The organism is Micromonospora sp. NPDC005553 (assembly GCF_042871765.1).
Taxonomy (GTDB): Bacteria; Actinomycetota; Actinomycetes; order Mycobacteriales; family Micromonosporaceae; genus Micromonospora.
Map to the genome: position 1 here is coordinate 790,413 of NZ_JBIAJD010000003.1, position 112,593 is coordinate 903,005.

Below are 112,593 nucleotides of genomic sequence, written 5' to 3' on the forward strand. Positions count from 1 at the left end.
TTTTACAGGTTTTCCCCACCCCCCGCCCCCGTGGTGGCCCCCCCCCCCGCCGCCCGCCCCGCGGGGGGGCCCCCCCCCCCCCCGGGCGGGGGGGGGGGGGGGCCCCCGCCCCCCCCCCACCCCCGTCCACCCGTTCGGGTCAGACCTTGGCCTTGCCCAGGATGCGGTTCACTGTTGTACCGCATACCGGACACTTGCCCTTGGCCATGTTCATTCCGGTCTTCGAGACCTCGACGTGCCCCTCGAAGTCCCGCTTCTCCTTGCACTTCACGCAGTAACCGTTGTAGGTCGTCTGGGCCTGGTCGGCCACGGTGCCCTCCTCGTCTCGTCCGCCGGTCATAACCGTCCCGGCGGGGTGCCCGGCGGCGGGCCACACGGGGCGCCGGCGCTGGGTCTCACTCCGCGGCCACCTTCGTGACCGCTGGTCCGCGGACCCTACCCAGGTCTGGGCAGTTCCATGTCAGCTGTGCATCGACACTGTGAGCAAGTCGACGTCGAGAGTGTGCATGGCGAAATAGGTCGGATAAGTCAGTTTGGCGGGGACACGCCGACCAAACCCTGACAGCCACCCGTGCGAGTACCTCCGAAGCGCATCCGGAGCGGTGATCACCTACGGTAGGAGATGTGCTGCGAACCGGCGCCGTCGACGTTCACCAAGGGTGACGAGATGGCGTGCTGGCGCTGCGGTCAAGAAATTTTCGGGACGCCTGGCGACCAATCACCATTTTCTGGGCGCGTGTCGGGTGGTTGACCCTTGCGGTCCCCTGGTCAGTGGGCATTAGCTTTCCTTCGTGACACGTAGTCGAGGCTGCGCGGCCCAGTGATGGCGGGGACGCGCAAGCCGGTCGTCGAGGTGCGACGCAGTCAGCGTCGACGACGCACGGTGTCCGCGTACCGTGACGGTGAGCGAGTGGTCGTCCTCATCCCCGACCAGTTCTCCCGCGCCGAGGAGAGCGAGTGGGTCGACCGGATGCTCGCCCGGCTCGCCGCCCGGGAGGGGCGCCTTGCCCGGTCCGACGACGAGTTGCTGGCCCGCGCCAACCGGCTCATCGATCTCTACCTCACCGGGTACGCCTCGAAGGCGGTGCCGGCCAGCGTCAGATGGGTCACCAACCAGAACGGTCGCTGGGGCTCCTGCACGCCGGCGGACCGCAGCATCCGCATCTCCCACCGCGTCCAGGAGATGCCCGATTGGGTGATCGACTACGTGTTGCTGCACGAGTTGGCGCACCTCATCGTGCCCAGCCACAACGCCCGGTTCTGGGCGCTTGTCGGTCGCTACCCGAAGTCGGAACGCGCCCGCGGCTACCTCGAAGGGGTCGCCGCCGTCTCCTCCTGCGCGCCGCTCCCCACCTGACCGCACACAGCCGCCCCGAAGATCCACTCGCGTTCCTGAATACCGCGCTGTGGGGAGCTCCGGGACACCGCGACTCCAGTGAAACCGAGTCGATCATGCCGTGGGTCCCGCTCAGCTACCTGGGTCGGGCGGGTCGGGTGGCTGTGTCAGGTGGGGCGCTAGGGTCGGGGGATGGCGCGACGGGTGGTGGTGGCGTTGCTCGGGCCGGTGCACTGGTCGCCGCCCGGCGTCGACCTGGCGCAGTGGCGAGCGGCGCTGGCAGAAGACGTCATCGACCTGTTCGCCACGCTCAACGAGGTGGAGGTCGCGGTCGCGGTGACCCCGGCCGACCGGGCCCTGGCCGATGCGCTGGTGTGGCCCGGAACGGCGGTGTACGAGGTGGCCGAGCCGACGCCGAACGCCGTCTTCGCCGCGCTGGAGGGGTACGACCAGGCGGCCGTGCTGGTCAGTGACGTGCCCGACCTGCCCGCCCTGACCGTCGGCAAGCTGCTTCGCCCGCTCACCAGCCGGCCGGTCGCTGTGGCTCCGGTCGAGGGCGGTGGCCCGGGTCTGCTCGGGGTCGCGGTACGACTACCCGCGCCCGACTGGCTGCCGACGCTGGAGTTGGACACGGCGACGCCGGCTGAGGCGCGCGCCAACGCCCCGCGCCCGGGTGACGTGGCGGTCACCACCGGCTGGCGACGACTGCGCGGCCCGGCTGACCTGGCCACGCTCGACCCGGCCTTCGAGGGTTGGGAAGCGACCCGCGCCCTGCTGTCCGGGGCGGGCCGACCCACCTGAACCTCTCCGGGGCAGGCTGACCCACCTGAACCGTCGGCACCGCCGAACATGCTGCGGGTGCCCGCTGTGGATCTGCGGGCACCCGCGGCGCAGGCCGTCGACGGGCGGGGGTCAGGACCTGGCGTCGCCCTCGCCGTCGGTCTCGTCGGACGGACCGGGCCGCCCCGACTGATCCGACTGGCCGGGGGCCTTCTCCTCCACCCCGCCGGGGGCGGTGAAGTCGAAGCTGTCCAGCTCGCTGAGATCCATGTCGTTCATCGCGAAGGCGACCGGATCGGCGAAGTCGTCGTCCGACGGGAGCAGGTCCGGGTGGCCCCAGACGGCATCGCGGCCCTCGATGCCACGGTGCTCGGTGAGCGCGGCCCAGAGCGCCGCGGCCTCCCGCAGTCGGCGGGGCCGCAGTTCCAGACCGACCAGCGCGGCGAAGGTCTGCTCGGCGGGACCGCCGGCGGCCCGGCGACGGCGGAACGCCTCGCCCAGCCGGACGACGTTCGGCAGCCGGTCGCTGGCGGCGCTGTCGACGACGTGGCACACCCAGCCCTCGACCAGGGCGAGTGCGGTCTCCAGGCGGGCCAGTGAGGCCTTCTGCGCCGGGGTGTCCTCCGGGGTGAAGATGCCCTCCAGGGCGATCGCCTGCATCGACTCGGGGTCGGTCGGATCGACCCGACCCATCGCCTCCTCGATCGCCTCCCGGTTGACCCGGATGCCCGAGGCGTACATCTCGACAGCGCTGAGCACATGCCCACGCAGCCACGGGACGTGCTGGAACAGCCGCTGGTGGGCGGCCTCGCGCAGCGCCACGTAGAGGCGGACCTCGTCCTCGGGCAGCTCCAGGCCCTCGCCGTACGCCCGGATGTTGGCCGGAATCAGCGCGGCCGTGCCGGCCGGGCCGAGCGGCAGCCCGATGTCGCCGGCGGAGAGCACCTCCGCGGCGAGCGAGCCGAGGGCCTGGCCCAGCTGACCGCCGAAGAGCGCGCCACCGAGGGAGGCCACCATCGACTGCATCGGGCCGAGCTGGGCGCGCGCCTCCGGTGGCACCAGGTCGCCCATCGCGCCGACCATCCGGCTGGCGACGGGGTCGCACAGCTTGCGCCACACGTCCAGCGTCTTGAAGATCCACTCGTTGCGGTTCCACGCAACGGGGTTCTGGATGCCGCTGGGCCACGCCGAGGCGGGCTCCAACCACAGGTCGGCGAGGCGTAGCGCCTCCTCGACCGCGTTGCGCTCGTACATCGACACCGCCGGGTCACCGGCGGCCGCGAGCTGACTGGCTGCTACCTGCCGGGCCAGGTCCCAGTTGACCGGCCCGCTGCCCGGCGCGGAGAGCAGGTGCTGCAACTGCGACATGAACTGCTGCATCTGCGCGGGATCGTTGGGGTCTGGTGGTTGCCCACCCGGGAGCGCGAAACCGAACGGAATATCAGGCACGACATCTACGGTACGCGGACCGCGCCCCAGGTAGCCGTCGCTGGCGTTGCGCTGAGGGCGAAGTCGCGTGGCGCATCCGGCGGGCGGGCCGCAACCGGTCGGTACGCTCTGCGGCATGAGACGTCGTGGCCTGACGGTCCTGCTCGGTGCCCTGTTCACCGCCCTGCTGAGCATGGGGGTGCTCCGGGTGCCGATTCCGTACGTGGTGCTGGGCCCGGGGCCGACCGTCAACACCCTCGGTACGACCGACGGCAAGGAGGTCATCCAGGTCACCGGTCGGGAGACCTCGACCTCGGCCGGCCAGTTGCGGCTCACCACGGTGGGGGTGCAACCCTCCGTGCGGTTGCGGGGGGCCATCGCGGGCTGGTTCTCCGACGACGAGGCGGTGGTGCCGCGTGAGCTGGTCTACCCGCCGGGGGAGTCGACGGAGCAGGTCGAGCAGCGCAACGCCGAGGACTTCAAGGCGTCGCAGACCAGTGCGGAGACCGCAGCGCTGCGGGAGCTGGGCTTTCCGGTGCAGGTAGTGATCAAGACGGTGGCCGGGGACGGCCCTGCGGCCGGCGCGCTGAAGGTCGGCGATCTGATCACCTCGGTCGACGGCCAGCCGGTGCCGGTGGCGGCGAAGGTCACCGAGCTGGTCCGGGCCAAGCCGGCGGGCACGGCGTTGACCATCGGCTACACCCGTGACGGCACGCCGGCCACCGCGACGGTGACCAGTCAGGAGCAGGACGGCCGACCGCGGATCGGTGTCGAGATCGATCAGCAGCAGCCGCACCCGTTCACGCTCGGCATCGACCTGGGGGACATCGGTGGGCCGAGCGCCGGTCTGATGTTCGCCCTGGGGATCGTGGACAAGTTGACCCCGGCCGATCTCACCGGCGGTAAGATCATCGCCGGCACCGGCACCATCGACGACGAGGGCGCCGTCGGGCCGATCGGTGGGATCGCCCAGAAGCTGGTCGGTGCCAAGCGCGCCGGGGCGAAGGTCTTCCTGGTGCCGGCGGACAACTGCGCGGAGGCGGTCCGCAATCCGCAGCCCGATCTGCCGCTGTTGCGGGTGGGCTCGTTGGACGAGGCGATGACCGCTCTGGAGACGTTGCGCGCGGGCGGTCAGCCGACGCGTTGCTGACCGGTGTGACCGTGCCCCGACACGCTCAGGAACACCCCGTACTCTGGGTGCCTGGTCGGAGCCGATCATATCGAGCGTGCGGAGCCAACAGTGGTCATGCGTAGCAGCAGCCCCCTCCCGAGGATGAGCCGGCGCGGGCGCGTCACCATCGCTGTCCTGGTCGGGGTGTTCGTGCTCTTCACCCTGCTCGGCTGGGGTGTCCAGGCGTGGACCGACTGGCTCTGGTTCGACGAGGTCCGCTACACCGAGGTCTTCACCGGCGTCCTGCTCACCCGGCTGGTGCTCTTCCTCGCCATCGGCCTCGGCATGGCGGTGATCGTCGGTGGCAACCTGTGGCTGGCCTACCGGTTGCGCCCGCGACTGCGTCCGCACTCGGTCGAGCAGGCGACCCTCGAGCGCTACCGGATGCTGCTCAGCCCGCGTCTCGGCACCTGGATCTCGCTGACCGCCGCGGTGGTCGGGCTCTTCGCCGGTCTCTCCGCGCAGAACCGGTGGAACCAGTGGCTGCTGTTCCGCAACGGCGGTGACTTCGGCATCAAGGACCCGGAGTTCGGGGTCGACATCGGCTTCTACGTCTTCCAACTGCCGTTCTGGCGCTACCTGCTCGGGGTCGCCTTCACCGCTGTGGTGCTGGCCGTGATCGGCGCGCTGGCGGTGCACTACCTCTTCGGCGGGGTCCGCCTGCAGGGCGTCGGCGACCGGATGAGCAACGCGGCCCGCGCGCACCTGAGCACGCTGGTCGCGGTCTTCGTGCTGTTGAAGGCGGTCGCGTACGTGTTGGACCGGCGGGCCATGCTGCTGGAGTACAACGAGGGCGCCAAGTTGTACGGCGCCGGCTACGCCGACGTCAACGCGTTGCTGCCGGCGAAGGAGATCCTCGCCTACATCTCGATCGTGGTGGCCATCGCGATCCTCGTGTTCTCCAACGCCTGGATGCGGAACCTGGTCTGGCCGGGGATCTCGCTGGCGCTGCTCGGCGTGTCCGCGGTGGCCATCGGCGGCATCTACCCCTGGGCGGTGCAGACCTTCGAGGTCAAGCCGAGCGCCAAGGACAAGGAAGCGCCTTACATCCAGCGCAGCATCGACGCGACGCGCGCGGCGTTCGGGTTGGGGGCCACCGAGACGACCCCGTACGCGGCGAACAACCTCACCCCACCGGCGAACCTGGCCACCGACACCTCGGTGGTGTCGAACGTGCGGCTGCTCGACCCGCAGTTGGTCAGCGAGACGTACACCCAGCTCCAGCAGGTGCGTGGCTTCTACGACTTCGGCCCGAAGCTGGACATCGACAGGTACGGGGTGAACGGGAAGGTCTCCGACTACGTGGTCGGCGTCCGGGAGATCAACTACGGCGAGCTGACCGACCAGCAGAACACCTGGATCAACCGGCACACCGTCTACACCCACGGGTACGGGCTGGTGGCCGCCCCGGCCAACCAGGTGGTCTGCGGCGGGCAGCCGTTCTTCGTCTCCGGGTTCCTCGGCGAGAAGACCCAGGAGGCGTGCTCCTCGCAGACCGAGCAGATTCCGGCCAAGCAGCCGCGCATCTACTACGGCGAGCGGATGGCGGCCGACGACTACGCCATCGTCGGGCAGTCCGACCCGAGCAAGAAGGCCGAGTTCGACAGGCCGGTCGGTGAGGGCGGCGGCGAGTCCTACACCTACACCGGTGAGGGCGGTGTGGAGATCGGCTCCTTCACCCGGCGACTGCTGTACGCCATCAAGGAGCAGGAGTCGAACTTCCTGCTCTCCGAGGCGGTGAACAAGGACTCCAAGCTGCTCTACGTACGCAACCCGCGCGACCGGGTGGAGAAGGTCGCGCCGTTCCTCACCCTGGACGGCGACCCGTACCCGGCAGTGGTCGACGGTCGGGTGCAGTGGATCGTGGACGGCTACACCACGGCGGCCTCCTATCCGTACGCGGAGAAGGTCAACCTGCAGACCGAGACCACCGACGAGTTGACCAACCGGGGCACCTTCCAGCTGGCCCGCGAAGACGTCAACTACATGCGCAACTCGGTCAAGGCCACAGTCGACGCGTACGACGGCACCGTGAAGCTCTACGAGTACGACGACACCGACCCGGTGCTCAAGGCGTGGAACAAGGCTTTCGGTGGTGACCTGGTGCTGCCGAAGGCCGAGATCCCGGTCGAGCTGACCGAGCACCTGCGCTACCCGGCGGACATGTTCAAGGTGCAGCGCAACCTGCTCACCAAGTTCCACGTGACCAACCCGGGTGACTTCTACTCGGCGCAGGACTTCTGGCAGGTGCCCAACGTGCCGGACGCCCCGGACAGCGGCCAGAAGCAGCCTCCGTACTACCTGTTCACCCAGTTCCCGGGGCAGGAGAGCCCGCGGTTCCAGCTCACCTCGGCGGTCACCCCGAACGGCCGGCAGAACCTCGCCGCACTGATCTCCGGGTCGTACGTCGACGGGAAGCCCCGGTTGGAGGTGCTGGAGTTGCCGGATCAGACCCGGATCTCCGGCCCGGTGCAGGTGCACCAGCAGATGACCAACAACGCGAACATCCGTCAGCAGCTCAACCTGCTCTCCAGCAACCAGGCGCAGGTGCAGTACGGCAACCTGCTCTCGTTGCCCTTCGCCGACGGGATGCTCTACGTCGAGCCGGTCTACGTGAAGAGCAACCAGCAGGACGCGTACCCGCTGTTGCAGAAGGTGCTGCTCTCGTACGGTGACGGCGGCTCCTTCGTGGCTCTCGCCGACAACATCAACGACGGCATCAAGCAGTTGGTCGAGCAGGGCAAGAAGGCTGGGCAGGGCACGTCGCCGCCACCGACGACCGGGGGCAACCCGACGACCCCGACTCCGACGCCTTCGGGGACGGCGGCGCCATCGCCGACTCCGAGCGCCGGCACCCCACCGCCTACCGGTGACCTGGCTGCCGCTGCGGACCGGGTGCAGACCGCGATCACCGAGGTCCGGGCCGCGCAGACGTCGGGCGACTTCGAGCGGTACGGGCGTGCGCTGAAGGCCCTCGACGAGGCGCTCACCGCGTTCCAGCAGGCGCAGCAGGCCGCTGGTGCGCCGGGTGCCAGCCCGAGTGCTGGAGGCTGACCCGCCACCGCACGAGTTCCTCCCCGAGCCCCCGTCCCTCGGACCGCATCAGGTCCGAGGGGCGGGGGCTCGGCCGTTGGCCTGATCTGTGCGTATCTGTCACGTCACCGACAGCACCGCCCAGGCCCGCAACCTGCGGTGCCGGTCCGCCGTCCTCACTGCAACGGGGTGGGGACGAGGGGGATCAGTCGTGCGGGACGCGCAGAGCTTCGATGACTTCTACCGCAGCACCGCCCGCCGGACGCTGCGGTACGGCTACGCGGTCGCTGGCGACCACGGTGAGGCGCAGGACCTGGTGCAGGAGGCGTACACCCGGGCCTGGCGGCAGTGGGGGCGACTGTCGTCGCATCCAGCACCGGAGGCGTGGCTGCGGCTCGTGGTGGCCAGGCTGGCGACCGACCGCTGGCGGCGCCTGCACCGTCGGCGGGTGGTGCTGAGTCGTAGCGGACCGCCGGCGGTCACACCTCCACCCAGCGAGGACGGGGTGCTCCTGGTCCGAGCGCTCCGGCAGTTGCCCGCCACGCACCGGCAGGCACTGGCCCTGCACTACCTCTTCGACATGTCCGTCGAGGAGATCGCCCGGGAAACCGACGTGCCGGTGGGCACCGTGAAGTCCTGGCTGTCCCGGGGCCGGTCCCGGCTGGCCGCGCTGCTGCCCGACCTCAGCGTCGTGGAGTTGGAGGCGAACGATGTCAGCTGAACTCTCTGACCTGTACCGGTCGCTCGGCACCGTCGCGGACGGGCACGAGCTGACCCGCCCCGAGTCGCTTCGGCGGTTCGCCGACCGGCGGGCCCGAGCACGGGTAGCCGGTTCGACGCTCGCGGTGGCGCTGCTCGTGGGCGGGGTTGTCGTCGGTGGCCGACTGGCGTACCCGGCGGACGGTTCCGCACCGCCGCCCGCCGACATCCCTGGCCCGTCGCCGACCGGGGCGACGGCGACCTCCCTGCCGTCACCCACGCCCACTCCCTCGGCACCGCTACCGTCGCGGACCACAGCGAGCGGTACGCCGTCGCAGCCGGTCACCACCGGACCGGCGGCACCTCGGCCGCCCACCTCGATCCCGGACCGCGCCTTTTTCCTGCTGGCGGCCCCGAACCGGACCGGACTGGAATCCTCGGGGGAGGGTCCGGCACTGCCGACGCTGTGCGGTGTGCGCCTGCCCAGCGACTCGGCCATGGTCCAACGCCGTGGTCGCTACCTGGCCTACAAGATGCCGGAGACGCCGACTGGGCACGTGCCGGACGGTAGTTACCGGCACACCATCACCATCTACCGGGCAGGTCGCGCCGACGACGCGTTGCGGGAGCTGCGGCAGGCGGTGCACGGCTGCCCCGACCAGAAGCTGCCCGACGACAACAGGACGTGGCGACAGCGGCTGCTGGCCTCGGGGGCGTACGGGGACGGGTCGGTGCTGTTCGAGATGCGGGCTCCGATGCCGGACGGGATGGGTGAGCCGGGTACGGAGGAGGTTCGGCTGGTCCGGGCGGTCCGGGTCGGCGACGTGGTGACGGTGCTCTGGGAGCAGGGTTGGGAGCACACGGTCGCCGTTCGGTCCCAGGTCGATGTTGACAGTCGACGGGCGGTCGCGGCGATCGAGAACTGGCTCGACTGACAACGCCCAGGTCAGAGCTGTCTGTGTCGGCGGTATCGGAGTCGCTTTGCGGTGTCCCGGGTTGGTGCGCTACGGTTAGTGAACCGACGCGGGGTGGAGCAGCTCGGTAGCTCGCTGGGCTCATAACCCAGAGGTCGCAGGTTCAAATCCTGTCCCCGCTACGAGAGAAACACCAGTTCGAAGCCCGTCTCCGGTTCACCGGAGACGGGCTTTCGACATCCCGGGGTGCCGGCAACAGCGGATGGCGACCCCACTGATCATCGCCCGGAACGGGTGAGTTAGTCTTAACAAGTCGACGCGGGGTGGAGCAGCTCGGTAGCTCGCTGGGCTCATAACCCAGAGGTCGCAGGTTCAAATCCTGTCCCCGCTACCACTGAAAGTGATACAAGTCCGGCCCCCACAGTGTGGGGGCCGGACTTGTTTGGTGCCGCTGTCAGAAGCGAGGGCCCCGCAGGGGCCGGTACCTCGTCGGCACCGACCCCCGGCGGGTTCTACCGCAGGCCGAAGGCTCGGGTGACGCTCTGGGTGACGCCGCCACCGTTGCGCTGCTTGGCGGTGACCCGGATAGACACGAAGTCGGCCCGGGGCGGCGCGTTCAACGACGCCTGCCAGGTCCCCTTCTTCTCCCGCAGGTCCTGCCGCTGCCAGGTCACTCCGTCGTCGTAGGAGATTTCCAACTCAAGTGACGACACGGCATCCCGAGCCTTGGTGCTGCCCACCACCACTGGCGTGATCGAGAAGTCGGTTCGGCGCTTCGTCCGACCCGCGAAGTCCACGTCCGTCCCGTAGTCCAGCTGGACCAACGGGATGGCCTGCACCTCGGTGGTGCCGCCGGAGATGAAGCTCCACTCGGTGTTCGTGGCGGTCGAGTACGGGCTGAACTCGGGCTTGCCCTTGGTCTCGACGACCAGTCGGTACGGCAGCTTCTCCGGCGACAGCTCACCCGCGCCGATCTCCGGCCAGCCGTCGAACTGGGTCAGCTGCTTGTCGCCCTGATAGAACGTGGCGATCTGCGACATGCTGGCCCCGCCGCTGTGGGCGGCGCCCGCGTCGCCGAAGCCCTGGATGTAGGCGCTCATGGCGGTCTCACCACGGAACGGGATCTCGGTGCTGAGCATCCGTGGCCGGGTGATGGGCCCGAACCAGCGGTCCTTCTGGACACTGCCCGGCCGGTAGGCGATGGCCTCCGTGTTGGACCGCGCCCAGTCGGCGACGTCGGCGTACTGCATCCACTTGATGCCGCCACCCGCGGAGACCCAGTCGGTACGCGGCCCCGGCGCGACCGGCTCGAACGGGAACGGCCGTGCCGCCGCGTACTCGTACGGCGGGAAGTCCATCCGGGTCTCGCTGGACTGCTTCCCCGGCGGCGGGGAGAAGGTGAGATCGATCCGGGCGAGGTTGCGCGGGTCGGTCCTGGCGGACGGGTCCTTCGGCACCCCGCCCCTGTGGTAGTCCACAAGGTCGTACAGGTACTTCGCCCGGGGGTGGGCGACCACTACCAGTCGGACCGGGTTGCGGCCGGCGGCGGTGATCTTCTGGATCAACGCCTCGCCCTCGTCCATTGTCACCGAGGCCACCGGGATCGGTCCGGTCGTCACGGCGTCGGAGTTGCCGTACCACCCGCTCCGGCGACCCGCGCGGTCGTTGACCACGACGAGCATCGTCGCGCCGGCGGTGTGCGCCGCCGCTGCCTGGTCCGTGGGGGTCACCGATTCGTTGCCGCGGACCACCACGGCCTTGCCGCGGGCGGCCAGGCCGGCGTAGTCGGCGGTGCCGCCGGCACCCGCGAAGACGGCGTCCAGGCGCGAGGTGCCGTCGGGCAGGGGCGGGGAACCGGGCTGGGCGAGCGGGTCGCTGAGCTGCCGGCCCTGGTAGCTGATCGCCAGTGGCGTCTGCTCGGCGCGGATCCGGGTGGTGAAGACGAAGCTGCCCTTGCGCACCTTGTCCCTGGTCGGCAGGGCCCACAGGCTGTCGTAGGCGGCACCCGGCCAGAACGTCTCGCGCAGGGCGCTCCAGTCGGTGGGCGTCGGCTCGCTCGAGGTGAAGGAGCGGTAGACATCGATTCGACTGTTGACGACGGCGGTCGGCTGGGGCGTCGCCACCTTCACCTGGCGGGCCTGCGCGGCGTCGAGTTCCACTACCCGGTTGGTCGTCAGGTCGACCTCGGGAGCGGTCAGCATCGCGAGCCCGAGAGAGCGGGGCCCGTGCAGACCCTCCACGTCCGCCGCCGCGACGACGGTGTAGGAGCCGGGCGCCAGGCGGGCGGTGAGCTTTCCGTCCGGCACCCACATGAAGGCGGAGCCGGTCTCGGCGTTGACGACCTCGACCTCGCCGCTCATGGGCTGGCCAGCGCGGTCCTTCAGGTGGATGGTGAGGTCGTACTTCTTGGACTCGACGGCGACCCCGACGGCCGTGTGCACCTCGCCGGCGGCGAAGCGGGCGGTGACCTGGGCGGAGTACCTGCCGGGGGAGAGGCCGGCCGGGGCCACCACGACGTCGACAGTCGCGCTGGCCCGAGCGGGCACCGTGACGCGGTCGGCGGTTGCCGTGAACGTCTGCGCGGGGGCGGTGCCGTGATCGACGGAGAGCTCCAACGCGATCGGGCTGTCCGTCGTGTTGGTGTAGGTGATCGTCCGCTTGATCGGCTGTGGCGCGCTGCCCCAACCGACGAGTCCGGCGTCCACCGACCCGGACGCGACGATCTGGTCCTGGTGGTAGGCGGCAGCGACGTTCAACCGACCGCTACCGGCCTGGTAGGCGTCGTAGTCGGGCGTGCGGACGCTGGTGCCCATCAGCGCGTCCTTGAGCTGCCGCGCGCTCCAGGTCGGGTGCTTCTGCACCAGCAGGGCGGCCGCCCCGGCGACGTGCGGCGCTGCCATCGAGGTGCCACTGTCGGTGTAGTAGTAGCCCTCGCCCCAGGGGATGTGCTGCGAGCGTGCCGCCAGCACGTCCACCCCGGGTGCGGTCATGTCGGGCTTGAGGGCCTCGTCGTTCATCCGGGGCCCGACGCTGGAGAAGCCCGCCAGGTGGTCGGAGGTGTCCACCGCGCCGATGGTCAGCGCGGCGTCCGCGGTGCCTGGCGCACCGAGGGTGTACGGGTCTGGCCCGCTGTTGCCGGCGGCCACGACGAAGAGCGCACCCGTCTCGGCGGTCAGCTGGTTGACGGCCTGGCTCAGCGGGTCGTCCTGGGTGTGCCAGGCGCTCACGCCGAGGCTCATGTTGATCACTTTGGCGTGCTCGGCCCGCGCCGCCCACTCCATGCCCGCGATGATCCCCGAGATGGACCCGCTGCCGTACTCGTCGAGGACCTTGCCGATCACCAGGTCGGCGTCGGGGGCCACGCCCCGTTCCTTGCCGCCGGAGGCGGCGCCCGTCCCGGCGACGGTGGACGCGGTGTGGGTGCCGTGCCCGTTCCGGTCGATCACGTCCTGGCCGGCGATGAAGCTTCGGGAGGCCACCACCTGGTCGGCGAGATCCGGGTGGGTGGTGTCCACTCCGCTGTCCAGGACGGCGACCCGGACGCCGCTGCCGGTGCCACCCGCGGCCCACGCCGCGGGCGCGCCGATCTGGGCGGTGGTGTCGGCCAGGGTGGCCTTCGCCTTGCCGTCGAGCCACACCTTGTCGACGCCGGCCGCGAAGGAGGGCGCCGGGGTGGCAGCGCTGCGGCCGGTCGGCGACTGTCCACTGGTGAGGGCCGACCAGAAGTCCGCCGCCTGCGATCGGCGGGTGCGGATCGCCTCACCACGGACGGAGGGCAGCTCCAGCGTGGTCTGCGCGCCCGGCAGCGTGGTGCCGGTCCTGAGCTTCGCCGCACCCGTCGTGCGAGTGACGATCAGGGGAAGGTCGGCGGTCCGCGCGTCGTCGTAGCCCTGGGCGATGAGCTGGGTGACGTCGAACAGCTGCTTGTCGAGTCGACCGGTGGCGAGGTACGGCAACGCCTCGTCCGGGTACACGTAGGTGTCCCGGCCCTCAGTGGAGATGCGTACGGAGCCGGTGGCGCCCGGGGCGCGCTTGACGTCCACCGATTCGGTTGCGCCGTGGACCCCCGGGGTCACCGTCACCCGGTCGCCGGTGATCAGAGTGACCGTGACGGGGGTGCGGTCCGCGTCGCCGCTCGGAGCGGGTCTCGTCGGCGGCGGTGGGGGTGGTGGGGCGCCGTGCGCCGCCGTGGGGGTGAGGAGAGCGGCGACGACTGTGACGCCGACCGCTGCCGCCGCAGATCTTCGGGTGCGAGAGATCCGCGCACTGCCTAAAGAGGTGAGCATGAGGCGAATCCGATCACCTCGAGAGATTCATGTAAAGATCATCATCTTTGCCGGGACGTTGCGAGCGCGTTGCGCACCAGCCGGGGAGCTTCCGCACCATCCGGTCCCATGATTCGGCGTGGACCGACGTGCCGAGGTTGCGCCCTTCGGCGAGGATGGGCACATGTCTTCATTCGGTAAGTGGTGGGGCCGCCTGAGCGCGGTCTTCGGTGCGGTCGTACTGGCGGTCTTCGTGCCGGTCGCAGCCTGGGCGTCGACGGGCACTGGCGAACTCGTGGTGGAGGCCGCCCGGCGGCGAGGCCGCAGTGGCTTCGGGGTGCTCCCGCTGCTCTGCTGCCTGGTGGTGGTCGCGATCGTCGTGTTCCTGGTGTTGCGTCTGATGCGCAACCGCCGGGGTGGCCCGCCGCGCTGACCGCGCTCGCTGCGCTGGCCGCGCCTGCGACGCCGGAGGGTCACCAGCGGCCGGTTCCGGTCTGGCCGCTGGTGCTCACCGCCGCCAGGGCCGCGATGGCCTGGGACAGGAAACGCGCGGTGGCCTCGCGGGTGCCGTCACGCTTGACGCGGATCCGCTCGGCGGCGGCGACCAGCAGGGTGCGCACCTTGGCGTGCCCCTGGGGTGGCGGCGCCGGCGCCGGCCCGAGCAGGTCGGCGATGCTGGCACCGAACTCGGCGGCACGTCGCTGGGCCGGGTCGGTGATGCTGCCCTCGGCGTAGCGGCGGACCTGGGCACTGGCATTCAGCCCACGTTCGTGGCCGAGAACGGCGCCGACCTCACCATTGGTGGTCAGAAAGTTGATCACGTCGGCGACCGTGTCCGGGTGGCGGGTGCCCCGGAACCCCGCCCAGTACATCGACGCCCGCGCCCACTGAGCCCCCGGCGGGCCGGGGAAGCCGACGATGCCCAACTCGGACTCGGTGAGTCGTTGCAGCTCCGGTAGCTGGTGCGACCAGGCGAAGGACGCCGCCGTCGCCCCGCTCACCACCAGTTGCCGGGCCGGCTCGCCGCTGTCGGCCTGCTCGACCAGGGCCGCACTCGGCGTGGCTCGGCTCCGACGGGCCCGCTGCCACAACTCGAACCACGCGATCAGCTCGTCCGCGCCGAAGCCGAGCTGGTTGCCCCGGTAGAACTCGCCGCCCTGCGACCGCAACCAGAGCCAGAGTGCCCGGTAGTCGCCCGAACCGTCCATCGTGCCGGCCACCCGGCGGTCGCTGGCCTCGGTGACCTGCGTGGCCCAGGAGATGTAGTCGGGCCAGGTCATCCCGGCGCGGGGCTCCGGCATCTCCAGCTCCCGCAGCAGGTCCCGGTTGAACACCACCACGGCATGGGTCTGCCCGGCGGCCACCGCCATCGTCCGCCCCTCCACCGTGCCGTAGCGGATCAGACCCTCCGGCAGGCCCCGAAGATCAAGGCGGTGGTCGGTGAGGTCGAGAATGACCTGACGCTGGGTGTACTCGGTCAGCATGGCGTCGTCGATCTGGATCAGGTCCGGTACGTTCCCGCCGCCCGCCTGGGTGGCCAGCCGGTCGTAGTAGCCGTCGGCGCCCTGCCAGGTGACCCGGAAGGTGACCCGGGGGTTGCGATCCGAGTAGAGCCGCAGCGCCTTCTCGGTGAGCTCGGCCCGTTTGGTGCCACCCCACCAGAAGACCGACAGCTCGACGGGCCCGTCCTGGGTCGAGGTGGCGGCGTCGTCACTGCACCCCGCCAGCCCACCGGACGCGAGCAGAGGTGCGCCGAGCAGCGCGCTGAGCAGTCGGCGCCGACCCGGGTCCGCGCCGAGGCGGTCGAGCGAGGGGCGAACAACGGGCACGGGGCTCTCCTGGACCTACGGGGGTGGCGGTCGGACCATTCACGCAGGCAGCACACGAAGGTGTCAACGTCCGTCCGGTCACCCTCGGCCGGGTGGTCGAATCAGGCCCCGCGATCTCGCGTGGTGTACTAGGGCGCGTGGAACTTCTGCACTCGGGCAAGGTCCGGGACGTCTACGCCGACGGCGACGACCTGATCCTGGTGGCCTCGGATCGCATCTCGATCTACGACGTGGCGCTGCCGACGCCGATCCCGGACAAGGGTCGTCTGCTCACCGCGCTCTCGCTCTGGTGGTTCGAGCAGCTCGCCGACCTCGTGCCGAACCACGTCATCTCGGCCACCGACGTGCCCGCCGAGTTCGCCGGGCGGGCCATCCGCTGCCAGCGGCTGGACATGCTCCCGGTCGAATGCGTCGCCCGCGGTTACCTGACCGGCGGCGGCCTGCGGGAGTACGAGAAGACCGGCGCGGTCTCCGGCGTGGAGCTGCCGCGAGGGCTCGGCGAAGCGTCGATCCTGCCCGAGCCGATCTTCACGCCGTCGAGCAAAGCCCCGGCCGGCGAGCACGACGAGCCCATCACGTACGACGACGTGGTGGACAAGGTGGGTCAGGCCACCGCCGAGCGGCTCCGGCAGATCACGATCGACATCTACCGGCGCGGCGCCGAGCTGGCCGCCGACCGGGGCATCCTGGTCGCCGATACCAAGATTGAGCTGGGTTGGGCGCCGGGCGGCACCCTGGTCCTCGCCGACGAACTGCTCACCTCCGACTCGTCGCGGTTCTGGCCGGCCGAGTCGTACCAGCCGGGCCGGGTGCAGTTCTCCTACGACAAGCAGTACGTGCGGGACTGGGCCACCGGCAGCGGCTGGAACAAGCAGGCCCCCGCCCCGGACATGCCGGCCGAGGTGGTCGAGGCGACCCGGGCCCGCTACATCGACGTCTACGAGAAGCTCACCGGCAACCGCTGGGAGTGACCGGCTCACTCCACCCAGTCGAGGGTGCGCTGCACTGCCTTGCGCCACTGGCGCAGCTCTTTCTCGCGCAGGTCCGGAGCCATGGCCGGCTCCCACTGCGCGTCGGAGCGCCACTGCGCCCGCAGTGTGGCCAGGTCCGGCCAGAAGCCGACCGCCAGACCGGCCGCGTACGCGGCACCCAGGCAGGTGGTCTCGGTGATCCGGGAACGGACCACCGGCACGTCGAGCACATCGGCGAGGAACTGCATGAGCAGGCCGTTCGCGGTCATCCCGCCGTCCACCCGGAGACGACGCAGCGCCACGTCAGAGTCGGCGTTCATCGCGTCGACCACCTCGCGGGTCTGCCACGCCGACGCCTCCAGCGCCGCACGCGCCAGGTGTCCCTTGGTGATGTAACCGGTCAGGCCCGCGATGACCCCCCGGGCGTCGCTGCGCCAGTGCGGGGCGAACAGTCCCGAGAACGCCGGCACCACGTAGCAGCCGCCGTTGTCGTTCACGGTGCTGGCCAACTCCTCCACCTCGGCGGCCGTGGAAATCAGCCCGAGGTTGTCCCGCAGCCACTGCACCAGCGAGCCGGTGACCGCGATGGCGCCTTCTAGGGCGTACGCCGGTGGTTGGTCCTTGATCCGGTAGGCGACGGTGGTGAGCAGACCGTGCGTCGACGGGACCGGGGTGGCGCCGGTGTTGAGCAGCAGGAAGCTGCCGGTGCCGTAGGTGCACTTCGCCTCACCCGGCTGAAAGCAGGTCTGCCCGAACAGGGCGGCCTGCTGGTCGCCGAGCGCACTGGCCACCGGCACCCCGGCGAGAACCCCCCTCGCCGTGCCGTACACCTCGGCGGAGCAGCGGATCTCCGGCAGCATCGCCGCCGGAACACCCATCGCGTCCAGCAGATCCGGGGCCCAGTCGAGGGTCGTGAGGTCCATCAGCATGGTCCGGCTGGCGTTTGTCACGTCGGTGACGTGCTCGCCGGTCAGCTTCCAGATCAGCCAGCTGTCCATGGTGCCGAAGAGCACCTCGCCGCGGTCGGCGCGCTCGCGCAGGCCCTCGACCTCGTCGAGCAGCCAGCGCAGCTTCGGCCCGGCGAAATAGGTGGCCAGCGGCAGGCCCGTGCGGGTCCGGAACCGCTCCTCGCCGTACGCCGACGCAAGCTCGCGCAGCAGCGGCCCCGTCCGGGTGTCCTGCCAGACGATGGCGTTGGCCACCGGGCGGCCGGTGGCCCGGTCCCAGACGACGGTGGTCTCCCGCTGGTTGGTGATGCCGACAGCGGCCAGCCCGGACGCGTCGGTGCCGGCGGCCCGCAGCGCCTCGGCGACCACCTGCTCGACGTTGTCCCAGATCTCCTCGGCGTCGTGCTCCACCCACCCCGGTCGGGGGAAGATCTGCCGGTGCTCGCGCTGGGCCACGGCGACGATGTCCCCGGCCCGGTCGAAGACGATGCACCGCGAGGAAGTGGTGCCCTGGTCGATGGCGGCGACGTACTGGGGGGTCACCGCAGCACCGTACCCGGACGGCGGCGCGGCGCGACAGGCGTCACGGCGGGTTCCGGCCCGCCGCCGTCGGCGGCCGTCGGCTTCCCCTACGATGTGCGAACGTGCGCGACATAGCAGTTTTCAGTGGAACCGCCCATCCCGACCTGGCTGCCGAGATCTGCGCCCACCTGGGGGTGCCGCTGCACCCGGTGCGGGTCTCCCGGTTCGCGAACGACTGTCTGGAAGTCCAGTTGCAGGCCAACTGCCGGGAGCGGGACGTCTTCCTGATCCAGCCGTTGGTGCCGCCGGTGCAGGAGCACCTGGTCGAGCTGCTGCTGATGATCGACGCCGCCCGGGGCGCCTCCGCCGGTCGGATCACCGTGGTGCTGCCGCACTACGCGTACGCCCGCTCGGACAAGAAGGACGCCCCACGGATCTCGATCGGCGCGCGGCTCGTCGCCGACCTGCTCACCTCGGCCGGGGCGGACCGGGTGCTCGCGATGACCCTGCACTCGCCGCAGGTGCACGGCTTCTTCAGCGTGCCGGTGGATCACCTGCACGCGCTGCGGGAGCTGGCCACCCACTTCCGGCGCTACGACCTCAGCAACACCGTGGTGGTCTCGCCCGACCTGGGCAACGCCAAGGAGGCCGCAGCCTTCGCCCGGCTGCTCGGCACTCCGGTCGCGGCCGGGGCGAAGCAGAGGTTCAGCGACGACCTGGTCAAGATCAGCGCGGTGATCGGCGACGTGACCGACCGGGACGTCATCGTGCTGGACGACGAGATCGCCAAGGGCAGCACGGTGGTCGAGCTGATGGAGCATCTGCGCGGTCTGAAGGTCCGGTCGATCCGGCTCGCCTGCACGCACGGCCTCTTCTCCGGCGACGCGTTGCAGCGGCTCAGCGACCAGGACGGCGTCCTGGAGATCGTCTGCACCAACACGGTGCCCATCCCGGCCGCCAAGCGGGTCCCCAAGCTGCAGGTCCTGTCGGTGGCCCCCGCCCTGGCCGAGGCGACGCGCCGAATCCACAACGGAGAATCCGTCTCAGCCCTCTTCGCCTGACCGACCCGCGCATCTTGCGCCCCTGCCCCGCGGGCCTTGCGCCCTGCCCCGCGCCGTACCTGCCTCCGCCGATCTTGCAGTTTCGGTTGTCGAAAAGTGTGGAGTGCCACCAATGTCGGGACAGTAAGTGCAAGATCGCGGCCACGCCCGGTGGATCATGGAGTTATGGTGCCCGTTTTGGTGTCATTCGAGGACTTTGTCACCCACCACACCTCCATGATCGACGGAGCGGGCCGGGGCGTGGCGAAACGGGGCGTGGCGTGGCGGACTGAGGCGGGGTGGGGCGGTCAGGCCGGGGGTGGGTTAGTGCGGGGTGTGGTTGTGGCTGGTCAGGCCGGTGGTTATGCGGACGGTGGTGCCGGCGGTGCCGGTGACCACTTCCATCGCGTCGCTCAGCTCGCGGGCCAGCCAGAGGCCCCAGCCGCCGGCGGTGTCCGGGGCGGGCCGACTGCGGTCGCCCAGTCGTTGCGGGCTGATCCCGTGCCCGTGATCGGCGACCTCGCAGACCAGCGCACCCGACTCGTGCCAGAGTCGCAGCCAGCCGCGCCCGCCGCCGTGCCGCACCGCGTTGGTGATCAACTCGTTGATCGCGAGCACGAAGTCGTCCAGCCGTTGGCCGCTGAGGCCGGAGGCATGCGCGCAGGAGGTGACCGAGTGTCGAATCTCGGTCACCTGGGCCTGGTCAAAGGCTTCGGCGATCAGGAGGGCAGGTTCGATGGGCACAACCGTACGCGGTGCGTGCGGATCTGCGTTTGTCATGGGCCCGTCCCGGCGGCACATCTCGGAGTAATTCGCGGCTTTTCCACCGTACGTCAGGGTTTCCTGAACCGCACTCGCTGCTCGCCGTGTGCCGGCCCGGTTGTGGCATCCTGACCGCCATGCCGTCGCCGCCGGGTGGGTTCGAGGTGCCGCTGTGGCGTGCGCTCACCGTGTTCAGACTGGCCTCCCTGGCGTACGTCTGCGTGCTCGCGGTGCGCGACGCCGACCGGTACGCCCACCCGTACGCCGTCGGTGCCCTGATCCTTCTGATGATCGCCTGGACGGGCGCGACAGCGGTCGGGTACGCCCGGCCGGCCTGGCGGCGCTGGCCGCTGCTGCTGGCCGACCTCGGGGTGGTGGTGGCCATCGTGCTGGCCACCCCGTGGGTGGTCGGCCGGACGGCGCTCGCCCACGGCGTACCCACCCTGGGGGTGGCCTGGATGGCCGGCCCGGTGCTGGCCTGGGCCGTCTCCGGTGGCCGGCGGCGGGGCACTGTCGCCGCGCTGCTGGTCGCCGGCGCGGACCTGGCCACCAGGGAGCGGATCGGTCAGTCCTCGTTCACCGGGGTGATCCTGATGCTGCTCGCCGGGGTGGTGGTCGGGCATGTGGCCCGGCTCGCGGTGAGCGCCGAGGAGCGGTTGCAGCGCGCGGTGGAGCTGGAGGCCGCCACCCGGGAGCGGGAGCGGCTGGCCCGGGACATTCACGACTCGGTGCTCCAGGTGCTGGCGCTGGTGCAGCGGCGCGGCGCCGACCTGCCCGGGGAGGCCGGCGAGCTGGCCCGACTGGCCGGCGAGCAGGAGGTTGCTCTGCGGGCGCTGATCGCCGGGGCCGGCCCGGCCGCCGCGAGCCTCCCGGACGGCGGCGAGGCGGTGGACCTGCGGACCCTGCTCAGCCGGTACGCCTCGGCGGCGGTGGCGCTGTCCGCCCCGGCCAGCCCGGTGCCGCTGCCCCGACGGGTGGCCGCTGAGTTGGCCGCCGCGACCGGCGCGGCCCTGGACAACGTGGGGCGGCACGCCGGCGGGCGGGCCTGGGTGTTGATCGAGGACGAGGGGGCGACGGTGACCGTGTCGATCCGCGACGAGGGGCCGGGCATTCCGGATGGCCGGCTGGACGAGGCGGCCGCCCAGGGTCGGCTCGGCGTGACCCAGTCGATTCGGGGACGGGTGGTCGACGTGGGCGGCACCGTGCGGATCGTGTCCGCCCCCGAGGCGGGCACCGAGATCGAGCTGAGCGTGCCGAGGTGACGGCGGCGAACCCGGTCCGAGTGATGGTGGTGGACGACCATCCGATGTGGCGGGAGGGCGTGGCCCGCGACCTGACCGAGGCTGGTTTCCTGGTGGTGGCGACCAGCGGCGAGGGACGACAGGCCATCCGGGTGGCCGCCGCGGCCCAGCCCGACGTCGTCGTCCTCGACCTGCAACTACCCGACATCTCCGGCGTCGAGGTGATCCTGGGGTTGCGCGCGGCGCTGCCCGCCGTACGGGTGCTGATGCTCAGCGCCAGCGGCGAACAGCAGAGCGTGCTGGACGCGGTGAAGGCCGGGGCCACCGGTTATCTGGTGAAGTCGACAGCGCCCGCCGAGTTCCTGGAGGCGGTGCACCGCACCGCGGCCGGCGACACGGTCTTCACTCCCGGCCTGGCCGGGCTGGTGCTCGGCGAGTACCGCCGGCTGGCCGCCGGACCGGGGCGGGGGACCGGCCCGGCCGGCGCTGCCGAACCCGCGACGCCCCAGCTCACCGAACGGGAGACGGAGGTGCTGCGGCTGGTGGCGAAGGGGATGTCGTACAAGCAGATCGCCCAGCGCCTCGGCCTGTCGCACCGCACTGTGCAGAACCACGTGCAGAACACCCTGGGCAAGCTGCAACTGCACAACCGGGTCGAGCTGACCCGGTACGCCATCGAACGCGGTCTGGACGACTGAGCGACGTCAGACCGAGCGCGGCGGCTCCGTCTCGTGGATGGCCAGCTCCTCGGCGGTGGCTCCGCCCCCGGCCGATCCGGCGTCGTACGCCACCGAGTCGGTCTCCTGGTCGGTGTGCGCCCCCTCGTCGGGTTCCACCAGCCGGCCCACTGTGGCGTCGGCCACCGTGCCAAGCTGACCGTGGTCGTAGAGGGAGACCGGTGAGTTCGGGTCCGAGGTCGGCCCGGGATCCATCACGTCGGCGTCCAGCTGAGCCTCCGCCGCGGCTTCCAGGTTGTCCGCCTCGAAGGCGATCTTCGGGTCGATGGTGCCGGCCAGCGGGTCGTCCGCCGGGCGCTCGTAGACCTCGCGGCCGAGCTTGTAGTCCAACGACTCACCGTCGAGCTGCTCCTCGGCGGTCGTGCCGAACCGGTCCACCGCCACCGGCGTCCGGTCGCCGGGCAGTTGGGCCGGGTCCGGGCCGTCCGCCTCGCGCCCGGTGAGGACGTCGTCGTTGGCGGTCGAGTCGTCATCGGCGGTGTCGGGCAGCCCTTGCGCCTCGGTGTCGGACACGGGGGTCGGGTACTCGTTGTCGCGCATGTCTGATCACTACCCGCTGCCCCGCCGCCGTAACCGGGCGGCAGTCGACGGTACGGCGCCGAATCGGGCGCCGACGGCGAAAGCCCCGTCAGGCGGCCTCGTCGTCGGGGTGCAGCACACACCAGACGACCTTGCCGTCCGGTACGGCAGTGCTGCCCCAGCGGCGGGCCACCGTGTCGATCAGCAGCAGTCCCCGACCGCCGGCCCGGTCTGGTGGGGAGATCCCGGCGAACGTCGGCTGACGCGGGGAGTGGTCGCGAACCGCCAGGTGCAGGGTGGTCTCCCGGGGCGCCAGCCGAACCGTCATCGGGGTCCGGGCGTGCGCCACCACGTTGTTGACCATCTCGGTGATCGCGATGCACGCCGGGTCGGTGAGCGTCGGCATACCCCAGCGCTCGCAACCGGTGTTGACCAGTTCGCGAGCCTGCCTGGCGGCGCCCACCGTCGGAGCCAGCTCGGCGGTGAGGACCGCCGCCAGTGGTGTCGCCGCCACAGCGGCCAGCGCCCCGTCGAGCGTCGGCCAGGCCGGCACCCCGGCGAGCGCGGCGTCCGGCTGGGCGGGCCCGTCGACCGCCGGGTCACACAGCAGCAGGTCCGCGGCGGGCCAGTCGGCGACCTCCCGGCGTACGTCGGCGAAGACGCCGCGTCCGGCCGCGTCGACGACCCGCAGGCCGGTCACGTCGGCCACCACCGGGCCGGGCCGGGCCAGCAGACGGGCGAGCAGCGCGCCGCGTACCGCCTCGGCACCGGCGGCATCGAGCACGCCGGTCAGTCGGACCACCGCTGACGACTCGTCGATTTCCACGAGACAGCTCGACATGATCGCCCCATTGTGCGCGCCGGTGACGGTCAGCGCATTCGGGCGCTCGACATCGGCCATCAGCGGTCCGACCGGGAACGGCGGTTGATGGCCGCCAGGGTGCCGACAGCGGTGCCGGCGGCGGCCAGACCGAACGCGGCGGTCATCCGCGCCAACTGTCGCCGCCGACCGTGCCAGCCACCGTCCTGGCGCGCCTGAGCATCGCTGTGGAACACGTTGCCGCTGCTGTCCACCCGGGCACCCGGGCCGAACTGGGTCCGGTGGGCGTACCAGCCGAGGGTGCGCTCGACCAGCGCGGGCGCCAGCCGCCACTGCAGGCCGATCAGCCGGGCGGCGCCGCCGGCGTACGCCTCGCGGCGAGGCCGGCGCAGCAGCCGGACGATGGTCTCGGCCACCACCTCCGGCGGGTAGATCGGAGGGGGTGGCACCAGCTCCCGGCCGCTGTGGTTGCCGGTGTGCCGGAAGAACGGGGTGTCGATCGTGGCGGGCAGCACGGTGCAGACGGAGATGTGACCGCGACCGGTGACCCGCAGCTCCTGTCGGACGGTGTCGGCCAGCCCACGGATGCCGTGCTTGGTGGCGTTGTACGCCGACTGGTACGGCATTGCCACCTCGGCCAGCACCGAGGCGTTGTTGACCAGTACACCGCCGCCGGCGGCACCCAGGTAGGGCAGGGCCGCCTTGATGCCGTGCACCGTTCCTAGCAGGTTGACCTCCAGCACCCGGCGGAACTCGGCGACCGGGATCTCGTCGAACAGTCCCACCGCGCTCACCGCGGCGTTGTTCACCCAGGCGTCGATCCGGCCGAACTCGGCCGCCGCCTGGTCGGCCAGCCGCCGCACCGACTCCAACTCGGTGACGTCGGTCGGTACGACCAGCGCCCGGCCGCCCAACTCCCGGCAGCGCTGTGCGACCTGTAGCAGGGCCGGCTCGCTGCGGGCGGCCAGCACGACGGCGGCACCACGGCGGGCCAGCGCGTACGCGGTCGCCGTGCCGATCCCGCTGGACGCACCGGTGATCACCACTGTCGAATCGTCGAGACTGCGGGTCAGCGGCATTTCTGAGCGGTACCCCCGGCCGGGCCTGGTCACACCGACGACGGCTTGTCGATCATCGTCGAAGTGCTGTCGCGTGTCGCGTGTGCTTGCCGTGGCGCAAGTGTCGGTGGCACTCGCGGGGACTCTTCCTGATCTGCCAGGTTTCGGCTCAGCGTCGCGGGGTTAATGGGACGCTCTGACCGGGAGGACCACCGCCGAGGAAAGATCGCAGGGAGGTGACCCATGCGCGTCGGCCTCGTCTGCGCGCACGCCAGTTCCTACCGCCACGCCGACGGCCCGCCGGTAGGCACCCGACAGCACACCGCGAGGGTCGCCGCCGAGCTGGCCGAGCGAGGCCATGACGTCCGGCTCTACGTGCGCCGGGACGACCCGACGCTGCCGGCGACGATGAACGTCGACGGCTACCAGGTGCACCAGGTGCCCGCCGGCCCGCCCACCCCACTGCCCACCGCCGAGCTGATCCCGTACGTGACGGAGGTCGGCCGCTGGCTGGCCGACGAGTGGTCGGGGTCCTGGCGGCCCGAGGTGGTGCACGGGCACTACTGGGTCGGTGGCCTGGCCGCCGCGCACGCCGTCCGGGAGACCGACATTCCGGTGGTGCAGACGTTCCACTCGCTCGGCATCGAACAGCTGCGTCACCTGGGTGGTCACTACGACGGGCCGGGCCAGCGGATCACGCTGGAGCGCGCGTTGACCCGGGCCGTCGACATCGCCGTGGCCCAGTCCAACGACGAGGTCGACGAGCTGACCCGGATGGGTCTGCAACGCAGCTCGGTCGCGTTGGTGCCGGCCGGCGTCGACATCGACCTGTTCCATCCCGACGGCGAGGCGGCACCGCGCGAACAGCGGTCCCGGATCCTCTCGGTGGGCTCGCTGGCCGCCGGGCACGGCCAGGAGGACCTGATCCGGGCCATGCGGCTGGTCGGTGACGCCGAGCTGGTGATCGCCGGCGGGCCGCCGGCCGACCAGTTGGTCAACCACGCCGAGGCGCGACGGCTGCGCGAGTTGGCCGAACAGCTCGGCGTCGTCGACCAGGTACGGCTCGTCGGGGCGGTGCCGCACGACCAGATGGCCACCTGGTACCGGTCGGCGGACGTGGTCGCCTGCACGCCGCACTACTCCTCGGCCGGACGGGTCTCGCTGGAGGCGATGGCCTGCGGTGTGCCGGTGATCGGCTACGCGATGGGCGGTCTGGCGGACGCCGTCGTCGACGAGGTCACCGGCCGCCTGGTGCCCCCCGGTGACGTACGGGCACTCGGAGTGTCGCTGCGCCGGCTGCTCGGCGACAACGCCGGTCGGTTCGCGTACGGGCACGCCGCTGTGGACCGGGTGCGCAGCAGTTACACCTGGGAGCGGACCGCCGGTGCGCTGGAACGCCTCTACGAACGGGTGGTGAGCCGCCGCAAGCCCGTCGAGGCGTGAGTCGGCGGTGCTGCGGGACCTTCAACCGTGGTGCGGTGCCGGACGGTCAGCCCGGCTGGCCGGCACCGACCATGGCGGGGTCCCGACGGCGTGTCACCGAACGGTGCTGCTGCGGTTCGGCGTACCGGGTCAGGCCGATGACCGCGGCCAGGGTCACCAGGAAGCCGACCGCGGCCAGCCACTCCCGCCCCGGCCAGATCTTGTCGTTGAGCAGCAGCAGGCCGACGATCGCGGCCGGCACCGCGCCGGCGGCGTCCATCGCGGCGACCGCGGCGGTCGTCGAGCCGCGCTGCATGGCCAGACCGAGCAGCAGCTGACCCACTATCGAGTGGGCGATCAGCAGGTAGAACAGCGGGTCGGCGAGGAACGCCTCGGCGGACGGCGCGGATGCCAGTGGCCGGGCGGCGACAGCGGCCGAGCTGAACGCCAGCCCGGCCAGTGAGCCGAGGGCCACCGAGCCCGGCGCCCCGTGCAGCCGGACGGCGAAGAAGCCGAGCACCGCTATCACGCCCAGTGCCACCAGCAGGGCGATCGAGCCGGCGGTGCCGAGTTGCTTCGACGGCGCCGGCCTGGCGGACAACACCAGTGCGGTGATCCCCGCGAAGAGCAGCGCCAGCAGCACCACCTCCGCCGCCGGCAGCCGCCACTTCAACACCAGCACCCCGAGGATGGCGGTCACCCCGAGCCCGGCGGCCACGCTGGCCTGCACGAGGAACAGCGGCAGGTCCCGCCGGGCCAGGAAGGCGAGCACGAAACCGGCGATCTGACAGCCGAGACCGACCAGGTACGTCCGGTGCCCAGCGAGGCGCAGCAGCAGGCCCGGATCGAAGGTGTGGTGGACGGTGGTGCGGGCCGCCGCCACCGACTGGAGCAGATTGGCGAAGCCGTACGCGACGATCATCACCGCGAGGAAGCACCAACCGGAGGAGACCACCTGGCGAGGATAGAGGTTGCCGGGGGTCAGCGCTCGGCTGGTCGGTTGAGGCGCACGAGGATGTCGGCGTGCAGCACACCGTTGGTGGCGACCACGCTGCTGTCGGTGCCCGGAGCACCGGCGGGAGCCGGTTGTCCGGCCAGATCCGTGACCGAGCCACCCGCCTCCGTGACGATCGGCACCAGCGCCGCCACGTCCCACAGTGACAACTCCGGCTCGACCATCACGTCCAGTGCCCCCTCGGCCAACAGCATGTAGCCGTAGAAGTCGCCGTACGCCCGGTTGCGCCAGCTGTTCCGCATCAGGTCGAGCACCGCGTCGAGCCGCCCGGCTTCCTCCCACCCGTTCAACGAGGAGTAGCAGAAGCTGGCATCCGCCACCCCGCGCACCGCGGACACGCCGATCCGCTCACCGGCCGCGGGGCCCGGCCCGGCGTACGCGCCCGCGCCCGCGCTGGCCCACCAACGTCGTCCGAGCGCTGGTGCGGACACCACGCCGACAGCCGGCCGGTCGCCGTCGTAGAGCGCGATCAGGGTGGCCCAGATCGGCACGCCACGGACGAAGTTCTTGGTGCCGTCGATCGGGTCGATGATCCACCGGCGGCCGTTCGGGTCGGCGGACGGCTGCGCGCCGAACTCCTCACCGAGCAGCCCGTCGGCCGGCCGATGCTCGGCCAGCAGGGCGCGGATCTCCCGCTCCACAGCGGTGTCCGCGTCGGAGACCGGGGTCAGGTCGGGCTTCGCCTCGACGCGCAGGTCGAGCGCGCGAAACCGGGCCGTGGCGATGGCGTCGGCCCGGTCGGCGAGCAGGTGGGCGAGGGCGAGGTCGTCGGCGTACCCGGTCATGCCGGCAACCTAGCCCACGCCCGTCGCGTCACTCGTCGGGGCCGCGCCGGTCATCCTCGCCGGGGCCGCGCTGGTCGCTGTCGCCGCGCGAGTCGCCCTCGCCGGCCCGGGAGGCGAGCAACCGACGGTACGAGGCCAGCCGGCGCGGGTCGGCCTTACCGGCGGCCACCCAGGCGTCCAGCCCACACTCGGCCTCGTCGGCCGTGTGGGGACAGTTCGGTGGGCAGTCGACGGTGCCCTCGACCAGGTCCGGAAAGCCGTGCAGCAGGCTGTCGGCCGAGACGTGCGCCAACCCGAAGCTGCGGATCCCGGGGGTGTCGATGATCCAACCCGGGTCGGTGTCGATCCCGGGCACCGGTGGCAACCGCAGCGCCACCGCGCTGGTCGAGGTGTGCCGGCCCCGGCCGATCGCGCTGACCACGCCGACCGCGCGCAGCGCGTCCGGAACGAGGCGGTTGACCAGCGTCGACTTGCCCACGCCGGAGTGCCCGACCAGCACCGACACCTTGCCGCTGAGCAGCGCGCGGAGCGCGTCGAGGTCGGAGTCGGGGCGGTTGAGCACGTACGGCAGCTCCAGCTCGGTGTAGTAGCCGAGCACCTCCTCCGGCCCGGCCAGGTCGGCCTTCGTGAGGCAGAGCAGCGGCTCGACGTCCGCGTCGTACGCGGCTACCAGGCAGCGGTCGATGAACCCGGTGCGCGGCGGTGGGTCGGCCAACGCGCTCACGATCACCAACTGGTCCGCGTTGGCCACCACGACCCGTTCCAGCCGACCCTCGGCGGTGGTCTCGTCGTCGTCGGCGGTGCGGCGCAGCACCGAGCGACGTTCGGCGATCCGGACGATGCGGGCGAGCGCGCCCTCCGCGCCGGACGTGTCGCCGACCAGGCTGACCCGGTCACCGACCACCACCGACTTGCGGCCCAACTCGCGGGCCCGCATCGCGGTGACAGTGGGCAGCTCGGCGCCGACCACGCCGCGTTCGGCCCCGGAGAGCACACAGGTGTAGCGCCCTCTGTCGACGGCGATGACGAACCCGTCCACCGCGTCGGCGTGCTGCGGGCGGGTGCGCGTACGTGGGCGCGACGACTTTCCGGGCCGGACCCGCACGTCGTCCTCGTCGTACTCCCGCCGTTTGGTCGCCAGGACCTGTCCTCTTCTCGCGTCAGCTCTTGGTGAGCGTCCGGACGCTCACTTGCCGGTCACCATCGCTGACCATAGTGCCGGGAACTCGGGCATTGTCTTGGAGGTACACCCCACGTCGTCCACCTCGATGCCCGGAACGGCGAGCCCGGCCACCGCGGCGGCGTGCGCCATGCGGTGATCGTGGTAGGTGCGGAAGACGCCGCCGCGCAGCGGTCGGGGCCGGATCTCCAACCCGTCAGGTGTTTCGGTGATGTCCGCTCCGAGCCCGCCGAACTCGCGCGCGAGCGCGGCGAGCCGGTCGGTCTCGTGGCCGCGGATGTGCCCGACGCCGGTGAAGACCGACGGCGAGTCGGCCAGCATGGCCAGCGCGGTCAGCACGAGGGTCAGCTCGCCGACGTCGGAGAGGTCGGCGGTCAGACCGTGCACCACGCCGGTGCCACGGACGGTCAGCCCGTTGGTGGAGAGGGTGACCTCGCCGCCCATCCGCTGCAGCAGCGAGCGGAGTTTCTCGACCGGCTGCGCGCTGCTGTGCGGCCAGCCCTGCAAGGTGACTTCACCGCCGGTGACCAGTGCGGCGGCGAAGAACGGCACGGCGCCGGAGAGGTCCGGTTCGATGTCCCAGCCGCGCCCGGTGAGTGGGCCGGGCTCGACGGCCCAGACGTCGGGGGTGCTGTCGTCGACCGCCGCGCCGGCGGCCCGCAGCATCTGCACCGTCATCCGAAGATGCGGCGCGGAGGGCACCGGCCGCCCGACGTGGCGGACCACGACGCCCCGGTCGAAGCGCGGGGCGGCCAGCAACAGCCCGGAGACGAGTTGGCTGGATGCGGACGCGTCGATCACGACCTCGCCGCCGGTGACCCGGCCGGTGCCGAGCACTGTCAGCGGCAGGCTGCCGGCGCCGGTGACGTCGATCCGGACGCCCAGCGAGCGCAGCGCGTCGACCAGCGGGCCGAGTGGGCGGGTGCGCACGTACGGGTCACCGTCGAAGGTGACCTGGCCGTCGGCAAGGCCCGCCACCGGTGGCACGAACCGCATCACGGTGCCGGCCAGCCCGACGTCGACGTGGGCGGGGCCGGCCAGCGGGTGCGGTCGGACCAGCCAGCGCTCGTCGTCGCTGATCGAGACGTGGGCGCCCATCGCCCGCAGGCCGGCGGCCATCAACTCGGTGTCACGGGCGCGCAGTGGCCGGGCCAGCGTCGACGGGCCGGCGGCCAGCGCGCTGAGCACCAGGGCCCGGGCGGTCATCGATTTGGAACCGGGCAGGCGCAGCGTCGCCGCCACCGGGTCGGATGCGGTCGGTGCGGTCCACGGCTGCGGCGGCCGGGTCGCGGTCAGGTTGCCCACCGTTACATTCTGCCGTGTCGGCGGGCGGGCGGCGGTACCCGGCGTTCGTACTCCCGGTTGGCGGGACAGCCGACGGGGCCTCCGACGCGTTAGCGTGTGCCCCATGTGCGGCAGGTACGCGACGACCCGGAGCTCCGGCGAGCTGAGCGCGCTGTTCGAGTCGTCCGACGACTCCGACGGCCTGGTTCGGGCGGACCACAACGTCGCGCCGACCGACAGGGTGCCGCTGGTCCGGGTCAGCCCGGAGGGGCACCGCAGCCTCTGCGTCGGCCGCTGGGGTCTGCTGCCGCACTGGTCGCGGTCCGCGTCGGGAGCCGCCCGGATGATCAACGCGCGGGCGGAAACGGTGGCCACCAGCCGGGCGTACGCCGGTTCCTTCTCCCGTCGCCGTTGCCTGGTCCCGGCCGACGGCTGGTACGAGTGGGTCCGGCTGCCCGACGGCGGGCGACAGGCGTACTTCATGACCCCCCGGGACGGCTCGGTGCTCGCGCTGGCCGGCATCTGGTCGGTCTGGGAGTCCGACGCCGAGACCCGGCTCACCTTCAGCGTGCTGACCACCACGGCGCTCGGCGACCTGGCCGAGGTGCACGACCGGATGCCGGTGCTGCTGCCACCTGAGCGGTGGTCGTCGTGGCTCGCGCCGACCGACGAGCCGGGGCGGCTGCTCACCGAGGCGTCGGCGGAGCAGTTGGCGGGGTTGGAGATCCGGCCGGTGGGTGCGGCGGTGGGGGACGTTCGTAACGACGGGCCGCAGCTGACCGCGCGGGTGGCGGTGGCGCCGACGGTGTCACCGCAGGAGCTGACCCTGTTCTGACGCTGCGGCGCATAGTCGGCCGCCGATTTGCCAGGGTTCGCGCGATTCGTCTCCTGGCTGTTCAGTCATGTTCCCGGCAGACCCTTGTCCCGAGGTTGCGAAGTGCGATAGAACACAGCGCCGGTAGTGGCTGTCGGTCCGCACGGGGCGGACGACGTCCACAGCTTTTGCCGGTCCCACGGGGGAGGTGGGCGGATGACACGGGCACGTATGCCGCGCCCGCACGAGGTGGCAGCGGCGCGGCGAGATCCGCGACTGCTGCGGGCCGTGCGAGAACGGCGCCAGGACGACGCGTGGCGCACCAGAGGAACCTGCCAGAGCGTCGATCCAGAGACATTCTTTCCGGCACCGAACGAGCCGGCGGACGCCGCCGTCGCGCTGTGTCGCAGTTGTGACGTGCAGGGGTCCTGCCTGGCGTGGGCCCTCGACGTCGGTGACTGCCACGGCGTGTGGGGCGGCACCACGCCGCGGGAACGACGGGCGATGCTGGTCGCCTGGCGCGGGGAGGTCGAACCCGATCCGGACGCCATCGACGACGCCGGCCCGCCGGTGCGCGATCGCCTGCTCGCCCTGGTCCCGCTGAGCTGATCGGCGGCCCGGTTCGCACGCGATACCCGTCCGGCGGCGCAGAATAGGCCGGTGCCAGCCAGCAACGAGATCGACACCCCGCGCGGCCCGGCGTGGATCGACACCGACCTGCCGGTCCGCCCGGCCACCGCCCTGCTCGTCCTCGGGCACGGCGCGGGCGGCAGCGTCGACGCACCCGACCTGCTCGCGGTCCGGGACGCGTCGGTGGCGGCCGGCCTGGCCGTGGTCCGGGTGACGCAGCCGTACCGGGTCGCCGGTCGACGTGCGCCGGCACCGGCAGGTCACCTCGACGAGGCCTGGACGGCGGTGCTCGCCGAGCTGCGCGCCCGGCACGCCGACGTGCCGACGGTGGTGGTCGGTGGGCGTTCCAGCGGCGCACGGGTGGCCTGTCGGACGGCCCGTGCGGTGGGCGCGGTGGGTGTGGTCGCACTGGCCTTTCCACTGCACCCGCCTGGCCGGCCGGAACGCTCCCGCGCCGCCGAACTGGGCACCGGCCTGCCGACGTTGGTCGTCAACGGCGACCGGGATCCGTTCGGGACGCCGGAGCCGGGACCGACCGTGCGGGTGGTGAGTCGTCCCGGTGAGACGCACGACCTGCGCCGCGATCCGGCTGGCACCGCCGCCGTCGTGCGCGACTGGCTGTCCGCCCAGGGCTGGGCGGCCGGCTGACCCGTCGCGCCCGGCTCGCCGGGTCGACCGTTTCCGGCGCGGGCACGGGTCGTTGCATCCGTTGGTGCCGCCGGCCCGAGCAGGGCCGGTGATACCAGTCCTCCCAGGCCCTTCCTGGTCCCAGCGCCGGCCGCCGTCGGGGCCGGGACCAGGAACGGGGAGGGGCGGCCGGAATGCCCCAGTGGTCATCTCGCGTTACTACCCCCGGGACGACTTTTCTGCGAGGGGGTGACCGGTGCCAACCGAGACACGAAGCCTGGAACGGGACGAGCGGGACGCCCGGCAGCTGAAGCGGCTGCTGGACGGCCCGGAATGGCCCGCGACAGCGGGACCGGGCGGGGTGGGTGCGGTGAGCACGGGCACACCGGCCGGAAGTGAATCTGCGGGCAGGTCCGTGCGCGTATCCTCGGCGGGAAAGCATCCGACGCGAGGGGATGTGCGGTTGACCACCGAGAAGACGGACGAGCGCAGGGCCCGATTCGAGCGGGACGCGATGCCATTCGTCGATCAGCTCTACGCTGCTGGGCTGCGGATGACACGCAACCCGGCGGATGCCGAGGACCTGGTCCAGGAGACGTACCTGAAGGCGTACGCGGCCTTCCACCAGTTCGAGCAGGGCACGAACCTCAAGGCCTGGCTCTACCGGATCCTGACCAACACCTACATCAACTCCTACCGCAAGCGGCAGCGCCAGCCGATCCAGGCGCCCACCGAGGAGATCACCGACTGGCAGCTCGCCGAGGCCGAGTCGCACACCTCCAGCGGGTTGCGCTCGGCCGAGACCGAGGCACTGGACCGGCTGCCGGACAGTGACGTCAAGGAGGCCCTCCAGCAGTTGCCGGAGGAGTTCCGCCTGGCCGTCTATCTCACCGATGTCGAGGGCTTCTCCTACAAGGAGGTCGCGGACATCATGGGCACGCCGATCGGTACCGTGATGTCGCGTCTGCACCGGGGCCGTCGTAATCTGCGCAAGCTGCTCGAGCGTTACGCCGGGGAGCGGGGCTTCAGTGCGGCCCGCTCGGCGAAGGGCTCGACTGCCGCTGCCGGCCGGGAGGTGTGACGTGAGCTGTGGGGAGCCGCACGAGACGGACTGCCGCGAAGTGCTCGCGGAGGTGTATCTCTACCTGGATCTGGAGTGCGCCGACGAACGTCGCTCGCTGATCCGGCACCACCTGGACGAGTGCGGGCCCTGCCTGCGCGAGTACGGGCTGGAGCAGGAGGTGCGGGCGTTGGTGGCGCGTTGCTGCGGCAACGAGACCGCGCCGGATGAGCTGCGTGAGCGGCTGCGGGTCAAGCTCACCGAGCTGGTGGTCTTCGAGACCAGCGACTCCCGTGAGCTGGCCGACTGATCGTCTGAGCCCGCCGACCGAGCGTCGGCACCAGCTGGCAAGACCGGTGGCCCGGGTCGATGTCGACCCGGGCCACCGGTGTACCCGGCCTCGGCCGGCTGAGCGACGACGGGCAGTCGGCCCGCCGACCCGTTCAGGAGTTGGGACGCTTGCCGTGGTTCGCGGCGCTCTTCTTACGAGCCTTCTTCTTCCTGGACTTCTTCGCCATGCTGACCTCCTCGTGATGGGTCGGATCCGTCCTGCGCACGACCTCGGCGCGGATGCGGCCACCGGCGGTCCGGCGTCGGGTCCGACCCGCTGATGGTAGTGCGGTCGACACCCGCCGCCTTCCCCAGGGCGGGCCTGTCATCCCGGCTGCGCCGCTGCCCGCCCACCGCCGGTCGACGCATGATTGGATACATCGGCAGGCACGTCGCGAAGAGGGAGGGCCTGGACATGGCCGAGGAGATCCGCGCCGAGATGGTGGCCAACGTCTGGAAGATCGTCGCCACGGCGGGTGACACGGTGACCGAGGGCGACACCCTGGTGATCCTCGAGTCGATGAAGATGGAGATCCCGGTCGTCGCCGAGTCCGATGGTGTGCTCCAGCAGCTCGTCGTCAACGAGGGCGACGTCGTGCAGGACGGTGACCTGATCGCCGTGATCGCTTGACCGGGCTGCGGGTCCGTTCGGCCGAGTCGGTCGACTTCCCCGGCGTGGCCCGGCTGACAGTCGCCGCGTACGAGGCGGACGGCCAGCTCAAGGGCGAACACGGGTACGGCGAGGTGCTGGCCGACGTGTCGACCCGGGCGGCCAGCGGCGAGGTGCTGGTCGCTGTCGACGAGGTGACCGGGGCGGTGCTCGGCTCGGTCACGTTCGTGCTGCCGGGCAGCCCGTTCGCCGAGCTGGCCGGGCCGGGCGAGGCCGAGTTCCGGATGCTCGCCGTCGACCCGGGCGCTCAGGGGCGGGGTGTGGGTGCCGCACTGGTCGAGGCGTGTGTCGACCGGGCGACCGAGTTGGGTTGCACGGCGGTGGCGATCTGCGTCCGGGCGGGGATGGCCGATTCGGCGCACCGGCTCTACTCGCGGCGCGGTTTCGTCCGTTCGCCGGAGAAGGACTGGTCACCTTTGCCGGGTGTGGACCTGCTCGGCCTCCGGCTGGAGCTGACGCGCGGCTGAGCCGGCGACCGGCGGGCTCAGGTCGGCCGGCCGGCGGACCACCGACAGGCCGGACCGGCCACATCGATCACGAGATGGTCAGGCGTCGGGCTGCGTGCCGATGGCGGCCAGCAGTTCGTCGGCCACCTCCAGGGCGAGCTTGCGGCGTTCGTCGTCGCTGATGTGCGGCGCGCGGACCGCGAACCAGCTGGTGTGCACCGCGAACAGGGACAGCGCGGCGCGTAGCTGGGCGGCGGGGGAGTCGTCGCCCCGGCAGAGCGCTTCGGCCAGCTCCATCATCCGGCCGCGCATCTTCTGGCCGGAGGAGAGGCTCTTGAGCGCGGTCTGGTTCTGCTCGAAGAAGCGCATCACCGACGGCTGAGTGCCGTCGAACATCGTGTCGGCGTAGCGGGAGATCAGTTCGCGCCGGGTGGCCAGGGTCGCGGGCTGGGTGGCGGCCCAGGCGGTCAGCGCGTCCATCCGCTCCAGCCGGTCCTCGACGAAGCTGGCGACGATGTCGTCCTTGCTCTTGAAGTGGTAGTAGAGCGCGGCCTTGGTGACGTTGAGGCGCTCGGCGATCTCCCGGAGCGAGGTCTTCTCGTACCCCTGCTCGGTGAAGAGTTCGAGCGCGACGGCCTTGATCCGTTCCCGCGTCCCGCCGCCTGTGCTCTCGCTCACCCACGCCCTCCAAATGGCTTGACCGTTCCTCGTACCCAACTTACCGTGCGGCTAGTAAGGTGACTAGCCGGGCGGCAAGTAAGTACGGCAATCTTCGGGGGGAGCTTACCCATGACTCAGGCAACCCAGGCCGGCACGCGACCCAACAACATCCGGGTCGTGCTGTTCGGGCTGATGATCGCGATGATGCTCGCGATGCTCGACAACATGATCGTCAGCACCGCGTTACCGCGGATCGTCGGCGAGTTCGGCGGGCTCAACCACTTCACCTGGGTGGTTACCGCGTACGTCCTGGGCACCACCGTCTCCACCCCGATCTGGGGCAAGCTCGGTGACCTCTACGGCCGCAAGTCGGTCTTCCTGACCTCGGTCGTCGTCTTCCTGGTCGGCTCCGCCCTCTGTGGCATGGCCGGCTCCGGGATGCTCGGCGGTCCAGAGGACGGCATGGTCCAGCTCATCGCCTTCCGGGCCGTGCAGGGCCTCGGCGCCGGCGGCCTCATGGTCGGCGTGATGGCGATCATCGGTGACCTGGTCCCGCCCCGCGAGCGCGGGCGCTACCAGGGCATGATCGCCGGCATCATGGCCATCGCCATGGTCGCCGGCCCGCTGGCCGGCGGATTCATCACCGACCACCTCTCCTGGCGCTGGGCGTTCTACGTGAACCTGCCGCTGGGTGGTATCGCGCTGCTCGTGCTGATCAGCACCATGCACCTGCCGAAGTACCGCACCGAGCACCGGATCGACTGGCTCGGCGCCGGGCTGCTCTCGGTCGGCATCACCGGGATCGTGTTGATCACCACCTGGGGTGGCAACGAGTACGACTGGACGTCGCCGCAGATCCTCGGCCTGGCCGTGCTGGCCGTCGTCGCGTTGGTGGCGTTCGGCCTGGTCGAGCGCCGGGTGACGGAGCCGATCCTGTCGCTGAAGCTCTTCGCCAACCGCAACTTCGCGCTGATCTCGCTGATCGGTTTCCTGCTCGGCTTCGCGATGTTCGGCGCGATGAACTTCCTGCCGCTCTACCAGCAGACGGTGCAGGGGGCGTCGGCGACGAACAGTGGCCTGCTGCTGCTGCCACTGATGTTCGGCATGCTTGTCGTCTCGCTTGTCGTCGGCCGGGCAATCACGAAGACCGGTCGGTACCGGGCGTACCCGATCATCGGTGGCGTGGTGATGACCACGGGCATGGCGCTGCTGTCGATGCTCGATGTCAACACCAGCAAGCTGGTGTCCTCGCTGTACATGGTCGTGCTCGGCGCCGGTATGGGCTTCCTGATGCAGACGTCGATGCTGATCGCGCAGAACAGCGTGGAGCAGAAGGACCTCGGCGCGGCCAGTGGCGCGGCGACGTTCTTCCGGTCGATCGGCGGATCGTTCGGCATCTCGCTGTTCGGCGCGATCTTCGCCAACCGGCTCGCCGACTCCGCCGCCGGCGCGGCCTTCGATGGCGGAGGCGGGGGAGGCGGGATGGACCTGGCGAAGCTCAGGGAACTGCCCGCCCAGGCGCGCGAGGCGGTGCTCGGCGGTCTCGCCGACTCGATCTCGCACGTCTTCCTCTGGGCGGTGCTGTTCACCGTCGCGATCCCGGTGCTCGCCTGGTTCATCAAGGAGATCCCGCTGCGCACCGCGAACGAGGCGCCGCCGCAGGCCACTCCGGAGGAGGACGCCGAGGTCGCACTCGGCAAGGCCCCGGTCGCCTGACGCCCAAACCCCGCGATCTTGCACTTTGTGCGCGTGCACAAGCACTGTTTCCGACAAAACGGCGACAGTAAGTGCAAGATCGCGGGGTTGCGGGGAATCAGCGGCGGAGCAGGCGTTGCCAGAGGCGGCGCAGGGGGTTGCGAGGGCGGGGGAGCCGGGGGGAGTTGGCTCTCAGCAGCTCGGTGGCCAGTGCCGCCGTCGCCGGATCCAACTGCGGGGCGGCGAGTGCCAGGTGAGCCAGCGAGGCGGCGATCGGGACCGGTCGGCTGCGCGCCACGTCAGCCGCGTCGGCCAGCCGCTCCGCCACCACCCGGGCCACGTCCGGTCGCACCGAAGGGTCCACCCAGGCGGCGGTGACCAGGGCGAACAGGGCCGCCTCGGTGACCCAGTCCTCGACGCCCCAGATCAGATCGAGCAGCACCCGGCGTCGGGTCGAGCCCTCCCACGGCTCGTCGGTGCGGTGGTGCAGCAGCCCCAGACAGGCCCACACCTGGACTCCACGCACCCAGACCGACGGGTCGTGGGCCGCCAGCAGCCGACCCACCGCGTTCGCCGGTGCCGCCGGCGGGTGCACCAACAGACCGAGCAGGTCGTCCACGTCGAGGCCGGCCAGACCCACCGCGGCGTCGTACGCCGCCGGCGGATGTGCCCACGCCGGATGGGCGATCTGCCCGATCCGTTCGACAGCCGTCGCCGAGGGCGCCGCCAGCGCGGGTGTGGGCACCGTGTCCGCGTAGTGCCACAACCGCTGAGCTGACTCCCGCCGGGGCTCGCGCGGGTCGGGCTCCGGCGCGCCGACGACCTCGATCCGCAGCCCGGGGGCTGTGGAGATCGCCGTCCCGACCGCGCTCGGCGGGGCGGCGGCGGACAGGCGTACGGCACCGCCGAGACCGTTGTCGTCATCGGCCACCGCCTGGCGCATCGCGTCGACCAGGGGCCCGCCGGCCGGCGTGAGTTGGCCGAGCCAGGGCCGACCTCGGCAGCACTGGGCCAGGTCGCCGTGCTCGTGGCTGTCGTCCGGGTGGTCGCGTACGAAGTCGGCGAGCGCGACCAGGTGGGCGAGGTCGCCGTCGCGCAGGTGCCGCAGGCGGTGAGCGGTGTGCACCGCGCAGTCGAACGACGGATCGCGCGCCAGTGCCCGCTCGGTCCACTCCAACGCCTCGTCCAGCCGGCCGATCTCGGCCAGGGTGCCGGCGATGTCCGCGTAGATCGCCAGGTCGTCGGGGTCCAGCTCGACGGCCCGACCGAGGGCCGCGAGGCCGTCGCGGGTCCGGCCCGAGCTGCGGTACGCGTACCCGAGCCACACCTCGCCCATCTTCGAGGGCTGTGCGCGTACCCCTCGGGTGGCCCAGCGGACCGCCAGCTCGACCTCGCCGAGGCGCCGGGCCAGCGCGGACGCCGCGCCCAGCAGCAGGCCGTGTTCGGGGTGCACCGTCGCCGCGTTGCGGGCGAGCGTGAGGTACGGGGTCAGCGGGGCCCGGCCGATCCGTGGCACCGGGTCGGGCAGTGCGGCGCAGACCTGCATGAGGACGCGGGCGATGTGCTCCGGTTCCAGTCGTTCGGTCAGCTCGGGCGCGGTGACCCAGGGCACGCCGGCCCACTCGGTGCCGGGCGCGTACGACGTCGCCGCGGCCAGCAGTTCCAGCCCTTCGGCGGGACGCCCGGCGGTGGCGAGGAGGTGGGCGCGGGCGACCACCGCACCGACGAAGGTGTGGTGGTTGATCGGGAAGAGGTCGAGGCCGCCGCCGCTCGACACGGCGAGCCGGGCGAGGGTCTCGTGCACCTCCGGCAGGGTGGGGGCCCGTGCCAACGCGCCGGCGAGGTGGCCGGCGGCGTGGTGCAGGTCGCCCTCGTCGAGTGCCAGGCGGGCCAGCGCCAGCTCCTCCGTCGCGGAGAGCGCGGGATCGTCCGTTCCCTCGGGCACGTCGTCCTCTCGTGGCAGTTAGACCGGATGCAACGGGTAAAGCGTAGTTGATATTGAGATCAACTGGTGATCAGCTGCGCAGTCCTGCTCGTTCGATTGCTGAGATACGCTTAAAAGTGCAAGACTGAGCAAGAATCGCGCGGCAACCGCGCAGGGGGAGGGGTTTCCGTGACACGTGCAGGGGCTGGAATGGCCGCCGACATCGACGAGCAGCCGGCTGGCTACGCGCGCCTGCTCTCCGCCGCCAACGCCGCCGAGATCGCCCGGGTGGCGGCGGTCATCGCGGAACGTCGGCCACGGCACGTGGTCTTCACCGCGCGGGGCACCTCCGACCACGCGGCGCTCTACGGGGCCTACCTGACCGAGATCCGGCTCGGCCTGCCCGCCGGGCTGGCCTCGCCCAGCGTCGTGACCCTCTTCGGGGCCCGCCCCGACCTCTCCGACGCGCTGGTCGTCGGGGTCAGCCAGAGCGGCGGTTCGCCCGACCTGGCCGAGGTGCTGCGCGCCGCCCGAGCATCCGGTGCGCTCACCCTCGCGGTGACGAACGCCCCCGACTCGCCGCTGGTCGACGTGGCCGAGCTGAGCGTCGACATCGCCGCCGGGCACGAGCGGGCGGTCGCCGCCACCAAGACGTACACCGCGGAGCTGCTCGCCCTGCTGATGCTGGTGGAGGGGATCCGGGCCGGCGACGGCGTGCTCCCGAACGCCGAACGGGAGGCGCTCGACGCACTGCCCGAGCTGGCCGCCCGCACCCTTGCCGACGGCACCCCGGCCCAGCTCGCCCCGCGCTACCGGTTCGCCCGTCAGCTGGTCACCACCGGCCGGGGGTACGCCTACCCCACCGCCCGGGAGGCGGCGCTGAAGCTGATGGAGACCTCGTACCTGCCGGCGCTCGCCTTCTCCGGCGCCGACCTGCTGCACGGCCCGCTCGCCATGACCGACCCGGAGGTTCCGGTGCTCGCCGTGGTGGGCTCCGGCCCCGGCGGCCGGTCGATGGGTGAGGTGCTGCCCCGCCTCGGGGAACGCCGCGCCGACGTCGTGGTGGTCGGCTCCGCTGACGTTCCGGGCGCCACCCGGCTGGCCGTCCCCGAGGTCGACGAGCGGTACGCCCCGCTGCTGGACATCCTGCCGATGCAGCGGTTGGCGCTGGCCCTGGCGCTCACGCGGGGCGAAGACCCGGACGCGCCGCGCGGGTTGAAGAAGGTCACCGCGACGATGTGAGGCGTGGCGTGGCACCCTGGTCACCGTGTCCACGCTGCGCGACCTCGCCGAGGAGCACACCCATCTCCGTCCGGCCGACATCGACCACCTGCACCGGATCGCGGGCGACTGGCAACTGCTCTCCGATCTGTCCTTCGCTGACCTGCTGCTCTGGGTGCCGGTCGACGCCGAGGGCACATTCCTCTGCGTCGCCCAGGTGCGCCCGACCACCGCACCTACCGCCTACCAGGACGACCAGGTGGGTCGGATCGTCGGCGGGCCGGAGGTGGCCCACCTGGGGGTGGCGTACTCCCAGGCTCGGATCTGGCGTGAGGGCGACCCGGTCTGGTACGGCGACGTGCCGGCCCGGCACGAGGCGATCCCGGTCCGGCTGCGTACCGCCGAGGGGGAGGCCGGCGAGGTGATCGCCGTGGTGGGGCGGGACACCAACCTCTCCACCGCGCGTACGCCCAGCCAGCTGGAGCTCAACTACCTCACCACCGCCGACGACCTGGCGCAGATGATCGCGGACGGCACCTTCCCGCCGCCACGGCATCCGGGCGAGACCACCTCGGCGCCCCGGGTCGGCGACGGCCTGGTCCGGCTCGACGCCGGCGGCAAGGTCACCTACGCCAGCCCCAACGCGCAGTCCGCGTACCGCCGACTGGGCTATGCCTCGCACCTGGTGGGGGAGGACCTGGCCGCGTTGCACCGTCGGCTGGCCGGTGACCCGCTGGACGGCACCGAGGCCTCGAACGGCATCCTGGCCGCGCTGCGTGGTGAGGCGCCACCCCGCCGGGAGATCGACGCACGGGGTGCCACGATGCTCACCCGGGCGCTGCCGCTGATGCCGGCCGGGGTGCCGATCGGAGCGTTGGTGCTGGTCCGGGACATCACCGAGGTCCGCCGCCGGGACCGGGCACTCATCACCAAGGACGCCACCATCCGGGAGATCCACCACCGGGTGAAGAACAACCTCCAGACGGTGGCCGCGCTGCTGCGGTTGCAGGCCCGCCGGGTGGCCATGCCGGAGGCGCGGGTCGCGCTGGAGGAATCGGTACGCCGGGTCGCGTCGATCGCCCTTGTACACGAGACGCTCTCCATGTCCAGCGACGAGGCGGTGGAGTTCGACGGCATCGTCGACCGGGTGGCCAGCGCGGCGACCGAGGTCGCGGCGACCGAGGTGAGCGTCGGCATGCGGCGGCGGGGCAGCTTCGGGGTGCTGCCGGCGGAGATCGCCACCTCGCTGGTGATGGTCCTCAACGAGTTGCTGCTCAACGCCGTCGAGCACGGCTTCCCGCCGGCCGACGAGGCGGAGGAGGAGACCCTGGTGGCCTCCGCCTCCGGCATGGTGCCGGTCGCCCCTGCCGAGGTGGACCCGTCGCTGCGGCCCGAGGTCGTGGTCTCCGCGCACCGGTTCCGCAAGATGCTGCACGTCTCGGTGACCGACAACGGGCGCGGCCTACCCCCGGACTTCGACGCCGAACGCGGCAGCCGGCTCGGCCTCCAGATCGTCCGGGCCCTGATCACCGGGGAGCTGCGCGGCACCATCGAACTGCGCGCCGGCGCCAACGGTGGCACCGAGGCCATGCTGGTAATCCCGCTGGCCCGCACCACCACCCACGACGGCCGCTCGCAGACCTGACCCGCTCTGCCGCCTCCGGTGGGGCGGGCGACCGGGCCCGTCCACCTCGATGCGCCTGATGACGGTGAGTCATCCTGATGACTGACAGGGCATCACGCCCATCCTGATGTCCGCTCCCGCCGCAGACCCCGCCGGCACCTGGGGGTCGGGTCAGCGGTCGGGGCGGCTGGTCAGCAGGGCGACGGTGAGGCCGGGGCGCTGCCAGACCTGGGCGACGGTGAAGTCCCTGCGGAGCGCGTCGCCCTTGGCGTCGGGCACGGCGGCCAGCGGCTCGGCGTGCCGGCCGGAGACGACGAGCCACACCCGTGTCGTACCGGCCAGGCACGGTGCCGGCTGGGGGCACTCGGCGGCCCACAGATCGCCGCGGCGGACCTCGTCCTCGGTGACCAGCACGTCGCGTGGTGGGTCGCTGAGGTGGTACTCGATGCCGAGATCGAGAAAGAGCCAGCTGTGCCGGGGTGAGTAGACCACCGCGTCACCGGGGCGTTGACCGTCGGCGATCACCCGGGCCGCCCCCGCGTAGTCCACCGGTGCGCTGCGCGGCCACTCGTGGGTCCGTCGCAGCGCGGCCTGGTCGGGCAGGCCGAGCAGCCCGGCCAGCACCACCACGACGAGCGCCGCCGGAGCGGCCACGGCGGCCAGCGCCGCGCCCGCCAGCAGGCACGCGAAGGGCACCACGAAGACCAGATACCGAGGCACCCACAGCGGTACGACAGTGCCGGCGGCGAAGAGCAGCAGTACGGGCAGCAGCACCGCGCTGACCGGCAGCAGGGCGCGCCGCCCGAGCCGGGCCGCGCCCAGCGCGGCGACCCCGAGCAGCAGGCCACCCACCACGCTGCTCTGTGCCACGCCGCCGGGCAGCGCGGTCAGGTCGTCCAGCCGGGCCAGGTGGACCCAGTTCAACTGCCGGGACTGCTGGGTCCGCGCCTTCACCAGCAGCGGACCGGCCAGTAGCGCGACCGGCAGCACGGCGACCAGCCACCGCCACACCCGCCGGTCCCGCGTGGCGTCGGGCTGGGCAGGGGTGACGATGCCGGCCGGGGTCGGGCCGCGCCACCAGGCGACGAGGACGACCAGCGCATGGGCGGCCAGCACTGTGAGCGCGATCAGGTGGATGAGCCCGAGAGCGGCGACGGCGGCCGCGTAACCGGCCCAACGGGCCCAGCTCGGTCGGCGCAGCGCGCTCACCAGCAGCAGTGTGGCGAGCACGGCGAGCATGGTGGCCAGCGCGTACGGGCGAGCCTCCTGCCCGTAGCGGGAGGTGCCGGGGAGCACCGCGAACAACAGCCCGGCGAAGAGGCCGCCGCGCCGGTCGACGAGCCGCGCGCCGAGCACGGCGAGCAGCCCGGCGGCCACCGTCATCGCCAACACCGCCGGTACGCGCAGGGCGATGGTGGAGTCGCCGAAGACCCCCGTCCAGAGGTGCATCAGCAGGTAGTACGGCCCGGTGGCGGCGTCGATGGTGCCGGCCAGTCGGGCCAGGTCGCCGGGCGACCGGGTGGCCGCGCTCCACGTCGCCAACTCGTCGCGCCAGAGCTGGGCGGAGCCCAGCCCGGTCACCGTCACCGCCAGTGTCACCAGCGCCGGGGCAAGCCAGACCGGTACGCGGCGCAGGTGCTCCCACGCCGTCCCGGCCGACCTCTCGGACAATTGCCCCACGGTTCGAGCCTGCCACGCTCGTCGCGAGAACTCGGCCCGTGATGTGGGATCCAGCACGCGGACATTGGCCGGCCCCCATGGGGTGTGGCAGCATGGGCCCATGACCGCCGCAGTCGTCCGCCGCTTCGTGGCACGTCGCCACGTCGATTACGGCCGCGTGCGCAGCGCGATCTGTCCGGCCTACTGACGACGCCCGACCATTCTGTCTCGGGCGCGCTCCGCGCCGGCTGTCTGAAGACACCGTTGTCCCGCCCGCTTCGCCGGGCCGGCCGCCGCGCCCCGCGTATCCCGAGGCACAGCAGACAACGGAGGACGCCGCGATGGCGGTCAGCAGCATCCCGGCCCGTTCCGAGGACCCGACGGCTCGTCCGACCCGAGCGCCGCGCCGGCCACGGGGTGAGGGTCAGTGGGCGCTCGGCCACCGCGAGCCGCTCAACCCCAACGAGCGGATCAAGAAGGACGACGACCCGCTCAACGTCCGGGCCCGCATCGAGACCATCTACGCGCACCGGGGCTTCGCCTCGATCGACCCGCAGGACCTGCGGGGCCGGTTCCGCTGGTGGGGCCTCTACACCCAGCGCAAGGCGGGCATCGACGGTGGGCGTACCGCAGTGCTGGAGCCGCACGAGCTGGAGGACGAGTTCTTCATGCTCCGAGTCCGCATCGACGGCGGGCAGCTCAGCCTCGCCCAGCTGCGGGTGATCGCGGACATCTCCCGGGAGTTCGCGCGGGACACCGCCGACATCACCGACCGGCAGAACATCCAGTACCACTGGATCCGGGTCGAGGACATGCCGGAGATCTGGCGTCGGCTGGAGTCGGTCGGTCTGCAGACCACCGAGGCGTGCGGCGACTGCCCGCGCATCGTGCTGGGCAGCCCGGTCGCCGGGGTGGCCCGCGACGAGCTGCTCGACCCGACCCCCGCGATCGACGAGATCGTCTCCCGGTACGTCGGCGACAAGCAGTTCTCCAACCTGCCCCGCAAGTTCAAGACGTCGATCTCCTGGCTGGTGGACACCCCGTACGAGTCGAACGACATCGCCTTCCTCGGCGTCGACCACCCGGAGCACGGGCCCGGTTTCGACGTCTGGGTCGGCGGGGGCCTCTCCACCAACCCGATGCTCGCCAAGCGCCTCGGCGTCTGGGTGCCGCTGGCCGAGGTACCGGACGTGTGGGCCGGGGTGGTCGGGATCTTCCGCGACTACGGCTACCGCCGGCTGCGCAACCGGGCCCGGTTGAAGTTCCTGGTGGCCGACTGGGGCGTGGAGCGCTTCCGTGAGGTCCTGGAGAAGGACTACCTCGGTCGTACGCTGCTCGACGGCCCGGCACCGGTCCTGCCGTCGAAGCCGGTCGACCACGTGGGCGTGCACGAGCAGGCCGACGGGCGGCACTACGTGGGCGCCGCTCCGGTGGTCGGGCGGGTCTCCGGCGCGCAGCTCAGCCAACTGGCCGACGTGGTCGAGGCACACGGCAGCGACCGGGTGCGGCTCACCCCGTACCAGAAACTGCTGGTGCTCGACGTGCCGTCGGAGCGGACGGAGTCGCTGATCGACGGGCTGCGCGCTATCGGCCTGGAGGCCCGGCCGTCGGCCTGGCGGCGCGGCACGATGGCGTGCACCGGCATCGAGTACTGCAAGCTCGCCATCGTCGAGACGAAGGCCCGCGGCGAGGAGTTGGTGGCCCGGCTGGAGCAGCGGCTGCGCGACTTCGACGCGGACATCTCGATCCACATCAACGGGTGCCCGAACGCGTGCGCGCGTACCCAGGTGGCCGACATCGGGCTCAAGGGTCAACTGGTGGTCGGCCCGGACGGCCGACACGTCGAGGGCTTCCAGGTGCACCTGGGCGGCGGGCTGGGCATGGCCCAGGGGCAGACCGCCGGTTTCGGCCGCAAGCTTCGCGGCCTGAAGACCACCGCCGACGAACTTCCGGAGTACGTGGAACGGCTGGCCCTTCGCTACCTGGCCGGTCGGAGCGAGGGCGAGACGTTCGCCAACTGGGTGATCAGAGTCGACGAGGAGGAACTGCGGTGAGCAGCGAGAACCGAGCGGCACCCCTGTACTGCCCGTACTGCGGCGAGGAGGACCTGCGGCCGCACGAGGCGGGTCACGGCGCCTGGGAGTGCCACGCCTGCACCCGGGTCTTCTCGGTGAAGTTCACCGGGCTACTGAGTCGGGCGGTGACCTCATGAGTCTCGTCTCGGCTGCGAACCTGCGCCTGGTGGGTCCGGGCGGCTCGACGTCGGCCGACCCGGCCCGGCGCGACCCGGACGAGCTGCGGGCCCTGGCCGAGCAGGCCGCTCGGGACCTGGAGGGCGCCCCGGCGCTGGAGATCGCCCGCTGGGCGGCGCAGACCTTCGGTGAGCGGTTCTGCGTGACCAGCTCGATGGCCGACGCCGTGCTGGCGCACCTGGTCTCCCGGGTGGCCCCCGGGGTGGACGTGGTCTTCCTCGACACCGGCCTGCACTTCCCCGAGACGCTGCGGGTACGCGACGAGGTCGCCCGGACGCTGCCGGTGAACGTCCGGTCGATCCGGCCCCGGCTCACCGTCGGCCAGCAGGACGGCCAGTACGGCCCCCGGCTGTTCAACAAGTCGCCGGACGACTGCTGCCAGTTGCGCAAGGTGGAGCCGCTGGAACGGGCGCTGACCGGGTACGACGCCTGGGCTGCCGGGCTGCGCCGGGACGAGTCGCCGAGCCGGGCCAACACACCGGTGGTGACCTTCGACGCGCGTCGGGGCAAGGTCAAGGTCAACCCGATCGCGGCCTGGTCGCAGAAGGATGTGGACTCCTACATCGCCCGTTACAACGTGCCGGTCAACGAGCTGTTCAAGCAGGGTTACGGGTCGATCGGCTGCTGGCCGTGCACCCGCCTTACGAAGGCCGGCGAGGACGCGCGGGCCGGCCGGTGGGCCATGTTCGAGAAGACCGAGTGCGGGCTGCACGTCTGACCTCCCCGGCGACGACCCCGACCGGCCTCGGTGCGGCCGGCGGGGCGGATCCGGTGGTGTTGGTCGCGCACGGCAGCCGTGATCCACGGGCGGCCGATGCCACCCGGGCGCTGGCTCGGGCGGTGTCGGCGGCCCGGCCGGGCACACCGGTGTTGGCGAGTTGGCTGGACCACACCGAGCCGGGGCCGACCGAGGTGCTGCGCGACCTGGCCGTGGCCGGTCACCGCCGGGCGGTGCTGGTGCCGCTGCTGCTGACCGCCGCGTACCACCATCGGGTGGACATCCCGGCGGCGGTCGCCGCGGCGGCGCGGTCCGGGCCACCGCTGTCGGTACGGGTCACCGATGTGCTCGGGCCGGCGGACGACACGCCCGATCCTGGGCTGCTGGCCGGGCTGTGTCGACGGCTGGGCGAGACGCGTGAGGGCCGCTTCGACGCGTTGGTGCTGGCCGCGGCGGGCACCCGGGACGCGCGGGCGCGACGGTCGGTGGGCCGGGTCGCTGATGCGCTCGGTGTGGAGTTCGGGGTGCCCTGCCGGGTGGCGTACGCCTCGGCGGCTCCACCGGCTGCCGGTGTGGCGGTGTCCCGGTTGCGGGCGTCCGGCGCGCGCCGCGTCGCGGTGTCCGCGTACTTCCTGGCGCCGGGGCTGTTCCATGACGCGGTGACCGAGGCGGCCGGGGCGGCGGGTGCGGTGGCGGTCGCCGCGCCGTTGACCGACGCGCCGGAGCTGGTCGAGTTGGTGCTGCGTCGGGTCGACGACCGGCCCGCGCTGGCGTCCACGGGCTGACCCGTGCCGGCCGGCCGTCCACGGGCTGACCCGTGCCGGCCGGCACTGTGGGATCCACGGTGCCGACACTGTGTGATCCGGGTGCCGGACGGCAGAACGCCCCGGCGGGCGAACCCACCGGGGCGTACAGCTGTGTCGTTGGGGATCAGGCGGAGTGAGCGCGCAGCACCCGGAGACCGCCGCGCCGCTTGACGGCGCGCCGCTCTTCCTCGCTCATTCCGCCCCAGACGCCGGCGTCCTGACCAGACTCGAGTGCCCACTGAAGGCACTGGTCGGTCACGGAGCAGCGCCTGCAGACGGCCTTGGCCTGCTCGACCTGCAGGAGAGCCGGACCGGACGTCCCGATCGGGAAGAACAGCTCGGGGTCCTCGTCGCGGCAGACACTATGGTGACGCCAGTCCATGGCGGCAACACTCCTCATTCTGGATGGGTGGCGAACAATTGCTTGTCGTGCTTTTCCTATATGCATCCGCAGTGCCGATGGTGACAGTTAGCGTCTGTCCATTCGGCAGTGCGTGAGCAGGCGTTCAGCGCCGGGGACCTGCTGGAACAGCTCAACCTGACGAGCATATCCAGGCAATGTCCCGGTAACTCAAGTTCGCTTGTGAATACTTTCACGAACAGTCGCGATGTCAAGGGTGACGCTCGGAAAAACTCCGGGCGGTGAGCAAGCCCACAACCTATTTGTCCGGGTTCCAGCGCTTTCCTGGTTACCCGCCGTGCCACAGTCGAGGATCAATATAGTACAGTCCGCGTGACATTGCTGACATTTCCGGCACCTGCTCCTCGGTGTGGCGGCGACCAAGTCGATCGGTTGTGGCCACCGTGTCGACCAAGGGCAGTACCCGAGACCTAGCAGATTACTCTCAGTGCGGCGGGAACGGAGGTGAATCTGACTTTCTCCCGCTCGCCGAGATAGTCCCCGTCCAGCTGGAATGCCTGCGGACGGGCTGAGACCAGCGTGAACTCCGGCGTGTCATGGAGTCGTAACACCTGCCGACCGCGTGGATCCGGTTGCCGGGACAGGAACTGCGTCACTGTCCGTGTTGTGCTAGCCACCCGGAGCTGACGCAACGCCAGCACATCGAGCCCGAGATCGAACGACGCCGCCGGGTTCGGGTTGACCTCCCGGTCGCCCAGGTACGTCCACGGTGCCGTGTTCTGGATGATGACGGTGGCCAGCTCGGCCTCCGCCGGCTCGCCCGGACGCTCCAGGACGATCGCCGGGTGCCGGCGGTCCGAGGCGAAGAAGTACTGATTCATGATCGAACGCAGATAGAGCGACGGCGTCGACACCCGCCCCTTCCGCCGGGCCTGCTCCACCCGGTGGATCACCGCGGCGTCCAGGCCGAAGCCGGCGCAGAAGGTGAAGTAGCGGTCGTCGGCGAGGCCCAGCCCCACCGTCCGGCTCCGGCCCAGCCGCAGCCCTTCCAGGATCATGCTGGTCGCCTCCGGCCATTCCCGGGGCAGACCCACCGCGCGGGCGAACACGTTGGTCGAGCCACCGGGGACGGTCGCCAGCGCGGGCAGCCGCTCGGCCATCGGCGCGTCGTCGGCGCGAGTCGGCGGTTCGGCCGTCATCAGGCCGTTCACCACCTCGTTCACTGTGCCGTCGCCACCCAGGGTGACGACCAGGTCGACGCCCTCGGCGGCTGCCTCCCGGGCCAGCGCCACGGCGTGCCCACGCCGACGGGTGTAGCGCACGCTGAGATCGACTTCGCTGCGCAGCGCCCGGACGAGCACGTCCCGGCTGCGTTCGCTGGTGGTGGTGGCCTTTGGATTGACCACCAGGACGGCCCGCATGGGCGGCACTGTACCTCCCGGCAGCCCGGGTATCGTGGCGCGCGTGACCATCGACTCGGCCCCGATCCCCGTCACGCTCCGCTGGGCGGTCCGGCTGCTGTGGGTGGAGGCCGCCGTCGTCGGGCTGATCGCCGTCTGGCTGGTCTGGGCCGACCTCACCGCCACCCGCACCGACCTGCTGGCGGCACTGCTGGTGACCGTGTTCGCCGTCGGGGCGGCCGTCGCGCTCTGGGCCCTGGGTCGGGCGCTGCTACGGCGTCAGGCGGGCGCACGAGCCCCCGCGATCGTGCTTCAGCTGATGCTGCTGCCGATCGGGTGGTTCATGATCCAGGCCGGCCTGGGCTGGCTGGGCGTGCCGCTGATGGTGTTCGGCCTGGGCGTGGCCTGGCTGTTGATCTGCCCACCGACGACCCGCGCCCTCGGCTTCGAGTGACCGCGCCGGTGCGTCGGACCGGTCAGTAGCCGCCGGAGCGACGGGTGAGCAGCGCGATAGTGGCCCGATCGCCGGCGGAGGTGGCGGACGCCGAGGTGGTCAGCGCGGTGAGCACCTTCCAGGCGAAGGACGACTCGGCGGGCAGGGTGGCACCGCGCACCGTCGGCACCGTCACCTCGACCGTCAGCGCGTCGTCGGTGACCGCGAAGCGGCACTCCAACTCGGCGTCGCGGGTGGCGATGGCGAGCAGCATGGCGCACGCCTCGTCGACAGCGATCCGCAGATCCTCGATCTCGTCGAGCGCGAACTGCAACCGGGCCGCGAGACCCGCGGTGGCGGTGCGGAGCACGCCGAGGTAACCGCCGTCGGCAGGCACCGTGAGGTGCACCACGTCGTCGTCGGTCGCTGGTTGGCCAGTCAGTTGAGTCACGCCTCATCCCCCCGGTCGGGGACTCTACCCGGTCGGTCGCCCATTACGCGTGCCGGCGGTGGTGGCTTGCTCGGCCAGCTCGCGGAGCGCGGTGCCGCTGAGCCGGTAGGCAACCCACTCGCTCATCTGTTCGGCGCCGATCGAAGCGTAGAAGCCGGCAGCCGGATTCCAATCGATCATCTGCCACTCCAGCCGCTGGTAGCCCCGCCGTACGCAGATGTCGGCCAGCGCGGCGAGCAGCAGTCGACCCGCTCCGGTGCCCCGGGCGGACGGCCGGACGTAGAGGTCCTCCAGGTGGATGCCGTGCACGCCGGCCCAGGTGGAGAAGTTGAGGAACCACAGCGCGAAGCCGACCGGCTCGTCGTGCTCGTCGACCGCGACGTGACCGAAGAGCGCCGCAGCGGTCGTACCACCGCTGCGGCTCGGCGCGCCGCTACCCGGAACAGCCGCGAAGAGCGCCGAGGTCAGCTGCTCGTTGGTGAGGTGGCACTGCTCCGGGGCACGCTCGTACTCGGCCAACTCGTGCACCATGACGACGACGGCCGGCACGTCCTCGGGACGTACCGGCCGGATCGTCGGAATGACCGGGGAGGTCACGCCTTCTTGGTCTCCCAGAAGATCTTCGAGATCTCGTCGATCTTCGCGAGCAGCTTGTCGGCGGTGGCCGGGTCGAGGCTGCCCTTGACGCCGCCGGCGCCGGCGAGCTTGGTGGCCTCGTTGAACAGGCTGTGCAGGTTCGGGTACTTCTCGAAGTGCGGCGGCTTGAAGTAGTCGGTCCACAGCACCCAGAGGTGGTGCTTGACCAGCTCGGCGCGCTGCTCCTTGATGATGACGGCGCGGGTGCGGAACTCCGGGTCGGTGTTCGACTGGTACTTCTCGCAGATCATTTTGACCGACTCGGCCTCGATCCGGGCCTGTGCCGGGTCGTAGACACCGCACGGCAGGTCGCAGTGAGCGCTCGCGGTGACGCGGGGCGCAAGGATGCGCGGAAGTCGCATCAGGATCCTCCATGGGAAGTTTGCGATGATCAAAGGCGACATTACTCCTGGGAATGCTCCCCGAACCGGGTGGAGGTGAAACCAGTGGCCGCCGATCACCCGGCTGAGGTTCCCCGGTTGCGGAGGCCGCTGACCGCCGTCCTGGTGACCGGCCCGTCCATGGCCCCGACTCTGCGCCACGGTGACGCGGTGCTGGTTCGTCCCGGTGGCCGCCCGATCCGAGCCGGCGACGTGGTGGTCGCGGTCTTCCGGACCCGGCCCGATCTGCTGGTGGTGAAGCGTGCGGTCCGACCGCAGGACGGCGGCTGGTGGCTACGCGGCGACAACGACCTGATCACCGATGACTCCCGGGCGTACGGGGTGGCCGACGTACGTGGACGGGTGGTGGCCCGCTACTGGCCGCGCCCCGGACGGGTGCCTCGTCGTCAGTTATGACCCTGCTCACATCCGGGGGGTGGTGTCGACACTATGCTCGGAAAGTGCCCGGGTGACCCCCCGCACCGCGTGCCACCGCTCGCCGCCCACCTCGCGGCGGGGCAGGCCGCCTCACATCTGCTCGACAGATCCTGGAGTCACCACCATGTCTTCGTCCACCGTGGACCCCGCTGATCCCGTCTTCCTGCTGCACCGGGGCGGCAAGATGGCCGTCACCTCGACCGTGCCGCTCACCAGCCGGGAGGACCTCTCCCTGGCGTACACCCCGGGGGTGGCCCGGGTGTGTGAGGCGATCGCCGCCGACCCCGCCCTGGTGGACGACTACACCTGGGTGTCGCACACGGTAGCGGTGGTCACCGACGGCTCGGCGGTGCTCGGGCTGGGCAACATCGGCCCCCGGGCCGCGCTGCCGGTGATGGAGGGCAAGGCGGTGCTGTTCAAGCAGTTCGCCGGGGTGGACGCGGTGCCGGTGTGCCTGGACACCCAGGACGTGGACGAGATCGTCGCGGTGGTGCGGGCACTGGCGCCCTCGTTCGGTGGGATCAATCTGGAGGACATCAGCGCGCCCCGCTGCTTCGAGATCGAGCGTCGGCTCGACGAGGCGTTGGACATCCCGGTCTTCCACGACGACCAGCACGGCACCGCCATCGTGGTGCTGGCCGCGCTGCGCAACGCCGCGATGTTGCTCGACCGCAAGCTCGGTGACCTGCGGGTGGCAGTGAGCGGCGCGGGCGCGGCCGGCGTGGCCGTGACGAAGATGCTGATCGCCGGGGGCGTCAACCCCGACCAGGTGGTGGTCTGCGACTCCAAGGGAATCATCGGCCGGCACCGCACTGAACTGACCGGCACCAAGGCCGAGCTGGCGGCGAGCACCAACGCCGACGGCCGCCACGGCGACATCACCGAGGCGCTACGCGGCGCGGACGTGCTGATCGGGGTCTCCGGCGGGCAGATCCCCGAGGCCGCGGTGGCTCAGATGGCGCCCGGCGGGATCGTGTTCGCGCTGGCGAACCCGACTCCCGAGGTGCACCCCGAGGTGGCCGCCCGGCACGTCGCGGTGGTCGCCACCGGGCGCAGCGACTACCCCAACCAGATCAACAACGTGCTGGCCTTCCCCGGGGTGTTCCGCGGCGCGCTGGATGCCGGTGCCACCCGGATCACCGAGGCCATGAAGGTCGCCGCCGCGGACGCCATCGCCGGTGTGGTGGCGGAGTCCCTGACCGCCGACGCCATCGTTCCGTCCCCGCTCGACCCGCGTGTCGCGCCGGCAGTGGCCGAGGCGGTCGCCGAAGCCGCCCGCCGCGACGGCGTCGCCCGCCGGTAAACCGCACGCGTAGGCCCGGGGCGCCTCGGCGCCGCCCGGTAACCGCACGCGTGGGCCCGGGGCGCTCCGGCCCCGCAGGCGCCGCTGGCCCACGCGCACGGCTTCTTAACGAGCGCTCAGCTTGTTACCGTGCCGATCATGCGTGCTGCCTTTGCCTCCCGTTTCGACGACGCCGACCCGCTCGCCGCGCTCACCGTCGGCGAGCGGCCCGAGCCGACCCCGCCGGCCGACGACTGGGTGACCGTGCAGTTGCGGGCCACCTCGCTCAACCACCACGACCTCTGGTCGCTGCGCGGGGTCGGTCTCACCGAGGCTCAGCTACCGATGATCCTCGGCTGCGACGCGGTCGGGCTGGACCCGGAGGGACGCCCGGTGGTCGTGTACCCGGTGGTCGTCACGCCGGGTGACCCGCGCGGGGTCTCCATCCTCTCCGAGCACTTTGCCGGGACGCTCGCCGAGCGGGTGGTCGTACCCCGGTCGAATCTGATCCCGCTGCCCGACGGCATGGCGGCGACCGACGCGGCGTGCCTGCCCACGGCCTGGCTGACCGCGTGGCGGATGCTGACCACCAAGGGACGCGTCGCGGACGCCGACAGCGTGCTGGTCCAGGGCGCGGGCGGCGGCGTGGCCACCGCGGCCGTCGCACTCGCCGTCGCGATGGGCAAGCGGGTGTACGCGACCAGCCGCGACGCCGTCAAGCGGGACCGGATCTCGGCCCTCGGCGCCACCGCCTTCGAGCCGGGTGCCCGGCTGCCGGAGCGGGTCGACGTGGTGATCGAGACGGTCGGCGCGGCCACCTTCGACCATTCGCTGAAGTCGGCCGCGCCGATGGCCCGGATCGTGGTCTCCGGCGCGACAGCCGGGCACGAACCGTCGGTCAACCTGCGCCGGGTCTTCGCCATGCAGCTGGAGATCCTGGGCACCTCGATGGGCACGCCCGGCGAGCTGTACGAGCTGCTGGCGTTCTGCTCGGACAACGAGGTGCGCCCGGTGGTGGACAGCGTCATCCCGTTCAGCCGGGTCGAGGACGCCTTCGCCCGACTGCACTCCGGCGACGCCTTCGGCAAGGTCGTCATCGACCACACCGCCTGACGCGCCCGGTCCTCGGGCGTGCGCGTCAAGATCCGCGCAACATCGGGGAAACTGCTGTCTCCCGGGTGTCCCGAGGCAGCAACATCCCCGATGTTGCGCAGATCTTGGGCGAGGGCGCGGCGCGGTCAGAGGTGGTCGTCGAAGGTGGCGATGTCGCCGCGCGTCGCGTCGGTGGGGATGCGCTTCTTGGCGTCCGCGTCGCCGTAGAGCGACCAGCGCAGGAACTCGACGGACGTGTCCGAGACGACCCGCAGCGTCGCGCCGTCGCTGAGCAGTGCCCGCCCATGGTCGCCCTTGGGCAGGCTCAGCATCGCCTTCGGCCAGGGCACCTTGTCGTACGCGGCCCGGCCCGCCGCGTACTCGACCACCTCGTCCAACTCGCCGTGCACGAACAGTTGCGGTGCGGCGGCACCGGCGAACGCGGTGCCCACGCCCAGCGCCGTGCCCGCGAACACCACACCCGCGTCCAGCCGCTTGTCCCGGCTCGCGGTGAACAGGCCGATGGTGGTCACCCCGCCCGCCGAGTGCCCGGCTGCGGCCACCCGCTCGCCGTCCAGCCGCCCGCGCAACGCGTCGCCGGTCTTGCCGTCCAGCGCCAGCACCTGGTCCAGCGCGTACGACACGTCGGCGGGTTGGTTGAGCACGTCGAGGACGTTGTTGTCCGCGCCCCGCGAGGTGTGCGGGAACGTGGGCGCGGCCACCACGAAACCCGCCGCCGCCCAGCGGGTCAGCAGCGTGGCGTAGTCGTCCGGTCGCCCACCCAGGCCGTGACTGAACATCACCACCGGGAATCGGCCCTCCGCCGCCGTCGCCGACCGCTTGGCCGCGCCACCGGACTGCCCGGCCGCCGGGTACCAGAGCGTCGTCGGCAGCGCGCGGCCGTCCCGGTTCAGCTTGAGCTGGCGTACGCCGACCGCGAAGGCGCGCTGCGGGGCCTTGCCGGCGGGAACCTGCGGTGTGGGCGTGGCGGCGGGCGGTGGTTCGACGGGCGCCTGCTGGCTCTCGGTCTTCCTGGCGTCCGCCGAGCAGCCGACCAGACCGGCCATGAGCACGGCGCTGGCCAGCAGGGCGGGGGTGACGCGACGTGGCATGAATCCGATTGTGCCTCGCCCCGCTGACGTGCCCGGTGGACTTCGACGCGGTGTGCCCGTCGACTCACCCACCGTTTCCGGGGAAGCGTCACGGAGCCGAGGCGAGTTGGCGCAGCCGGGCCAGGTCGTCGGCGTCCTTCGGGCGGCGGGGACGTTCCGGCATCCAGACCGGGTACATCTGCTTGAACTCGATCTGGGCCGCCACCGAGATGGTCGGCGCGCACAGCGGGCCGATCCGGCCGGGTGGGGCGTCCAGCATCCCGGCCGGCAGCGGAGTGCCGGTCCAGGACCCGGCGCCCACCGTCGGTCGGCCGGCGGCGTCGCGACCCAGGTACGCGAAGCTGACCTCCACGTCGGCGGCGAACAGGTCGAGCTGCGACTCCACGGGCATCCTCGGGTCGGGAAGCCAGCCCCGGGCCAGCAGCAGGCCGGCCAGCCGGTCGGCGTCGCCGCGCCAGCAGTACCAGTCGACGTCGACGTGCGGGCGGGTCACCGCGCCGAGCTGGAAGTCCATCGCCCAGCCGCCGCGCAGCCACACCGGGATGCCGTCCGCACCGGTCACCTCGATGACCTCGGCGATGCTCGCCAACTGCCGGCGCGCAAGCTCGTCCACCGGACGACCGTACCGGTGTCGGTCGGGGTCAGTGGGCCGGGCGGGACTCGTAACGGGTCAGGGTGGGGGAGTGGGCGTCGGCGGGGAGGCGGGCAGCGGCGGCCCGGTCGCCGTAGAGGGTCCAGCGCAGGAAGTCGGTGGTGGTGGCGAGGACCGGGGCGAAGCCCGGGTGGTCCGGCGCGAGGTACGCGCCGTGGTCCCCGCCGAGCAGGCTGAGGAACGCGGCCGGCCCGGGGGTGCGCGCGTACGCGGCCCGGCCGACCGTCACCGGCACCACCGGGTCGGCGGTGCCGTGCACGAAGAGCACCGGCGCTGCCGGTCCGGCGAAGCTGCCCGGCAGCCCACCGCCGGCGATCACGATCCCGGCGCGTAGCCGGGCCGGGTGGCCCTCGCTGAACATGCCGGAGGTGGTGAAGCCGCCCGCCGAGTGCCCGGCGGCGGCGACCGAGGTCAGGTCGAGGTGCCCGGCGAGGGGATCGACAGGGCTCCGGTCGAGGTCGCCCAGATACCGGATCAGTCGCCAGGCGTCGGCCGGCTGGTGGCGTACGTCGGCCCGGGTGAAGTGGGCGGCACCCTGTCGGGTGTGCGGATACGCGGGTGCGGCCACCACGAAACCGGCCGCCGCCCAGCGGGTGGTCAGGCCGGCGTGCAGCTCGGGTCGGCTGCCCAGCCCGTGGCTGTAGATCACCACCGGGAACCGTCCGGCCGCCACCTGACCGGTCGACGCCGGGTACCAGATCGTCACCGGCAGAGGGCGCGCCGAGCGCGGATCGAGGGTGAGCGTATGCACGCCGACGGCGTACGACCCCTCGGGCGCCCGACGCGCCGACGCCGGCCCGGTGGCCCCGCCAGCCACGGCGGTGGCCGGCGCACAACCGGTCAGCAGCGCTGTCACCAGTGCGGCCATCAGCCGGCCCGCCCCCATCGTTCCACGGTAGGTGCCTGGGTGGGCGTAGCGTCCCCGCCGTCCGGCTCGGGTGCACCCGCCACCCGGTCGGGTCGCCTCCGCCGGCCGGGTCCACCCCTGGGACGCAGCGGGCCGGGGACGGTGCGGCGTGACCAGCTTCGCTAGGGTCACCGACATGCCTGAGAACTACACGGACCCCAGCGGCAACACCGAGGCGTTCCGCGCCTTCAACCAGACGCCGGAGACTGCGACGCCGACGGAGGCTCCGTCCCGCCTGCCGCTCATCATCGGCGCGGCAGTGGTCGTCGTGGTGCTGGTGGCACTCGTCGCCTGGCTGGCGACCGGCTGACCGAACCGCCTGGCTGGCGACCGGCTGATCGAGCCGCCTGGCTGGCCCCGGCACTGAATGGGCTTCACCGACTCGCGCGCACCCTCGGGCCTCCCGGGGGTGCGCGCCTCAGTGGTGTCAGGCTGCCCCGACCACGTCCCGGGTCTGCCGGGCGATTTCCCGCTCCTCGTCGGTGCGGATGACGCAGACGCTCACCTCGGCGCCGTCGGGCGAGATGAACCGGTCGCCCTCGCCGTCGTTGCGGGCGTCGTCCACAGTGATGCCGAGCCGGCCCAGGCCGGCCAGCGCGGCGGCCCGCACCGGCGCGGCGTGCTCGCCGACCCCGGCGGTGAAGGTGATCGCGTCGACCCGGCCGAGCAGCGCGTAGTACGCCCCGACGTACTCGGTGATGCGCCGGCAGTACACGTCGAAGGCCAGCGCCGCCGCCCGGTCACCGGCGGCCCGGCGTTCGAGCACCTCGCGCATGTCGTTGACGCCGGTCAGCCCGAGCAGGCCGCTGCGGTGGTTGAGCAGGTCGTCGATGTCGTCCACCGACAGCCCGCCCTCCCGGCGCAGATGGAAGATCACGGTCGGGTCCACGTCGCCGCTGCGGGTGCCCATCACCAGCCCCTGCAACGGGGACATGCCCATCGAGGTGGCGACGCTGCGGCCGTTCGCCACCGCGCAGGCGCTGGCCCCGTTGCCCAGGTGCAGGGTGATCGTGTTGACCTGCTCGTACGGGCGGCCCAGCAGCTCGGCGGTGCGCCGGGACACGTACGCGTGTGAGGTGCCGTGGAAGCCGTACCGGCGGATGTCGTACCGCTCGGCGGTGTCCCGGTCGATCGCGTACGTCGCGGCGGCCTCCGGCAGGGTGTGGTGGAACGCGGTGTCGAAGACGGCGACCTGCCCGACGTCCGGCAGCGCCGCGCGGGCCACCTCGATGCCGGCCAGGTTGGCCGGGTTGTGCAGCGGGGCGAGCGGCACCAGATCCTTGATCGCGGCCAGCACCGCGTCGTCGACGAGCACCGGCGCGCTGAACCTCCGGCCACCGTGCACCACCCGGTGTCCGACCGCCGTCAGCCCGGTCAGGTCCAGCCCGTCCAGGATCTGCCGGACCGCCTCGGCGTGGTCCGCCGGGCCGCCACCGGGCTCACCGATCCGCTCGACGGTGCCGTGGTCGATTGCCTGGTCCCCGTCGTAGCGGCGCCACTTCACCGACGACGACCCGCAGTTGAGCACCAGCACCCGACTCACGACGCCTCCTCGGTGGCCGCCTGGATGGCGGTGATCGCCACGGTGTTGACGATGTCCGGAACCGTGGCACCCCGCGACAGGTCGTTCACCGGCCGCCGCAGGCCCTGCATGACCGGTCCGACGGCGACCGCCCCGGCCGAGCGCTGCACCGCCTTGTACGTGTTGTTGCCGGTGTTCAGGTCCGGGAAGATGAAGACCGTGGCGTGCCCCGCGACGGGGCTGTCGGGCAGCTTCGTGGCCGCCACCGCCGGGTCGATCGCCGCGTCGTACTGGATGGGCCCCTCGACCAGCAGGTCGGGCCGGCGCTGCCGGACCAGCGCGGTTGCCGCGGCGACCTTCTCCACGTCGGCGCCCGCGCCGGAGCTGCCGGTCGAGTACGACAGCATGGCCACCCGGGGTTCGATGCCGAACCGGGCGGCGGTGTCGGCCGACGAGATCGCGATGTCGGCGAGCTGGGCCGCGTCCGGGTCGCGGTTGACCGCGCAGTCCCCGTAGACCAGCACCCGGTCGGCGAGCAGCATGAAGAAGACGCTGGAGGCCACCGAGACGTCCGGCAGCGTACGGATGATCTCGAACGCCGGCCGGATGGTCGCGGCGGTGGTGTGGGTGGCGCCGGAGACCATGCCGTCGGCTCGGCCGGTGGCCACCATGAGCGTGCCGAAGTAGTTCGGCTGCGCGACGATGTCGTGCGCCAACTCGGCGGTGACGCCGCGGTGGGCGCGCAGCCGGGCGTACTCGGCGGCGAAGTCGTCGCGCCACTCGCTGGCCCCCGGGTCGACGACCCGCACGGCGCCGAGGTCGATGCCCAACTCCCGGGTGCGTCGGGCGATGTCGTCCGGCCGGCCGAGCACCGTCAGCTCGGCCACTCCACGCCGTAGCAGGATCTCCGCCGCGCGCAGGACCCGCTCGTCGGTGCCCTCCGGCAGCACCAGGTGCCGGGGCTTCGAGCGGGCACGGTCGATCAGCTCGTTCTCGAACATCAGTGGGGTGACCCGCGCCGACCGGCTGACCCGCAGCCGACGGGCCAGGTCGTCGGTGTCCACACAGCGCTCGAACGCGCCGAGCGCGGCCTCCACCTTGCGGGGATTGGTAGCGCTGGGCCGGCCCTCGATGCGACTGGACGCGGCCACCGTGTCGTAACTGTCGCTGCGCACGGAGAGCACCGCCAAGCCGGTGTTGAGCCCCTCCACCAGCCGCATGACCCTGGGGTCGGGCTGCTCGCCGAGGGTGAGCACCAGGCCGGCCACCGACACCTGTCCGGCCACGTGCGCGGCGCTCGCGGCGACGAGCAGGTCGGCCCGGTCCCCGGGGGTGATCACCAGGGCGCCCTCGGTGAGGTGGCCCAGTAGGGTCGGCACGTGTGCCGCGCCGACCACGAAGTCCAGCACGTCGCGACCGAGCGCGGCGTCGTCCCCGGCCAGCAGGGTGGCGCCGAGGGCCGTCGCCACTTCGGCAACCGTCGGCGCGGACACGCTCGGCACCTCGGGGATGGCGTACGCGGGGACCGGCAGCTCGGGCAGCGTCATCGGCTCGGTGACCCGGTTGGCGATCACCGCGAGCACCGTCGCGCCGAGGTCGGCCAGATCGTGGTACGCCCCCCGCATCGCCGACGCGACAGCCGCCGGCTCCTGCCCGAAGCCGTCCACGACCGGCACCACCACGCTGCCGAACTCGGTGGCCAGCCGGGCGTTGAAGGCCAGCTCCCGGGGGTGGGCCGGGTCGCCCGGCTCGTCGAAGTCACTGCCCACCACGACCACCGCCGGGCACTGCCGCTCCACCGCCCGGTAGCGCTCGACGATGGCGGAGATGAGCTGCTCCCGTCGGCCGTTTGCGACCAGTGCCGAAGCCTCGGCGTAGCTCGCCCCGGCCAGTTCGGACAGCGGCACCTCGACCCGGTAGCGCTCGCTCAGCAGGGCGAGGATCGGGTCCTTGCCGCTGTCGGCCACCAACGGTCGGAACACGCCGATCCGCCCGACCTGGCGGGACAGTAACTCCGCCAACCCGAGGGCGATCGTCGACTTACCCCCGCCGGACCCCACGCTGGTCAGGTAAACACTCCGAGCCACGTTCCCACCCCCTGCCCGTTGATCAAGAAGTTTGCGTCAGCCCCGGCCCCCATCGTGACCGAAATTTCTTGATCACCGGGTGCGGAACGGGGTCAGGCGTCTTCGTCGTCGGGGTCCTCCAGGCGGGCGAGGTAGGTGGCCAGGCGTTCGATGGGAGTTTCGAAGTCGGGGTTGAGGTCGACGAAGTCGCGCAGCCGCTCGCCGAGCCACTCCAGGGTCACCTGCTCCTCGCCCCGGCGCTCGACCAGCTCCTCAATGCCACGGTCGGTGAAGTACATGGGTACGTCCTCGTGCTCGGCCCGGCGCGGGCCGGGCGGGTGGTGGGTGAATGGTCAACCGGCTGGCGGGACCTACGAGAGCCGGGGTAAGACCGTGGTGAAACGGCCCTACCCCGGCTTCCGTGCTCAGGTCAGGTCACGGGCGGGGGAGAGCCGCCTCGATCAGCGCGTTCTGCTCGACCTCGTGGGTCTTGGCCGAGCCGACCGCCGGAGCAGCGGCGGCCGGACGGGAGATCCGCCGCAGCCGAACGTCCGTGAGGTGCTCCAGCAGGTTGAGCGCGACGAACGACCAGCCACCCTGGTTGGCCGGCTCCTCCTGCACCCAGGCGAAGTCCTCGGCGTTCGGGAACTGCGCGAGGGCGGCCCGGATCTCCTCCACCGGCAGCGGGTACAGCTGCTCCAGCCGGAGGATCGCTGTGTCGGTGACGCCGCGCTCCTGCCGGGCCTGGAACAGGTCGTAGTAGACCTTGCCGGAGCAGAGCAGCACCCGCTTCACCGCCTCCGGTGCCGGGGCGGCCGTGTCGCGCAGCACCGGCTGGAAGGTGCCGGTGGTGAAGTCCTCCACCGACGAGACGCAGAGCTTGTGCCGCAGCAGCGACTTCGGCGTGAACACCACCAGCGGCTTGCGCTTGGGCGACAGGGCCTGGCGGCGCAGCAGGTGGAAGTAGTTCGCCGGGGTCGTCGGGATGGACACCCGCATGTTGTCCTCGGCGCACATCTGCAGGAACCGCTCGGGCCGGCCGGAGGTGTGGTCCGGGCCCTGACCCTCGTGGCCGTGCGGCAGCAGCAGGGTGATGGCGGAGCGCTGACCCCACTTCACCTCACCGGACGAGATGAACTCGTCGATCACCGACTGGGCGCCGTTGACGAAGTCGCCGAACTGAGCCTCCCAGGCGACGAGGGCGTTGATGTTCTCCACCGAGTAGCCGTACTCGAAGCCCATCGCCGCGTACTCGCTGAGCAGCGAGTCGTGCACGAAGAACCGGGAGCGGTCGCCATCGCCGGTGAGCGACTTCAGCGGCAGGTAGTCGTCGCCGGTGCGGGAGTCGACCACGGAGGCGTGCCGCTGGACGAACGTGCCGCGGCGGGAGTCCTGCCCGGCGAGCCGGACGGTGACCCCGTCGTGCAGCAGCGCCCCGAGCGCGATGATCTCGCCGAAGCCCCAGTCGATGTTGCCCTCGACGGACATCTTGGCCCGCCGGTCCAGCAGCTGCTGGATCCGCTTGTGCGGGGTGAAGCCCTCCGGCAGGTTGATGTGCGCCTCGCCGACGGCCTTGACCACTGACGCGTCGGTGGCGGTGTCGACCTGCGGCTCCGGCTCCTCCTCGCGGCGCGGCCGGTTGAGCTGGCGCGGTGCCGAGGCGGCGTCCCGGGTGGCCTTGAAGACCTTCTCCAGCTGCGCCTGGTAGTCGCGCAGCAGCTCCTCCGCGTCCTCCACGGTGATGTCACCGCGACCGATGAGCTCCTCGGTGTAGAGCTTGCGGACCGAGCGCTTCGAATCAATGATCTTGTACATCTGTGGGTTGGACATCGACGGGTCGTCGCCCTCGTTGTGCCCGCGCCGGCGGTAGCAGACCATGTCGATCACGACGTCCTTGTTGAACGTCTGCCGGTATTCGAATGCCAGCCGGGCCACCCGGACCACTGCCTCCGGGTCGTCGCCGTTGACGTGGAAGATCGGCGCCTGGATCATCCGGGCCACGTCGGTGCTGTAGAGGCTGGACCGGCTGTACTCCGGTGCGGTGGTGAAGCCGACCTGGTTGTTCACCACGACGTGCACGGTGCCGCCGGTGCGGTAGCCGCGCAGCTGGGACAGGTTGAGCGTTTCGGCGACCACGCCCTGCCCGGCGAAGGCGGCGTCACCGTGCACCGCCAGCGGCAGCACTGTGTAGCCCTCCAGCTTGAGGTCGATCCGGTCCTGCTTGGCCCGGACGATGCCCTCCAGCACCGGGTCGACGGCCTCCAGGTGCGACGGGTTGGCCACCACCGACACCTTGACCGCGTGCTCGCCGCCCGGGGTGGTGAACTTGCCGTTCTGACCCAGGTGGTACTTCACGTCGCCGGAGCCCTGCGTCGAGCGCGGGTCCAGGTGACCCTCGAACTCCGAGAAGATCTTCTCGTACGGCTTGCCGACGATGTTGGCCAGCACGTTGAGCCGACCCCGGTGGGCCATGCCGATGACGACCTCGTCCAGCCCGTTCTCGGCGGAGGATTCCAGCACCTCGCCGAGCAGCGGGATCAGCGACTCGCCGCCCTCCAGCGAGAAGCGCTTCTGGCCGACGTACTTCGTCTGCAGGAAGGTCTCGAACGCCTCGGCGGCGTTGAGCCGGTTGAGCACGTGCTTCTGCTCGTCGGCGGACGGCTTCTCGTACTTGCGCTCGATCCGTTCCTGGACCCAGCGACGCTCCTCCGGGTCCTGGATGTGCATGTACTCGATGCCGACGCGGCGGCAGTACGAGTCGCGCAGCACACCGAGGATCTCGCGCAGCTTCATCCGCTGCCGGCCGGCGAAGCCGTTGACCGGGAACTCGCGGTCCAGGTCCCACAGGGTGAGCCCGTGCTGGAGGACGTCCAGGTCGGGGTGCTTGCGGATCTTGAATTCCAGCGGGTCGGTGTCGGCCATCAGGTGACCGCGCACCCGGTAGGCGTGGATCAGCTCGTGCACCCGGGCGGTCTTGTTGATCTGACCCTCGGAGTTGACAGCGACATCGCGCATCCAGCGCACCGGCTCGTACGGGATGCGCAGCGCGGTGAAGATCTGGTCGTAGAAGCCGTGCTCGCCCAGGATCAGCTCGTGCATCACCTTGAGGAACTCGCCAGACTGCGCGCCCTGGATGATCCGGTGGTCGTACGTGCTGGTCAGCGTGATGATCTTGCTGACCGCCAGCTCGGCGAGGGTGGCCTCGGACATCCCCTGGTAGGGGGCCGGGTACTCCATCGCGCCGACGCCGATGATCGCGCTCTGCCCCTGCATGAGCCGCGGCATCGAGTGCACGGTGCCGATGCCACCCGGGTTGGTCAGCGAGATGGTGGTGCCGGAGTAGTCCTCCATGGTCAGCTCGTTGCGCCGCGCCCGTCGGACCACGTCCTCGTACGCCTGCCAGAACTGCCGGAAGTCCATCTGCTCGCAGCCCTTGATGGAGGGGACCACCAGGTTGCGGCTGCCGTCCGGCTTGGCGAGGTCGATCGCGATGCCGAGGTTGACGTGTGCCGGGCGGAGCACCGCGGGCTTGCCGTTGGCCTCGGTGAAGGAGTTGTTCATCTCGGGGTGCTGGACCAGCGCGCGCACCATCGCGTAGCCGACCAGGTGGGTGAAGCTGACCTTGCCGCCCCGCCCACGGGCGAGGTGGTTGTTGATCACGATGCGGTTGTCCACCAGCAGCTTCGCCGGGACCGCGCGAACGCTGGTCGCGGTGGGCACGCTCAGCGAGGCGTCCATGTTCTGGACGATCTTCGCGGCGACGCCCCGCAGCGGCGTGGTCTGCGGGCCGTCGGCGGTCGGCGCGGCGGCCTTGGCGGCCGGCTTGGCCGCAGCGGCCTTCTCCGGCGCCTTGTCCGGCGCGGCCTTCGGCGTGGCCGGGGCGGAGGGCTTGGCCGGCGCCGGCTGGGCGGCGGCCGACTTGCTCGTGGTCGCCGGCTTGGCCGGGGCGCTCGGCTGGGCGACCGTGGCGGCTGCCTCCGGCTGACCGTCCGGCTCCGGGGCGGCGGCCGGCTTGTCCGACGACTCGGCGCCGCGCGGGGTGCCCGCTCCCGGTGCCGGTCGGTAGTCGGCGAAGAAGTCGTGCCAGGCCGAATCAACGCTCGATGGGTCGGCGAGGTAACGCTGGTACATCTCCTCGACGATCCACTCATTCGGGCCGAAACCCGCCAGTGGGTTCTCCTGCGAAGTCTGCTGGGTCGACACGGCCGGTAATCGCCTCTTTCACGCGGGTTTGTGTGGCACGCGGTGGGTCCGCCGCGCCCGATGAGGAGCACGGACTAGACGTATCCCAGGCTACGCCGTACCGATCCCGCAGGCATTTCCGCCTCGGTCCCGTGGCCGGTTTCACAGAAGATGCCAGAAGTTCAGCAACGCCTGCGCACACCGTGTCGAACTGGTAACACCAGGGGCTGGAGGCCGAGCGGACGCCCGACCCCGGAACGGCCAGCTCGCTGCCGCCCCGGGGTCGCAGACGCCGTCAGGCGATGTCGCGCCGTCGGGTGAGCAGGATTCCGACGACTCCGCTGACCAGCGCGTAGCCGATCAGCACCAGGGCCCCGACCCACCAGGACGGGGTGAACTCCGAGGTGCCCTCCGTGATCATGACCTGAGATGCCACAGCGGGCCAGACCACCTGCCATTTGAGCACCGCCTCGCTGTCGAGGAGGTTCGACAGGAGCAGGAAGAGCAGACCCACCACCTGGGTGCCGATCAGGTAGAGCACCGCCGCCGTGATCACCGCTCCGAGCTGGTTGGTGATCAGCGTGCCGATGCCCACCCCGAGGATCGTCCAGATGGCGTAGGCCAGCAGGTTGAACAGCAGCGCCCGCTGCACCGGCCACTCACCGAGCTGAGTGCCGTAGTCGTTCGCGGACAGGAAGATCGCGCCAGCGGCCAGGTCGATCAGCGTGGTGGCCAGCCAGAACATGAAGCCGAGCAGGCTGGCGGCGACGAGCTTGCTGACGATGACCGACGTTCGCCGGGGGGTCGTCAGGAACGTCGTGGTCGCGGTCTGGTGGAAGAACTCGTTGGTGACCATCAGGATGCCGATGAGCATCACGAACATCAGCCCGAGGTACTGGCCCGACGTGTAGAGGTTCGCCGCCTGCGCCGGCGCGGTCGCCTGCTCGGGGCTGACGCCGATGTTCTCGGCGTCACCGCCGAGCGCCGTGACGGCCAACCACGCGTTGATCGCGAACGCCAGGGCGATCGAGAGGAGCGCGCCGATAGCCAGCCACCACCAGGTGCTGGTGGTACGGATCTTGAGTAGCTCCGATCGGACCAGGTTCATCGGATGCCCGCCTTTCCGGCCGTCAGCTCCAGGAAGACCCGTTCCAGATCGGGCCGTTCGGTGGTCAGTTCGTGCAGCTCGACCCCGGCGGCGAGAGCGGATCGGCCGATCGTCGGGGCGTCCACCCCGCCGACCAGCAGCACCCCCTGCTCGTCGGTCTCGACGGTCGCCGACTGCGCCTTCAGGGCGGCGGTCAACACCTCGGCCTGCGGGGTGCGGACCCGGACCCGGGCGCCCTGGGCCATCGACCCGAGCACCTGGTCGACCGGACCCTGCCGGACCAACTGCCCGGCCGCGATGATCACCACGTCGTCGGCGAGCAACTGCATCTCCGACAGCAGGTGGCTGGAGACCAGCACCGTACGACCCTCGTGGGCGAGGTTCTTGAGGAACCCACGCATCCACCGGATGCCCTCCGGGTCCAGCCCGTTGGCCGGCTCATCGAGGATCAGCACGCGGGGGTCACCGAGCATCGCGGCGGCGATGCCGAGCCGCTGCTTCATGCCCAGCGAGTAACCCTTGAACTTGCGCTTCGCCGCCGGGGTCAGCCCGACCAGGGCCAACGCCTCGTCGGCCCGCTGCTTGGGCAGCCCGGCCGCCGCGCAGATGACCCGCAGGTGGTTGATGCCGGTGCGGCCCTTGTGCGCGCTGGAAGCCTCCAGCACCGCCCCGACCTGCCGCAGCGGGGTGGCGAGGTCGGTGTACCGCTGGCCGCTGATGGTGGCCGTGCCGGCGGTCGGCGTGACCAGGTTGAGCAGCATGCGCAGCGTGGTGGTCTTGCCTGCGCCGTTCGGGCCGAGGAAGCCGGTCACCCGTCCCGGCGCCACTGTGAAGGACAGGTTGTTCACCGCCCGGACGTTCTTGTACTGCTTCGTCAGACCGGACACCACGATCTGACCGTCGCTGGTGGGGCTTCGCTGCCCGTCAGTCATCGTTCTCCTCCCGTGTGTGGCGTAGAGGTACGCCGTGGCACAGCGTGACGGCCCGTGGCAACAAGGTCAATCAGGCGCGGTCGGTACGTCTGCCTCCGTCGCGGGGCGGAGGCGACTCATCCCTGCGGACTACGGCCCGGGTTCAGCGGGCGATCCAGGTTGCCCGCGCCGCGCCGAGCAATGACCCGTCCGGGCCGTACAGGCTGGTGTGCACGAGCGCCTTGCGCCCATCGACGCGCAGCAACGCCCCGGTCACCACACACTCGTCGCCCGGCCCGGGCAGCGCCGCGACCACGGCGGCGATCCGGCCCAGCAGGTACGGGCGGCCCGGCGCGAGCACCGCCCAACCACCGGGACAGTCCAGCGCAGCCCAGACCGTTGCCGCGCCGACCTGGGCGGGCGCGCGGAACGGGGCGGCGGTCCGCCCGTCCGGCAGTCGGCCGGGGAAGATCCGCAGCCCGTCGGCCCGCTGCGGCCCGCAGACGTAACAGGTGGGGAACGGATGCTCGACCAGGCCGGGGTATCGGGCCGCGGCGGCGACCGCCGTCTCCAGGTCGACAGGGGGTACGACGGCGTCGATCACCCCGGCCGGGCGTACCTCGGCCACCAGTTCGCCGGCCGGGTCCCGAACCTCGCCGTCGACAAGGGTCAGCTCGGTCTCCAGCGGTGGTGGCCGGCGCAGCGTCACCTCGACCGGCCCGCCGCCGCCCGCCTCGGCGGCGAAGATCCCCGCGCTCCAGCCGCCGTTGCCGGAACCGGCGGGCCCGTTGTAGCGGGTTTCGATGCGCACTGTCGGCCTCCGGTGGAACGTGCCGGCGTCGTCGCCGGGCCGTACCGCAGCCTCGCACGATCGCGGTGAGAGCCATCTGCCGGCCGGCGTTCATCCTGCCGACACCAGTGGTCCCCGTGAATGGCAACCCGGGCCCTTACACAGATCCCATGGCCGTTCTGCATGCCGCTGGCGCACCCCTGAAGACCAGCGGATACACCCTGCTGATCGCCGACGACCCCACCCAGGTCGCGGCCGCGCAACGCCTGCGCCACGAGGTGTTCGCCACCGAGCTCGGCGCCACCCTCCTTCCCGGCGAGGCCGGGTTGGACGTGGACCCCTTCGACGCGTACTGCGACCACCTGATCGTCCGCGAGGACAGCACCGGCGCGGTGGTCGGCACGTACCGGCTGCTGCCGCCGGGGCGCACCAGCCGGCGCTACGCCGAGGACGAGTTCGACCTGAGGCCGCTCGACCCGCTCCGCGACGACCTGGTCGAGGCGGGCCGGTCCTGCGTGCACCCGGACCACCGCTCCGGCGCGGTGATCAACCTGATGTGGGCCGGCATCATCCGGTACCTGCACCTACGCGGCTCCCACTGGCTCGGCGGCTGCGCGTCGGTGCCGGTGGCTGACGGCGGGCGGACGGTGGCCGAGGTGTGGACCCAGGCCCGGGCCCGGCACCTGTCGCCGCCGCCGCTGCGGGTCCGCCCGTTGCGGCCCTGGTTCACCGAGCCGGCTGCCGCCGTCCCGGTCGCCGGTGCCCCGGCCGGGCGGGTGGCGGTTCCGCCGCTGCTGCGTGGCTACCTCCGGCTCGGCGCGTGGATCTGCGGCGAGCCGTCCTACGACAGCGACTTCGGGTGCGCGGACTTCTACGTCCTCTTCTCCCTCGACCGGATGAACCCTCGCTACCTGCGGCACTTCCTGGGCGGTGAGCAGCGGTGAGCGCCGTGCCGCTCGACCTGTGGCGGCCCTCCTCGGGCTGCGACGACGACTGCCTGCCAGCGGCCGGCGAGGTGCCCACGGTGCCGCTGGCCCGCCGGGTGCTCCGGCTGGTCGCCGTGCTCGGCATGCTGCTGGCCGGGATTCCGGTGGTGGCGCTGCTGCCGGTGCTCCCCACTCCGGAACGGCAGGCGCTGGTCAGTGGCTGGGCGCGGACCACTGTGCGCGCCTTCGGCGTCCGCCTCGTGGTCCGGGGTCGGTTGCCCCGGCGGCGCGCGCTGCTGGTCGCGAACCATGCCTCCTGGCTGGACATCCTGGCAGTGCTGGCGGTCGCGCCCACCCGGATGGTGGCGAAACGGGAGATCCGCTCCTGGCCGGTGGTTGGTCTGCTGGCCGCGGCGGCGGGCACGGTCTTCGTGGACCGCGCCCGGCCGTTGGCGCTGCCGAGGACCGTCGCCCGGGTCGCCGACGCGCTGCGCGCAGGGCGGTCGGTGGCGGTCTTCCCGGAGGGTACGACGTGGTGTGCCGGGAACGGTGCCACCGACTGCCGCCCCGGCGGTGGGTTCCGGCCCGCGACGTTCCAGGCGGCCATCGACACGGGAAGCCCGGTGGTCCCGCTGCGGCTCACCTACAGCTGTGCGGCCACCGGGTCGACCACCACGGCAGCGGCCTTCCTCGGCGCGGACACCCTGCTGCGATCGGTGGCACGGGTGGTGGCGGCGCGGGAGCTGGTGGTCTCGGTGACGATCGCCGCCGCGCTGCACCCGGCCCGTGACGCCGACCGGCGGTTGCTGGCCCGGGCCGCCGAGTCGGCCGTACACCTGGTGCCCACGGCGGGTGCCGTGGCGCGGCCCCGGCTGCGGCCGGTCCCGAGGGCGACCCCGGCCGTTTCCGTGCCACCGCCCGCCACGGGCAGCGACCTGGACCTGGCTGCCTAGGGGAGGTACGCCCGCCGCCCCGTCCCTACCGCCCTGGCGGCGCGAGAGTCGCGACAGTCTTGTGATGTCGCGATGTATCGCGTTACAGTCTCCTTCTGTTCGGCGTGCCTTCCGCGCGTCGTCGAGAGGGGGACGCCATGGCCGGTTGGACGGTCGAGAGCCCGCAACGGCTCACACTGGACGCTCCGGTCGTCCGGCTGGACGTTCGACTGATCAGTGGGCGGCTCAACGTGGTCGCCACCGACGGGCCGACCCGGATCGACGTGACCCAGGTCGGCCGTCGGCCGGTCCTGATCGACCACACCGACGGTCGGCTCAGCGTCCGCCAGGAGCGTGGTCGGGGCTGGCCCGACGTCCTGCGCTGGTTCCGGATGATCCACCGCTATCCCCGGGTGGACGTCTCCATCGCCGTGCCCGCCGATGTCCTCGCCGATCTGGGCCTGGTCGCGGGTTCGCTGGTCGCCTCCGGCCTGCGTCGGCAGACCACCGCCCACGTCGTCGCCGGCCAGATCACCCTGATGGGGTTGCGCGGCAGCACCTCGGCGAAGCTCACCTCGGGCCCGGTGGAGGCGCTCGGCGTCCGCGGTGATCTCACAGTGGAGACGATCTCCGGGGAGGTGATCCTCGCCGACAGCGCCGCCGACCGGGTGCGGGCCCAGACCGTCTCCGGCGCCATCACCTGCGATCTGGACAACCCCCGGGGCAGTGAGATCCGGTTGACCACCATCTCGGGCAGCATCACCGTCCGGGTCCGCGCGGACAGCGACCTCGCCGTCCAGTTGAACACCGCCTCCGGCCGGATCACCAGCGGCTTTCCCCAGCTGCGCAGCTCGACGTTCCCGCTGCCCAGCAGCGAGGGGGTGCTCGGCGCGGGCGACGGTAAGCTCTGGGCTTCCGCGACCTCGGGGAGCATCGCCCTGCTCGCCCGAGCCGTCGACGACGATGGAGGGGAGCTGCCGTGACCGCCGTGTTCAGCCACGGGCGGCTCCGGCTCTACCTGCTCAAGCTCCTCGACGACGGCCCGAAACACGGCTACGAGCTGATCCGCCTGCTGGAGGACCGCTTCCTCGGTCTGTACGCGCCCAGCGCCGGCACCATCTACCCCCGCCTGCAACGGCTGGAGGTCGAGGGTCTGGTCAGCCACACGGCGGCCGGCGGCCGCAAGACGTACGACATCACCGACGCTGGCCGGGCGGAGCTGCGCCAGCGGGCCGGTGAGTTGACAGCGCTGGAAACGGACATCGCGGCCTCCGTGGCGGACCTCTCCAGCCTGGCCGGCGAGATCCGCAGCGAGGTACGCGGATCGGCACGCGACCTCAAGCGGGAGTTGAGCGAGGCCACCCGGCAGACCCGGCGGGCCCGGTGGGAGGCACCCGCACCGCCGCCCAGGCCGGCGTCGACCGCCGGGCCGCAGGCCGAGCTGTTCGACGAACTCGATCAGCGGCTGGCCGCGTTCACCGCCGAGGTGGGCCGGCTGATGCGGGCCCGACAGTTCAGCGACACCCAGCTGCGCACCGCGATCCGGCTGCTCGACGGCGCCCTGGACGGGTTGCGTCGCCTGCTGCGTTGACCGGCGTCGCCGGTCGGCGACTCACAGCCTTTTTGCAGGAAGCGTCCAGCGGTGGCGCAGTGACGTCACCGATGATGGGCGCATGCCCGCTACCCAGACCGAGGCGCGACTGCTTGTCGTCGAGGACGACCCCAACATCCTCGAACTGCTCTCCGCGAGCCTGCGGTTCGCGGGCTTCGACGTGGCCACCGCGACAAGTGGAAGCGCGGCGCTCAACGCAGCCAAGGACCACCGGCCCGACCTGGTGGTACTCGACGTGATGCTCCCCGACCTCGACGGTTTCGAGGTCATCCGGATGCTCCGCGAGGGCGGCACGCGTACCCCAGTGGTGTTCCTGACCGCCCGGGACGCCACCGACGACAAGATCCGTGGGCTGACCCTGGGCGGCGACGACTACGTCACGAAGCCGTTCAGCCTGGAGGAGCTGACCGCCCGGATCCGTGCCGTGCTGCGTCGCACCACCACCGGCGAGCAGGCCCCGTCCCGGCTCACCTTCGCCGACCTGGAGCTGGACGAGGAGACCCACGAGGTGCACCGGGCGGGCCAGCGGGTGCAGCTCTCGCCGACCGAGTTCAAGCTGCTGCGGTACCTGATGCTCAACGCCAACCGGGTGCTGTCCAAGGCGCAGATTCTCGACCACGTCTGGAACTACGACTTCCGTGGCGACGACAACATCGTCGAGTCCTACATCTCGTACCTGCGGCGCAAGGTCGACACGACCCAACCCCGGCTGATCCACACTCTTCGCGGGGTGGGGTACGTCCTGCGCAAGCCGGCGGCGTGAACGCTGTCCAGCAGGCGAAGGGGCGGGTGCGCAGCGTTCCGCTGCGGGTGAAGCTGGTCGCCTCGGTGCTCGCGCTGGTCGCCGTCGCACTTCTGGTGATCAGCTCGTTGACCGCGTACTTCCTCCGCAACTACCTGGAGGGCCAGGTCGACGGGCAGGTCCGGTCGACCGCCCAGGGCCTCGGCCAGTTTCTTCTGAAGCTGCGCACCGGTGAGGTCGGCGCGATGCTGCCCAGCGACTACGTCGTGATCGTGGCCGACGAGCGGCAGGTGTACGACCCGCAGTACGACACGCGCAGCTTCGACCCCGAACAGCTGCCCACGTTTCCCGCCACCCGCAAGGACTTCGAGGCGGCGGAGGGCGAGCCGCGCACCGTCATCTCACACGATCGCCTCACCCGCTGGCGGGTGTACTACGCCCCCCAACCGGACGGCTCGGTGCTGGCCGTGGGTCAGCCGCTGACCGAGGTGGACCGGGCGGTGAAGCAGCTCGTCTGGATAGACCTCCTGGTCGGTGGCGCAGTGCTGATCATGCTGGCCTCGGTCGGCGCCGCGATCGTCCGGACCAGCCTCAAGCCCCTCGTCGAGATCGAACAGACCGCCGCCGCGATCGCCGGCGGTGACCTGACCCGCCGGGTGCCCGACCCGGAGGAGGGCCAGGCCGAGCCAACCTCGGAACTGGGCCGGCTGTCGCGCGCGCTGAACGCGATGCTCACCCAGATCGAGGCGGCGTTCACCGCCCGAGCCGCGTCGGAGACCTCGGCCCGATGGGCGGAGAGCGCCGCCCGGGATGCCGCCGCAGCAGCTCAGGCGTCCGAGGCGCGGGCCATCCGCTCCGAAGAGCGGATGCGGCAGTTCGTCGCCGACGCCTCGCACGAGCTGCGGACTCCGCTCACCACCATTCGTGGCTTCGCCGAGCTGTACCGGCAGGGCGCGGCCCGCGAACCGGAGCAGACCGCCGGCCTGCTGCGCCGGATCGAGGACGAGGCCGCCCGGATGGGACTGCTGGTGGAGGACCTGCTGCTGCTCGCCCGGTTGGACATGGAACGACCGCTCTCGCTGACCCCGGTCGAGCTGCCGGTGCTCGCCTCCGACGCGGTGCAGGCCGCGCGGGCGATGGCACCGGAACGGCAGATCGAGCTGGAGATCGCGCCCGAGTCGGGCCCACTCGTCGTCTCCGCCGACGACGCGCGGCTGCGGCAGGTGATCGGCAACCTGGTCACCAACGCGCTCACCCACACCCCGCCAGAGGCCGAGATCCGAATAGGGCTGCACGCCGAGCCGGGTGGTTTCGCCGTCGTGGAGGTGGCCGACACCGGCCCCGGCCTCTCGGCGGAGCAGGCGGAACGGGTCTTCGAGCGGTTCTACCGGGCCGACGCGGCCCGGACCCGGCGGGCCGACGGCAACACCGGCACCGGCCTGGGCCTGGCCATCGTGGCGGCGCTGGTCGCCGCCCACCACGGCTCGGTCGAGGTGGCCCAGACACCCGGCGGCGGGGCCACCTTCCGGGTTCGGCTGCCGCTGCTGCCACAGGTCGACGGAGCGGGCGAGTGACTTTCAGCCAACTTCCAGGACGGTTCCAGGTTGATTGCAGTGCCGGGGGAGAAGGTAGTGGCATGACCGAGTTCGAGTCCGACCCGCAGCGCCGGCCGGCCCCCACCGACGCCGAGCCGTCGCACCCCACCGCCGAGCTGCCGCGCGACGAGCGTGTGCAGTCCGACTCCCCGACCACTCCCGTACCGGTCGTCTCGACCGGCGGCGACCCGACGGTCGCCTCCACCACCGGTGACGCGGAGACCACCGCCGCCACCCCGGCCGCCGCGCCGGCCGGGTACTCCGCGCCCGCCGGCCAGCCGACCGGGTACGAGCCGTCGACCGGCTACGAGCGCCCGGCCGCCACGCCGTCCGCACCGCCGTACCCGGTCTCCGGTCACCCGGCGCCCGGCCAGCCCGGCTACCCGCAGCCGGCCGGCCACTACCCCGGTGCCCCCTGGTACCAGGGCCAGCAGTCCGGCTGGGCCGGCGGGGGCCAGCCGGGCATGCCGTACGCCCAGCACCAGCAGCACCCGGGGCAGCACCAGCAGCACCCCGGGCAGCACCAGCAGCACCTCGGACAGCACCCGGGCCAGCCGGTCCCGCCGTGGGGCCCGCAGGTCGCGCCGCCCGGCAGCGGCCCCCGGCCGGGTCGAATCGCCAAGTTCGCCGGTGCCGGCGTCGCGGTGTTCGCCCTGATGCTCGGTTCCGGTGTCGCCGGTGGTGCGCTCGCGCTCGCCCTCGACGGCGACGGCGGCGGCATCACCCGCACCTACTCCGCGGCTCCCGTGATCAATGGCGCGGACCTGCCGAAGATCGCCGCGTCGGTGCAGGACAGCGTCGTCTCGATCACCACCGGCAGCGGTGAGGGCTCCGGGGTGGTGCTCAGCGCCGACGGGTACGTGCTGACAAACAACCACGTGGTCGCGTCCGCCTCCGGCGACGCCGTGCGGGTGGTCTTCGCCGACGGCAAGACCGCCGACGCGAAGATCATCGGCACCGACCCGAAGACCGACCTGGCCGTGGTGAAGGCCAACGGGGTGAGCGACCTCAAGCCGGCCAAGTTCGGCGACAGCGACGCCATGCAGGTCGGCGACCAGGTGCTCGCCCTGGGCAGCCCGCTCGGTCTGCAGGGCTCGGTGACCTCCGGCATCCTCAGCGCCCGGGACCGCACCATCCGGGCCGGTGAGGGTCAGCCGCAGGACCCGACCCAGCAGCAGAGCCAGACGGTCTCCTCGATCTCCGGCCTGCTCCAGACGGACGCCCCGATCAACCCCGGCAACTCCGGCGGCGCGCTGGTCAACACCCGGGGCGAGGTGATCGGCGTCAACACCGCCATCGCGACCTCCGGGCAGAGCACCGGCAACATCGGTGTCGGGTTCGCCATCCCCAGCAACAAGGCCAAGGACGTCGCGGGCAAGCTCCAGCGTGGCGAGAAGGTCAGCCACCCGTCGCTCGGAGTCGGCGTCAACCCGGCCGAGGGTGGCGGCGCCCTCGTCGCGTCGGTCACCCCGGGCAGCCCGGCGGAGAAGGCCGGCCTCCAGCGCGGCGACGTCGTCACCCGGTTCGGCGACAAGCCCGTCAACGACTCGGACGACCTGGTCGGCGCGGTGCAGGCCGGCAAGGTCGGCGACCGGGTCGAGGTGCAGTTCAAGCGCAACGGTGTCGAGAAGTCGGTGACCGTGACGCTCGCCGAGACGTCCTGATCAGTTACTGAACCTGCTTCCTCCCTCCGGCGGCGGGTGGCGGGGCCGAGGGGGTCGGCTCCGTCACCCGCCGCTTCTTTACGCCCGGACGGCGGTTCACCCTGATCGGGTGAGCCGCCGTCACCCGTCCGCCCGGCAGGTTCGGAGGGCGACGACCGGAACCGGGGGTGGAGTGCCATGACCGAGGTGGTGGGTGTCCGCGAGGACCAGCGGATCCAACGCGACGTCCTGGCCGAACTGGCCTGGGACCCCCAACTGCAACCGAACGAGATCGGGGTGACAGTCGACCAGGGCGTGGTCACCCTGACCGGGTTCGTGGACGGTGTCGCTCGCGGCTGGGCCGCGACGCGGTGCGCACAGCGGGTTCGCGGCGTACGGGCGGTGGCCGACGAGATGGAGGTGCGGCTGCCCGGCACCCCGGGGCGTACCGACGCCGAGGTCGCCGACGCCGCCACCCGCGCCCTGGAGTGGGACAGCTTCGTGCCCGCCGAACGGCTGGACGTGACAGTGGCCAACGGCTGGCTGATGCTGCGCGGCGAGGTCGAGTTCGGGTGGCAGCGGCGGGCCGCCGAGGGCGAGGTGCGCCGGCTCGACGGCGTACGGGGGATCACCAACCTGATCGAGGTACGACCCGCGGCGCCACCGGACGCCGAGCGGCTGCGGCGGGACGTCCAGCGGGCGCTGCTGCGCACGCTCGGCGGCGAGCGGGTGACCGTCGAGGTGGACGGCGACACGCTGGTCCTCGCCGGGGTGGTCCGTTCCTGGTGGGAACGTGACCAGGTCGAGCGGGTGGCCTGGTCCGCGCCCGGGGTGCGGGTGGTCCACGACCAGCTCCTGGTGGGCGGGTGATCGTCGTCCGCCATGTCCGGTTTACCTGGGACGCCACCGGGAAACCGCCGCCGACCAGCGGTGCCGCCGTACCGGGGAGCAACGGGGAGGACTCGTGGCCGTGAACCACTCGCCTGCGGGCCGCCCCGAGGAACGGTCGTTGCGCATCGCGATGGTGGTTCCGCCGTGGTTGTCAGTGCCGCCGCCCGGCTACGGCGGTCTTGAGCAGGTCGTCGCCGCCCTGGTGGACGCGCTCTGCGGGCAGGGGCACTCGGTGACCCTGTTCGGCGCCGGAGGTGACCACGGCACGGCGGCCGACGGCTTCGTCTCCACCGTGGCCGAGGTCCAGTACGAACGGCTCGGCGAGTCACTGCCCGAGCTGGCACACCTGGCCCGGGTGAAGCGGCTGATCAGCCCGGCCGACTTCGACGTGATCCACGACCACACCACTATCGGTCCGCTGGTCGCCGGCCGTCGGGCCGTGCCGACGGTCGCGACAGTGCACGGCAACCCCGTGGGGGAGTACGGCGACGTGCTGAGCGACATCGACGCGGGCGTGGCACTGGTGGCCATCTCGCACGCCCAGCGTCGGCTGAACCCGAACCTGCCCTGGGCCGGCACCGTGCACAACGCGCTCGACATCCGCGGTTTCCCGCGCAAGCACACGCCCGGCAAGGGGCCGGTGCTGTGGCTGGCCCGGTTCAGCCCGGACAAGGGCCCGGACACCGCCATCCGGGCGTGCCGGGCGGCCGGATTGCGCCTGGTGTTGGCCGGCAAGTGCAACGAGCCGGCCGAGCGCCGCTACTACGAGCAGGTCGTCGCGCCGATGGTCGACGAGGACGTGACAGTGGTGCTCAACGCGGACCGCGCGACGACGCTGCGGATGCTCGTCGACGCGCGCTGCCTGATCATGCCGATCCAGTGGGACGAGCCGTTCGGCATGGTGATGCTGGAGGCGATGGCCACCGGCACGCCGGTGGTGGCGCTCAACCGGGGTGCGGTGCCGGAGCTGGTGCGACCAGGGCTGACCGGGCTCGTCGTCGAGCGGTCGGAGGAGCTGTCCGCGGCGTTGCTCGCGGCGGAGCGACTCGACCCGGAGGACTGCGTGGCGCACGTGGCCCGGAACTTCTCGGTCGAGCGGATGGCGAGCGGCTACGCAGAGGTCTATCGGCGCTTCGCTCTCGGCCGGCACGACGTCCGTGAGCCGGCCCGGGTGCCGGTGCGCTGACCCACCGGTGTCGCCGGGTCAGGCCCCGGTCGCGCCCAGCTCGGCGATGGCGGCGTCGAGCCGGGAGGCGTACGCCGGGCTTATGCCGCCCTCACCGAGACGGACGGCGACCTTGGCGCGCAGCCGGGCCACCGGCGGTGCCAGCTCTTCGCGGCCGGAGCTGACCGCGACGGTCAGGTTGCGCAGTTCGTTGCGCAGGTCGAGGGCCACGTCGTCGCGGATCTCGCCAGCGCTCAGCCCGGTGCCGATCAACCCGTCGACCCGGCTCGCGACCTCGGTGAGAGTGCCCGGGTTCGAGGTGGGCGCCACGGCGGTCGGCTTCGTCGAGGGCGTCGGGGTCGGCGGGGTGGACGTGATCGGCGTGGACGGCTGGGGGGTCGGCGGGTCGGTCGACGGGGTCGTCACCGGCCCGGCGGAGGGCTGTGCCCGGCGGGTCGGCTGCTGTTCGGGCAACAGCGCCACCCCGGCCACTGTCACCCCGACGGCCAGCACCGCCAGCAGCACCACCAGTCGACGCCGCGACCAGCCGGACCCGGTCGGCGGCTCGCCCGCGCTGGAGGAGGCTCCGCCGTCCGAGGCGGCTCCATCCAGTCGCGCCGCCGCCGGGACGCTGGCCGTCGCGACGGCGGGCGACTGCGGTGGCAGGGGCTGGGTGGGCACCCGGATGGTCGCCGTCGGGGGCTCGGCGGGCAGCGAATGGTCGCGGAGCGCGGTCGCGACCTGCCGGGCGGTGGGCCGGTCGGCCGGATTCCGAGCGAGGCTGCGCAGGCAGATCTCGACCACCGGCGCGGGCAGGTCCGGTAGATCGGCCAGCGTCGGCGGTGGACCACTGGCCAGCGCGGCGCTGAGCTGCTCCCAGGTGTCCGCCGGATACGGGACCCGACCGGTGAGCGCCTCGTGCAGCAGCACGCCGAGCGAGTACACGTCGGTGGACGGCTGGGCCGGCGCGCCGTCGAGACGTTCCGGGGCGACGTACGCCGGGGTGCCGAAGGTCTCGCCGTCCTCGTCCTCGTCGGGCGCGCCGATCCGGGTGGCGATGCCGAAGTCGAGCACCTTGACGCCCGTCCCGGTCATCATCACGTTGGCCGGGGTGATGTCCCGGTGCACGATGCCGAGCCGGTGCGCGGCCGCCAGCGCGTCCGCCACCTGCGCGCCCACCTGGACCGCCTCGGTCCACGGCAGCGGCCCCTCGGTGAGCCGAAGCTTCAACTCCTCGCCGTTGAGCAGCTCCATCACCACGAACGAGGTGATCGAGCCGTCCGGGTCGACCGTCTCGCCGTAGTCGTGCACGGAGGTCAGGTGCGGGTGCACCAACTGGGCGGCGGCCCGTGCCTCCTCGCGCACCATTCCCCGGAACCGCGCGTCCGCGGCGAGTGACGGGGCGAGCACCTTGAGCGCGACCACCCGGTCCAGTACCTCGTCCCGGGCACGCCAGATGACCGACATGCCACCGGCGCCGATCTGGTCCAGAAGTCGGTATCTGCGAGCCAGCAATCGGCCCGGATGCAGCGCTGCCTTCACGGATCGCACCTGCCTCAGGGGTGGGAGCGGTATCAGGTTGCGCGAATGTGTCCTGCCTGTCAACGCCGTCGCCGCCGGCCGTCGACGGACGGTGCCTGCCGTGCGCCGACCGCCGGCCGACAGCGGCCCACCGGTCGGCGGCGGGCCCGTGCCAGGATGGACGACATGGCGGGGGGACCGGTGGCGTTCGTGCTCGGCGGCGGGGGAGTGCTCGGCGCGGTCGAGGTCGGCATGTTGCGTGCCCTGTTCCGGGCCGGCATCCAACCCGACATGGTCCTCGGCACCTCGATCGGCGCGGTCAACGGCGCGCTGGTCGCCGCCGACCCGTCCGAGGCGGTGACCGACCGGCTGGTCCGGCTCTGGGCCTCACCCGAGGCGAGCGAGGTGTACGGCGACTCGGTCGCCCGGCAGCTGCGCCGTTTCGCCGCCCGCACCCACCTGCACTCGCCCCGGCCGCTGCGCCGCCTGTTGGAGACCGAGCTGGGGGTGGACACCACCTTCGCCGATCTGCGGGTGCCGTTCCGGTGCTGCGCCGCCCACATCGAGCGGGCCGCCGAGCACTGGTTCGACAGTGGTCCGGTGGTGCCGGCGGTGATGGCGTCGGCCTCGGTGCCGGGTCTGCTTCCGCCGATGGAGATCGACGGCGCGCACTACGTGGACGGCGGGATCGTCAACTCCATCCCCATCGGCGAGGCGGTGGCCGTCGGCGCCCGCCGGATCTACGTCCTCCAGGTCGGTCGGATCGAACGGGAGCTGACTCCACCCCGTCGGCCGTGGGAGATCGCGCAGGTCGCGTTCGAGATATCCCGCCGGCACCGCTTCTTCCGGGAGTTGGCGGCTCTGCCGGAGGGCGTGGAGGTGCACGTCCTGCCGACCGGCGGGGTCAACCCCCGCGACGACACGCCGTGGGCGTACCGGGACATGGCGGCGGTGGGACGGCGGATCAGTCGCGCGTACACGGCCTCCCGGCGCTACCTCGCGGCCCACCAGGAGCGTTGATGCCGTTACCTCCGCGGTGGCTGCGTCGGTTGCTGTTCGCGCCCTCCGTCGTGCTGCTCGCCTTCGTCGTGGTCACCACGTTGCCGATCTGGGCGCTGCTGGCCGCAGCCGCGTCGCCGCTGGTCCCGGGCCGGTTGCGTCCACTGCGACTGCTCTGGATCGGCTGTTTCTACCTGGTCTGGGACGCTGCCGCGCTGCTCGCGCTCTTCGTGCTCTGGGTCGTCTCCGGTTTCGGCTGGCGGACCCGGTCGCCGGCCTTCCAACGCGCGCACTACGTGCTGGCCGGCTGGTTCCTGCGGGTGCTGTTCTGGCAGGCGCGTTGGACACTGCGGTTGAGCATCGACGTGGTGGGCACCGACCCGGACACTGCGCTGCCCGGCCGGCCCGAGCTGGTGCTCTGTCGGCACGCCGGGCCGGGCGACTCGTTCATCCTGATCCACGGGCTGGTCAACTGGTTCAACCGGGAGCCTCGGATCGTCCTCAAGGACAGCCTCCAGTGGGATCCGGCGATCGACGTGCTGCTCAACCGGCTGCCCAACCGGTTCATCGCGCCGACTCCGGAGCGCGGCGAGGAGACGGTACGCCAGGTCGGGCACCTCGCCACCGGCCTGGACGACAACGACGCGTTCGTGATCTTCCCCGAGGGCGGCAACTTCACCCCCCGGCGACGGCTGCGCGCCATCGCCCGGTTGCGCTCCCTCGGCCTGGAACGGATGGCCCTGCGCGCCGAGCGGATGCGCCACGTGCTCGCCCCGCAGCCCGGTGGGATGCTCGCCGCGCTGGACGCCGCACCCGACGCCGGGGTCATCTTCGTCGCCCACACCGGTCTGGACCGGATGCTCACCGTCGCCGACGTGTGGCGGGAACTGCCGATGGACAAGCGGATCGTGATGCGGTTCTGGTCCGTGCCGCCGGAGGACGTACCGACCGGACGGCAGCAACGCATCGACTGGCTCTTCGACTGGTGGGCGCAGATTGATGCCTGGATCGCCGCTAATCGGTAAATGTCCGCGTAGGGTGCGGGCGTGGACGAGATCTGCGTGGTGACAACGGTGGTGGACGCGCGTTCGGTCGCCGACGTGCTGGCGGCTGCGGCCGTCGCCGGCAGGCTCGCCGCCTGCGCCCAGGTGGGTGGTCAGGTGGACAGTACCTACTGGTGGCGGTCCGGGATGGAGACGAGCACCGAGTGGTCGGTGCAGTTCAAGACCGCACCGGATCGGCTCACCGCGTTGCTGGATCAGATCCGGGTCAGCCACCCGTACGAGGTGCCGGAGATCCTGGTGTCCAGGGTGGAGAGCGGTAACCCCGACTACGCCACCTGGGTGTACGAGCACACCCGATCCTGAGTACGCGCACTCTGGGTCGCACCCCGGTCGGTTGTCGATGATGACCCGGTGGACGACACCCGTTACCCCTGCCCCGCCTGCGGCGCACCGGCCGATCTGAGCGCCGGATGCTCCGGCTGCCGGCGCGCACCCGACCCGATCGCCGCCGAGGTGGTTCGGCTGAGCCGGGAGGTCGCCGAGCTTGAGCCGCAGGTGGAGCGGGCTCGTCGCACGTACACCGAGCTGGCCGGACGGCTGTCGACAGTGTCCGGGCGGCGAGCCGAACTGGCCGCGGTCGTCCGCGCCGGGCTGGCGGCCTCGGTCGTGGCGCGCCCGGTGCCTGCTGCCGGATCGGCGCCGTTCATCGGCCCGGGCCCCGGCGTCGCGACGGGTTCGCGGCCGGGTGCGGCGGAAACCTCGACCCGGACGGTCCAGGGTCTGCTCTTCGTCCTCGGTGGACTCCTGCTGGGCACCGCGGCGGTGGTGTTCACCGCGGTCGCCTGGGCGGCGGTGGGGGTCGCCGGCCGGGCGTTGATTCTGGTGGCGTTCACCGCGCTCGCGCTGGGCGTACCGCTGCTGGCGGTCCGCCGAGGGCTGCGCGGCACGGCGGAGACGTTCGCCGCGGTGGGGTTGCTGCTGGTGGTGCTGGACGGTTACGCGGCCTGGTCGGTGAACCTGGCGGGCGTGACCGGCTGGCCGGGCAGCCGGTACGCCGCGCTGGTCGGGGGGGCCAGCGCGGCGGTCGCCGTGGCGTACGGCCGGTGGAGCGGGTTGACGGGGCCCTGGTTCGCCGCCCTGGTGGCCGCCCAGCCGGCGTTGCCGCTGCTCGCCGCCGAGGCGGGGCTGGGTGCGGCGGGGTGGGCGTTGGTCCTGCTCGGGGTGGCGTCGCTGAACCTGGCCGTGCTGGCCGCGCTGCGTGGTCGGGGAGGGGCGGCGCAGCTCGTCGGCCGGGTGTTGGCCGGCACCGGTCACGTCGCCGCGCTGGTGGGCGCTTCGGCGTGCGCGGTGGTGCCGCTGGTCGGTGGGCGGGCGGGGGGCTCGCCGCTGCTGGCCGGGGTGCCGCTGTTGCTGGTCGCGCTGACCGGGTTCGGCGCGGCCTGGCTCGTCGGGGGGCGGGCGCTGCGGGCGGTGGCGGCAGGGCTGCTGGTGCCGGTGCTCGCCGCCGCCCTGCTGCGTCCGGTGGCGGAGCTGCGGCCGTCAGTGCTGCTGCTCGCGGCGGCGACTGTGGCGCTGGGGATGGCCGCCGCCGTGCGGTTCCTGCCGGCGTTGGCGGCGGTGGACGGTGGCGGCGGTTGGCGGACCGGTCCGCGAGCCGGCGCACTTTTCGTCGCGGCCGGCACGGCGCAGGTCACCGTGTTGATCACCGTCGGGCTGGCGGTCGCCGCAGTCGGCCGGTCGTTGCCGCTCTGGGGCGGGGCTGGGACGGGGCCGGACCTGAGCTGGGGTTGGCAGCTGGCACCGGCGGTGGCACTGACGATCGGCGCCACGGTGCTGCTGCTCCCTGCCAGCATGCGGGCGGTGCTCGCCACGGCCGGCGCGGTGGCGGTGCTGTTCGCCGTGCCCGCCGGCTGGACGGCCTCCTGGCCTCAGGTGGTGGCCATCGACCTGGTCGGCGGGGTCGCGTTGCTGCTCGCCGTACTGGCCCGTCCGACCACCCCGCCCGTCGCCCTGCGCTCGCGTGCGCTCGGCGGTGCAGTCCTGCTCGGGCACGGGCTGCTGGTCGCCCTGGCCGCCCCGGCCGGTGCCCTGGTGACGCTCGGCGTGCTCGCCGTGGTCGGGCTGGCGTTGGCCGTCCGACAGGGGGCCGGCGCGTACCGGGAGGTGGCCGGTACGGGTCTGCTGGTCGGGCAGCTCGCGCTGCCCGCGATCGCGGCGGTGGCGGCGTTCGCCGTGGGCGGGCCGCCCTGGTGGCAGGCCCGGCTCGCGCTGGCCGCCGCCGGGTTGTCGCTGGTCGCGGCCCTCGCGGTCCGTCGCCACCGGGTGGAGCTGATCGGGTACGCGGTGACCGGCGCCGTCGCCGCGGTGACCGTGCCCGGCCTCGCGCCGCTGGTCGCGGCGGGTGACGAGCCGCTCGCGCCGTACGCGGCGCTGGCCGCGTTGGGTGTGGCGTTCGTCGCCGGCTGGCTGCCGTCGGCGAGCGCCTCCGGCCAGGCGGCCCTCGGGGAGCAGCCGGCGGTTGACGGGCGCGAGTCGGCCCAGTCGGCGTTGTTGCTGGCGGCCGGCGGAACGCTGGCGGTGGTCGCCGTCCTGGCGGCCCTGCCGACAGTGCTGACCGCGCTCGGGTCGCCCTACGGCGGCTGGAACCGGGTGTGGTCGGGGGCGCCCACCGTCGTCGCCGACCCGACGGTGCTCCCGGTCGGGTTCGCGCTGGTCGTGCTGGCGGTGGCCGGTGCGCTGGCCGGTCGGCGGGTCGGTCTGCCGGTGCCGGCCGCGCTGCCGTTCCTCGCGGCGGCGCTGCCGGTGCTGCTCATCGCGATCGGCGCGCCGTGGCCGGTGCTACCGGCCGCCGTTCTGCTCGCCGGCCTGGCGGCGCTGCTGTTCACCGCGCTGGCCGCCGCGCGCCCGGCGCTCACACCGGTCGCCGTGCCGGTGGGCGTGGTGCTGGTGGCCTCCGGTGTGCTCGGTCTGCTGGCCACCCGGGCCGGGACGCTTGCCGCCGAGGCGGCGCTGCTGGTGGCGGCGGTCGCGGTCGCCGCCGGCGCGCGCCGGTTCGAGGTACGGGTCGCCGGCTGTCTCGCCGCCGTGGGCGCGGCGTCCGCGTTGGCGGTGACCGCGCCCCTCGCCGGTGGGCTGCCCCTGCGGGCTGCCTCGTATCCACTGCTGGGGGTGGCCGCGTTGGTGCTGGTCGCCGCCGCGGTCACCCCGACGCGGGTCCGGCTGGGACGGGTGCTGGACGCCGCCGCGCAGGCCGTCGCGCTGGTGGCGGCGGTGCTCGCCGTCGAGGCGGCGCGGCACCTCGCCACCATCTGCGTGCTCTGGGGTGCCGCCGTCGCGTTGCGGCTGCTGCGCCGGGGTGAACCGGCCGGCCGGCGGTGGGCGTTCGCCGGGATCGCCGCCGGCAGTGAGTTGCTCGGGGCCTGGGTGCTGCTGGCCGCCGGAGGGGTGACAGTGCTGGAGGCGTACACGCTGCCGGCCGCGGCGCTCGCCATCGGAGCGGGTCTGCTGGCGCTGCGCACCCGGCCGGGGCTGACCAGCTGGCCGGCCCTCGGCCCGGGGTTGGTCGCGGCGTTGCTGCCCAGCCTCGTGTCGGTGCTGGCCGGGGCGGACCCACAGCCCTGGCGGCGACTGCTGCTCGGCGCGGCGGCGACCGGCGCGGTGCTTGCCGGCGCGACCCGCCGGTGGCAGGCGCCGGTGCTGCTCGGCGGCGGAGCGCTGACGCTGCTGGCGCTGCACGAGCTGGCCCGGGGGTGGGATCTGCTGCCCCGGTGGATCTACCTGGGAATCGGCGGGCTGGCACTGGTCGGGCTCGCCGCCACCTACGAGCGGCGTCGACGTGACCTGGCTCGACTGCGCGCCGCGGTGGGCCGGCTGAGCTGAGCCGAACCCGTAGGGGTAGGGCCTGCCCTACCCCCCATTCGGGGGCTGTCGGGGTTACTCACCGCTACCGCGATCGGGAGACTTGACAGCAAGCCCGAACCATCCTGGCGCGGGCGCAAGTGGAACGGGAGCAGCGATGGCGCTCGGAGCGGTGGCGGAACCGCCGGTACGACGGCGAGGCAGTGACTACGCACAGTTGTCCCGACTGATCAGCCAGGCGGGCCTGCTGGAGCGGCGCCCCGGCTGGTACGTCACCCGCATCGTGCTCACCCTCGGTGCCTTCGTGGCCGGCTGGGTGGCCGTGTTCCTGCTCGGCGACTCCTGGTGGCAGCTTCCCCTCGCGGCCCTGATGGCGGTGGCCACCACGCAGGTCGCGTTCCTCGGCCACGACGCCGGGCACCGCCAGATGTTCCGTCGGCGTCGCCCCAGCGAGCTGGTGGGCCTGTTCGCCGGCAACGCGGCGGTCGGGCTCAGCTACGGCTGGTGGGTCGACAAGCACAACCGGCACCACGCCAACCCGAACCACGAGGACGAGGACCCGGACGTCGGCGCGGGCGCCCTGGTGTGGACGCACGAACAGGCGCTGGAGACCCGTGGGATCGGTCGCTGGATGGCCAAGCGGCAGGCGTACCTCTTCTTCCCGATGCTCCTGCTGGAGGGCCTGAACCTGCACGTGGCGAGCATCCGGGCCATCGTCGGCCGGGAGCCGAACGGCGGGTACACCGTGCCGATGCGGTACCGGGCGGCCGAGGCGGCGCTGCTCCTTGCGCACACCGTCGGCTATGTCGCGCTGCTGCTGGCGGTCATGTCCCCGGTCAAGGCGCTGCTCTTCGCCGTCGTGCACCAGGCCCTGTGGGGCCTCTACATGGGGTGCGCGTTCGCGCCGAACCACAAGGGCATGCCGATGCCGACCGCCGAGGACGAGTTGGACTTCCTGCGTAAGCAGGTGCTGACCTCCCGCAACGTACGCGGCAGCCGGCTCGTGGACACCGCCCTCGGCGGTCTCAACTACCAGATCGAGCACCACCTCTTCCCGAACATGCCCCGCGCCAACCTGCGCCGGGCGCAGCCCATCGTCAGGGCCTACTGCATCGAGCAGGGGATCCCGTACGCCGAGACCGGGCTTGTCGAGTCGTACCGGCAGGCACTTGGTCACCTGCACGAGGTGGGCGCGCCGCTGCGCGGCTGACCAGACCGGCCGTTACGCGGCCGTCACGACATCGATCGGCGGGGCGGCATCTGATGATGCCGCCCCGCCGTCGTGTTCCTGGCCGGCACCGCTTGGCGGAAACCCTGGGCTCGAGGGAGCGGATCCGGCTCGCCGGACGCGCCACCGGTAGGGTCTGGTCATGGCAGACCTGCTCACCGCGGACGCGGTGCGAGAAGAGCTGAGCCGGTTGCCCGACTGGTCGGGTGACCCGACCGGCATCGGTCGTACCGTCCAGCTCGGCAGTTTCCCGGCGGCCATCGCGGTGGTGGACCGGGTGGCGACGGTGGCCGAGGAGTTCGACCACCATCCCGACATCGACATCCGATGGCGGACCCTGACCTTCCGCTGTGTCACGTACTCGGCCGGTGGGGTCACCCACCGGGACATCGAGCTGGCCCGGCGAATTGACGACATCGTCCGGAGTGCGGCATGAGATTCGAGATCAGCAAGGTTCTGGATGCCATCGAGGGCCGGGTCTGCACGGACCCGTCACTGGCCCGAGCCGTGATCGACCTGGCCGAGGTGATCCGCTACCAGGACATCGACGGTGGTCGGCCGGCCAGCCTGCTGCGCCTCGGCATGGTCATCGACGCGCTCTCCCGCGAGCTGGAGGAGGACAGCGTCCAGGTCTACGCGGTGGTGCACCGGGCGTTGCTCTCCGACGCCGACCTCACCTCCAACGAGCGGATGGTCGTTCGCCGCTGGGCCGACGACGGGCTCGTCGAGGTGCTGGACAACCCGGGTGACCGGATGTTGGAGGTCGCCGACCTGCTCGGGTTGCCGGTGCTCAGCCGGGTCCGCTTCGACGGGCTGCGCGGGCGTTTCCCGTGGCTGGTCGAGCAGCCCGGTCGGGTGGTCGCGCCGGTGCCCGGCGCCGGCGGGCCGGTGTTCATCGCGCACGTCGGTGGTGGCCACTCGCCGGTGGCCGGCAAACGGTCGCCGACCGGCGTCAAGCTGCTGGCCCGCCAGTGGCGCTGCCCGGAGTCGGGCTGCGCGCTGTTCGGCGGCGGTGGTGGGGGTGGCGCGTTCGCCGACCTGGCCGGGGGTGCCGACCGCAGCCCCGCAGCGCAGCCGCCGCCCGCGCTGCGCAACGGCGTGCCGACCTGCCCCCGACACGGCGCACGGCTCGGTGACGGCGGCCCGCGTCCGCGTACCGAGGTGCTCGCAGTGCGCGTCGGCGGCCTGGTCCGACGGCGGTTCGTGCTCAGCGAGGAACAGCCGATCGTTGCCGGTCGGGCTCCCGAGCAGGACGGCGGGATCATGCTCGGGCAGTGGCTCAACGACGAGGCCCGGCGCTGGATCAGCCGTGGTCACGTCCGCTTCGAGCTGCGGGTCGGCGAGGTCATCGTGACCGACGTCAGCACCAACGGCTCGGGCATCCGGCCGGGCGGTTCGATGACCGAGTCGGACCGGATCCCGCTGGCGCCGCAGCAGTCCCGGGTGCTGGGCGAGAACGACATGATCGAGCTGTACCCGGGGGTGCAGATCGGTCGGGCCGAGGAGCTGCCCACCGGCGCTCCGTTCACTCCCACCTCGGTGATGGCCGAGGCACCCACGATGGCGATGCGCCTGCCCCGCCCCTGACGCGAAGGGCGGGCGTCGGAAGTCCGACGCCCGCCCTTCAGCACGTTCCCTGGTCAGCCGGCCAGGACCTCGGCCAGCTGGGTCACCGCCAGGTCGATCTCCTCCTCGGTGATGACCAGGGGTGGGGCGAGCCGGATGGTGGAGCCGTGGGTGTCCTTGGCGAGGACTCCGCGCTCGGCGAGCCGCTCACACGCCTCGCGACCGCTCATCAGCGCCGGGTCGATGTCCAGCCCGGCCCACAGGCCGCGGACGCGTACCCCGACCAGACCCTTGCCGACCAACCCTTCCAGGCCGGCCCGCAGCCGCTCACCCAGCTCGGCCGAGCGGCGCTGGAACTCGCCGGTGGCCAGCAGCCGGACCACCTCGATCGCCACCGCGCAGGCGAGCGGGTTGCCACCGAACGTGGAGCCGTGCTGGCCGGGCTTGAGCACCCCGAGCACGTCGGCGTTCGCAGCCACCGCGGAGACCGGCACGATGCCGCCGCCGAGCGCCTTGCCGAGCAGGTACATGTCCGGCACGACGCCCTCGTGGTCACAGGCGAAGGTCGCGCCGGTACGCCCCAGACCCGACTGGATCTCGTCGGCGATGAACAGCACGTTGCGGTCGGTGCAGACCTGGCGTACGCCCGGCAGGTAGCCCTCCGGCGGCACCACCACACCCTGCTCACCCTGGATCGGCTCCAGCAGCACGGCCACTGTGTTCTCGTCGATCGCGGCGGTCAGCGCCTCCAGGTCGCCGTACGGCACGACAGTGAACCCCGGGGTGTACGGCCCGAAGTCGGCGCGGGCGTCCTCGTCGGTGGAGAAGCTCACGATGGTGGTGGTCCGGCCGTGGAAGTTGCCCTCGGCGACCACGATGTTGGCCTGCCCGGCGGGCACGCCCTTGACCTGGTAGCCCCACTTGCGGGCCACCTTGATCCCGGTCTCCACCGCCTCGGCGCCGGTGTTCATCGGCAGCACCAGGTCCTTGCCGCACAGCTCGGCCAGCTCCCGGCAGAAGTCGGCGAACTGGTCGTGGATGAACGCGCGACTGGTCAGCGTCAGCCGGTCCAGTTGGGCGTGCGCGGCGGCGATCAACTGCGGGTGCCGGTGACCGAAGTTCAGCGCCGAGTAGCCGGCCAGGCAGTCCAGGTAGCGGCGGCCGTCGACGTCGGTGAGCCAGGCGCCCTCGGCGGACGAGATCACCACCGGCAGGGGGTGGTAGTTGTGCGCGGTCCAGCGCTCGGCGTCCCGGACCGCTCCCGGCGTACGCAGCTTGTCATCCACGATCACTTGCTTGCCTTTCCCTGACGGAGTCGCAGCGTGCAGCACTTCGGTCCGCCGCCGGCCTTACGTAGCTCGGACAGGTCGACCCCGATGGTTTCGTAGCCCCGGTCGCGCAGCTTGGCGGCCAGGTCGGTGGCCTGCGCGGGCAGCACAACGTGCCGCCCGTCGCTGACCGCGTTCAACCCCAGCACCTCGGCGTCGGCCATGGTGGCGTGCACCGCGTCGGGGAAGAGCCGGCGCAGCACAGCCTGGCTGCCCGCGGAGAACGCCTCCGGCAGGTACGCCACGGTCCGCTCGTCGAGCACTGTCAACGCGGTGTCCAGGTGGTAGAAGCGCGGGTCGACCAGTTGCATGGTGATCACCGGGTAGCCGAAGACCTCCTGCAACTGGGCGTGCGCGGCGTGCGCCGTACGGAAGCCGGTGCCGGCCAGCAGGTGGTCACCGGCCAGCAGGACGTCACCCTCGCCCTCGTTGACGTGCTTCGGGTCGTACATCTCGAAGCCGGCGGCCTCGAACCAGGCCCGAAACGCTGGCGCCTCGTCGGCGCGCTGCGGGTCCCGGAACTGCACGGCCATCGCCTTGCCGTCGATCACGGTGCCGCCGTTGGCGGCGAAGACCATGTCGGGCAGGCCGGGCACCGGAGTGATCTCCTCGACGGTGTGGCCCAGGTCAAGGTACGTCTGGCGCAGCTGCTCCCACTGCCGGACGGCCAGCGCGGCGTCGACCGGCGCGTTCGGGTCCATCCAGGGGTTGATCGCGTAGTCGACGGCGAAGTACGTCGGCCGGCACATCAACAGGCGCTGGCTGGTGGCGTCCATCGTCATTGTCCTGCTCCCAGGGGTCGGGCGCGCCCGGCCACCGTGGCCCACGGGCTGGCGCCGTTGCTCAACGGTATGCGGCGTGAGCGGCAGGATCCACCACCAGGAGTTGCGCAGAGCGTAGATCCGTTGCGTGTGGCGAGACCTCTGAGGCGATTCGTTGCGTTGGAGCCGAGATCCGGGAGCCGAGAGCCGGGATGCAGGGCCGGGAGGCTCGTTCGCAGCCTTTGCTCTGCTGCCTTATGTGCGCCACCAGACGGCGCCACCCTCGCTGACCAGTAGCGGAATCTGCCGGCCACTCCTGGCGCCGCTCGTCGAACGCCTGGCCCCGACCTCGCTGGCGCACATAGGGCAGCAGAGCAAAGGCTGGCGTACGTGGTTCGTCCGGCAGTCGAGAGGCGCGGATCTCCGGGTGACGGACGAGATCGCCGCAGTGACCCGGACCGGAGCCGTCCGACCCTGGAAACACTTCAGGGGCGGCGAACCGCCGCCCCTGAAAGGGTGTCTCCCCGGCCGGTGAACCACCGGACTGATCGGGTTGCCGGCGAACCGCCGGCTGTTCGCCGGTGCATCACCGGCGAGCGGAACAGTGCCCGCTAGAAACGATCGACAAACTGTGAGTCAAGCCACTCCCGGAAGCGCTGCACCCAGTCGCCGTCGGTGGTCGGCCAGTCGAACTGGCCGGTCATCGCGAGCACCCCGATCACGACTGCGGCCAGACCGATCAGCACACCGAAGAGCGCGTCGGTCTTGCCGGCGACGTGCCGGCGGCGGGTTGCCATCAGGCCGAGCACCGACAGCACCGCGCCGAACGCGCCGAGCCCGATGCCGTACCCGGCCAAGGTTCCGGTCAGTACGAACGTCGCACCGACGACCGAGACGATCAGGCCGAGGGTGGCGAGCAGACTGGCCCGCGGCTTCGGGCCACGCGTCACCGGCGGCTCAGGCGTGGTCGTGCCCGGGGTCGGGTCGACAGTGCGGTCCGTGTTGGTCCGGTCGGTGGTGTCGGGCCGACGTGTGGTGCTTTCGAGGTCGGCGTCCCGCTCGGCGGTGCGTGCCGTGGTCGGGGCGACGGCGGGCCGGGCCTCGGTCTCCACCTTGCTGGTGGTGCCGGTGCGGGGCTCCGGCGTGACCGGGCGGGTCGTGCCGTTCACGGGCTCGGGTGCGACCGGGCGGGTCGTGCCGTTCGAGGGCTCGGGCGCGACCGGGTGGGCGGTGCCCCGGGAGTCGACCTCCGCCGGTCGACCGGTGGCGGCTCGGGCCACCGCCGCACGCTCGTTGGCCCGCCGCTCGGCCTCACTGGTCTGGCCGTCGGTCGTGCCGGCGCTGCGGTACGTCGTCTGGTCGGCGTCCCGGTCGGTGACCACCGGGCGGCCGACGCTGTCGTCGGACTGGGCGGTCTCGGTGACCGGGGTGTCGCGGCCGTCCACGCGGCCGTCGAGGTTCTCGTCCCGCGTCGGTGCCGGCTCGGACCGGCGGGACAGCGAAGGAATCCTGACCACTACACACCTCCTGATGAATGCGTGGTGGCCGACGGAAAGGGTGGCACCCACGCGGTGTCGGCCCTCAACTACCCACCTGGGCGTTTCCTGACACCAATCCTGGGTACGGCCGCCAAGACCGGCCTCGCCGGCCGCCCCGCCTGGCCCGGACCAGCCTCGGCTCGGCCTTGATCGACTCGGGTTTCCCGGAAGTCGCGGTTTCCCGTCTCCGCGGACACCCCGATTTCCTGAAACCCGAGTCGATCAACGCGACGGGGACCGGGTCGATCGAGGCGGCGGCGGGCCCGGTGCGGATCAGCGCGCGGGGGCTCTGTCCATCGGGGCGGCGGCGGGCCCGGTGCGGATCAGCGCGCGGGCCGGGCGGACGGGGCTGGCTATCCTTGGCACCTGTGCCAGAGGGACACTCGATCCATCGCCTGGCAGCCCGGCACGCCGAGCTGTTCGCCGGGGACAAGCTGCTCGCCGCCAGCCCGCAGGGCCGCTTCGCCGAGGGTGCCGCCCGGCTCTCCGGGACAGTGCTGGAGGGCACCGAAGCGTACGGGAAACACCTGCTGCACCACTACGCCGGCGAGCTGACGTTGCACGTACACCTCGGGTTGTATGGCAAGTTCACCGACGGGCCGGGGGAGCCGCCGGAGCCGGTCGGGCAGGTGCGACTCCGGCTGGCCAGCGACCGGCACTGGCTCGACCTGCGCGGGCCAACGGCCTGTGAGCTGCTCACCCCACCCGAGGTGGCCGCGCTGCGGGACCGTCTCGGGCCGGATCCGTTGCGCGCCGACGCCGACCCGGAGCGGGCGTACGCCCGGATCGCCCGCAGCCCCACCCCTCTCGCCGCTCTGCTGCTGGACCAGTCGGTGGTGGCCGGCACCGGTCTGATCTTCGTGACCGAGGCGCTGTTCCGGGCGGAACTGCCGCCCACGATGCCGGGCCGACAGTTGACCAGGACCGGCTGGGACGCGCTCTGGGCCGACCTGGTCGGCTTGATGCGGCTCGCTGTCGAGCACGGTCGGATCGACACGGTCCGCGACGCGCACCTGCCAGAGGCAATGGGCCGGCCGGCGCGCGTGGACCGGCACGGCGGCGAGGTGTACGTCTACCGCCGCCCGGGAGCACCCTGCCACGTCTGCGGCACCGAGGTCAGTCGCGGCGAACTGGCCGGCCGAAACCTGTACTGGTGCCGCACCTGCCAGACCAGCTGACCCACCCACCCGGGCCACCCCGCACCCCGCGCCCCGCGCCCGCGCGCCCCGCGCCGCCGATCTTGCGGTTTCTGTTGTCGGCATGGGTGGATAGGCGCGCTGTGTCGGGACAGAAAGTGCAAGATCGCGGAGTTGGGGCGGGTGCGGGAACCCGCGCGCTGCTGGACTTCAGTCGCCGTCGAGCAGCCAGCGGACCACCTCCATCTTCTCGGGGAAGACCGTTTCGTCGGAGAGGCCCCAGGACAGGGTGTGTCCGATCGTCCAGCCTCGGACCCGTTCCCGGTCCAGTCCCAGGTCGGTGCTGAGCCGGTCCAGTCGATGCCGGACGGCGGCCGGTGAGTGGCCCAACTCCGGACCGCGCACCATCGGCACGACCGAGAATTCCCGTTCCCCGGTCAGCGGCTTCGGGTCGATCGCCAGCCACGGCCCTCGGTCGCCGCCGAGCCCGTCGCCGCCGAGCGCGTTGGCGGCGAGGATGTTGCCGGCGTGCAGGTCCTGGTTGACCAGCACCTGCTCGCCCTGGCTCGACGCCAGGCCGGTGAGCAGGTCGAGCGCCGCATCCAGCAGTCGTCGCTCGTACGGTCGGCCGGCCCGTTCCCAGGCCCGGGGCATCCGGTCGATCCAGCCGGCGGCCTCGCGTGCCAGCGGGGTGAACGGCGTGCCGGCCGGTCGCCAGAGCCGGGGGAGCAGTCCGACCACCACGTCCAGCGCTCGGTCCGGCGCAAGGTCGTGCAGGGGAGTGCCGGGCTGGCAGCGTTCGAGCAGCAGGGCACGCCGCCCGGGGTCGTGGGCGAGCAGGCGGACCGCCGCGACGCCGTCCCAGAGCGCCAACGCGTCGGCCTCGTGCCGGCTCTCCTCGTCGGGATACTGGAGCTTCAGCACCACAGCGGTGCCATCGGGCAGGTGGGCGGGGAGCGCCAGTGACGCGTACGCCTGCCGGAAGGGCGGCCCGACCCGCAGCGACCAGCGCTCGGCGCACTCGTTCAGCCACGTCGGGAGTGCGGTCAGCCAGGCGCGACCGGCCGGTGATCCTCGTACCCAGTCGAGTCCCTCGGGCAGATCCATCCGGCGCTCCTGAGTTGTGCGGCGATCCGCGGCGGCTACCAGGTGACTCAGCCGGGCTGCGGCGTTCACACACCGGTCCACAGTGGCTAGCGTGGACGGGTGCAGATTGGTGTGAACGTACCGAACTTCGCCCCGGGCACCGACCCCGACGTGCTGCGTCGGTGGGCGCAGACGGTGGAGGGTCTCGGCTTCGACCTGTTGATGGTCTCCGATCACATCGCGGTGACCCCGGACGTGGCCGAGCAGTATCCGGCGCCGTTCTACGAGCCGTTCACCACGCTGTCCTGGCTGGCGGGGGTGACCAGCCGGGTTCGGCTGGGCACCACGGTGCTCATCGTCCCGTACCGGCACCCGCTGCTCACCGCCCGGATGGCGGCGAACCTCAACCGGCTCAGCGGCGGCCGGCTCGTCCTCGGTGTCGGCATTGGCTGGGCCCGGCAGGAGTTCGAGGCGCTCGGCGTGCCGTTCCGGCAGCGCGGTGCGCTGACCGACGAGTACCTGCGGACGATGCGCGCGGCCTGGCAGGACGCCGACGACTACGACACGGCAGCGATCCCGATCTGGGTCGGTGGAAACAGCGAGGCCGGCATGCGCCGCGCGGTACTGCTCGGTGACGCCTGGCACCCGCTGCGGGTCACACCGGGGCGGCTGGCCGACGCGGTCGGACGACTGAAGGACATCGCCGGCGAGCTGGGTCGCCCGGTGCCCGCGCTGGTGCCGCGGATCGCGCTCCAGGAGACCCGGGAACCGATCACCGGCCCGGACCGGCTCGCCGGTGTCGGCACCATCGACCAGATCGTCGCCGACCTGGACCAGCTTCGTGTGCTCGGCGCGGAGACGGTGGTGCTGGACCCGTTCAACGGCGACCCGACCGAGATCCGCCAGCCCGAACGCGCCTGGCGGACCCTTGCGGCAGTGGCCGCACATCGCAGAACCCAGGAGGACCGATGACCCCCGACGACGAGAAGTTTCTCCGCCATGCCGTCGAAATCGCCAGGCGGGCGGGGGCTTCCGGCGAACGGCCGTTCGGCTCGTTGCTTGTCGACGCGGCCGGCGTCGTCCTGATCGAGGACCACAACACTGTGGTCTCCGACGCGGACATCAGCGCCCACCCGGAGTTGAAGCTGGCCCGCTGGGCGGCTCGGGAACTCACTCCCGAGGTGGCCGCCGGCACCACCATGTTCACCAGTTGTCAGCCCTGCGCGATGTGCGCGACGGCGATCGACCGGTCCGGCCTCGGGCGGGTGGTGTACGCGCTGTCCACCGAGCAGTTCGAGGAGGTCAAGCCGGCCACCCCGCCGCTGCCCCCGGTCCGCTACGAGGGGCCGGCGCTGTTCGACGAGGCACGCCAGCCGATCGACGACTACTACTGAGCGGAGCCGCTCCGGGTCGGTGTGACGCAGCCGGAATTGACAGTCGGCCGGCTGCCGGAGCAGGGTTGAGCGGTGACAACGATGTCAACGGTCAAATAGGAGGAAAACCCTCTAGCTGCGCGCCGACCCCTGCCAGTCGATTCGTGGCGTACCGTTGGCAGTTTTGCGGCGCGGACCCGGTCCGTTCGCCGATCCTGGCCGTATGTCCCTTTCCTACCCCACGGTGACCAGCTGAGATGACCGACGTGCCCCGATCCGACGCCGCAACGACCCCTGCTCCGCCGGGGTCACCAGACCTGCCCGAGCTGGACGAGTTCCTCGTCGACCAGACCCGGACGCTGCTCGACACCGCCCGCCGCTCGGTCCGGCCCGAGGGCGGCTTCTGGTGGCTCACCGACGACCGCACCCCGGATCGCGGAGAACCAATCCACACCTGGATCACCTGCCGGATGACCCACGTGGCCGCCCTCGCCCACCGCAACGGCGACCCGGACGCCGCCGCCCTGGTCGACCACGGGATCGCCGCGCTCAGCACGCTGCTGCGTGACGACCGGTACGGCGGCTGGTTCGGTGCGGTGGACCAGCAGGGAGTACCCGTCAACGACCGCAAGGCCGGCTACGACCACGCGTTCGTGCTGCTCGCCGCCTCCAGCGCCGCGCGCGCCGGACGCCCCGGCGCGGACCGGCTGCTCGCCGACGTGCTGGCCGTCGTAAGGGACCGGTTCTGGGACGACGACGCCGGCGCTGTCCGCGAATCGTGGAACCGGGACTGGACGGTCACCGAGGACTACCGGGGCGCCAACAGCAGCATGCACATGGTCGAGGCGTTCCTCGCCGCTGCCGCCGCCACCAGTGACGCGAGTTGGGCAGACCGGGCCCTGCGGATCGCCACCCACCTCGTGCACGGTGAGGCAGCCCGACACGACTGGCGGCTGCCCGAGCACTTCACCACCGACTGGACGCCGCTGCCCGACTACAACCGGGACCAGCCCGCCGACCCGTTCCGGCCGTACGGCTCCACGATCGGGCACTGGCTGGAGTGGGCCCGACTGTTGCTGGAGTTGGAGGCGGTGCTGCCGCAGCCACCCCGCTGGCTGCTCGCCGACGCCCGTGCCCTGTTCGCCGCCGCCGTGCGTCGCGGCTGGGCTGTCGACGGCGCGGACGGCTTCGTCTACACCATCGACTGGGACGACCAGCCGGTGGTGCGCTCCCGGATGCACTGGGTTCTCGCCGAGGCCATCGGCGCGGCGATCACCCTGCGTCGCCGTACCGGGGACGCGGTCTACCTCGACTGGTACCGGGTCTTCTGGGCGTACGCCCGCCGTAATCTCATCGACCAGACCGGATGGCGGCACGAGTTGGACGCGCAGAACCTGCCCGCCGACACGGTCTGGCACGGCCGGCCGGACGTCTACCACGCCTACCAGGCGGTACTGCTGTCCCGCGCGGCCGACGGCCTCGGCGGCACCGGCCCGCTCGCACCGGGGGAGGTGACCGCGTGATCGTCGTCGCGGGTGAGGCGCTGATCGACCTGGTCGTCACGGCCGAGGGGCAGCGTGCCGTCCCGGGTGGTTCGCCGGCGAACGTCGCCGTCACCCTGGCCCGGCTCGACCAGCCGGTACGACTGCTGGCCCGACTCGCCGACGACGACTACGGTCGGCAACTCGTCGAGCATCTGAGCGCCAACCGGGTGGACCTGGAGTGGGCGGTACGCGCCGCGGAGCCCACGTCGGTGGCGGTGGCCACTCTGAACGCCGCCGGGCAGGCCAGCTACGAGTTCCGGCTGGCCGGTGCGGCCGACTGGCAGTGGACGCCGCAGGAGTTGCCCGAGCTGGCGGGGTCACCGGCGATCGCGCTGCACAGTGGTTCCCTCGCGCTCGCGTTGGCGCCCGGCGCGGAGGCGCTGGAGGGCCTGCTCGCCCGGGAACACCAGCGGGACGGGCTCACCGTCTCCATCGACCTCAACCTGCGCCCGAGCATCGTCACCGACCGCGCGGCGGAGCAGGAGCGGGTACGCCGGCAGGTTCGCATCGCGCACCTGGTCAAGGCCAGCGACGAGGACCTCGCCTGGCTCTACCCGGACCGTTCGGTGGCCGACGTGATGACCGAATGGCGTACCGCCGGTGTGTCCTGCGCCGTGGTGACCCGGGGCGGGGACGGCGCCTTGCTGCTCGCGCCCGACGGCTCGCTGCACGAGGAGCCGGCGGTCCGCACCACGGTGGTCGACACCGTCGGCGCCGGCGACTCGTTCACCGGTGGCCTGCTGGCCGCGCTGGCCGACCTCGACGCGCTCGGCGACCGCCCGGCCGACCGGCTCGCCGCGGTGACTCCGCAGCAGTGGGGTGCGGTGCTCCGACAGGCCGCCACGGTGGCCGCCCTGACCTGCGCCCGCCGAGGCGCCAACCCCCCGACAAAAGCAGAGGTCGAAGCCCTCCTGACTCCCGCAACCTGACCCGCGCTACCGCCCGGCCCGGCCCGGCCCGGCCCTCCCGGCCCCGGTCGATCATGGACTTGTGGTGGGCGTTCAGCACCGCTTTGCGGCATATGTGAGGCACCACAAGTCCATGATCGACGAGGGGCAGGGCGGGCAGGGGCAGGGCGGGCAGGGGCGGGGCGGGCAGGGGCGGGGCAGGAACGTGGGCAGGGCGACCCGGGCGGGTGCGGGGTCAGGTCAGGCCGCGTTTTAGGAGCCTGGTGGGGAGGACCGTCGTGTCGGGTGGGGTGTCGTCTCCGGCGATTCTCTGGAAGAGGCGCTCGGTGGCCACCTTGGCCAGCTCTCTCGTGTCGTAGGCGACGACGGTCAGCGGTCGGGGCATCAGGTGGGCCAGCTCGAAGTCGTCGAAACCGACAAGCGCGGCGTCACTGCCCCGCCGGTGCAGCTCCTGGAGCGCGCCGACGGTGAGCCGGTTGTTGGCGCAGAAGAACGCGGTGGGTGGTTCCGGGAGGTCGAGCAGTGCGGCGACCGCTCGGCCGGCCTCCTCTGGCGCGATGAGCCGCTCGCGGATCAGCGACTCGTCCGGCTCGACGCCGGCAGCGTCCAGCGCCGACCGCGCCCCGGCCAGCCGCTCCCGCATGGTGGGCACGCTCGGCGCGCCGAGCAGCAGACCCACCCGTCGGTGCCCCTCGTCGAGCAGCGCGCTCACCCCGGCGTGGCTGCCACCCCGGTTGTCCAACAGCACGGCGTCGGCGTGCAGCCCCTGCGGCGGGCGGTCCAGGAACACCACAGGCATGCCCAGCTCGACCTCGCGACGCAGGAACGAGTGGTCCAGGCCCGCCGGCACCACCAGCAGACCGTCGACGCGGCGTTGGGTGAAGTCCTGGAGCAGGGCGCGTTCCCGCTCCGGGTCCTCCTCCGACGACGCGGTGATCAGCATGGTGCCGTGCGCGGCGGCGATCTCGGCGGCGACGCTGGCGATGGTCGCGTAGAACGGGTTGGCGATCTCCTCGATCAGCAGCCCGACGGTGGCGTTGAGCTGCCGGGAGCGCAGGTTACGGGCGATGTCGTTGCGTCGGAAGCCCAGCTCGGCGATGGCGGCCAGCACCCGGCCGACCAGTTCCTGCCCCACCGGCTCGTCGTTCACGACCCGGGAGACCGTCTTCAGGCTGACGTCGGCCCGCCGGGCCACGTCCACCATCGTGGGACGCCGACGCACGGTCGGTCGGGTCGGGGTCTGGGTCACGGGGTGGTCCTCCACGGCGGGCGCGGGTCAACGGTCGAGGGCGGCGAGCGCGTCGACCGCTTTTCGGGCGGCGATGAGCACCGGATCCCAGACCGGCGCGTACGGCGGAGCGTAGCCCAGGTCCAGCTGCGTCATATCGTCCACCGTCATGCCGTTCCACAACGCCACGGCCAGCGTGTCGATCCGTTTGGCCGCCTCGGACCAACCGACGATCTGCGCGCCGAGCAACCGACCGCTGGGGCGCTCGGCGATCAGCTTGACCGTCATCGGCCGGGCGCCTGGGTAGTAGCCGGCCCGGTTGGTCGACTCGGCGATCACCGAGACGAACTCGAAGCCGGCGGCGGTGGCCTCCCGTTCGCGCAGGCCGGTCCGGCCCACCTCCAGGTCGCAGACCTTCGTGACAGCCGTGCCGATCACGCCGGTGAAGGTGGCGTACCCGCCGCCGATGTTGATCCCGGCGACCCGGCCCTGCTTGTTGGCGTGCGTACCGAGCGGCACGTGCACCGGCAACCCGCTGACCCGGTGCAGGGTCTCCACGCAGTCACCGGCCGCCCAGACGCCGGGGTGCTCGGGCACCCGCATCCGCCGGTCCACCCGGATCGCGCCGGTCGGTCCGAGGGGCAGCCCGGCGGCCTTGGCGAGCGCCGTGTTGGGGCGTACGCCGAGGCCCAGGACCACGACGTCGGTCGGGATCGGCCCCTCGGCGGTGACCACCGCGGAGACCCGGCCGTCCCGCTGTTCCAGGCCAGTCACCGGCAGGCTGGTGCGGATGGTGACGCCGAGGCCGCGCATGGCCTCGCTGACCAGCTCGGCCATCTCGGCGTCGACGGTCGCCATGGGCTGCTCGCCCGCCTCCACCAGGGTCACCGTGAGGCCGCGTTGGATCAGCGCCTCGGCGATCTCGACGCCGATGTAACCGCCGCCGACCACCACGGCCCGGCGCGGCTGCGGCTCGGCGTCCAACCAGTGCCGCAGCGCCGCACCGTCGTCGAGGGTCTGCATGCCGAACACGCCGTCCGCGTCGGTGACCGCCCACTGCGGCTTCACCGGCACCGCGCCGGTGGCGTACACCAGGTCGTCGAAGCGTTCGCGGACCTCGCCGCCGCCCGTCAGATCCCGGGCCACGACCTCGCGGCGTTCCAGGTCGATGGCCGTGACCTCGTGGCGCATCCGGACGTCCATCGCGTACTCGGTGCGGAACGTCTCCGGGTCGCGGGCGATCAGCGCCTCGGGGCCGGGCACCAGGCCGCTGATCCAGTACGGGATGCCGCACGCCGAGTAGGAGGTGAAGTTGCCCCGCTCGAAGACCACGATCTCCAGGTCGCCACGGTCACGGCGGCGGCGGGCCTGGGACGCCGCCGACATTCCGGCGGCGTCCCCGCCGATGACGATCAGCCGTTGCGCCACGGGCTCATCTTGTCACGCGGTGATCAGCCGCGGGTCTGCCGTGCGACGTCCTGCACCACGTCGGTGAGTCGGCCGGTGCGTTCGAACACCGCACGCTGCCGCGCCGCGCCGCTGCCGTGCCGGCGCAAGCCGCCCAGCAGGTCGTTCACCTCGGCCCAGTCGCCGTGCTGCTCCAGCGCCGGCCGCATCCGCTCCACGAACCGGTCCAACAGCTCCCAGGCCGGGCGCAGCTCACCGTTCGTGACGTCGACGGCTTCGCCTTCCAGGCCGTCATGGGCGGCCCGCCAGTGCGCCCCGACCAGCAGGTGGTGGTCGGTCTGCAACGCCGGCCGGCCGGCCTCGACATCCGCCATGGCGGTGGCGACGAGCGCCCGGACCAGCGCGGCGACAAGGACCGCGTCGTCCACCGACGGGCAGACGTCGCCGATCCGCAGCTCGACGGTCGGGTACTTCGCCGACAGGCGGGCGTACCAGTAGAGCATCCCCTCGTCGAGCATCACCCCGCTGGAGATCAACTGACGGATCAGCCGCTGGTAGTGCTCGTGCGACTCCAGGAACGGGGTCGGCGCCACCGACGGCCAGCGCTCCCACTCGACGGAGCGCCAACTGGCGTAGCCGGTGTCCTCGCCCCGGGAGAACGGCGAGTTGGTGGTCACCGCGTGCAGCATCGGCAGCCACGGCCGTACGTGGTTGAGCACCTGCACGCCGGTGTCCGGGTCGGGCACCCCGACGTGGACGTGCATGCCGTTGTTGCCGGGGCCGGGGACGAGCAGCCGGAAGCGCTCGATCATGCGGTCGAAGCGTGGCTTGTCGACCACCGGTGGCACCGGGCCGTCGACCGGGCCGGTACCGATGGCGAGCAGGCGTACGCCGGCCCGCTCGGCAGCGTCGGAGAGCGCCTTACGCAGTACGCCGAGGGAGTGTCGGATCGACGAGAGCTCCAGGCCGGGCGGGCTGCCGATCTCGATCTGACTGGTCTGGAACTCCCGTTCCACCTGCCCGCGAAGTTCGGCCGGCACCTGCTCCATGACGAGGTCCACGGCCGGAACCGCGGCCCCGGTGTGCGGGTCGACGAGCAGGAACTCCTCCTCGACACCCACGGTGAGCAACCCGGTGGCCGCAGTCCTGTCGCTGAGCGCGTCCGCCACCTGACCGGTCATCGACATCACCCGTCCGTTTCTACCGTTCGCGGTCCGTCCGCGTCGGTCCTTCGCTTGGTTACCCAACGTGGCGATGCCGGGAAACGTGGCGGCGGTACGTCGTCCTCGAAGGCGGGCCGCCGATTCGGCCGGGTGACGAGACAGCGGGTCCTATGCTGAGCCCGTGCCGGTGCTGCTGGGCTATGTCGGGGTCGCGTGGATGTCCGCGTTCGCCCAGCTCACCCTGCTCGCGGGCCGCCCTGTCGACCTGCTGGCGGGCGCCGCGATGACCGCCCTGGTGCTGCTCGCGGTGGTGCTCGCGGCCCGGGTGCGCGACCGGGCGGGCGCGCCCGGTGCCGGGCCGCGGTCGGCCGGCCTGCGGGCCCGCTCCCGCAGTCGCCGAATGCCCCGCCAGATCGACCCGGATGCGGCGGGTCGACCTCGTCCCCGTGCTCCGGGGCACCCCTCGGCCGCGTAGCGCCTCGCCGCCGCGCGGCCGATCCCGCCGTCACCGGCCCCCCTCGCTGGGCGGACGCCGCCCGGGGGAGGGCCTCACCGGAATCGGACCGAGGGGTTTCCCATGCTTGCCTTCGCACCACTGCACGACGCTGTCGCCGCTGCCGGCAGCGCGCTGAACTGGCTCACCGAACTGCTCGAACCACTGGCCGGCGGCGGAGCGACAGCCGCCGCCATCGTGCTCCTCACCATCGCCGTGCGGCTGCTGATCTCGCCGCTGACCGTCGCGCAGGTCCGCGGTGAGCGGCGCCGTGCGGCGCTCGCCCCGCAGGTGCGTGAGCTTCAGCAGCGGTACGCGGACGACCCGGCGACTCTTCAGCGCGAGGTTTTCACGTTGTACCGCGAGGCCGGCGCGAACCCGGTCGCCGGCTGCCTGCCGCTGCTCATCCAGGCGCCGTTCCTGCTGGTGCTGTACCGGTTGTTCAGCACCAGCGAGGGCGGCACCGGGCTGCTGGACGAGCGGTTGGCCGGCGTGCCGCTGGGTCACCATCTCAGCGACGGGCTGGCCGGTGCTGCCGGACCGCTGTTCGGCGTACTGCTGGTGGTGTTGCTGGCGGTGGCCTGGTGGTCGTCGCGGCGGGCCCGGCGGGCGGCGGCGGCGGTGGGCACGGTGGCCGGTACGCCGACCGAGGGGCCGGGGGCGGCCACGCTCGGCCGGCTGCTGCCCCTGCTGCCGTTCACGACGGTGCTGGTGGCGCTGGTGCTGCCGCTCGCCGCGGTGATCTACCTGGTCACCACGAGCGTGTGGTCGGCAGGTGAGCAGGCGGTGCTCCGCCGCCCGCAGGCCTCCCCGACGGGTGCTCTGGACAGAAACAGTTAACTGTCTTAATAATTAGCGGCAACGTTGACGTCCATAAATGCCCGTCCGGGCCCGGAGGGTCGCATGAAACGCTCCAGATCCCTTGTCCTGTCCCTCGTCGCCGCCCTCGCGGCCACCCTCGGCGCGGCCTGGGTGGCGCTGCCCGCGTACGCCGCCGGCGCCACCGCCAGCTTCGTCAAGACCGCCGACTGGGGCTCAGGCTGGGAGGGGAAGTACACGATCACCAACGGCGGCAGCTCGACCATCAGCGGCTGGAACCTGACCTTCGACCTGCCGTCCGGCACCACCCTCGGCAGCTACTGGGACGCGTTGCTCAGCTCCACCGGCCAGCGGCACACCTTCACCAACAGGTCCTGGAACGGCGCCGTCGCCCCGGGTGCGTCGGTCTCCTTCGGCTTCCTGGCCAGCGGCTCCGGTTCGCCGAGTGGCTGCCAGCTCAACGGCGTGTCCTGCGGCGGCGGCACTCCACCCACCACGCCACCACCCACCACGCCACCACCCACCACGCCGCCGCCGACGACGCCTCCGCCGACCACACCACCGCCGACCGACCCACCCACCGGTGGGTTGCCGAAGCACCTGCTCACCGGTTACTGGCACAACTTCGACAACCCCGCAGTCGAGCTGCGGCTGCGCGACGTTCCCACCGAGTACGACCTGGTGGCGGTCGCCTTCGCCGAGGCCACCTCGACGCCCGGCGCGCTCACCTTCGGCGTCGACCCCGGACTGGCCGCCTCGCTCGGCGGCTACACCGACGCGGACTTCACCGCCGACGTCCGCACCCTGCACAGCCGGGGCAAGCGGGTGATCCTCTCCGTCGGCGGCGAGACCGGCCGGGTCACGGTGAACAACGCCGCCTCGGCCACCGCGTTCGCCGACACGGCCGCCGCGCTGATCGCCAGGTACGGCTTCGACGGGATCGACATCGACCTGGAGAACGGACTGAACCCGACGTACATGGCGCAGGCGCTGCGCGCCCTGCGGGCCAAGATCGGATCGGGCCTGATCATCGCGATGGCGCCGCAGACCATCGACATGCAGAACCCGGCCGGCGGCTACTTCAAGCTGGCGCTCGACATCAAGGACATCCTCACCGTCGTCAACACGCAGTACTACAACTCCGGCGCGATGCTCGGCTGCGACCAGAACGCCGCGTACGGCCAGGGCACCGTGAACTTCATCGTCGCGTTGGCCTGCATCCAGTTGGAGGCCGGGCTCCGCCCCGACCAGGTCGGCCTCGGTCTGCCCGCCGGAGCTGGGGCGGCCGGCGGCGGCATCGTCGCGCCCAGCGTGGTCAACGCCGCCCTGGACTGCCTGGCCCGGGGCACCAACTGCGGCAGCTTCCGCCCGCCGCGTACCTACCCGGGCATCCGGGGCGCGATGACCTGGTCGGTGAACTGGGACGTCAGCAACGGCAACGGCTTCGCCAACACGGTGGGACCGCACCTCGACACCCTGCCCTGACCACCCCCGCTGGCCTTCCGAAACGCCAGCGGCACAGCGGATCAGCGACCGGCGGTCACCGACCGCCGGTCGTCGCGGTCCCGACGCTTGCGGACCTTGCGGATCGCCCAACTGGCCACCATCACGACGAAGACCGCGACGATCGCGTAGTTGAACCAGTCGCTGTAACGTGCGACGTCCTGCCAACGGCTGCCCAGCGCATAGCCGGCCCCCACGATGAGACCGTTCCACACCCCGCTGCCGATCGTGGTGAGCAGGATGAACTCACCCATCGGCATCCGGTTGGCCCCGGCCGGCACGGAGACCAGGCTGCGGACCACCGGCACCACCCGGCCGATCAGCACCGCCCACCGGCCGTGCCGCTCGAACCACTTGTCGGCCCGTTCCAGGTCGTCGCTGTCCACCAGGGGAATGTGGTCCAACCAGCGCTTGAGTCGTTCCTCGCCCAGCGCCGCGCCGAGCCAGTAGAGCACCAGCGCGCCGACAAGCGAACCGACTGTCGCGGCCAGCACCACGACGAAGACGTTGAACTTGCCCTCGTGCGCGAGGAAGCCGGCGAGCGCCAGCACGACCTCACTGGGGATCGGCGGGACGATGCTCTCCAGCGCCACCAGCAGCGCCACCCCGACCGGGCCCATCGCCTCGATCACCGAGGCCACCCAACCGGTCAACCCAGTGAATTCGGACGGATCGCCAGTCTGGGCGTACGCCATGGTGGTCCTTCCGGTCGGCTGTCGGGGATCGGAGGGTCATACCCAGCCGGGCCCGATTCACACCTCCGGGTGCAGCGCGGTGTCCGCCGGACCCTGCCGCCAACCGGTGAACACCACTGTCAGACCGGCGCGGGACGGCGCGCAGCAGAACGGGCCGGCCAGGGCCTCCGCCGTCGGGTCCAGCGGAGCGAGCCGGACCAGTCTCCACGGTTCGTCGTCGACCCGGGCGCGAACGGTCACCGCGTCACCCGCCCGGCTGACCCGGACCGTCACCTCCCGGCCCGCCCACTCCGGCACCGGCGCCACCGACCAGTCGGAGAACTCCCGGGTCACCACAGCGCCGAGCTGGGCCTCGCCGTCGCTCACCTCGACACCGGCCTTGGTCCAGGTCCGCTCGTCGACGCGGACGAACGCGCCGGCCTGGTCGAACTGCGCCGAGAAGTCGAGCCGGAAGCTCACCTCCATGGCGGTGCCCACCGGCAGCGGCGCCAGCAGGGCCGGGCCGTCGTCGTGCACGAAGCCGTAACTGGTCCGCCGCCAGAAGTCGCTCTCCGCGGCCGGCTCGACGACCAGTTCGCCGGCCGGGCCCTCCTCGACGCGTACCGGCGGGTGCAGCCAGCTGCCCCGGGACCAGTCCAACAACTCGCTCGGCGGCACGAGGTCGTTCTCCATGACGGGCACGGTAACCGGTCGCCGGTCGCCGGTCGGCCCGGCTGGTTTGCCGCGATGATCAACTGGAGAGATTTCTTCGGCATGGGTGACCGTTGGTATTCCGAAGCCGTCGTCTACTGCCTCGACATCGACACGTACGCCGACTCCGACGGCGACGGGGTCGGTGACATCCGTGGCCTGATCGGGAGGCTGGACTACCTGGCCCGCCTCGGCGTGACCTGTCTGTGGCTGCACCCGATCCACCCGTCACCCAACCGCGACGACGGCTACGACGCCACCGACTTCTACAACGTGGACCCGCGCTTCGGCACTCTCGGCGACTTCGCCGAGCTGCTGCACCAGGCGCAGAACCGGGGCATCCGCGTGATCATCGACCTGGTGGTCAACCACACCTCCGACGAGCACCCGTGGTTCCAGTCCGCCCGCTCCTCGCCGGACTCGCCCTACCGGGACTGGTACCTCTGGTCCGACACCGAGCCGGCCGACCGGCACCAGGGCATGGTCTTCCCCGGCGAGCAGGACGAGACCTGGAGCTACGACCGGACCGCCAAGGCGTGGTTCTACCACCGGTTCTACAAGTTCCAGCCGGACCTCAACTTCGCCAACCCGGAGGTCCGGGCCGAAGTCAAGAAGATCATGTCGTTCTGGCTCCAGCTCGGCGTCTCCGGCTTCCGGATGGACGCGGTGCCGTTCATCATCGAGCTGACCGAGCCGGGCAACCCGAACTCCCCGAAGGACTTCGAGTTCCTCACCGAGATGCGCCAACACGTCCAGTGGCGCCGCGGCGACGCCGTCCTGCTGGCCGAGGCGAACGTCGAGCCGGACCAGCTGCCGACGTTCTTCGGCGACGCCAGCGGTTCCGGCAACCGGATCCACATGCTCTTCGACTTCATGCTCAACGGGCGACTCATGCTCGCCCTCGCCCGTGAGGACCCGGAGTCGCTGATCGAGGCGCTACGCGACACCCCGAAGCTGCCGGTCGGCGGGCAGTGGGCCACCTTCCTGCGTAACCACGACGAGATCGACCTGTCCCGGCTGACCACCGAACAACGCAACCAGGTGTACGCGAAGTTCGGTCCGGACGAGAACATGCGCATCTACGACCGGGGCATCCGTCGCCGGCTCGCCCCGATGCTCGGCAACGACCGGCGGCACATCGAACTGGCGTACGCCCTCCAGTTCTCGATGCGCGGCACTCCGGTGCTGCGGTACGGCGAGGAGATCGGGATGGGTGAGGACCTGTCGCTGCCCGGTCGCGAGGCGATCCGTACGCCGATGCAGTGGTCGTACCAGCCGAATGCCGGCTTCTCCACGGCGGACCCGGAGAAGCTGGTCCGTCCGGTGATCGACAAGGGTGAGTTCGGGTACCAGAGCGTCAACGTCACGGCCCAGCGCGGCGACGCCAAGTCGCTGCTCGCCTGGTTCGAGCGCATGATCCGTACGCTGCGGGAGGCCCCGGAGATCGGGTCCGGCTCGACGACCCACATCGACGTGGCGATGCCGGCCGGAGTGCTCGCGCACAGGGCCGACGGGCCGACCGGAACGATGGTCTTCGTGCACAACCTCGGCAAAGACGACGTCGAGGTGGACCTCAGCAGCCTCGAAGCGGAGGCCGACCTGCCCATCGACGTGCTCGCCGACCGTGGTTACGGAGAGTTGGGCAAGCTCGGCGCGGTCAAGGTCTCCGGCCACGGATACCGGTGGATTCGCCTATGCCGAGGGTCGGCCTGTTGAGGTTAAGCTCCTCCGATCGACCCCAAGTTACCGGGAGGTAATCATGTCGGAGGAGTCCCGCGTCGCCATCGTCACCGGAGCCGCACGCGGCATCGGCGCGGCCACCGCCCGACGGCTGGCCGCCGACGGAATGGCCGTCGCCGTGGTCGACATCGAGGAAGCGGCCACCAAGGAGACGGTGGACGCCATCGCCGGGGCCGGTGGTCGGGCGCTCGGGGTGGGCGCCGACGTGTCCGACCGCGACCAGGTCGAGGCGGCGGTGAGCCGCGTCGCCGCCGAGCTGGGCGCGCCCACGGTGCTGGTCAACAACGCCGGTGTGCTCCGCGACAACCTGCTGTTCAAGATGACCAGTGCCGACTGGGACACGGTGATGGGGGTGCACCTGCGCGGCGCGTTCCTTTTCAGCCAGGCCGCCCAGAAGCACATGGTGGACCAGAAGTGGGGGCGGATCGTCAACCTCTCCAGCACCTCGGCGCTGGGCAACCGGGGCCAGGCGAACTACGCCGCCGCCAAGGCCGGTCTGCAGGGCTTCACCAAGACGCTCGCCATCGAGCTGGGTCCGTTCGGGGTGACGGTGAACGCCGTCGCACCCGGCTTCATCGTCACCGACATGACAGCGGCCACCGCCGCCCGGATGAAGGTCGACTTCGACGACTTCCAGAAGCACGCCGCCGCCGAGATCCCGGTCCGCCGCCCGGGCCGCCCGGAGGACGTCGCGCACACCATCTCGTTCCTGGCGAGCGAGGGCGCCGGCTTCGTGTCCGGTCAGGTCATCTACGTCGCGGGCGGCCCACGGGACTGACCCGTACTCCCGACGAGGGCGCTCCGGCAGACAAGCCGGCGCCCTCGTCGCCGGGCCTGGCGCCGGGTCAGCCGAGAGCGCGTCGGGCGGGTGCGGCGCGGTGGGTCAGGCGGGTGCGCGGCGGGTGCGCCAGAGCCAGATCAGGCCGAGCACCGGCAGCACCAGCGGGATGTAGCCGTACCCGCTGCCGAACTGAGACCAGACCGTCTCGTCCGGGAAGAGATCCTTGTCGACCAGGCTCAGGATGCCGACCGCGACCACCCCGACCAGCTCCACCGAGCAGCACGCCAGCGCGACCCGACGGCCGGTGTGCCCGGCGCGGGCCAACCCCACCGCCGCAACGATGTAGATGAGCGCGGCCACCCCGGAGAGCAGGTACGCCACCGGCGCCTCGTCGAACTTGGTGGCGATCTGCAAACCCGCCCGACTCGTCGCCGCGATTGCGAAGAGCAGGTAGACGGCGATCAGCAGCCGACCCGGTCCGGAGTTCGTGCGCTGTCGAGCCGATCCTGTCTCAACCACCGAGCACCTCCCAGGTCTGCTGCAACCGGACCACCACCACCGGGGCCACCAGGCAGACCGCGCACACGATCGCCGAGCCCCAGCGGGTCGGTTCCATCCGGGCCAGCACCCAGGCCAGTGGCGGCAGACACACCAGCGTGACCAGGTAGCCGAAGAAGGCGCCGGGCTCGCCGGGCCGATCCCCGCCGCCGACCGCGACGAGCGCCAGCACGCTCAACACCAGCAACGCCACTTCGAGTACGGCCAGACCGACGAACTGCACCCGGTCCGGCGGCCGGTGGCGTACCGCAGCCACCAGCGCCCACACCGCCACGAGCAGCGACAGCACGATCGGCACTGCCGCGACGATCCCGTCCACCGGCGAATCGACGCCCGCGCTGGTCACCGGCACCACCCGGTCGTTGCCTCGGTCACCGGCACAGCCTACTAACCGTCGTAGTAAAGGGGTGCCCTGCCTCTCCGCGTGTGACGCGCGCCCGTCGAGGGGCCCGCGGCCCCGGTGCCACCCCGGGCGTCAGTCGCCTGCTTGCAGCCAGTAGACGGAGACGGCGAGGAGTGGGTCCGGTCCGTCGTTCCGAATCTGATGCGGAACCCTGCTGTCGAACGCCGCGACGTCGCCGGCCCGCAGGACACGCGCCTGGTCGGCGAACGTCAGGGTTCCGGTCCCGGACACGACGATCCACACCTCACGGGAGCGATGGACATCCAGGTCGTTGGAGGTGTTCGGGGCCACCGACCAGCGCGCGACCTCGAACGGGGCGGGCGCCGTCGACGGGAACGGCAGCAGCGCGCGGTGCACCGGGCCGCCCTCGGTGAAGTCGTACCAGTGTTCAAACGCCACGACACCGCTGGTGATCGCTGAATCCGAGCTCCGCATGCCGTCGAGACTGCCCCGCCGTACCTGGTGTGTCTGGCGGTGATCGGACCTGACGTTGCCGAGAGCGGTGCCGGCGGACCGCTGCTCACCGACAGCCGGGCGGGTAGCTCGACCACCGACCCGGAAATGAAAGGTGAGCTGCTTCGATTGGTCGAACCCGCCGCCGTTCCGGCCGCCCGGGCGACTAGCGTGGATCACGTCCGTGGCGTTGTCGCGGTGCGGGGAAACAGCGGAGGTACACGTGCTGCGGTTCGGCTTGTTCGGCACCGGTCACTGGGCGATCGAGACGCACGGGAAGGCGCTGCACGCCCATCCCGACGCGGAGCTGGTCGGTGTGTGGGGTCGCAACCCGGAGCGGGCCTCCGCACTGGCCGAGCGGTACGGGGTGCCCGCCTACGCCGACGTCGACGCGCTGATCGAGCAGTGCGAGGCGGTCGCCGTCGCCCTGCCGCCGGACATCCAGGCCGACATCGCGGTCCGGGCGGCCCGCGCCGGTCGGCACCTGCTGCTGGACAAGCCGCTGGCGCTCAGCGTGGACGACGCCGACCGGGTCGTGGCCGCCGCCGAGGAGTCCGGGGTCGCCTCGGTCGTCTTCTTCACCCAGCGGTTCCAGCCGAACGTGACAGCGTTCCTCGCCGCCACCGCCGCCGCCGGGGGCTGGCAGCACGGCCGGACCACAGCGTTCGCCTCGATCTTTCAGGACGGCAGCCCGTACGGCGGCTCGTTGTGGCGTCGGGAGCACGGTGCGCTCTGGGACATCGCCCCGCACGCGCTCTCGATCCTCCTGCCGGTGCTGGGCCGGGTGACGCAGGTGGCGGCGATGGACGGACCGAGCGGGATGGTGCATCTGCTGCTCACCCACGAGGGCGGCGCCACGAGCAGCGCCTCGCTCTCCCTGGACGCCCCGACCGAGTCGATGGCCCGGGAGTTCGTGTTCTACGGCGAGAACGGCATCGAGAACGTCCCGTTCGGCGAGAACGACGCGGCCACCGCGTTCGGCGTCGCCATCGACCAACTCGTCGAGCAGGTGCGGGCGGGTACCCGGGACCACCGCTGCGACGTCCGCTTCGGCCGCGAGGTCGTCGCCATCCTCGCCGCCGCCGAAACCGCCCGAACCGAATCCCGCACCATCCCCCTCCCCTAACTCCCCTAACCCCCCTAACCCCCCACCCCCAACCCCACCGCCCGTCGCCCCGGTGATCATGAAGTTAGCGGCGCGACACGCCGTGGCGGATGGCAATAACCTCATGATCACCGGGGCGGGGCGGGGCGGGGCGGGGCGGGGTTGGGCGGGGTTGGGTTGGGCGGGGTTGGTTGGGTTTAGGTGGGGGTGGTTAGGGCGGCGTTCAGCTCGTCCGGGTTGTTGAACTGCTCGGGTGGCAGGGCCTGGAGCATCTGCAACATTGCCGTGCTGGCCCCGTTCTCCTGACCCCAGCGGATCAGGTCCTCCCGGGAGACCGGGTAGTCGAGCCCGGCCAGGTACTCCTGCAACTGAACCCCGGTGACGGTCATGTCGGCCGGCTACCCGCTCGCGGTGGTCGTACACCGGCTTGGTTGGAGCCCACGACGGCCCGGCGGCCGGCGTGTCGGCCCGCGACGCGCCCACGGTTTGCCGCAGCGGCGGTCGGGTAGCCGCTGGCATGCTGGTTCAGCGGCTCGGCGCGCCGAGCGATTTCGACCCGTTGCTGGAGCGCGTTCGCAACGCCAGGGTGGTGATGATCGGCGAGTCCACCCACGGCAGTTACGACTACTACCGGTTGCGCGAGCAGCTCACCCGCCGCTTGATCGCGGAGTGTGGTTTCTCCTTCGTCGCGGTGGAGGGTGACTGGCCCGACTGCGATCGGGTGCACCGTTCGGTGACGGCCGCGCCGGGTGGCGCGCTCGAACCGCAGCTCGCACTCGACCAGTTTGAGCGATGGCCGACCTGGATGTGGGCCAATGCCGAGGTGGCCCGGTTCGCCAGCTGGCTGCGGGCCTGGAACCTGGAGCTGCCGGAGGAGGAACGGGCCGGGTTCCACGGCCTCGACGTGTACAGCCTCTGGGAGTCGATGCAGGCGATCTTCGACTACCTGGGGGAGGAGGACCCGAAGTCGCTGGAGGCGGCGCAGGACGCCTACCGGTGTTTCGAGCCGTACGGCAAGAGGGTCGAGGAGTACGGCGCGGCCAGCCGCTTCGTCTCCGCCCGGTGCGAGGAGGAGGTCGTCCGGTTGCTCGCCCGGACCCGTGAACACGCCCTCTCCGACGGCCCGGACCGCTTCTCGGCCTGGCAGAACGCGGAGGTGGTGGCCGGCGCCGAGCGGTACTACCGGGCGATGGTGGCCGGCGGACCGGACTCGTGGAACATCCGCGACACCCACATGCAGGACACCCTGGATCGGCTGTTGGACCGGTACGGCCCGGACGCACGGGGCGTCGTCTGGGCGCACAACACGCACGTCGGGGATGCGCGGGCCACCGACATGGCCGCCGACGGGATGATCAACATTGGCCAGTTGGCCCGGGAGCGGCATGGCGAGGACGCGGTGGCCCTGGTCGGCTTCGGCAGCTACCGGGGCACAGTGATCGCCGCGCCCCGCTGGGGTTCGCCGCCCGAGGCGATGGTGGTGCCCCCGGCTCGGGAGGGCTCGATCGAGCGGCGGTTGCACGAGCTGATGCCGGAGCGGGCGGTGCTGATCTTCGGCGGCGACGATCAGCCGGGCTGGGTCACCGAGACCGTTGACCACCGGGCGATCGGGGTCGTCTACGACCCGTCGTTCGAGTCCTGGGGCAACTACGTGCCCACTCGGCTGGGCGACCGCTATGACGCCTTCATCTGGTGCGACGACACCACGGCCCTGCACCCGCTACCGGTGCCAGCGGCCCCCGGCGAGATGGAAACCTACCCAGCAGGAGTCTGACCCGGGCCCGTTGGCGTCGATCATGGAGTTGTGGTGCTGGACGAAGGCCTCTGATCGGGGCACGACGGGCACCACAACTCCATGATCGACCGGGGTGGTGCGATCAGACGCGCGTGGGGGTGCGGTCTTCCAGGTGCTCGCGCAGGCCCTCGCCTTCGATGTCCACGTTGGGCAGGGCGCGGTTGAGCCAGCGGGGCAGCCACCAGGCGCGGTCGCCGAGGAGCGACATGACCGCCGGGACGATGGTCATCCGGACCACGAACGCGTCGATGGCGACGCCGATGGCGAGCGCGAAGCCCATCGACTTGATGATCGGGTCTTCGAGGAACACGAAGCCGCCGAAGACGGACATCATGATCAGCGCGGCGGCGGTGACCACCCGGGCACCGTGGCCCATGCCGCTGATCGTGGCCTCACGCGCGGTGTCGCCGTGCACGAAGTCCTCCCGCATCCGGGAGACCAGGAATACCTCGTAGTCCATGGCCAGCCCGAACAGGATGCCGATCAGCAGGATGGGCAGGAAGCTGACCAGCGGGGCCGGGGTGTCCAGGCCGACCAGGTCGGCAAGGTGGCCCTGCTGGAAGATCGCCACCGTGATGCCGAACGTGGCGGCCACGGTGAGCAGGAAGCCCAGCGCCGCCTTGAGCGGCACCAGCAGCGACCGGAACACCAGCATCAGCAGCAGCACCGAGAGCCCGACGACCAGCAGCAGGTAGATCGGCAGCGCGTCGGAGAGCTTCTCCGAGACGTCGATCCCGATCGCGGTGGCGCCGGTGAGCAGCACCTCGGCGCCCTGCACCCCGCCGACTGCGTCGCGGACGTTGTGCACCAGGGTTTCGGTGGCCTCGTCGGTCGGGCCGGTCTTCGGCACCACGCCGAGCAGCGCGGTCCGACCGTCCGGGCTCAGCTGCGGCGGTGCCACGGCGAGGACGTTCTCGGTGCGCTGGATCATCGCGGTGACCTGCGGCACCGCGGCTGCGGTCGCCTGCGCGTCGTCGCCCGCCACGACCACCGCGAGCCGGCCGGTGAAGCCCGGACCGAAGCCCTCGGTGGTCAGGTCGCTCGCCACCCGGGCCGGTGAGCCCTCGGTCGCCGTGCTGGCGTCCGGCAGAGCCAGTCGCATGTCCGGCGTGGGCAGCGCGAGCAGCCCCAGGCCGAGCAGCGCGACCAGGATGACCGGCACCCGGAAGCGGGTGACGAACCGCGCCCAGCGGAAGCCGAACCCGGAGCGGTCCTCGACCGGCAGCGTCTCTTCGCCCACCGGCTCACCTGGCGCGGCGGAGTCGACCGTGGAGCGCAGCCGGCGCGGGAGCACCCGGTTGCCGGCGAAGCCGAGCAGCGCGGGCTGGAGGGTGATCGCCACGAGCACGGCGATGGTGACCGTACCGGCGGCGGCGAGACCCATCACGGTGAGGAACGGGATGTTCACCACGGCCAGGCCGGCGAGGGCGATGACCACTGTGGCGCCCGCGAAGACCACGGCGGAACCGGCGGTGCCCACCGCGCGGCCGACCGCCTCCTCCGGGGACAGGCCTTCGAGCAGGTTCTGTCGGTGCCGGGAGGTGATGAACAACGAGTAGTCGATGCCGACGGCGAGGCCGAGCATCAGCGCCAGGATCGGCGCGGTGCTGGTCAACTCGATGACACCGCTCAGCGCGAACAGACCTGCCATGCCGACACCCACGCCGATCAGCGCGTTGAGCATGGTCATTCCGGCGGCGACCAGTGAACCGAACGTGATGATCAGGACGATCGCGGCGACCAGTACGCCGAGCGCCTCGGTGGAGCCGATCTCCGGCTCACCGCCC

General features: G+C 71.8%; 105 protein-coding genes, 2 tRNA genes and 2 pseudogenes (1 of these 109 cut by a window edge). 62 read left to right on the forward strand and 47 right to left on the reverse strand.

Features of this window, described 5'->3' with window-relative positions; translation table 11 throughout:
- Positions 1-139 precede the first annotated feature (139 nt).
- Complete coding sequence (locus ACFYPG_RS16260; protein ID WP_167457767.1) at positions 140-310, reverse strand: DUF5679 domain-containing protein; 171 nt, start codon at positions 308-310, stop codon at positions 140-142.
- Positions 311-823: 513 nt separating this feature from the next.
- Between ACFYPG_RS16260 and ACFYPG_RS16265 the strand changes: the two genes are divergently transcribed.
- Both ACFYPG_RS16265 and ACFYPG_RS16270 read left to right on the forward strand, forming a co-directional pair.
- Positions 824-1,357 (forward strand): M48 family metallopeptidase, encoded by a 534-nt coding sequence (locus ACFYPG_RS16265; RefSeq protein WP_387352544.1) that lies wholly within the window; start codon positions 824-826, stop codon positions 1,355-1,357.
- Positions 1,358-1,528: 171 nt separating this feature from the next.
- Entirely contained in the window at positions 1,529-2,137 is a 609-nt protein-coding gene (locus tag ACFYPG_RS16270; RefSeq protein ID WP_357207137.1) for a hypothetical protein, read from the forward strand.
- A gap of 111 nt (positions 2,138-2,248) precedes the next feature.
- Here ACFYPG_RS16270 and ACFYPG_RS16275 read toward each other — a convergent pair whose 3' ends face one another.
- Entirely contained in the window at positions 2,249-3,565 is a 1,317-nt protein-coding gene (locus tag ACFYPG_RS16275) for a zinc-dependent metalloprotease (protein ID WP_355008179.1), read from the reverse strand.
- A gap of 115 nt (positions 3,566-3,680) precedes the next feature.
- On the opposite strand from ACFYPG_RS16275, the gene ACFYPG_RS16280 reads away from it, so the two are divergent.
- The 6 genes from ACFYPG_RS16280 to ACFYPG_RS16305 all read left to right on the forward strand — a co-directional run bounded on the left by ACFYPG_RS16280 (position 3,681) and on the right by ACFYPG_RS16305 (position 9,755).
- A complete protein-coding gene (locus ACFYPG_RS16280) occupies positions 3,681-4,694 on the forward strand; it encodes a PDZ domain-containing protein (RefSeq protein ID WP_387352546.1) in 1,014 nt (337 codons plus the stop codon).
- A gap of 96 nt (positions 4,695-4,790) precedes the next feature.
- A complete protein-coding gene (locus ACFYPG_RS16285) occupies positions 4,791-7,769 on the forward strand; it encodes a UPF0182 family protein (RefSeq protein WP_387352548.1) in 2,979 nt (992 codons plus the stop codon).
- A gap of 190 nt (positions 7,770-7,959) precedes the next feature.
- The gene (locus ACFYPG_RS16290; RefSeq protein WP_387352550.1) at positions 7,960-8,469 is read left to right on the forward strand and encodes a SigE family RNA polymerase sigma factor; all 510 of its coding nucleotides are present in this window, start codon (positions 7,960-7,962) and stop codon (positions 8,467-8,469) included.
- Positions 8,459-9,382 (forward strand): hypothetical protein, encoded by a 924-nt coding sequence (locus ACFYPG_RS16295; protein ID WP_387352551.1) that lies wholly within the window; start codon positions 8,459-8,461, stop codon positions 9,380-9,382. The genes ACFYPG_RS16290 and ACFYPG_RS16295 overlap by 11 nt, the downstream gene beginning before the upstream one ends.
- Before the next feature lie 87 nt (positions 9,383-9,469).
- Positions 9,470-9,543, forward strand: a tRNA-Met gene (locus ACFYPG_RS16300).
- Positions 9,544-9,678: 135 nt separating this feature from the next.
- A tRNA-Met gene (locus ACFYPG_RS16305) sits at positions 9,679-9,755 on the forward strand.
- 118 nt (positions 9,756-9,873) lie between these two features.
- Here ACFYPG_RS16305 and ACFYPG_RS16310 read toward each other — a convergent pair.
- Positions 9,874-13,647: a S8 family serine peptidase gene (locus ACFYPG_RS16310; protein ID WP_387352553.1), complete on the reverse strand. Its 3,774-nt coding sequence runs from the start codon at positions 13,645-13,647 to the stop codon at positions 9,874-9,876.
- Between the two features lie 163 nt (positions 13,648-13,810).
- On the opposite strand from ACFYPG_RS16310, the gene ACFYPG_RS16315 reads away from it, so the two are divergent.
- Positions 13,811-14,059, forward strand: a complete 249-nt coding sequence (locus tag ACFYPG_RS16315; RefSeq protein ID WP_030336617.1) for a hypothetical protein — start codon at positions 13,811-13,813, stop codon at positions 14,057-14,059.
- 40 nt (positions 14,060-14,099) lie between these two features.
- Here the strand turns inward: ACFYPG_RS16315 and ACFYPG_RS16320 are convergent, their stop codons facing one another.
- Positions 14,100-15,455: an ABC transporter substrate-binding protein gene (locus tag ACFYPG_RS16320; RefSeq protein ID WP_387352555.1), complete on the reverse strand. Its 1,356-nt coding sequence runs from the start codon at positions 15,453-15,455 to the stop codon at positions 14,100-14,102.
- Positions 15,456-15,592: 137 nt separating this feature from the next.
- Here ACFYPG_RS16320 and ACFYPG_RS16325 point away from each other — a divergent pair, with 137 nt between their 5' ends.
- Complete coding sequence (locus tag ACFYPG_RS16325; RefSeq protein WP_387352557.1) at positions 15,593-16,426, forward strand: phosphoribosylaminoimidazolesuccinocarboxamide synthase; 834 nt, start codon at positions 15,593-15,595, stop codon at positions 16,424-16,426.
- 5 nt (positions 16,427-16,431) lie between these two features.
- Here ACFYPG_RS16325 and glpK read toward each other — a convergent pair whose 3' ends face one another.
- Entirely contained in the window at positions 16,432-17,916 is a 1,485-nt protein-coding gene (glpK, locus tag ACFYPG_RS16330; RefSeq protein WP_387352559.1) for a glycerol kinase GlpK, read from the reverse strand.
- 101 nt (positions 17,917-18,017) lie between these two features.
- Here glpK and ACFYPG_RS16335 point away from each other — a divergent pair, with 101 nt between their 5' ends.
- Positions 18,018-18,956 carry a ribose-phosphate pyrophosphokinase gene (locus ACFYPG_RS16335; protein WP_091406120.1) on the forward strand — a complete coding sequence of 313 codons (939 nt, stop codon included), beginning with the start codon at positions 18,018-18,020 and terminating at the stop codon, positions 18,954-18,956.
- Between the two features lie 303 nt (positions 18,957-19,259).
- Here the strand turns inward: ACFYPG_RS16335 and ACFYPG_RS16340 are convergent, their stop codons facing one another.
- Complete coding sequence (locus tag ACFYPG_RS16340) at positions 19,260-19,715, reverse strand: ATP-binding protein (RefSeq protein WP_355008171.1); 456 nt, start codon at positions 19,713-19,715, stop codon at positions 19,260-19,262.
- A gap of 119 nt (positions 19,716-19,834) precedes the next feature.
- Here ACFYPG_RS16340 and macS point away from each other — a divergent pair, with 119 nt between their 5' ends.
- Both macS and ACFYPG_RS16350 read left to right on the forward strand, forming a co-directional pair.
- Positions 19,835-20,959, forward strand: coding sequence for a MacS family sensor histidine kinase (gene macS, locus ACFYPG_RS16345; protein ID WP_387352560.1), 1,125 nt, complete (start codon positions 19,835-19,837; stop codon positions 20,957-20,959).
- A 23-nt stretch (positions 20,960-20,982) separates the two neighbouring features.
- The gene (locus tag ACFYPG_RS16350) at positions 20,983-21,636 is read left to right on the forward strand and encodes a response regulator transcription factor (RefSeq protein WP_355008244.1); all 654 of its coding nucleotides are present in this window, start codon (positions 20,983-20,985) and stop codon (positions 21,634-21,636) included.
- 6 nt (positions 21,637-21,642) lie between these two features.
- Here ACFYPG_RS16350 and ACFYPG_RS16355 read toward each other — a convergent pair whose 3' ends face one another.
- The 3 genes from ACFYPG_RS16355 to ACFYPG_RS16365 form a co-directional block, all read right to left on the reverse strand.
- Complete coding sequence (locus ACFYPG_RS16355) at positions 21,643-22,215, reverse strand: DUF5709 domain-containing protein (protein WP_355008169.1); 573 nt, start codon at positions 22,213-22,215, stop codon at positions 21,643-21,645.
- Positions 22,216-22,303: 88 nt separating this feature from the next.
- Positions 22,304-23,095 (reverse strand): ATP-binding protein, encoded by a 792-nt coding sequence (locus tag ACFYPG_RS16360; protein WP_355008168.1) that lies wholly within the window; start codon positions 23,093-23,095, stop codon positions 22,304-22,306.
- On the reverse strand, positions 23,095-24,093 hold the full coding sequence (locus ACFYPG_RS16365; protein ID WP_355008167.1) for an SDR family oxidoreductase: 999 nt from the start codon (positions 24,091-24,093) through the stop codon (positions 23,095-23,097). Before ACFYPG_RS16365 ends, ACFYPG_RS16360 begins: the two co-directional genes overlap by 1 nt.
- A 222-nt stretch (positions 24,094-24,315) precedes the next feature.
- On the opposite strand from ACFYPG_RS16365, the gene ACFYPG_RS16370 reads away from it, so the two are divergent.
- Positions 24,316-25,515, forward strand: coding sequence for a glycosyltransferase (locus ACFYPG_RS16370; RefSeq protein WP_355008166.1), 1,200 nt, complete (start codon positions 24,316-24,318; stop codon positions 25,513-25,515).
- Positions 25,516-25,561: 46 nt separating this feature from the next.
- Here ACFYPG_RS16370 and ACFYPG_RS16375 read toward each other — a convergent pair whose 3' ends face one another.
- The 4 genes from ACFYPG_RS16375 to aroA all read right to left on the reverse strand — a co-directional run bounded on the left by ACFYPG_RS16375 (position 25,562) and on the right by aroA (position 29,779).
- Complete coding sequence (locus ACFYPG_RS16375) at positions 25,562-26,416, reverse strand: hypothetical protein (RefSeq protein WP_355008243.1); 855 nt, start codon at positions 26,414-26,416, stop codon at positions 25,562-25,564.
- A gap of 59 nt (positions 26,417-26,475) precedes the next feature.
- Positions 26,476-27,294, reverse strand: coding sequence for a histidinol-phosphatase (gene hisN / locus ACFYPG_RS16380; RefSeq protein WP_387352563.1), 819 nt, complete (start codon positions 27,292-27,294; stop codon positions 26,476-26,478).
- Between the two features lie 28 nt (positions 27,295-27,322).
- The gene (gene rsgA / locus ACFYPG_RS16385; protein ID WP_355008164.1) at positions 27,323-28,399 is read right to left on the reverse strand and encodes a ribosome small subunit-dependent GTPase A; all 1,077 of its coding nucleotides are present in this window, start codon (positions 28,397-28,399) and stop codon (positions 27,323-27,325) included.
- 81 nt (positions 28,400-28,480) lie between these two features.
- Positions 28,481-29,779 carry a 3-phosphoshikimate 1-carboxyvinyltransferase gene (gene aroA, locus ACFYPG_RS16390; protein WP_387352564.1) on the reverse strand — a complete coding sequence of 433 codons (1,299 nt, stop codon included), beginning with the start codon at positions 29,777-29,779 and terminating at the stop codon, positions 28,481-28,483.
- 103 nt (positions 29,780-29,882) lie between these two features.
- Here aroA and ACFYPG_RS16395 point away from each other — a divergent pair, with 103 nt between their 5' ends.
- From ACFYPG_RS16395 to rsrA, 5 genes are all read left to right on the forward strand, one after another.
- Positions 29,883-30,593 carry an SOS response-associated peptidase gene (locus ACFYPG_RS16395; protein WP_387352566.1) on the forward strand — a complete coding sequence of 237 codons (711 nt, stop codon included), beginning with the start codon at positions 29,883-29,885 and terminating at the stop codon, positions 30,591-30,593.
- A 195-nt stretch (positions 30,594-30,788) separates the two neighbouring features.
- Positions 30,789-31,181 carry a WhiB family transcriptional regulator gene (locus tag ACFYPG_RS16400; RefSeq protein ID WP_091406097.1) on the forward strand — a complete coding sequence of 131 codons (393 nt, stop codon included), beginning with the start codon at positions 30,789-30,791 and terminating at the stop codon, positions 31,179-31,181.
- 51 nt (positions 31,182-31,232) lie between these two features.
- Positions 31,233-31,850 carry an alpha/beta family hydrolase gene (locus ACFYPG_RS16405; RefSeq protein ID WP_387352568.1) on the forward strand — a complete coding sequence of 206 codons (618 nt, stop codon included), beginning with the start codon at positions 31,233-31,235 and terminating at the stop codon, positions 31,848-31,850.
- Between the two features lie 235 nt (positions 31,851-32,085).
- Entirely contained in the window at positions 32,086-32,910 is an 825-nt protein-coding gene (locus tag ACFYPG_RS16410) for a sigma-70 family RNA polymerase sigma factor (protein ID WP_112583674.1), read from the forward strand.
- 1 nt (position 32,911) lies between these two features.
- A complete protein-coding gene (gene rsrA, locus ACFYPG_RS16415) occupies positions 32,912-33,199 on the forward strand; it encodes a mycothiol system anti-sigma-R factor (protein ID WP_030336658.1) in 288 nt (95 codons plus the stop codon).
- A 133-nt stretch (positions 33,200-33,332) separates the two neighbouring features.
- On the opposite strand, the gene ACFYPG_RS16420 is transcribed toward rsrA, so the two are convergent.
- A complete protein-coding gene (locus ACFYPG_RS16420) occupies positions 33,333-33,407 on the reverse strand; it encodes a 50S ribosomal protein bL37 (protein ID WP_369814844.1) in 75 nt (24 codons plus the stop codon).
- A 221-nt stretch (positions 33,408-33,628) separates the two neighbouring features.
- On the opposite strand from ACFYPG_RS16420, the gene ACFYPG_RS16425 reads away from it, so the two are divergent.
- The gene (locus ACFYPG_RS16425; RefSeq protein WP_387352728.1) at positions 33,629-33,850 is read left to right on the forward strand and encodes a biotin/lipoyl-binding carrier protein; all 222 of its coding nucleotides are present in this window, start codon (positions 33,629-33,631) and stop codon (positions 33,848-33,850) included.
- Positions 33,847-34,356: a GNAT family N-acetyltransferase gene (locus ACFYPG_RS16430; protein WP_355008159.1), complete on the forward strand. Its 510-nt coding sequence runs from the start codon at positions 33,847-33,849 to the stop codon at positions 34,354-34,356. The genes ACFYPG_RS16425 and ACFYPG_RS16430 overlap by 4 nt, the downstream gene beginning before the upstream one ends.
- Positions 34,357-34,434: 78 nt before the next feature.
- Here ACFYPG_RS16430 and ACFYPG_RS16435 read toward each other — a convergent pair whose 3' ends face one another.
- Positions 34,435-35,013, reverse strand: coding sequence for a helix-turn-helix domain-containing protein (locus ACFYPG_RS16435; RefSeq protein WP_355008158.1), 579 nt, complete (start codon positions 35,011-35,013; stop codon positions 34,435-34,437).
- 111 nt (positions 35,014-35,124) lie between these two features.
- Between ACFYPG_RS16435 and ACFYPG_RS16440 the strand changes: the two genes are divergently transcribed.
- Positions 35,125-36,711, forward strand: a complete 1,587-nt coding sequence (locus ACFYPG_RS16440) for an MDR family MFS transporter (RefSeq protein ID WP_355008157.1) — start codon at positions 35,125-35,127, stop codon at positions 36,709-36,711.
- 97 nt (positions 36,712-36,808) lie between these two features.
- Here ACFYPG_RS16440 and ACFYPG_RS16445 read toward each other — a convergent pair whose 3' ends face one another.
- Complete coding sequence (locus ACFYPG_RS16445; RefSeq protein WP_355008156.1) at positions 36,809-38,635, reverse strand: tetratricopeptide repeat protein; 1,827 nt, start codon at positions 38,633-38,635, stop codon at positions 36,809-36,811.
- Positions 38,636-38,824: 189 nt separating this feature from the next.
- On the opposite strand from ACFYPG_RS16445, the gene ACFYPG_RS16450 reads away from it, so the two are divergent.
- The 3 genes and pseudogenes from ACFYPG_RS16450 to ACFYPG_RS16460 all read left to right on the forward strand — a co-directional run.
- Complete coding sequence (locus ACFYPG_RS16450) at positions 38,825-39,856, forward strand: SIS domain-containing protein (protein WP_357202824.1); 1,032 nt, start codon at positions 38,825-38,827, stop codon at positions 39,854-39,856.
- 25 nt (positions 39,857-39,881) lie between these two features.
- A pseudogene (locus ACFYPG_RS16455) lies at positions 39,882-41,150 on the forward strand (histidine kinase N-terminal domain-containing protein); the annotation flags it as partial.
- A pseudogene (locus ACFYPG_RS16460) lies at positions 41,136-41,480 on the forward strand (ATP-binding protein); the annotation flags it as partial. The pseudogenes ACFYPG_RS16455 and ACFYPG_RS16460, both read left to right, overlap by 15 nt.
- A gap of 150 nt (positions 41,481-41,630) precedes the next feature.
- Here the strand turns inward: ACFYPG_RS16460 and ACFYPG_RS16465 are convergent.
- A complete protein-coding gene (locus ACFYPG_RS16465; RefSeq protein WP_387352571.1) occupies positions 41,631-43,139 on the reverse strand; it encodes a glycosyltransferase family 39 protein in 1,509 nt (502 codons plus the stop codon).
- A 320-nt stretch (positions 43,140-43,459) separates the two neighbouring features.
- Between ACFYPG_RS16465 and ACFYPG_RS16470 the strand changes: the two genes are divergently transcribed.
- The 4 genes from ACFYPG_RS16470 to ACFYPG_RS16485 are packed head-to-tail and all read left to right on the forward strand — an operon-like array spanning position 43,460 to position 46,873.
- The gene (locus ACFYPG_RS16470; RefSeq protein ID WP_355008153.1) at positions 43,460-45,172 is read left to right on the forward strand and encodes a nitrite/sulfite reductase; all 1,713 of its coding nucleotides are present in this window, start codon (positions 43,460-43,462) and stop codon (positions 45,170-45,172) included.
- Positions 45,169-45,330, forward strand: a complete 162-nt coding sequence (locus tag ACFYPG_RS16475) for a hypothetical protein (protein ID WP_165435836.1) — start codon at positions 45,169-45,171, stop codon at positions 45,328-45,330. The genes ACFYPG_RS16470 and ACFYPG_RS16475 overlap by 4 nt, the downstream gene beginning before the upstream one ends.
- On the forward strand, positions 45,327-46,088 hold the full coding sequence (locus ACFYPG_RS16480) for a phosphoadenylyl-sulfate reductase (RefSeq protein WP_387352573.1): 762 nt from the start codon (positions 45,327-45,329) through the stop codon (positions 46,086-46,088). Before ACFYPG_RS16475 ends, ACFYPG_RS16480 begins: the two co-directional genes overlap by 4 nt.
- Complete coding sequence (locus ACFYPG_RS16485; protein ID WP_387352575.1) at positions 46,070-46,873, forward strand: sirohydrochlorin chelatase; 804 nt, start codon at positions 46,070-46,072, stop codon at positions 46,871-46,873. The genes ACFYPG_RS16480 and ACFYPG_RS16485 overlap by 19 nt, the downstream gene beginning before the upstream one ends.
- Before the next feature lie 145 nt (positions 46,874-47,018).
- Here the strand turns inward: ACFYPG_RS16485 and ACFYPG_RS16490 are convergent, their stop codons facing one another.
- Both ACFYPG_RS16490 and ACFYPG_RS16495 read right to left on the reverse strand, forming a co-directional pair.
- The gene (locus tag ACFYPG_RS16490) at positions 47,019-47,276 is read right to left on the reverse strand and encodes a WhiB family transcriptional regulator (protein WP_088950012.1); all 258 of its coding nucleotides are present in this window, start codon (positions 47,274-47,276) and stop codon (positions 47,019-47,021) included.
- Between the two features lie 449 nt (positions 47,277-47,725).
- Entirely contained in the window at positions 47,726-48,676 is a 951-nt protein-coding gene (locus ACFYPG_RS16495) for a diacylglycerol/lipid kinase family protein (RefSeq protein ID WP_387352577.1), read from the reverse strand.
- A 43-nt stretch (positions 48,677-48,719) separates the two neighbouring features.
- On the opposite strand from ACFYPG_RS16495, the gene ACFYPG_RS16500 reads away from it, so the two are divergent.
- A complete protein-coding gene (locus ACFYPG_RS16500; RefSeq protein WP_387352579.1) occupies positions 48,720-49,109 on the forward strand; it encodes a hypothetical protein in 390 nt (129 codons plus the stop codon).
- A 22-nt stretch (positions 49,110-49,131) separates the two neighbouring features.
- Here ACFYPG_RS16500 and ACFYPG_RS16505 read toward each other — a convergent pair whose 3' ends face one another.
- Genes ACFYPG_RS16505 through sodN form a run of 3 tightly spaced genes read right to left on the reverse strand, consistent with a single transcriptional unit; the run spans position 49,132 to position 50,537 of the window.
- Positions 49,132-49,539 carry an ATP-binding protein gene (locus ACFYPG_RS16505; protein ID WP_355008149.1) on the reverse strand — a complete coding sequence of 136 codons (408 nt, stop codon included), beginning with the start codon at positions 49,537-49,539 and terminating at the stop codon, positions 49,132-49,134.
- A gap of 24 nt (positions 49,540-49,563) precedes the next feature.
- A complete protein-coding gene (locus tag ACFYPG_RS16510) occupies positions 49,564-50,136 on the reverse strand; it encodes a GNAT family N-acetyltransferase (RefSeq protein ID WP_387352581.1) in 573 nt (190 codons plus the stop codon).
- Entirely contained in the window at positions 50,133-50,537 is a 405-nt protein-coding gene (gene sodN / locus ACFYPG_RS16515; RefSeq protein WP_030490383.1) for a superoxide dismutase, Ni, read from the reverse strand. The genes ACFYPG_RS16510 and sodN overlap by 4 nt, the downstream gene beginning before the upstream one ends.
- A gap of 69 nt (positions 50,538-50,606) precedes the next feature.
- Between sodN and ACFYPG_RS16520 the strand changes: the two genes are divergently transcribed.
- From ACFYPG_RS16520 to ACFYPG_RS16530, 3 genes are all read left to right on the forward strand, one after another.
- Positions 50,607-50,972: a S24/S26 family peptidase gene (locus tag ACFYPG_RS16520; protein WP_387352583.1), complete on the forward strand. Its 366-nt coding sequence runs from the start codon at positions 50,607-50,609 to the stop codon at positions 50,970-50,972.
- A gap of 145 nt (positions 50,973-51,117) precedes the next feature.
- Positions 51,118-52,296, forward strand: a complete 1,179-nt coding sequence (locus ACFYPG_RS16525) for an NADP-dependent malic enzyme (RefSeq protein WP_355008146.1) — start codon at positions 51,118-51,120, stop codon at positions 52,294-52,296.
- Positions 52,297-52,425: 129 nt separating this feature from the next.
- Entirely contained in the window at positions 52,426-53,388 is a 963-nt protein-coding gene (locus ACFYPG_RS16530; protein WP_355008145.1) for a zinc-binding dehydrogenase, read from the forward strand.
- A 125-nt stretch (positions 53,389-53,513) separates the two neighbouring features.
- Here the strand turns inward: ACFYPG_RS16530 and ACFYPG_RS16535 are convergent, their stop codons facing one another.
- From ACFYPG_RS16535 to ACFYPG_RS16545, 3 genes are all read right to left on the reverse strand, one after another.
- Positions 53,514-54,479 carry an alpha/beta hydrolase family protein gene (locus ACFYPG_RS16535; RefSeq protein WP_387352585.1) on the reverse strand — a complete coding sequence of 322 codons (966 nt, stop codon included), beginning with the start codon at positions 54,477-54,479 and terminating at the stop codon, positions 53,514-53,516.
- 88 nt (positions 54,480-54,567) lie between these two features.
- A complete protein-coding gene (locus ACFYPG_RS16540) occupies positions 54,568-55,092 on the reverse strand; it encodes a nucleotidyltransferase domain-containing protein (protein ID WP_355008143.1) in 525 nt (174 codons plus the stop codon).
- 28 nt (positions 55,093-55,120) lie between these two features.
- Positions 55,121-56,017 carry an alpha/beta hydrolase gene (locus ACFYPG_RS16545; RefSeq protein WP_355008142.1) on the reverse strand — a complete coding sequence of 299 codons (897 nt, stop codon included), beginning with the start codon at positions 56,015-56,017 and terminating at the stop codon, positions 55,121-55,123.
- Between the two features lie 157 nt (positions 56,018-56,174).
- Here ACFYPG_RS16545 and ACFYPG_RS16550 point away from each other — a divergent pair, with 157 nt between their 5' ends.
- A complete protein-coding gene (locus ACFYPG_RS16550; RefSeq protein ID WP_355008141.1) occupies positions 56,175-56,348 on the forward strand; it encodes a hypothetical protein in 174 nt (57 codons plus the stop codon).
- A 117-nt stretch (positions 56,349-56,465) separates the two neighbouring features.
- On the opposite strand, the gene ACFYPG_RS16555 is transcribed toward ACFYPG_RS16550, so the two are convergent.
- The 7 genes from ACFYPG_RS16555 to ACFYPG_RS16585 all read right to left on the reverse strand — a co-directional run bounded on the left by ACFYPG_RS16555 (position 56,466) and on the right by ACFYPG_RS16585 (position 66,638).
- Positions 56,466-57,581: an acetate kinase gene (locus ACFYPG_RS16555; protein WP_355008140.1), complete on the reverse strand. Its 1,116-nt coding sequence runs from the start codon at positions 57,579-57,581 to the stop codon at positions 56,466-56,468.
- On the reverse strand, positions 57,578-59,647 hold the full coding sequence (gene pta, locus ACFYPG_RS16560; protein WP_387352587.1) for a phosphate acetyltransferase: 2,070 nt from the start codon (positions 59,645-59,647) through the stop codon (positions 57,578-57,580). Before pta ends, ACFYPG_RS16555 begins: the two co-directional genes overlap by 4 nt.
- 92 nt (positions 59,648-59,739) lie before the next feature.
- Positions 59,740-59,925 carry a DUF6104 family protein gene (locus tag ACFYPG_RS16565; RefSeq protein WP_355008138.1) on the reverse strand — a complete coding sequence of 62 codons (186 nt, stop codon included), beginning with the start codon at positions 59,923-59,925 and terminating at the stop codon, positions 59,740-59,742.
- A 136-nt stretch (positions 59,926-60,061) separates the two neighbouring features.
- Positions 60,062-63,829: a multifunctional oxoglutarate decarboxylase/oxoglutarate dehydrogenase thiamine pyrophosphate-binding subunit/dihydrolipoyllysine-residue succinyltransferase subunit gene (locus ACFYPG_RS16570; RefSeq protein ID WP_387352589.1), complete on the reverse strand. Its 3,768-nt coding sequence runs from the start codon at positions 63,827-63,829 to the stop codon at positions 60,062-60,064.
- 274 nt (positions 63,830-64,103) lie between these two features.
- Positions 64,104-64,916: an ABC transporter permease gene (locus ACFYPG_RS16575; RefSeq protein ID WP_355008136.1), complete on the reverse strand. Its 813-nt coding sequence runs from the start codon at positions 64,914-64,916 to the stop codon at positions 64,104-64,106.
- Positions 64,913-65,848, reverse strand: a complete 936-nt coding sequence (locus tag ACFYPG_RS16580; protein ID WP_355494508.1) for an ABC transporter ATP-binding protein — start codon at positions 65,846-65,848, stop codon at positions 64,913-64,915. The genes ACFYPG_RS16575 and ACFYPG_RS16580 overlap by 4 nt, the downstream gene beginning before the upstream one ends.
- Before the next feature lie 142 nt (positions 65,849-65,990).
- Entirely contained in the window at positions 65,991-66,638 is a 648-nt protein-coding gene (locus ACFYPG_RS16585; RefSeq protein WP_355008134.1) for a hypothetical protein, read from the reverse strand.
- Between the two features lie 149 nt (positions 66,639-66,787).
- Here ACFYPG_RS16585 and ACFYPG_RS16590 point away from each other — a divergent pair, with 149 nt between their 5' ends.
- From ACFYPG_RS16590 to ACFYPG_RS16630, 9 genes are all read left to right on the forward strand, one after another.
- Entirely contained in the window at positions 66,788-67,561 is a 774-nt protein-coding gene (locus tag ACFYPG_RS16590) for a GNAT family N-acyltransferase (protein ID WP_355008133.1), read from the forward strand.
- On the forward strand, positions 67,558-68,496 hold the full coding sequence (locus tag ACFYPG_RS16595) for a lysophospholipid acyltransferase family protein (RefSeq protein WP_387352591.1): 939 nt from the start codon (positions 67,558-67,560) through the stop codon (positions 68,494-68,496). Before ACFYPG_RS16590 ends, ACFYPG_RS16595 begins: the two co-directional genes overlap by 4 nt.
- Before the next feature lie 137 nt (positions 68,497-68,633).
- A complete protein-coding gene (locus tag ACFYPG_RS16600; protein ID WP_387352593.1) occupies positions 68,634-69,458 on the forward strand; it encodes a DUF4097 domain-containing protein in 825 nt (274 codons plus the stop codon).
- Entirely contained in the window at positions 69,455-70,066 is a 612-nt protein-coding gene (locus ACFYPG_RS16605; protein ID WP_357205138.1) for a PadR family transcriptional regulator, read from the forward strand. The genes ACFYPG_RS16600 and ACFYPG_RS16605 overlap by 4 nt, the downstream gene beginning before the upstream one ends.
- Positions 70,067-70,148: 82 nt before the next feature.
- Positions 70,149-70,850 (forward strand): response regulator transcription factor, encoded by a 702-nt coding sequence (locus ACFYPG_RS16610; RefSeq protein WP_030336721.1) that lies wholly within the window; start codon positions 70,149-70,151, stop codon positions 70,848-70,850.
- A complete protein-coding gene (locus ACFYPG_RS16615; RefSeq protein WP_387352594.1) occupies positions 70,847-72,403 on the forward strand; it encodes a sensor histidine kinase in 1,557 nt (518 codons plus the stop codon). Before ACFYPG_RS16610 ends, ACFYPG_RS16615 begins: the two co-directional genes overlap by 4 nt.
- A gap of 62 nt (positions 72,404-72,465) precedes the next feature.
- Positions 72,466-74,088, forward strand: a complete 1,623-nt coding sequence (locus ACFYPG_RS16620) for a trypsin-like peptidase domain-containing protein (RefSeq protein WP_387352596.1) — start codon at positions 72,466-72,468, stop codon at positions 74,086-74,088.
- 177 nt (positions 74,089-74,265) lie between these two features.
- Positions 74,266-74,937: a BON domain-containing protein gene (locus tag ACFYPG_RS16625; RefSeq protein WP_387352598.1), complete on the forward strand. Its 672-nt coding sequence runs from the start codon at positions 74,266-74,268 to the stop codon at positions 74,935-74,937.
- Between the two features lie 151 nt (positions 74,938-75,088).
- Positions 75,089-76,144 carry a glycosyltransferase family 4 protein gene (locus tag ACFYPG_RS16630; RefSeq protein WP_387352730.1) on the forward strand — a complete coding sequence of 352 codons (1,056 nt, stop codon included), beginning with the start codon at positions 75,089-75,091 and terminating at the stop codon, positions 76,142-76,144.
- Positions 76,145-76,162: 18 nt separating this feature from the next.
- On the opposite strand, the gene ACFYPG_RS16635 is transcribed toward ACFYPG_RS16630, so the two are convergent.
- Positions 76,163-77,665 (reverse strand): serine/threonine-protein kinase, encoded by a 1,503-nt coding sequence (locus ACFYPG_RS16635; RefSeq protein WP_387352600.1) that lies wholly within the window; start codon positions 77,663-77,665, stop codon positions 76,163-76,165.
- A 165-nt stretch (positions 77,666-77,830) separates the two neighbouring features.
- Here ACFYPG_RS16635 and ACFYPG_RS16640 point away from each other — a divergent pair, with 165 nt between their 5' ends.
- From ACFYPG_RS16640 to ACFYPG_RS16670, 7 genes are all read left to right on the forward strand, one after another.
- Positions 77,831-78,664: a patatin-like phospholipase family protein gene (locus ACFYPG_RS16640; RefSeq protein WP_387352601.1), complete on the forward strand. Its 834-nt coding sequence runs from the start codon at positions 77,831-77,833 to the stop codon at positions 78,662-78,664.
- Positions 78,664-79,668 carry a 1-acyl-sn-glycerol-3-phosphate acyltransferase gene (locus tag ACFYPG_RS16645; RefSeq protein ID WP_387352603.1) on the forward strand — a complete coding sequence of 335 codons (1,005 nt, stop codon included), beginning with the start codon at positions 78,664-78,666 and terminating at the stop codon, positions 79,666-79,668. The genes ACFYPG_RS16640 and ACFYPG_RS16645 overlap by 1 nt, the downstream gene beginning before the upstream one ends.
- Positions 79,669-79,689: 21 nt before the next feature.
- A complete protein-coding gene (cutA, locus tag ACFYPG_RS16650) occupies positions 79,690-80,010 on the forward strand; it encodes a divalent-cation tolerance protein CutA (protein ID WP_091406014.1) in 321 nt (106 codons plus the stop codon).
- A 48-nt stretch (positions 80,011-80,058) separates the two neighbouring features.
- Positions 80,059-83,526 (forward strand): SCO7613 C-terminal domain-containing membrane protein, encoded by a 3,468-nt coding sequence (locus ACFYPG_RS16655; protein ID WP_387352605.1) that lies wholly within the window; start codon positions 80,059-80,061, stop codon positions 83,524-83,526.
- Positions 83,527-83,662: 136 nt separating this feature from the next.
- Positions 83,663-84,715: a fatty acid desaturase family protein gene (locus ACFYPG_RS16660; RefSeq protein WP_387352606.1), complete on the forward strand. Its 1,053-nt coding sequence runs from the start codon at positions 83,663-83,665 to the stop codon at positions 84,713-84,715.
- 160 nt (positions 84,716-84,875) lie between these two features.
- Positions 84,876-85,169, forward strand: a complete 294-nt coding sequence (locus tag ACFYPG_RS16665; protein WP_355008121.1) for a 4a-hydroxytetrahydrobiopterin dehydratase — start codon at positions 84,876-84,878, stop codon at positions 85,167-85,169.
- Complete coding sequence (locus tag ACFYPG_RS16670; RefSeq protein WP_355008120.1) at positions 85,166-86,320, forward strand: FHA domain-containing protein; 1,155 nt, start codon at positions 85,166-85,168, stop codon at positions 86,318-86,320. The genes ACFYPG_RS16665 and ACFYPG_RS16670 overlap by 4 nt, the downstream gene beginning before the upstream one ends.
- Before the next feature lie 53 nt (positions 86,321-86,373).
- Here ACFYPG_RS16670 and rocD read toward each other — a convergent pair whose 3' ends face one another.
- The 3 genes from rocD to ACFYPG_RS16685 form a co-directional block, all read right to left on the reverse strand.
- A complete protein-coding gene (gene rocD, locus ACFYPG_RS16675; protein WP_387352732.1) occupies positions 86,374-87,588 on the reverse strand; it encodes an ornithine--oxo-acid transaminase in 1,215 nt (404 codons plus the stop codon).
- Complete coding sequence (ddaH, locus tag ACFYPG_RS16680; protein WP_387352734.1) at positions 87,588-88,403, reverse strand: dimethylargininase; 816 nt, start codon at positions 88,401-88,403, stop codon at positions 87,588-87,590. The genes rocD and ddaH overlap by 1 nt, the downstream gene beginning before the upstream one ends.
- A 596-nt stretch (positions 88,404-88,999) precedes the next feature.
- Positions 89,000-89,905, reverse strand: coding sequence for a thrombospondin (locus tag ACFYPG_RS16685; protein ID WP_387352607.1), 906 nt, complete (start codon positions 89,903-89,905; stop codon positions 89,000-89,002).
- A gap of 389 nt (positions 89,906-90,294) precedes the next feature.
- Here ACFYPG_RS16685 and ACFYPG_RS16690 point away from each other — a divergent pair, with 389 nt between their 5' ends.
- Complete coding sequence (locus ACFYPG_RS16690) at positions 90,295-91,104, forward strand: Fpg/Nei family DNA glycosylase (RefSeq protein WP_387352608.1); 810 nt, start codon at positions 90,295-90,297, stop codon at positions 91,102-91,104.
- Between the two features lie 168 nt (positions 91,105-91,272).
- Here the strand turns inward: ACFYPG_RS16690 and ACFYPG_RS16695 are convergent, their stop codons facing one another.
- On the reverse strand, positions 91,273-92,169 hold the full coding sequence (locus ACFYPG_RS16695) for an aminoglycoside phosphotransferase family protein (RefSeq protein ID WP_387352609.1): 897 nt from the start codon (positions 92,167-92,169) through the stop codon (positions 91,273-91,275).
- Positions 92,170-92,268: 99 nt separating this feature from the next.
- On the opposite strand from ACFYPG_RS16695, the gene ACFYPG_RS16700 reads away from it, so the two are divergent.
- The 4 genes from ACFYPG_RS16700 (at position 92,269) to ACFYPG_RS16715 (ending at position 95,994) form a co-directional block, all read left to right on the forward strand.
- Positions 92,269-93,120, forward strand: coding sequence for an LLM class flavin-dependent oxidoreductase (locus ACFYPG_RS16700; RefSeq protein ID WP_387352611.1), 852 nt, complete (start codon positions 92,269-92,271; stop codon positions 93,118-93,120).
- Positions 93,117-93,542 (forward strand): nucleoside deaminase, encoded by a 426-nt coding sequence (locus ACFYPG_RS16705; RefSeq protein WP_387352612.1) that lies wholly within the window; start codon positions 93,117-93,119, stop codon positions 93,540-93,542. Before ACFYPG_RS16700 ends, ACFYPG_RS16705 begins: the two co-directional genes overlap by 4 nt.
- 236 nt (positions 93,543-93,778) lie before the next feature.
- Positions 93,779-95,044 (forward strand): AGE family epimerase/isomerase, encoded by a 1,266-nt coding sequence (locus ACFYPG_RS16710; protein ID WP_355008114.1) that lies wholly within the window; start codon positions 93,779-93,781, stop codon positions 95,042-95,044.
- Positions 95,041-95,994 (forward strand): carbohydrate kinase, encoded by a 954-nt coding sequence (locus ACFYPG_RS16715; protein WP_355008113.1) that lies wholly within the window; start codon positions 95,041-95,043, stop codon positions 95,992-95,994. The genes ACFYPG_RS16710 and ACFYPG_RS16715 overlap by 4 nt, the downstream gene beginning before the upstream one ends.
- Before the next feature lie 214 nt (positions 95,995-96,208).
- On the opposite strand, the gene ACFYPG_RS16720 is transcribed toward ACFYPG_RS16715, so the two are convergent.
- The 3 genes from ACFYPG_RS16720 to ACFYPG_RS16730 all read right to left on the reverse strand — a co-directional run bounded on the left by ACFYPG_RS16720 (position 96,209) and on the right by ACFYPG_RS16730 (position 99,789).
- On the reverse strand, positions 96,209-97,177 hold the full coding sequence (locus tag ACFYPG_RS16720) for a LacI family DNA-binding transcriptional regulator (protein ID WP_355008237.1): 969 nt from the start codon (positions 97,175-97,177) through the stop codon (positions 96,209-96,211).
- 72 nt (positions 97,178-97,249) lie between these two features.
- Positions 97,250-98,629 carry an FAD-dependent oxidoreductase gene (locus ACFYPG_RS16725; protein WP_387352615.1) on the reverse strand — a complete coding sequence of 460 codons (1,380 nt, stop codon included), beginning with the start codon at positions 98,627-98,629 and terminating at the stop codon, positions 97,250-97,252.
- 23 nt (positions 98,630-98,652) lie between these two features.
- Positions 98,653-99,789, reverse strand: coding sequence for a glutamate--cysteine ligase (locus ACFYPG_RS16730; RefSeq protein ID WP_387352617.1), 1,137 nt, complete (start codon positions 99,787-99,789; stop codon positions 98,653-98,655).
- Positions 99,790-99,952: 163 nt separating this feature from the next.
- Here ACFYPG_RS16730 and ACFYPG_RS16735 point away from each other — a divergent pair, with 163 nt between their 5' ends.
- From ACFYPG_RS16735 to ACFYPG_RS16745, 3 genes are all read left to right on the forward strand, one after another.
- Positions 99,953-100,246 carry a DUF6412 domain-containing protein gene (locus tag ACFYPG_RS16735; RefSeq protein WP_357195602.1) on the forward strand — a complete coding sequence of 98 codons (294 nt, stop codon included), beginning with the start codon at positions 99,953-99,955 and terminating at the stop codon, positions 100,244-100,246.
- Positions 100,247-100,348: 102 nt separating this feature from the next.
- Positions 100,349-101,104: a membrane protein insertase YidC gene (locus ACFYPG_RS16740; RefSeq protein ID WP_355008109.1), complete on the forward strand. Its 756-nt coding sequence runs from the start codon at positions 100,349-100,351 to the stop codon at positions 101,102-101,104.
- A gap of 63 nt (positions 101,105-101,167) precedes the next feature.
- A complete protein-coding gene (locus tag ACFYPG_RS16745; protein WP_387352618.1) occupies positions 101,168-102,568 on the forward strand; it encodes a chitinase in 1,401 nt (466 codons plus the stop codon).
- 41 nt (positions 102,569-102,609) lie between these two features.
- On the opposite strand, the gene ACFYPG_RS16750 is transcribed toward ACFYPG_RS16745, so the two are convergent.
- The gene (locus tag ACFYPG_RS16750) at positions 102,610-103,281 is read right to left on the reverse strand and encodes a DedA family protein (protein ID WP_387352620.1); all 672 of its coding nucleotides are present in this window, start codon (positions 103,279-103,281) and stop codon (positions 102,610-102,612) included.
- Between the two features lie 57 nt (positions 103,282-103,338).
- Positions 103,339-103,953 carry a DUF1349 domain-containing protein gene (locus ACFYPG_RS16755; RefSeq protein ID WP_355008106.1) on the reverse strand — a complete coding sequence of 205 codons (615 nt, stop codon included), beginning with the start codon at positions 103,951-103,953 and terminating at the stop codon, positions 103,339-103,341.
- 81 nt (positions 103,954-104,034) lie between these two features.
- Between ACFYPG_RS16755 and ACFYPG_RS16760 the strand changes: the two genes are divergently transcribed.
- Both ACFYPG_RS16760 and fabG read left to right on the forward strand, forming a co-directional pair.
- Positions 104,035-105,687, forward strand: a complete 1,653-nt coding sequence (locus ACFYPG_RS16760) for an alpha-amylase family protein (protein ID WP_387352736.1) — start codon at positions 104,035-104,037, stop codon at positions 105,685-105,687.
- A 43-nt stretch (positions 105,688-105,730) separates the two neighbouring features.
- A complete protein-coding gene (gene fabG / locus ACFYPG_RS16765; RefSeq protein WP_357195617.1) occupies positions 105,731-106,489 on the forward strand; it encodes a 3-oxoacyl-ACP reductase FabG in 759 nt (252 codons plus the stop codon).
- 105 nt (positions 106,490-106,594) lie between these two features.
- Here fabG and ACFYPG_RS16770 read toward each other — a convergent pair whose 3' ends face one another.
- The 3 genes from ACFYPG_RS16770 to ACFYPG_RS16780 all read right to left on the reverse strand — a co-directional run bounded on the left by ACFYPG_RS16770 (position 106,595) and on the right by ACFYPG_RS16780 (position 107,888).
- On the reverse strand, positions 106,595-107,011 hold the full coding sequence (locus ACFYPG_RS16770) for a hypothetical protein (protein ID WP_355008104.1): 417 nt from the start codon (positions 107,009-107,011) through the stop codon (positions 106,595-106,597).
- A complete protein-coding gene (locus ACFYPG_RS16775) occupies positions 107,004-107,396 on the reverse strand; it encodes a hypothetical protein (RefSeq protein ID WP_355008103.1) in 393 nt (130 codons plus the stop codon). The genes ACFYPG_RS16770 and ACFYPG_RS16775 overlap by 8 nt, the downstream gene beginning before the upstream one ends.
- Before the next feature lie 129 nt (positions 107,397-107,525).
- A complete protein-coding gene (locus ACFYPG_RS16780; protein ID WP_387352623.1) occupies positions 107,526-107,888 on the reverse strand; it encodes a cupin domain-containing protein in 363 nt (120 codons plus the stop codon).
- 241 nt (positions 107,889-108,129) lie between these two features.
- Between ACFYPG_RS16780 and ACFYPG_RS16785 the strand changes: the two genes are divergently transcribed.
- A complete protein-coding gene (locus tag ACFYPG_RS16785) occupies positions 108,130-109,032 on the forward strand; it encodes a Gfo/Idh/MocA family protein (RefSeq protein ID WP_387352624.1) in 903 nt (300 codons plus the stop codon).
- A gap of 176 nt (positions 109,033-109,208) precedes the next feature.
- Here ACFYPG_RS16785 and ACFYPG_RS16790 read toward each other — a convergent pair whose 3' ends face one another.
- Positions 109,209-109,400 (reverse strand): DUF2795 domain-containing protein, encoded by a 192-nt coding sequence (locus ACFYPG_RS16790; protein ID WP_355008100.1) that lies wholly within the window; start codon positions 109,398-109,400, stop codon positions 109,209-109,211.
- A 128-nt stretch (positions 109,401-109,528) separates the two neighbouring features.
- On the opposite strand from ACFYPG_RS16790, the gene ACFYPG_RS16795 reads away from it, so the two are divergent.
- Positions 109,529-110,785 carry an erythromycin esterase family protein gene (locus tag ACFYPG_RS16795; RefSeq protein ID WP_355008099.1) on the forward strand — a complete coding sequence of 419 codons (1,257 nt, stop codon included), beginning with the start codon at positions 109,529-109,531 and terminating at the stop codon, positions 110,783-110,785.
- Between the two features lie 103 nt (positions 110,786-110,888).
- Here ACFYPG_RS16795 and ACFYPG_RS16800 read toward each other — a convergent pair whose 3' ends face one another.
- Positions 110,889-112,593, reverse strand: partial view of an MMPL family transporter gene (locus ACFYPG_RS16800; RefSeq protein WP_387352626.1) — the 3' portion only. 497 nt of this gene lie beyond the right edge of the window; the window shows 1,705 of its 2,202 coding nt (coding positions 498-2,202); the start codon falls outside the window, past its right edge; the stop codon is at positions 110,889-110,891.

Excerpts from the sequence above, each read along its gene's own strand:
- ACFYPG_RS16535 (WP_387352585.1), bottom strand. The coding sequence starts at position 54,479 with ATGCCACGTCGCGTCACCCCCGCCCTGCTGGCCAGCGCCGTGCTCATG.
- ACFYPG_RS16365 (WP_355008167.1), bottom strand. The coding sequence starts at position 24,093 with ATGCCGCTGACCCGCAGTCTCGACGATTCGACAGTGGTGATCACCGGT.
- ACFYPG_RS16470 (WP_355008153.1), top strand. The coding sequence starts at position 43,460 with ATGGCGGTCAGCAGCATCCCGGCCCGTTCCGAGGACCCGACGGCTCGT.
- hisN (WP_387352563.1), bottom strand. The coding sequence starts at position 27,294 with ATGACCGGGTACGCCGACGACCTCGCCCTCGCCCACCTGCTCGCCGAC.
- ACFYPG_RS16645 (WP_387352603.1), top strand. The coding sequence starts at position 78,664 with ATGCCGTTACCTCCGCGGTGGCTGCGTCGGTTGCTGTTCGCGCCCTCC.
- fabG (WP_357195617.1), top strand. The coding sequence starts at position 105,731 with ATGTCGGAGGAGTCCCGCGTCGCCATCGTCACCGGAGCCGCACGCGGC.
- ACFYPG_RS16565 (WP_355008138.1), bottom strand. The coding sequence starts at position 59,925 with ATGTACTTCACCGACCGTGGCATTGAGGAGCTGGTCGAGCGCCGGGGC.
- ACFYPG_RS16780 (WP_387352623.1), bottom strand. The coding sequence starts at position 107,888 with ATGCGGAGCTCGGATTCAGCGATCACCAGCGGTGTCGTGGCGTTTGAA.
- ACFYPG_RS16665 (WP_355008121.1), top strand. The coding sequence starts at position 84,876 with ATGGCAGACCTGCTCACCGCGGACGCGGTGCGAGAAGAGCTGAGCCGG.
- ACFYPG_RS16310 (WP_387352553.1), bottom strand. The coding sequence starts at position 13,647 with ATGCTCACCTCTTTAGGCAGTGCGCGGATCTCTCGCACCCGAAGATCT.
- ACFYPG_RS16670 (WP_355008120.1), top strand. The coding sequence starts at position 85,166 with ATGAGATTCGAGATCAGCAAGGTTCTGGATGCCATCGAGGGCCGGGTC.
- ACFYPG_RS16370 (WP_355008166.1), top strand. The coding sequence starts at position 24,316 with ATGCGCGTCGGCCTCGTCTGCGCGCACGCCAGTTCCTACCGCCACGCC.
- ACFYPG_RS16575 (WP_355008136.1), bottom strand. The coding sequence starts at position 64,916 with ATGAACCTGGTCCGATCGGAGCTACTCAAGATCCGTACCACCAGCACC.
- ACFYPG_RS16450 (WP_357202824.1), top strand. The coding sequence starts at position 38,825 with ATGGCCGCCGACATCGACGAGCAGCCGGCTGGCTACGCGCGCCTGCTC.
- ACFYPG_RS16355 (WP_355008169.1), bottom strand. The coding sequence starts at position 22,215 with ATGCGCGACAACGAGTACCCGACCCCCGTGTCCGACACCGAGGCGCAA.
- ACFYPG_RS16640 (WP_387352601.1), top strand. The coding sequence starts at position 77,831 with ATGGCGGGGGGACCGGTGGCGTTCGTGCTCGGCGGCGGGGGAGTGCTC.
- ACFYPG_RS16620 (WP_387352596.1), top strand. The coding sequence starts at position 72,466 with ATGACCGAGTTCGAGTCCGACCCGCAGCGCCGGCCGGCCCCCACCGAC.
- ACFYPG_RS16740 (WP_355008109.1), top strand. The coding sequence starts at position 100,349 with ATGCTTGCCTTCGCACCACTGCACGACGCTGTCGCCGCTGCCGGCAGC.
- ACFYPG_RS16795 (WP_355008099.1), top strand. The coding sequence starts at position 109,529 with ATGCTGGTTCAGCGGCTCGGCGCGCCGAGCGATTTCGACCCGTTGCTG.
- ACFYPG_RS16610 (WP_030336721.1), top strand. The coding sequence starts at position 70,149 with ATGCCCGCTACCCAGACCGAGGCGCGACTGCTTGTCGTCGAGGACGAC.
- ACFYPG_RS16280 (WP_387352546.1), top strand. The coding sequence starts at position 3,681 with ATGAGACGTCGTGGCCTGACGGTCCTGCTCGGTGCCCTGTTCACCGCC.
- ACFYPG_RS16580 (WP_355494508.1), bottom strand. The coding sequence starts at position 65,848 with ATGACTGACGGGCAGCGAAGCCCCACCAGCGACGGTCAGATCGTGGTG.
- ACFYPG_RS16360 (WP_355008168.1), bottom strand. The coding sequence starts at position 23,095 with ATGGCCGATGTCGAGCGCCCGAATGCGCTGACCGTCACCGGCGCGCAC.
- ACFYPG_RS16730 (WP_387352617.1), bottom strand. The coding sequence starts at position 99,789 with ATGACCGGTCAGGTGGCGGACGCGCTCAGCGACAGGACTGCGGCCACC.
- sodN (WP_030490383.1), bottom strand. The coding sequence starts at position 50,537 with ATGCGACTTCCGCGCATCCTTGCGCCCCGCGTCACCGCGAGCGCTCAC.
- ACFYPG_RS16490 (WP_088950012.1), bottom strand. The coding sequence starts at position 47,276 with ATGGACTGGCGTCACCATAGTGTCTGCCGCGACGAGGACCCCGAGCTG.
- ACFYPG_RS16695 (WP_387352609.1), bottom strand. The coding sequence starts at position 92,169 with ATGGATCTGCCCGAGGGACTCGACTGGGTACGAGGATCACCGGCCGGT.
- ACFYPG_RS16375 (WP_355008243.1), bottom strand. The coding sequence starts at position 26,416 with ATGATCGTCGCGTACGGCTTCGCCAATCTGCTCCAGTCGGTGGCGGCG.
- ACFYPG_RS16630 (WP_387352730.1), top strand. The coding sequence starts at position 75,089 with ATGGTGGTTCCGCCGTGGTTGTCAGTGCCGCCGCCCGGCTACGGCGGT.
- ACFYPG_RS16315 (WP_030336617.1), top strand. The coding sequence starts at position 13,811 with ATGTCTTCATTCGGTAAGTGGTGGGGCCGCCTGAGCGCGGTCTTCGGT.
- ACFYPG_RS16755 (WP_355008106.1), bottom strand. The coding sequence starts at position 103,953 with ATGGAGAACGACCTCGTGCCGCCGAGCGAGTTGTTGGACTGGTCCCGG.
- ACFYPG_RS16295 (WP_387352551.1), top strand. The coding sequence starts at position 8,459 with ATGTCAGCTGAACTCTCTGACCTGTACCGGTCGCTCGGCACCGTCGCG.
- ACFYPG_RS16270 (WP_357207137.1), top strand. The coding sequence starts at position 1,529 with ATGGCGCGACGGGTGGTGGTGGCGTTGCTCGGGCCGGTGCACTGGTCG.
- ACFYPG_RS16340 (WP_355008171.1), bottom strand. The coding sequence starts at position 19,715 with ATGACAAACGCAGATCCGCACGCACCGCGTACGGTTGTGCCCATCGAA.
- ACFYPG_RS16495 (WP_387352577.1), bottom strand. The coding sequence starts at position 48,676 with ATGCGGGCCGTCCTGGTGGTCAATCCAAAGGCCACCACCACCAGCGAA.
- ACFYPG_RS16525 (WP_355008146.1), top strand. The coding sequence starts at position 51,118 with ATGTCTTCGTCCACCGTGGACCCCGCTGATCCCGTCTTCCTGCTGCAC.
- ACFYPG_RS16395 (WP_387352566.1), top strand. The coding sequence starts at position 29,883 with ATGTGCGGCAGGTACGCGACGACCCGGAGCTCCGGCGAGCTGAGCGCG.
- ACFYPG_RS16400 (WP_091406097.1), top strand. The coding sequence starts at position 30,789 with ATGACACGGGCACGTATGCCGCGCCCGCACGAGGTGGCAGCGGCGCGG.
- ACFYPG_RS16545 (WP_355008142.1), bottom strand. The coding sequence starts at position 56,017 with ATGGGGGCGGGCCGGCTGATGGCCGCACTGGTGACAGCGCTGCTGACC.
- ACFYPG_RS16440 (WP_355008157.1), top strand. The coding sequence starts at position 35,125 with ATGACTCAGGCAACCCAGGCCGGCACGCGACCCAACAACATCCGGGTC.
- ACFYPG_RS16750 (WP_387352620.1), bottom strand. The coding sequence starts at position 103,281 with ATGGCGTACGCCCAGACTGGCGATCCGTCCGAATTCACTGGGTTGACC.
- ACFYPG_RS16590 (WP_355008133.1), top strand. The coding sequence starts at position 66,788 with ATGGCCGTTCTGCATGCCGCTGGCGCACCCCTGAAGACCAGCGGATAC.
- ACFYPG_RS16350 (WP_355008244.1), top strand. The coding sequence starts at position 20,983 with ATGGTGGTGGACGACCATCCGATGTGGCGGGAGGGCGTGGCCCGCGAC.
- ACFYPG_RS16710 (WP_355008114.1), top strand. The coding sequence starts at position 93,779 with ATGACCGACGTGCCCCGATCCGACGCCGCAACGACCCCTGCTCCGCCG.
- macS (WP_387352560.1), top strand. The coding sequence starts at position 19,835 with ATGCCGTCGCCGCCGGGTGGGTTCGAGGTGCCGCTGTGGCGTGCGCTC.
- ACFYPG_RS16790 (WP_355008100.1), bottom strand. The coding sequence starts at position 109,400 with ATGACCGTCACCGGGGTTCAGTTGCAGGAGTACCTGGCCGGGCTCGAC.
- ACFYPG_RS16285 (WP_387352548.1), top strand. The coding sequence starts at position 4,791 with ATGCGTAGCAGCAGCCCCCTCCCGAGGATGAGCCGGCGCGGGCGCGTC.
- ddaH (WP_387352734.1), bottom strand. The coding sequence starts at position 88,403 with ATGGACGCCACCAGCCAGCGCCTGTTGATGTGCCGGCCGACGTACTTC.
- ACFYPG_RS16600 (WP_387352593.1), top strand. The coding sequence starts at position 68,634 with ATGGCCGGTTGGACGGTCGAGAGCCCGCAACGGCTCACACTGGACGCT.
- ACFYPG_RS16550 (WP_355008141.1), top strand. The coding sequence starts at position 56,175 with ATGCCTGAGAACTACACGGACCCCAGCGGCAACACCGAGGCGTTCCGC.
- ACFYPG_RS16660 (WP_387352606.1), top strand. The coding sequence starts at position 83,663 with ATGGCGCTCGGAGCGGTGGCGGAACCGCCGGTACGACGGCGAGGCAGT.
- ACFYPG_RS16745 (WP_387352618.1), top strand. The coding sequence starts at position 101,168 with ATGAAACGCTCCAGATCCCTTGTCCTGTCCCTCGTCGCCGCCCTCGCG.
- ACFYPG_RS16720 (WP_355008237.1), bottom strand. The coding sequence starts at position 97,177 with ATGGTGGACGTGGCCCGGCGGGCCGACGTCAGCCTGAAGACGGTCTCC.
- ACFYPG_RS16760 (WP_387352736.1), top strand. The coding sequence starts at position 104,035 with ATGGGTGACCGTTGGTATTCCGAAGCCGTCGTCTACTGCCTCGACATC.
- ACFYPG_RS16265 (WP_387352544.1), top strand. The coding sequence starts at position 824 with ATGGCGGGGACGCGCAAGCCGGTCGTCGAGGTGCGACGCAGTCAGCGT.
- ACFYPG_RS16625 (WP_387352598.1), top strand. The coding sequence starts at position 74,266 with ATGACCGAGGTGGTGGGTGTCCGCGAGGACCAGCGGATCCAACGCGAC.
- ACFYPG_RS16480 (WP_387352573.1), top strand. The coding sequence starts at position 45,327 with ATGAGTCTCGTCTCGGCTGCGAACCTGCGCCTGGTGGGTCCGGGCGGC.
- ACFYPG_RS16705 (WP_387352612.1), top strand. The coding sequence starts at position 93,117 with ATGACCCCCGACGACGAGAAGTTTCTCCGCCATGCCGTCGAAATCGCC.